We start from the raw sequence: 112,205 nt of genomic DNA, 5'->3' as shown, positions 1-112,205 counted from the left end.
CGCTTCATGGTCTGCTGACGGAGGGCGGCGATGTTGCCCAGGATCATGCTGGCTCCGGCCACGAAGGCCAGGGGCGCCATCCACTCGCCGTGGAGGCCGCCGAAGCCCGATCCGAAGACGCGGGCGAAGGCCGCCAGGGACGCCGCCTTGGGGGCCATGGACATGAAGGCGGTGATGGCCGTGGGGGCGCCGTCATAGGCGTCCGGGCTCCACATGTGGAAGGGGACGGCGGCCACCTTGAAGCAGAAGCCCACCAGCACCATGAGGATTCCCAGGAATACCAGCAGGTTGCTGGACATGGGCAGAAGGGCCAGCTTCTCGTTGAGGTCCGCGAGGTTGGTGGTGACGCCGCCCGTGGCGGCGAACAGGAGGCTGATCCCGAACAGAAGGATGCCGCTGGAGAAGGCCCCCAGCAGGAAGTACTTCACCCCCGCCTCGATGCTCCGCTCCTGTTCGCGGAAGTACGCCACCAGGATGTAGATGCAGAGCGCCATGAGCTCCAGGGAGAAGTAGATGGACACCAGGTCGGTGGCCCCCACCAGGAACAGCATGCCCGTCACCGAGAAGAGGATCAGGGAGTAGTACTCCACGGACTGGTCCTTGTGCAGGTCCAGCTGAAGCTGGCTCAGGAGCACGGTGATCACGCCCGCGGCGAGGCACAGGTACTGGAAGCCCCGGGTGATGCCGTCCACCTGATACATGCGGGAGAAGCCCGCGCCCGGAGGCGTGCGGCTGACGAGGAACCCCGCGGCCACGAGGACCAGGACGGTGATGAAGGCCCACTGGCTCTTCCCGCCCTTGGGCACGAACATATCGCCCGGCCAGAGCATGACCGTGGCGGCCACCAGGATGAGGAGCTGCGGGTAGATGAGCGGAAGATCCCTGACCAGGGTCCCCCACAAGCCGGCGGCGAAGGACATTACTCACCCCCTCCATGGCTGGTCTCGGCGTGCCCTTCGGCGTGGCCCTCGGCATGGGCCGGGGCGGCCATGGCGGCCATGCCGCGCCTGGCGGCCTCGCGCTGGGCGGCCGTGAGGGGCTGCTGCTTGTAGAAGGAGGGGTTCACCTGGGTCACCAGCTTCTCGACGGGCTTGTCCAGGATGGCCAGGAGCGGCTTGGGATAGAGGCCGATCCAGAAGGCCGCGATGAGCAGGGGCACGAAGTAGGCGATCTCGCGCAGGTTCAGGTCCGCCATCTTGGTGTTGGTCTCGTTGATGGGCCCGAACATGGCCCGCTGGTAGAGCCAGAGCATGTAGGCGGCGCCCAGGATGATGCCCGTGGTGGCCACCACCGCGATCCAGGGCGCGGCCTGGAAGGCGCCCTGCAGGATGGCGAACTCCCCGATGAAGCCGTTGAGGCCCGGGAGCCCGATGCTGCTCATGGTCATGATCAGGAAGACCGTCGCGTAGATGGGCATGGTCTTGGACAGCCCGCCGTATTCCGCGATGAGCCGGGTGTGGCGGCGCTCGTAGACGATGCCCACGATGAGGAAGAGCGCGGACGTGGAGATGCCGTGGTTGAGCATCTGGAGGATGCCGCCGGTGATGCCGTTGGGGTTCAGGGCGAAGATGCCCAGCATGCACAGGCCCAGGTGGCTCACGGAGGAGTAGGCCACGAGCTTTTTCATGTCCTTCTGGATCATGGCCACGAGCGCGCCGTAGATGACGCCGATGATGGCCAGGGTCATGAACCAGGGCATCAGCTCCTTGGTGGCGTCCGGGGCGATGGGCAGCAGGAAGCGCAGGAAGCCGTAGGTGCCCATCTTCAGGAGCACGCCGGCCAGCACCACGGAGCCCGCGGTGGGGGCCTCCACGTGGGCGTCAGGCAGCCAGGTGTGGAAGGGGAACATGGGCACCTTGATGGCGAAGCCCAGGAAGAAGGCCACCGCCAGGAGCGTCTGGAAGGTGTGGGACTGCGCGCCGACCGTCGCCGCCATGGCCTGGAACGAGGCGATGGACATGTCGTAGTGGCCGGTGGTCTTGAACTGGAGGAAGTAGATGGCCAGGATGGCCACCAGCATCAGCACCGAGCCCGCCAGGGTGTAGAGGAAGAGCTTGATGGCCGCGTAGAGCTTCTGGGGCCCGCCCCAGATGGCGATCAGGAAGTACATGGGCACCAGCATCAGTTCCCAGAAGAGGTAGAACTGGAACATGTCCTGGGTGATGAAGACCCCCAGCATGCTGAACTGCATGACCAGCAGCCAGATGTAGTACTCCTTGTGGCGCTCCAGGATGGCCGTGAACGAGCACCACACCACGATGAACCCCAGGAGGGTGGTGAGCAGCAGCAACACCAGGCTGATGCCGTCCATGCCCACGCTGAACTTGACCCCGATGCTCGGAATCCAGTCGCAGGAATAGGCCCACTGGACCGCGGCGCTGGAGCGGTCGTACTGGAACCAGAGCGGGATGCTCAGGAGAAAGTCGGCCACCGTGAAGGCCAGGGCCCCCAGTTCAAAGGTCCTTCGACTCTCCTTCGGCACGAAGAGGAGGAAGAGGGCCCCGAGGAGGGGGAGGACGGTGACCCACAACGGGAGGTTTTGCCAGGGACTCATGGTGACTCCAGAGATCGTCTAACGGTCGAACGGAACAAGCGAAAGCAGGAAGGGCTAGGCCAGGAACTTCCAGAAGGCGAAAACCAGGAAGCCCAGGAACATGACGAAGGCGTAGTTCTGGACCCGGCCGCTCTGGAGCTTGCGGAAGCCCCCGGCGACCTGCTGGAGCACCCACGCCACCAGGTTCACGAGGCCGTCGATGATCCTGGCGTCGAACCAGTGCAGGGCGTGGCTGCTGACGAGGGTGAAGCGCGCCGCGCCGTTCACCATGCCGTCCACCGCCCAGGTGTCGAAGGCCCACAGCTGGGCCCCCAGCTGCTTGCAGGGGCCGATGAAGGCGGCTTCGTAGAACTCGTCGATGTAGTACTTGGCGTTCACCCACTCGAACAGCTCGGGGAACCGCTTCACGAAGGCCCTGGGCTTGGACCAGGTGGGATCCGCGCCGTAGAACCACCAGGCCAGGGCCATGGCGGCCGGGGCCCACACGACGGTGGCCACGAACATCAGGATGTATTCCATGGCCGGGACGGCGCCGTGGGCCTCGTGGGCGTGGGTCTGGTAGAGCAGCGGGGCGATCCACTCGCTGAAGTGGCCGCTGCCGATCCAGTGGAGGCTGTGGGGGATGTTCAGGAAGCCGCCCACCAGGGCCAGGAGCGCCAGCAGCGCAACGGGGACCCACATGTTCCAGGGCACCTCGTGCGGGGCGTGCGCGTGGCCGGCATGGGCGTCATGGCCCGCGTGGTCGTCGTGCCCGGCATGGTCATCGGCGGCGTGGTGGACCTCGGAGGGGACGGTGAGGTGGTGGGGGTCATGCCCCGCGCCCCGGTACTCGCCGAAGAAGGTCATGGCCATCAGCCGGACCATGTAGAAGGCCGTCATGAACGCCGCGATCATGCCCATGCACCACGCCACGAGGCTGAGGGTGGAGCCCTGGTAGGTGCCGCCCGCGAACCAGCCCTCGAACACCTTCCAGAGGATCTCGTCCTTGGAGAAGAAGCCCGAGAAGGGGAAGATGCCGGCGATGGCAATGGTCGCGATGCCCATGGACGCGAAGGTCCACGGCATGTATTTTCTCAAACCGCCCATGTTGCGCATGTCCTGCTCGTGGTGGCAGGCCATGATCACGGAGCCGGACCCGAGGAAGAGGGCGGCCTTGAAGAAGGCGTGGGTGAAGACATGGAACATGCCGGCGGAGAAGGCCCCCGCGCCCATGCCCATGAACATGAAGCCCAGCTGGCTCACCGTGGAGTAGGCCAGCACCTTCTTGATGTCGTACTGCGCCAGGCCCATGCTGGCCGCGACCAGCGCCGTGAGGGCGCCGATGAACAGCACCAGGGAGAGGGCCGCCGGCGCGTTGACGTAGATGAAGTTCAGCCGGGCGATCATGTAGAGGCCCGAGGTGACCATGGTGGCCGCGTGGATCAGGGCGCTGACCGGGGTCGGGCCCGCCATGGCGTCCGGAAGCCAGACGTAGAGGGGAATCTGGGCGCTCTTGCCGCAGGCGCCCAGGAACAGGCAGCAGCCGATGAGGTTGAACCACCAGGTGGGGGCATGGGAGACGCCGAAGAGGGTGATCTCGGGCCGGGCCAGGATGTCCCGGGTCATGCCCATGAGCGTGTCGAAGTCCACCGAGCCGTAGATCATGAAGATCAGGAAGAACCCGATGAGGAACCCGAAGTCGCCGATGCGATTGGTGACGAAGGCCTTCTTGCCCGCCACCGCCGCGTACTCGCGGTCGAAGTAGAAGCCGATCAGCAGGTAGCTGCAAAGCCCCACCCCTTCCCAGCCCAGGAACATGATGATCATGTTCGCGCCCAGCACCAGGTTGAGCATGGAGAAGATGAAGAGGTTCAGGTAGGCCATGAACCGGTAGTACTCGCCGTTCTTGCGCTCATCGGCCATGTACCCCGTGGAGAACAGGTGGATGAGGAAGCCCACCCCGGTCACCAGCAGGCCCATGCAGGCCGAGAGGGGATCCACCTTGTAGGCCCAGGCCATGGTGTTGTGGGTCAGCCCGCCCAGCACCTGGGCGTCGCCCAGGCTCAGCCAGGTCCACACCGTCTGGGTCACGGACCGGTTCGCCGGCTCCATGCCCATGAGCTGGATGAAGGTCCAGCACACCAGCAGGAAGGACGCCGCCACGGAACCCAGGGCGATGAGGTCCACCAGCTTGTTGTTCTTCAGGGTGCGCCCCGTGGCGCCGTTCAGGATGGCGCCGAACAGCGGCAGGAAGGGGATGAGCCAGAGCACGGAACTGTGGAGTGGCGTGCTCAGGACTGCGTGTTCCATGATCATGCGTTCACCTGGGTCAAAGTCGTCAAAGGAGGGGTCATGCTCAGCCCTTGAGAAGGTTGATCTGGTCCACCTGGATGGTGTCCTTCTTGCGGTAGAGGGCCACCACCAGCGCGAGGCCGATGGCCACCTCCGCCGCGGCCAGGCCCATCACCAGAAGGGCGAAGGCCTGTCCCGCCACGGTGCCAGCGTGGCGCGCGAAGGCCACGAGGTTCAGGTTGGCGGCGTTGAGCATGAGCTCCACGCACATGAGGATCACCAGGGCGTTGCGGCGCACGAGCACCCCGGCCACGCCCACCGAGAACAGCAGGAAGGAGATGAAGAGGACGGTATTCATGGATGCCATTGGTCTACACCCTTTCCTTCTTGGCCAGCGTCACGGCGCCGATCAGGGCCACCAGCAGGATCACCGAGAGGATCTCGAAGGGCAGCAGGTAGCCCGCGAAGAGCCCTCGGCTCACGGCCTGGGAGTTCTCCTTGGCCACGTCCAGGCCCCGGGCGAGGTCCGGGTCGAGCGTAAGCGCAACCTCCGCGCCCTTGGTGAAGAAGGTGCTCACGAAAACGCCGACGATGGCTGCGGCGCCGACGGCCACCGCCACCAGCGCGTAGGGCGTCTGGGACTGGAACAGGCCCTTTTCCTTGTACTTGGTCATCTCCACCAGCATGACCACGAAGAGGAACAGCACAACGATGCCCCCCGCGTAGACCAGGAGCTGGGCCACCGCCAGGAACTCGGCGCTCATGCAGAGGTAGCAGCCCGCGATGGAGAGCATGGCGAAGAGGAAGCCCACCACGCTGTGCACCGCGTTCTTGGAAAAGACGAGGGCCAGGGCCCCGCCCACGGCCATGAGGCCGAAGAGCAGGAACATGTTGTGTCCGATGAAGGCCAGGAAGGTTTCGACCATGGGTTCAGTCCTCGTCCGAATAGGAGAACTTGCCGACCGGGGTCAGCCCGAACATGTTCTGGGACTCGCCCAGCATGCCGATGGAGAAGTCCTCGCGGTTGTAGGCCGCCAGTTCGAACTGGTGGTTAAGGATGATGGAGTCGAACCCGCAGCTCTCCACGCAGAACTCGCAGAAGATGCAGCGCTCCATCTCGAAGTCGTAGCGGGTGGGGATCTTGGTCTTGCGCCCCTCCTTCTTCCCGCTCTCGATGGTGATCACCTGGGTCGGGCAGATCTTCTCGCAGGCCAGGCAGCACACGCACTTGATCTCGCCCTGCTCGTCCTTGAGCATGGTGAGCCGCCCGCGGAACCGGGGCGCCAGCTTCACGGGCACCTCCGGGTACTCCTCGGTGACGTGCATCTTCACCTTGCGCCGGTTCGCCGTGGCGAACACCTTCGCGAAGTGCGTGCCCGTCAGCTTCATGCCCTTGAAGATGTCGACCGGGAACAATGTCTTTAGGAACTTGCGCATACTCACTCCCCTAGGCCGCGTAGCGCACGGCCGCAGCCAGCACCACAAGGACAAGCGTGAAAGGAATCAGATATTTCCACGCCACTGCCATGACCTGGTCGTACCGGTAGCGGGGAATGGTCCCCCGCACCCAGATGAAGACGAACAGCAGGAAGATCATCTTCACGACGTACCAAAGCGCGTTGGGCGCGCCGACGAGGGGCCAGTTCTGGACGAAGCGGTGCAGCCCGAAGGGCACCAGGTAGGGTCCGCCCAGGAAGAAGGCGCTGGCCAGGGCCGCCACGACCACCATGTTGATGTACTCGGCCAGGTAGAAGAACCCGAAGCGCATGCCCGAGTATTCCGTATGGAACCCGGCCACCAGCTCGTTCTCGGCCTCGGGCATGTCGAAGGGCATGCGGTTGGTCTCGGCGAAGCCGCAGGTGAAGTAGACCAGGAAGCCCACCGCCATGAGCGGCGCGGCGATGGGGGACGTCTCCAGGGCCAGCTTTCGGGTCATCTCGTTGAAGTTCAGGGTCCCGGTGAGCACCACCGGCACCAGCAGGCTGAGCGTCAGGGGCACTTCGTAGCTGACGATCTGGGCGCCGGATCGCAGGCCGCCCAGGAGGGGGTACTTGGAATTGGAGGCCCAGGCGCCCAGCACGATCCCGTAGACGCCCACCGAGGCGATACCCAGGATGAACAGCAGGCCCACGTTCATGTCGGTGATGAAGCCGTTGAAGGGCACGCCCCCGAGGATCGGCACGAACTTCGGGAAGGTGAACAGCGCGCCGGGGTAGAAGCTCACCGCCGCGAACACCACCACCGACGCGATCAGCGAAAGGGCGGGAGCGACCAGGAAGATGGCCCGGTCGGCCTTGGTGGGGACGATGTCCTCCTTGAGGAACAGCTTGGCGATGTCGCCCACCAGCATCGGCAGCCCGCGCCAGTAGGACAGGAAGGGCACCTTGCCCATGCGCCACATGCCGCGGTTCAGCCAGCCCGTGAGCCCGACGCGGTGGCCCGCGATGCGGGTCGCGCCCAGGCGGTCCTGGGCGTGGCCCAGCACCTTGCGTTCCGCGTAGATGGTCAGCGGCACGATGATGAAGATGAAGAGGACCACGCACACGGCCTGGATGACGGCCATCACGGAGGTCTGGAGGAGGGTCAGCTCGGGGGTTGCGTTCATCGGTCGATCTCTCCCAGGACCACGTCAAGCGTTCCGATCGTGGCGATCACGTCGGCCACCAGGCCACCCTCGATCATCATGGGCAGGGCCTGGAGGTTGATGAAGCCCGGGGCCCGCACGTGGAAGCGGTAGGGGTTCAGCGAACCCTTCTCGCCCACCAGGTAGTAGCCCAGTTCGCCCTTGGGGGCCTCGGTGGCGTGGTAGACCTCGTTCACCTCGGAGCGGAGCACCTTGGGGAGCTTGGCCATCACGGGACCTTCCGGCAGCCCGTCGATGCACTGCTGGATGATCCGCGCGCTCTGGCGCATCTCTTCCAGGCGGACAAGATACCTGGCGTAGGTATCGGCCTCGGTGCGGGTGGGCACCTCGAAGTCCATCTCCGCGTAGGCCGCGTAGGGGAAGGCCTTTCGGATGTCGTAGGCCACCCCGGCCGCCCTCAGCACCGGCCCGGTCACGCCCATGGCGATGGCGTCCTCGGCCTTCAGGATGCCCACGCCGATGGTGCGCTTCTTCCAGATGCGGTTCTCCGTGAGGAGGGTCTCGTATTCGTTGATGCAGTCGGGGAACTTGGCCAGGAAGTCCCGCACCTTCTTTTCGAACCCGGGCGGCAGGTCCTCGCGCAGCCCGCCGATGCGGAAGGCCGTGGTGGTGAGCCGCGACCCGCAGAAGGCGTCGAAGATGTCCAGGATCGCCTCCCGCTCGCGGAAGGTGTAGATGAACACCGTCATGGCGCCGATGTCGAGGCCGTGGGTGGCCAGCCAGATCAGGTGGGAGGCCAGCCGGTTGAACTCGTTGAGCATGGTCCGGATGTACACCGCGCGCCGCGGCACCGTGATGCCGAAGAGCTTCTCGATGGACTCCGCCCAGCCCAGGTTGTTGGCGATGGCGGACGTGTAGTCCATGCGGTCCGTCCACACCTGGCCCTGGAAGAAGCTCTTGTTCTCGCAGATCTTCTCGACCCCGCGGTGGAGGTAGCCGATGCAGGGGGTGCACTTCTTGACGACCTCCCCGTCCAGTCTCAGCTTCAGGCGCAGCACCCCGTGCGTTGACGGGTGCTGCGGTCCCATGTTTATTTCCATCTCCTCGTTCTTGAACACAAGGAACTCCTATTCTGCTTTGGGCGGATGGAGGTTGATGCCCAGGTTCCCGGCCTTCTCCATCGCGAGGCGCATCAGCACGCCGCTCCGGTCCTCGCGGAAATCGATGTCCCGCTGGCCGAGGCCGGGGGTCGGATATTCCTTGCGGAGGGCGTGGCCCTCCCAGTCCTCGGGGCAGAGGATGCGGGTCATGTCGGGGTGTTCCTGGAACCGGATGCCCAGCATGTCCCAGATCTCCCGCTCCAGCCAGTTGGCCGTGGGATAGACGGGGACGGCGCTGGCGGGCTCGTAGCCCTCCGGCACCAGGATGCGCAGGCGCAGGCGCTTGTGCCTGCGGATGCTGGTGAGATGGTAGACCACCGCGAAGGCCCAGCCCTGGGCCGCCGGATAGTGGGTCGCCGTCTCGTCCGCGAGCATCTCGTAGCGCAGCGCCGGATCCTCGCGGCAGAGCTCGAGGGCCTCCCGGATGGCGTCCCGGTGGACCTGGCAGGTCATTTCGCCGCCCTGCTGATAGGCCTCCTCCACCTTGTCGCCCAGGACCTCCATGAGCCTCAGGAGATCGGGATCCGTGGGCGCCTGGGGCGCGGGGAACTTCATGTCGTTGGCGTCGGGCCTGGGCACGGGGCGCACCGGCGCCTTGGGGGCGTCCTTGCCCTCGGCCTCGGCCTTGGCCTTGGCGGTCTCGTAGTCGGCGAGGGTCTTCTTCCACTTGGCCTCGTCGGCGGCGGCCAGGGCGGCCTGCTCCTCCAGGTAGGTCCTGAGGCTCGGGAGCGGCACGGTCTTGGGCATCACGACCTGACGGTTGGGCGCGGCCTTGAGGTCGTAGACATAGGCCGCCGGGGCCTCCGAAGCCGCCGGCGCTTCCGTGGCGGGCGCGGGGGGGGGGTCGACGGCAACCGGTTCCGGAGCCTTGACGGGCGCCGGCGCGGGCTCGGGGGCCTTCACCGGTTCTGGCGCGGCCTGCACCGGGGCGGCCGGCGCGGGGGCCTCGACGACAACCGGTTCCGGAGCCTTGACGGGCGCGGGCGCCTCGGGGGCGGCATCGGCCACCTGCTCGAACTTGATGACGGTCACCGGGCACCCGGCGGCCGCGGCGACGATGCCGGCCTCCAGGCTCTTCTGCAGGTCCGCCTTGAGGGGCGCCATCTCGGCCCGGTTCTCGGTGGTCTGGCCATCGGCCCTCACCGCCGCGTTGATCACACAGGTATCGTCCGTGACGTGGAAAACATCCGCGCACTCCGCCTCGCAGGCGTTGCAGACGATACAACCTTCGTCGATCCAGACTTTGATAATTGCCATGGTCAGCCCACCGCCTCGAAGATTTCCTTGTAGCGGTCAGCCATGCTGCTCGCCATGATCTTGTCCTGGAGCTTCATGAACCCGTAGAGGAGCCCCTCGGGCCGGGGCGGGCAGCCAGGAATGTAGACGTCCACGGGGATGACCTTGTCCACGCCCTGGATGGTGTGATAGCTGTCGAAGGGCCCGCCCGCCGTGGCGCAGCTGCCCATCGCGATCACCCACTTGGGCTCGGGCATCTGGTCATAGAGCTGCTTGATGATGGGCGCCATCTTGTAGGTGACGGTGCCGGCCACGATCATCAGGTCGGCCTGCCGGGGGGAGGCGCGGAAGATGCCGCAGCCGAACCGGTCGAAGTCGAACCGCGCCGCACCGGCGGCCATCATCTCGATGGCGCAGCAGGCCAGGCCGAAGGTCATGGGCCAGACGCTGGTGGCGCGGGACCAGTTGATGACTTTCTCAACCTTGGTGGTGATGAGGATGTTCTCCAAGGTGGAGGGTTGATTCATCATTCCCATGTGAGGGCTCCTTTGGACCAGATGTACCCGTAACCGAAAAGAAGCAGGAACAGGAAGATGCCCATCTCGACGAGGCCGAAGATGGCGAGTTCCTTCATCTGGATGGCCCAGGGCATGAGAAAGACCGTTTCCACGTCGAACACCAGGAACATGACGGCCACCAGGTAGTAGCGCACCGAGAACTTCTCCCGGGCCTCGGCGACGGTCTTGATGCCGCATTCGTAGGTCGAGTATTTCGCAGCTGTAGGTAAATGCGGACGAACGACTCTGGAAATTCCCCAGATCACCACCGGCAAAGCGATGGCGACCAGTATCAGCAATAAAACTGGAACATAACTGCGCATGGCACCTCCCGGGGGAGCAATCGTTTGGAATTCCATTGTGGTATCCAGGCCCGAGGCCGGTCAATGAAGGATACCCGGGGAATTTAGTCAATAAGACCGTTTGAACCCCTGGGCAAACCGACACACTATTAAGCATGGTACCCCCACCCGCCCCCCAATCCGATCCCGGAAACCCTCTTCTGGCCGGCGAGATGACCACGGTCTTGGCAGCAGAGGAACTTACCAAGACCGAGTACCGCCCGGCCTCCCTCTACCCCACCCTGGACCTGACCCGGGAACCGGTGGACTTCGCCCTCTTCCAGGCCATCCCCCTGGATTTGATGTTGAAACACCGATTTGTCCCCGTGCACGAGCGGGACGGCGCCCTCTGGCTGGCCATGGCCGACCCCCTCGACGTGGTGGCCCAGGATCTCCTCCGCATGCACCTGAAGCGCCCGCTCCGCTTCGCCGCGGCCCCCTTCGCCCAGATCCAGGTGGTGCTCAAGAAGTCCGAATCGGGCCAGAAGGTCATGGAGGAGGCCGGCGAGGCCCTCCGCGTCCAGGTTCTCCGGGAGGAGGACATCGACGAGGACGTCCTGGACCTGGAGAACCTCACCGACAAGGAAGAGGCCCCCATCATCCGGCTGGTGGACACCACCATCTTCAACGCCCTTCAGCGCCGCGCCTCGGACATCCACCTGGAGACCACCAGCACCGGGTTCCAGATCAAGTACCGCATCGACGGCAGCCTGTACGCGGCGGCCGACCCCATCGACCGCCGCTTCGCGTCCCCCATCATCAGCCGCATCAAGGTCATGTCCGAACTGGACATCGCGGAAAAGCGGAAACCCCAGGACGGGCGCTTCAAGCTCAAGGTCCGGGGCCGGGCCATCGACTTCCGGGTGAGCATCATGCCCACCATCCACGGCGAGGACTCGGTCATCCGCATCCTGGACAAGGAGAACCTCAGCGAGGAGTTCAAGAGCCTGAGCCTGGACATCCTAGGCTTCTCCCCCGCGGAGCTTACCCGCCTGCGCCGCTTCGCCCGCGAGCCCTACGGCATGTTCCTGGTCACGGGCCCCACCGGCAGCGGCAAGACCACCACGCTGTACGCCGTCCTCAGCGAGATCCGCAGCCCCGAGGACAAGCTGATCACCATCGAGGATCCCGTCGAATACCAGCTGGAAGGGGTCACCCAGATCCCCGTGAACGAGAAGAAGGGCCTCACCTTCGCCGTGGGCCTGCGGTCCATCCTGCGCCACGACCCGGACAAGATCCTCGTGGGCGAGATCCGGGACTCCGAGACCGCCCAGATCGCCATCCAGTCCGCCCTCACCGGCCACCTGGTGTTCACCACGGTCCACGCCAACCACACCCTGGACGTGCTGAGCCGCTTCCAGCACATGGGCGTGGAGGTCTACAACTTCGTGTCCGCCCTGAACTGCATCCTGGCCCAGCGCCTGGTGCGCACCCTCTGCACGAAGTGCAAGCGCCCCATCGCGGCGCCCGATGCCCAGGAGCTCAAGGAGAACGGCCTCACCGAGGCCTGGGCCCGGACCGCCACCTTCTTCGAGAAGGTCGGCTGCATCGAGTGCAGCGGCACCGGATTCCGCGGCCGGCAGGCCATCATCGAGTTCATGGGCCTCAACGACGATCTGCGCGAACTCATCACCCGCCGGGCTTCGGTGCGCGAGATCAAGGAGGCCGCCCGCGGCTACGGCATGCAGAGCCTCCGGGAGAGCGCCGTGGAGAAGGTGCGCCAGGGCGTCACGACCCTGGCCGAGATCAACAAGGTGACCTTCCGGGAAAGCGAATGAATTAATTTTACAAATGGTTCCGTTCCATCATAAGGGAAAGAAAGAGAGACTCGAGCCTCAACCCGGCTCCCGAGCCCCTTCCCCGAGGAACCATGAACAAGCTCTCCTGCCTCCTTGCCATCACCGCCCTAACGGCGCTTCCGGCCTCCGCCTGGGGCGACCAGGGCCATCGCCTGGCTGCCGCCGGCGCCCTGAGGGACCTCCCTCCGGACCTGGCCCTCTGGTTCCGCGGGCTGGAGGCGGCCCTGCCCGACCACGCCAGCGACCCCGACGAATGGAAATGGGACGACCCGACCGAACGCCCCCGGCACTATCTGGAATGCGAGCCCTACGGAGGCCCGGGCAGCGTCCCCCTGGAAGAGAACGCCGCCATGAACAAGGTGGGCCCCGAACGGTTCCGGACCTCGGGCCAGCTGACCTGGACCATCCTCGACCGGGTCCGCGACCTCACCCAGGCGTTCTCCTCGGCCGACCCGCATGAGGTCGCCTACCGGTCCTCCATCCTCAGCCACTACGTGGCCGACCTCCAGGTGCCCCTGCACACCACCACCAACCATGACGGGGACGAGACCCGCCAGCACGGGGTCCACCACCGCTGGGAGGAGGGCCTGGTCAAGCGCCTCGTCGAGGCCCAGGCCTGGGAGCCCGAGGTCCGGCCCGCGGTCCTGGACCCGGAGCCGGCCCAGGCACCCTGGGCCTGGCTTCGGCAGTCCAACAACCTTGTGGCGGGCCTCCTTCGCGACGACAAGGATGCCCGGCTGGGCCCCCCCATTCCCCTCGAGACCATGGACGCCTCCTACTGGACCGCCTTCAGGCAGCTGCAGGAACCCCACGTGAAGGAACAGCTCACCTTGGCCGCCCAGCGCACCGCTGAAATGATCCTGTTCGCCTGGGTCCGCGCCGGAAGGCCCCAGGTCCCGGTCTCCCATCCTTCCCGGCAGGACGCCCCTTCGAATGTTGCGACACGGGCACACTAAGATGGGTCCATGCGCTGTTGCCCTCTCCTCATGCTCATGGCCATCCTCGCCCCCTCCCCCCTGGCCGCCTGGGGGCGGAAGGGGCACCGGATGGTAGCTCGCCTGGCCATCCTGGACCTTCCAGCGGGCCCAGCCGCCTGGTTCAAGGGCCAGGAGGGCTTCGTGGAGGCCCACAGCAGCGATCCCGACGCGTGGAAGGACGACCCCCTGGAAGGTCCCCGGCATTTCCTCGACATGGACCGCTACCCCGGGGGGGTTCCCACCCTCCTGGGCGAAGCCCGGGAAAAGGTCGGGCCGGCGATCTTCCAGAGGTCCGGGCAGGTGCCCTGGGTGATCCAGGACCGGGTGAGGGACCTCGCCCAGGCCTTCCGGAAGGGTGACCGGGCCCGGGTGGCCTACCAGGCCTCCCTCCTCAGCCATTATGTCGGCGACAGCCACGTGCCGCTCCACACGGTCTCCGACTATGACGGGCAATCTACCGGGCAAAGAGGCATCCACAGCCGCTGGGAAAGCGACCTGGTGGATCGCATGACCCTTGAACCTGAAGTGCGCCCCGCCGCCCTGGAGCCGAACCTCCTCCAGGCCCCCTGGCGCTGGCTGGAGCAGAGCCGGGCCCTGGTCCCAGCCCTCCTGGCGGATGACCGCGCTTCCGACCCTTCGGCAGGCGCAATCCGGACCCGGTCCGACGCCTACTGGGTGCGGTTCGGTCAGCGCCAGGGCCGGTCGGTCCGGGAACAGCTCGCCCAGGCCGGCCAGCATACGGCCCAACTGATCCTGCTCGCCTGGACCATGGCCGGGCAGCCCGCACAATGAAATCCCCCCCGGAGCACCGGGGGGGATGGCGTTCGGAGGATTCTACTGGGGCCGGGTCCAGCGCAGCACGGGCTTCCGGGCGGCTGTGGTCTCGTCCAGGCGGCGCATGGGGGCCAGCACCGGCGCCTGGTGGAGCGCTTCGGGGTTCTCGGCCGCTTCCCGGGCGATGTCCTTCATGGCATCGATGAAGGCGTCCATCTCCTCCTTGCCTTCGCTTTCCGTGGGCTCGATCATGAGCGCCCCGTGGACGATGGCCGGGAAATAGATGGTGGGCGGGTGGAAGCCGCGGTCGATGAGCCCCTTGGCCACGTCCAGGGTGTGGATGTCGTGCTGGGCCAGGTAGCTGTCGTCGAAGATCACCTCGTGGAGGGTGGGCGTCTGGTACTCCAGGTGGTACGTGCCCTCCAGCTGCTTGCGGATGTAGTTCGCGTTCACGATGGCGCGCAGGGTGGCGGCCTTGAGGCCGTCGCCGCCGTGGCTGGCGCAGTAGGTGAGCGCGCGCACCAGGATGCCGAAGTTGCCGAAGAACGTGTGGACCTTGCCCATGCTCTGGGGGCGGTCCCAGTCCAGGCGGTAGCTGTGCAGGGGCACCTGGCCCTCGCCCACGGCCTTCGTCTCGCGCACGACCACGGGCCGGGGCAGGAAGGGCTCCAGGGCCGCGGTGCAGGCCACGGGGCCGGAGCCGGGTCCGCCGCCGCCGTGGGGGGTGGAGAAGGTCTTGTGGAGGTTCAGGTGCATGACGTCCACGCCGAAGTCCCCGGGCCGGGCCACGCCCACCAGGGCGTTCATGTTGGCGCCGTCCATGTAGACCAGGCCGCCCACGCCGTGCAGGGCGTCGCAGATGTCCTTGATGCGGTATTCGAAAACGCCCAGGGTGTTGGGGTTGGTGATCATGAGGCCCGCCACCTCCCCGCCCAGCTCGGCCAGGAGGGTCGTGAGGCCCTTCCGCACCTTGCCGGAGGCATCCGCGACGTCCTCGAAGCTGACGGTGCCGTCGCCCTGGGAGGCGATCTCGACCACGTCGTAGCCCGCCATGGCGGCCGTGGCGGGGTTGGTGCCGTGGGCGCTGTCGGGGATGAGGATCACCCGGCGCTTGCGGCCGTGGGCCACATGGAAGGAGCGGATGAGCATGACGCCCGTGAGCTCCCCGGCGGCGCCGGCGCTGGGCTGCAGGGTGACCGCGGCCAGGCCGGTGATCTCCTTCAGCCACTCCTGGAGGGTGTGGATCACGGCCAGGTTGCCCTGGACGTAGGGGGCGCCGGCCATGGGATGGCTGTCGCAGAAGCCGTCCAGGCCCGCGGTCTTCTCGTTGAGCCGGGGGTTGTGCTTCATGGTGCAGGAGCCCAGCGGGTAGAGGCCGTCGTCCACGCCGTAGTTCCACTTGGAAAGGCGCGTGAAGTGGCGGATCACGTCCACCTCGGTGACCGAGGGAAGCGCGTCGAAGGGGGTGCGGCGCAGGTGGGCCGGGCGGGTGTCCCTGGCGGCGGGAACGTCCAGCCGGGGCAGGTCCATGCCGACCTTGCCGGCCACGGAGCGTTCGAAGATGAGGGGTTCGCGGGTGCGGTTCATCATGGCTTCGTCCTTATCCGACCACGCTGGGAACGCGGGCCAGCACCTCGACGAGGTGCTCGATCTGTTCGCGGCTGTTGAGTTCCGTGGCGCACGACAGGATCCGGTTCTTGAGGCTCGCCGCATAGGGCGTGAGGTCCAGGCCGGGCAGGATGCCTTCCCTGGCGCATTCCGCCTGCAGGGTGGCCATGTCGCCCTTGTACTCCGTCACGAACTCGTTGAAGAAGGGGGCGGCGTAGGGCGCCGTGAAATCCGGCAGCTCCAGGAGCCGCTCCCGAAGGAACTGCGCCTTGGCGGCGTTCTGGGCCGCCAGGCCCTGGAGGCCTTCGGGGCCCGCCAGCTGCAGGTAGATGTTGGCCCGCAGGGCCACCAGCCCCTGGTTGGAGCAGATGTTGCTGGTGGCCTTGTCCCGGCGGATGTGCTGCTCCCGGGCGGTGAGGGTGAGCACATAGCCGGTCTTGCCGTCCAGGTCCCGGGTCTGGCCCACCACGCGCCCGGGGATCTCGCGCTTCTGCGCGTCCCTGACCGTGAGGAAGCCCAGGAAGGGCCCGCCGAAGTTGGGGCGGTTGCCGAAGGACATCGCCTCGCCGCAGGCCATGTCGGCGCCGGCGCGGCCGGGGGCTTCGAACCAGGCCAGGCTCAGGGCCTCCTGGGTCACGGACACCACCAGGGCGCCCGCGGCGTGGGCCAGTTCGCCGATGGCCGTGAGGTCCTCGACGCAGCCCAGGAAATTGGGATAGCCCACCAGGAACGCGGCCACGTCGCCGTCCAGCTTGGCCTTGAGGTCCTCCAGGTCGGTCACGCCGTCCTTGAGGTTCACCACCACCAGCTTCAGGCCCTCGTGGGGCGTGATGTTGGTGCAGAGCACCTCCTGGTAGTGGGGGTGGAGCCCCTGGGAGATGAGGATGGTGTTCTTCTTCTTCTGGAGCCGCACCGCCATGAGCGCCGCTTCCACGCAGGCCGTGCCGCCGTCGTAGAGGCTGGCGTTGCCCACTTCCAGGCCGGTCAGGTCGCACATGAGGGTCTGGTACTCGAAGATGTGCTGGAGGGTGCCCTGCGAGATCTCGGGCTGGTAGGGCGTGTAGGCCGTGAACCACTCCTGTCGGCTGATCATCTGATCGACGGCAGATGGCACGAAATGGTCATAGGCCCCGGCGCCCAGGAAGCGCGCCGTGAACCTCGTGTTCAGGTTGGCCAGCCCTTGCAGTTCCGCCAGGACCTCCTGTTCGGACAGCTGTCCGGGAAGCTCCAGTTCCCGGTGCAGACGAAGGGATTCGGGGATCCCCACAAGGAGTTCCTCCGCCCTCTGGACGCCTATGGCGTCAAGCAGGGCGCGATCCTCCGAAGGGGCCGTGGGCAGGTAGCGCATAGGGCAACCTCATAAGAGTGGGAAACGATGATCAACCGTTCACTTGTGAAGGGTACCATGGCGCCGGGCCCTATGCCTCGCCTTCAGGGGTTCAAGCTAGGGTGTGACGGTTTTCACCCTCCGGTTCCCGGAACCGGCGGCCGGGAAACCGTTCGCCCGTTTCAGCCACCGATCGGCGGGAATGCCTCTTCAGGCCACCGTATCGACCAGACCACCGGGCGTTTCGCCTTTGGTGGCCGCTTCCCCGTATGACTTCTGCCCGGTCCCCGCCTGCGGAGCAGCCGCCTTCGACCCCTTGCTGGCCAGTTCGGCCGCCGCCTGGGAGGCCATGGCGGCGGCCGCAGCGGCCACCGACCGGTCCTGGCCCGAAGGATCCGCGGGCGCCAGGGCGGACGCCATGATGCGGGAAGCCTTGGCGATGGTGGCCTGGGGATTGTCCTTCACGGGCGAGGTGTCCACCGACACTTCCCCGCCCACCGCGTAGTTCCGGCCGTCGGGCCCCCGCTGGTAGGAGTAGCTGGCCCCCGAGGTGACGACGCCCGCCCCCGCGGCGATGTGCGCAGCCTCGTGGGCCTTCACGGCCGCATCGCGGGCCTGCAGCTTGGCCACCTGGGCCTTGGCTTCAGGTGAGAGGTTGAGGGTGTCGGCGCCGCTCCTGGCGGCCTTCCTGGGGGCTGAGCCTCCCGTCGGGGCCGTGGTCCCGGAGTCCCCCGGCTTCACGGGCGCGGCCTGCCCCGCGCGGCTGGGGTCCGGCGCTGGGGGGGAGGAGGAAATGGATGGAACGCCGTCTGCCATGGCACTTCATTATCGGCCCGGGACCCTTCCAGGATGAGGCTTTTTCCAGCCGGGGGCGCTGTTCCACGTGGAACAGCGCGGCTCCGGGCCACGCCTTTGGGTTACTCTGGAGACATGCGTTGCCCCTTCTGTGGCCATATCGAAGACAAGGTGGTGGATTCCCGGGAATCCCGGGAAGGGGATGCCATCCGGCGCCGCAGAGAGTGCCTCAAGTGCGGGCGCCGCTTCACCAGCTACGAGCGCCTGGAGGAACTGCCCATCCTCATCGTCAAGAAGGATGGCCGCCGGGAGGCCTTCGACCCCCACAAGCTCATGCGGGGCATGACCGCCGCCTGCCAGAAGCGCCCCGTGCCCCTGGGGAAGCTGGAGGAGGTGGCCGGCGACATCCAGGCCCGCCTCATGGAGATGAGCGACCGGGAACTCCCCAGCCGGCAGCTTGGGGAGATGGTCATGGACGCCCTCAAGGGGCTGGATTCCGTGGCCTACGTCCGCTTCGCAAGCGTCTATCGCGACTTCAAGGACCTCCCGGACTTCGTGAAGGCCCTGGAGGGCCTGATGGTGGCTCCCCCCGCCCCCGCGCCCCCGGCGAGGCAGGCCCCGGCGGCCCGGCCCGCGCCCCCCGCCCCGCCTCCCGCGCGGCCCAACCCCAAGGAAACGACTCCTGCGGCCGACGGCCTTCCCTTCGAATCCACCCCGCTCTTCCCCGGCGTCGAACCGGAGCGGCCGGGGCACCCCAAGCGGCGCAAGACCCGCTGACGCACATCAAGTTAAACTGAGACATCGAGGTATCCCGTGGCCGAAGAAATCCTAGCCCCCCAGGTCGTTGACGAGTCCCCCAAGATCCCCGACGTGCTGCCCGTCCTGCCCCTCCGCGACGTGGTGGTCTACCCCTACGTGATCCTCCCCCTCTCCGTGAGCCGGGAGAAGTCCCTGCGGGCCGTGGACACCGCGCTGGTGGAGAACCGGATGATCCTTCTGCTGTCCCAGAAGCAGATGGAGATGGACGACCCGGGCCCGGAGGACCTCTACAAGGTGGGCACCGCGGCGCTGATCATGCGCGTCCTGAAGCTCCCCGACGGCCGCGTCCGGGCCCTGGTGCAGGGCCTCCAGCGCGTGCGCGTGGAGTACTTCACCGAGACCGAGAGCCAGTTCAAGGCCAAGGTGGAGGTGCTGTCCGAGTCGGAGATCTCCGAGCGGAACATCGAGCTGGACGCCCTCCTGCGCTCCGTGAAGCAGACGCTGGAGAAGGCCGTGGCCCTGGGCAAGAACCTGCCCCAGGAAGTGCTGGTCATCGCCTCCAACCTGGACAGCCCCGGACGCCTGGCGGACCTGGTGGCCTCCAACCTGGATCTCAAGCCCCCCCAGATGCAGGAGGTGCTGGAGATCGCCAACCCCACCCAGCGCCTGAAGCGCGTGAACGAACTGCTCATGAGGGAAATCGACCTGCTGGAAGTGCAGCAGAAGATCACCATGGAAGCCCGCGGCGAGATGGACAAGAGCCAGCGGGAGTACTACCTGCGCCAGCAGCTCAAGGCCATCCAGCAGGAACTGGGCGAAGGCAGCGAACTGGCCGAGGAGATCCAAGCCTTCCGCGACAAGATGGCCAAGATGAAGGTCCCGGAGGAGCCCCTCCTGGAGATCGACCGCAATTTGAAGAAGCTCGAGCGCATGCACCCCGACAGCAGCGAGACCGCCGTCACCCGCACCTACCTGGAGTGGATGACGGAAATGCCCTGGGGCACCATCACCGAGGACAACCTGGACCTCAAGGAGGCCAAGCGCATCCTGGACGAGGACCACTACGGCCTCGAGAAGATCAAGGACCGCCTGGTGGAGTACCTGGCGGTGCGCAAGCTCAACCCCGACCACAAGGGCACCATCCTCTGCTTCGTCGGCCCTCCGGGCACCGGCAAGACCTCCCTGGGCAAGAGCGTCGCCCGGGCCCTGGGCCGGAAGTTCAGCCGCATCTCCCTGGGCGGCGTCCATGACGAGAGCGAAGTGCGGGGCCACCGCCGAACCTACGTCGGGGCCATGCCCGGGCGGATCATCCAGGCGCTGCACCAGGTCAAGTCCATGAATCCCGTGATCATGCTGGACGAAGTGGACAAGATCGGGCGGGACATGCGGGGCGACCCCTCGGCCGCCCTCCTGGAAGTGCTGGACCCCGAGCAGAACCACACGTTCCGCGACCACTACATGAACGTGCCCATCGACCTCAGCCAGGTGCTCTTCCTCACCAACGCCAACGAGCTGGACCCCATCCAGCCCGCCTTCCGGGACCGCATGGAGATCATCCACCTCTCCAGCTACACCCTGGAGGAGAAGATCGGCATCGCCGAGCGCCACCTCATTCCCCGCCAGCTGGAGAAGAACGGCATCACCGACAAGCAGGTTACCTTCAGCCCCAAGGGCCTCCAGGCCATCATCACCGGCTACACCCGCGAGGCCGGCCTGCGCCAGCTGGAGCGGGAGATCGGCACCGTCTGCCGGAAGGTGGCCCGCAAGGTCGCCGAAGGCGACCTGAAGACGAAGATCACCCTCAGCGACAAGAACGTCCATGACCTCCTGGGCCCCGTGAAGCTGCTCCAGGACGAGCGGCTCAAGGCCCCCCGGGTGGGCGTGGTGACCGGCCTGGCCTGGACGTCCACGGGAGGCGAGGTGCTCTTCGTGGAAGCCCTCAAGATGCCCGGCAAGGGCGCCCTCGTGCTCACCGGCCAGCTGGGCGATGTCATGAAGGAAAGCGCCCAGGCGGCCCTGAGCTACATCCGCAGCCGCAGCGACGCCTTCGAGATCGACCCCGAAGTATTCCAGAAGAACGATCTCCACATCCACTTCCCCGAAGGGGCCATCCCCAAGGACGGCCCCAGCGCCGGCCTGGCCATCGCCACCGTGCTCCTGTCCGTCCTCAAGGGCCTGCCCGTGCTCAACACCTTCGCCATGACCGGGGAGATCGACCTCCGGGGCGAGGCCCTGCCCATCGGCGGCCTCAAGGAGAAGGCCCTGGCCGCCCTGCGCGTGGGGGTGAGGGAGATCATCATCCCCTTCGCCAACCAGAAGGACCTGGAGGAGATCGCCCCCGAGGTGCGCAAGAAGCTCCGGTTCCACCCCGTCAAGCACGTGGAGGAGGTCTTCGAGTTCGCCCTGGAAGGCTGGGTCCGCCCGGAAAAGCGCAAGAAGCCCCGCGCCCGGAAATGACCGTTCACCCCTAGCCTCCCTATTATCAAGCGATAGGGCGATGTTCCACATGGAACGGCGCACCCCGCCCCCCCGAGGTTCCTTTGAGTCTTTTCGGTAATCTGTTCAACAAATTCAAACAGGGTCTCCAGCGCACCCAGGAGCTGGTTCTGGCCCCCATGGGCCGGCTCCTGGGCCTGCGCCGCCTGGACGAGGACCAGCTGGAGGAACTGGAGGACCTGCTCCTCCAGGCCGACCTGGGCGTGCACGGCGTCAAGCGCCTCATGGACCGCCTCAGGTTCGAGATGAAGCGTTCCGGGGACATCGACCCCAAGGCCGTGCTCAAGGACGAGCTGCTGAAGATCCTGCGCCAGGTTCCCCCGCGGCCCTTCGCCAGCCAGGGAACCCAGGTGTGCCTCCTGGTGGGCGTGAACGGGGTGGGCAAGACCACCACCCTGGGCAAGCTCGCCGCCCACCTCAAGGAACGGGGGGAGGAGGTCCTCGTGGTCGCCGGCGACACCTTCCGGGCCGCCGCCATCGATCAGCTGGAGCTGTGGGGCAAGCGCGCGGGCGTTCCGGTCATCCGCAACCAGATGGGAGGCGACCCCGCCGCCATCGCCTACGACGGCGCCACCAGCGCCCTGGCCAAGGGCATCCCCTGGGTGCTGGTGGACACCGCCGGGCGGCTCCACACCAAGGACCATCTCATGCGGGAACTGGAGAAGATCCGCCGCAGCCTCCAGAAGGTCATCCCCGAGGCCCCGCACCGCGTGATCCTCATCCTGGACGCAACGACCGGCCAGAACGGCCTCGTCCAGGCCGAGGCCTTCAAGCAGGCCGCCGGCATCACGGACCTCATCCTCACGAAGCTGGACGGCAGCGCCAAGGGCGGCGTGGCCGTGGCCATCCTGGAACGTCTGAAGCTCCCCATCGCCTTCGTGGGCGTGGGCGAACAGGTGGACGACCTGATTCCCTTCGATCCCGAGACCTTCGTGGATGGCCTCCTCGATGTGTGAAGCACCCCTGCCCCTCACCGAGTTCCTTGCCTGGGAACTGGCCTGCGGCGGGCCCTTCCCGGACCCGGCCACCCTGACGGGGGACGAGCATTTCATGGCTCTGGCCATCCGCCAGGGCATGTCGGGCGTGGGCCTCAGCAGCCCCAACCCGCCCGTGGGCTGCGTCCTCGTGCAGGATGGGACCGTCATCGGCCAGGGCGTCCACACGCGGGCCGGCGACCCCCACGGCGAGATCATGGCCCTCCGGGACGCGGAACTGAGGGACCAGGACACCCGGGGCGCCACGGCCTACGTGACGCTCGAGCCCTGCTGCCACCACGGCCGCACCCCCCCCTGCACCGACGCACTCATCCGCGCCGGCGTCACCCGGGTGGTTGTGGGCGTCAAGGACCCCAACCCCCGGGTCGACGGCGGGGGCATCGCCATCCTCCGGTCCCACGGCATCCAGGTGACGGAATCCGTCCTGGGGCTGGCCTGTTCCCGCTTCCACGCCCCCTTCTTCAAGCTGATCCGCACGGGCCTTCCCTGGGTGGTGCTCAAGTTGGCCCTTGGGGCCGACGGCTCGCTGGGGCCAGAAGGCCAGAGCACCCAGGTGACCTCCCCGGAAATCCAGAACCTCGCCCACGCCCTGCGCCGGGCCACCGAGGCCCTGGTCGTGGGCCGTTGGACCGTGGAGGTGGATGATCCCCGGCTCACCGACCGCTGGCCCCACCCTACCGCCCCCCATCGGCAGGCCCTGCGGGTGGTCCTGGACAGCCAGGGGCGGCTTCCCGGGACCCGCAAGGTATGGCTGCCCGTTGCCGGCCAACCCGTCCTGAGGGCCCTCGTGGAGGACTGTGCGCCCATCCGCGGCGTGGAGGACCTCCAGTTGCCCCCGGGCCCCGGAGGCATCAGCCTGAAGCACCTGCTCCACGAACTGGCGGCCCGGGGCGTCGGACGCGTCCTCTTCGAAGGCGGCGGCATCCTGGCCCGCCGCCTCCTGGAGGAAGGCCTTGTGGACGAGTTCCACCGCTTCGTCTCGGACGAACCCGCCCATGGCGCGCCGGTCAAGCTGGACGTGTCCCGGCTGGGCGTCCTGAGGGCCCGCTCCGCCTTCCCTGGCGGATCCTGGGACGTGCTGGCCGTGCTCTGATCAGCCCCCGCCCACCAGGCGGACCACTTCCAGGCTGTCCATGTCCTTCAGGGACGTGGTCCCGAAGCTGCCCTTGCGCACCACCACCCCGTTCAGCTCCACGGCGCTGCCGAAGGCCGGGAGCATGAGCCACTGGGCCAGGTCCGCCACCGTGCCCAGGTCGGGCGTCTCCCGTTCCTTGCCGTTGAGGATCAGCCGCACGTCCTACCTCGCCGCATCGGCGGCCAGGAACCCGGTCTCCAGGTCCGCCTTGAGGTCCGCCTCGTCCTCGATGCCCACGGAAAAGCGCAGGAGTCCGTCCGTGATCCCCAGCCGGGCCTTCACGTCGGGGGCCGTGCGCAGGTGGCTCATGCTGGCCGGGTGCTGGATGAGGCTTTCCACCCCGCCCAGGCTCACCGCCCGGGTGATGATCCCGAGGGCCTCGCAGAACCGTTGTCCGGCCACCAGGCCACCCCGCAGCTCGAAGCTCATCATGGCCCCGAAGCCGCCATGCATCTGCCGCGTGGCCACGTCGTGGCCCGGATGGTCCTTCGTGCCCGGGTAGTCCACCCGGGCGACCTGGGGCTGCCAAAGCAGCCAGGCGGCAAGGGACTGCGCGTTGTCGGAAGCCCGGCGCACCCGGAGGTAGAGGGTCTTCAGGCCCCGGTGCAGCAGCCACGCGGCGATGGGATCCAGGGTGGGACCCGTGAGCTTGGCCGTCGCCCAGCAGGCCGTGATATCGGCCTCGCTGCCGGCGATGACCCCGGCCACCAGGTCCGAGTGGCCGCCCAGGTACTTGGTGGCGCTGGAAATGCTCAGGTCGATGCCCAGTTCCACCGGCTTGGTGAAGATGGGGGTCGCGAAGGTGTTGTCGGCGACGGTTCGAACGCCCTTGCGCCTGCCAATGGCGGCGATGGCGGCCAGGTCCGTGACGGCCAGGGTGGGATTGGAGGGCGTCTCCGTCAGGATCAGCCGGGTCCGTTCCGTGACGGCCTCGTCCCATTCAGCCACATCCAGGGTATTGGCTACCCACGTGACCTTCAGGCCCTTGCGGGCCTCCCAGCGCCGCAGGAGCTGCTCGGTACCCAGGTACACGGCGGCCGGGGCCACCACGTGGTCGCCCGGCTGCAAGAAGGTTTCGAAGACCGTGGAGAAGGCACTCATGCCCGAGCTGGTCACGAGCGCACGCTCGGCCCCTTCAAGGGAGGCCACCACCTGCTGGACCTCGCTGAAATTGGGATTGCCCCACCGCGTATAGAACTGCGGCGGTTCGATGGCGTTCGCGAACTCCGCGCCCTCGGCGTTTTCCATGAGTTCGAAGACCGAGGTCTGGAAGATGGGCGTGGTCACGGAACGGGTTCCGTTGTGCCCCTTGCCGGCGTGGATGGCAGTCGTGCTCAGGCCCCAACCCTTCGGATCCATGCTTTACTCCCCAGGGGGCATTGGCGCGCCCCGCATCGCGGCCATGGTATCACCCCCAGGCAGCAGCCTCCATGTCACCTTGCCAGGCCGAACACCACCGACAGCGCGGCCACGGCCACGACGATGAGCACCACCAGCCGCCAGAGGGTCGGCTGCGGGTTGGGGTCCTCCCTGGAATGGGCCGCGGGGTCCTCCAGCGCCTCCCGCTCCAGTTCCGCCTCCAGGGTCTCCGGAGGTTCGGGGTGCGGCGGCACCAGGTCCCGGGAGGCCTGCCCCATGACCACGGATTTCCATGCATCCGGGTCGCCCCCGTGCGGCGGCCCTTCCCTGGGATCCTCGGGCCGTTCCTCCATGGGGTCCTCCTACCGTGCCAGCGCTTCGTCGATGGCTTCGTTCACCAGCCTGGGATCGACCTGCCCCTTGCCGGCCTTCATGACCTGCCCCACCAGGAACCCCCGCAGGGCCACCTTCCCGGCGCGGAACTCCGCGACCTGGCCCGGGTGGGCCGCAAGCACCCCGTCCACCAGTTCCTGCACGGCGGCACGGTCCGTCACCTGCGCAAGCCCCCGGCTCCGCACCAGCCCGGCAGGGGTCCCCTCCCCCTTCAGCAGCGCAGGGAAGACCACCTCCTTGGCGGTATTCAGGTTGATGACGCCCTCCACCACCAGGCGGATCAGCTCGCCCAGGTGTTCGGGTGGCAATCCCAGCTCCTCGAGCCTTCCCGAGCCTTCGTTCAACGTCCGGCTCACTTCGCCCAGCATCCAGTTCGCGGCCTGCTTGCCGTTGCCGGAGCACCGGGCCACCTCCTCGAAGTAGGCCGCGAAGGCGGGCGTCTGGACCAGCATCCCGGCCTCGTAGGCGGTCAGGCCGTGCTGGGCCATGAACCGCCTGCAGCGGGCCTCCGGCAGCTCCGGCAGGGCCGCGCGCGCCGCCTCGATCTCCGTCCCGGTGAGGATCAGGGCAGGCAGGTCCGGCTCCGGGAAGTAGCGGTAGTCCATGGCCGCTTCCTTGCTCCGCTGGCTCCGGGTCTCGCCCTTGTCCGCGTCCCAGCCCCGGGTTTCCTGATCGAAGCGTTCGCCCTTTTCCAAAAGGGCCGTCTGCCGGGCGATCTCGTAGTCCAGGGCCATGCGCACGAACCGGAACGAATTGAGGTTCTTGATCTCCACCCGGGTGCCAAGGGGCTCCCCGGGACGCCGCACGCTGATATTGGCATCGGCGCGGAAGGACCCTTCCTCCAGGTTCCCGTCGCAGATGCCCAGGAACGTCACCAGCCGGTGGAGGGTCTTCAGGTAGTCCGAGGCCTCCTGGGCGCTGCGCAGGTCGGGCGCGCCCACGATCTCCAGGAGCGGCACCCCGGCCCGGTTCAGGTCCACCTGGGAATGCCGCCCGTGGGCATCGTGGATGGACTTCCCCGCGTCCTCCTCCAGGTGGGCGCGCTCGATGCCCGCCCGAACGGGGCCTTCGGATCCCCGCACCACCGGATCCCCCGGGATCATGACATGCCCGTTCTCGACGATGGCCACCGGCCCCTGGGTGATCTGGTAGCCCTTGGGCAGGTCGGGGTAGACGTACTGCTTGCGGTAGAAGGTGCTCCGAGGCTGAAGATCCGCGTCCACCGCCAGGCCGAGGCGCAGGGCGGCGGATACCGCCGCCGCGTTGAGCGCCGGGAGGGCCCCGGGCAGGCCCAGGCACACCGGGCACGTGCGGGAATTGGGTTCCCCACCGTAGGCATTGGGACAGCCGCAGAACATCTTTGACCGGGTCGACAGCTGGACGTGGACCTCCAGACCGATGACCGCCTCGAAACCAGGATTCATGTGGCACTCCGGATCCAGTCTAAGTCACTTCCCCAGGCAGAACCCTGAGAACAGCTGATCCAGGGAGGTCTCCGCCCGGTCCTCCCCGGTGAGCCGCGCCAGGAGGCCCCAGGCGCCTTGGAGCAGGGACGCGGCCAGCTCGGGGGGCGAGGCGGGTCCCAGCTGGCCCAGGAGGTCCATCTGCACCACCAGGTCATCGAGGATCCCGCGTTGCCGGGCCGTATCCAGCGCGCCCAGGCACGCGTCCGGCGCCAGGGCCCCCAGGAACCTCCGGCGGAGCGCCTCCGCCAGGGGTTCCAGGTCGCCCGCGGCCGCGGAGACGCAGGGATCTCCGCAGGGGTTTCCCCCCAGGTCCGACTGGTTGCGCACCGTGAGCACCTTGGCCCGGAAGGGCTCCAGCCGCTCCAGGATATCCGGGTCCGGTGCGGCGTCCGGCAGGGGCACCAGATGGAGGATCAGGTCCACCTGCTCCAGCACCTCCCGAACCCGGGCCACCCCCAGGCGCTCCACCGGGTCCTCGGCATGGCGCAGCCCCGCCGTGTCGAAAAGGTAGAGCGGGAGGCCCGCCCACTGGGCCCGCACCTCCAGCACGTCCCGGGTCGTGCCGGGAAGATCCGTCACGATGGCCCGGTCCTGGCCGGACATGGCGTTGAAAAGGGTGCTCTTCCCGGCGTTGGGCCGGCCCACCAGCGCGATCCGGATACCGTCCCGGAGCCACTTCGCCCCCGCCGCCCTGCCCTGTTCCACGTGGAACAGGGCGGCGGCCGGGGCCAGGGCGGCCTGCATGGCCTCCACATCCAGGCCGATGCCCTCGTCCTCCCCATAGTCCACGCTGGCCTCGGCCCGGGCCATCCAGGGGGCCAGGGCCGCCCTGGCCCCGGCGACCCAGGCCGGCACGCCGCCGCTCCGGGCCTGGGCCTGACGCAGCTGGGTGTCCGTGGCCGCGGCCACCAGATCCCGGAGGGCCTCCACCTCCAGGAGCGACTGCTTGCCGTTGAGCAGGGCCCGCCGGCTGAATTCGCCGGGCTCCGCCATGCGGATGCCCATCCCCCCCAGATGCTCCAGGAAGCGCCGCACCAGGAGAGGGTTGCCGTGCAGCTGGAATTCAACCAGGTCCTCGCCCGTGTAGCTTCCGGGCCCCGGAAAGTGGAGCACCAGGCAGCGCTCCCGGTAGCCGTCCCAGACAAGGGTCCGCAGGCCGGCCTGCCGGGCGGCAGGCAGGGTCACCAGGGGCCTTAGGCGATCAGCCAGCCCGGAACCCGAAACCCGCACCACGGCGATGGCCGAGGGCAGGAGCGGGGTCGCCGGGGCGCAGATGGGGTCGAGCATGCTGACCCCCGGGGGTCTAGACCCGGGATACCTTCAGGGCCTTGAAGGTGCCGGTGCCTTCGCTCTCCGTGGTGAAGCCGGGCTGCCGGCTGAGCACCAGGTGCACCCAGCGGCGCTCCCGGGGGCTCAGGGAGGCGAAGGTGTAGCTGCCCAGGGTCTTGGCCCGCTCGGCAGCCATTGCGGCCATGGCCACCACTTCCTTCATGCGGAAGAGGCGGAAGGACTGGACGTCCAGGTAGGCCTGCCGGTTCTCCTCCCGCTCCCCCTGGGCCTCGTGCACCAGGAACTGGAGGGCGTCCAGGCCGAGGCCCTTGTTGGCGGCAAGCCAATGGGCGTCCGGGCCATCCAGCACGATCCGGTTGGGGAAGAGCGTCTCGTCCCCGGAGGGGCCGGGCTCGGCGGTGACCTTCAGGCCCAGGTGGCCGCACAACTGGGCGACGCGTTCGGGAACCTGTTCAAGGGGCAAAGCGGCCTTGCGCATGTTTCCTCCGGATCAGACCACCACAGGCTGGGGTTTGTAGGACCGCATGACCAGCCAGGTCTGCAGGATGCCAATGAGGTTGAACATCAGGTAGTAGAGGCAGAGGCCCGAGGGGGTGGAGGCGAAGAAGAAGGTGAACATGACGGGCATCATGACCATCATCATCTTGCGCTGGGTGGGGTCGCCCACGGAAGGGGTCATGGCCTGCTGGACGATCATGGAGACGCCCATGAGGATGGGCAGGACGTAGAAGGGGTCCTGGGCGGAGAGGTCCTTGAGCCAGAACGCGAAGGGCGCGTGCCGCAGCTCGTAGACGGCGTTCAGCATGGACCAGAGGGCGAAGAACACGGGCATCTGGAGCACCATGGGCAGGCAGCCGCCCATGGGGTTGTGGCCGTTCTTCTTGTAGAAGGCCATCAGCTCCTTCTGCATCTCGGCCTTCTTGGCCATGTCGTTGCCGAACTTCTCGTACTTGGACTGGAGGGCCTTCTGGTGGGGCTCCAGCTCCTTCATGCGGATCATCTGGACGGTGGTCTTGGTGTTCAGGGGCCACAGGGCGCCGCGGATGACCAGGGTCAGCAGGACGATCGACCAGCCCCAGTTGGGCACCACCTGGTGGATGCCGCGCAGGATGAGGAAGAGCAGCTGGGCCACGAGGCCGAAGAAGCCGAAGTCCAGGATCTTCTGGAAGATCTTGCCGTCGGCGGGACGGCCCGGGGCGTGGAAGGCGCCCAGCTCCTCGGCCTGCTTGGGGCCCAGGTAGAGGCGGGCCGAGGCGTTGCCGGAAGCGTCGGGAAGGAGGTTGTAGCCCTGGGCCGCATCGCGCACGGTGGTCGCCGAAGCGTCCCAGATGGCGGCGAAATACCAGGCCCGCTGGCCCTTGGAGCTCAGGTCCACGCCGGCGTCCATGCCCAGCTTGGAGGAGGCGGGGGGAAGGACCTTGCGCTTGGCGCCCACGAAGCTGAAGAAGGGATCCTTCATCATGTCGGTCCAGGCGACGTCGTTGACGCCCTTGGCGTCAAGGGTGAACACCCGGCCCAAGCTGTGCACATTCAATAGATTGGAGGGCATGGGAAGGAGGTTCAGGCCGGCGCCCCGGGGGCTTGACCAGCGCATCTCGACCACATGTCCCTTGTCGGGCACCAGGTAGGTGAGCCTGTCCCCCTGGGTGGAAGTGAAGACGACATTCCGTCCGCCTTCCACGGAAGTCACCACGGGTTCGCCTTCGAAGCGGGTCTGGAAGGCGCTGCCCAGTCCGGGGAAGTCCAGGGAGACCTCATGGCCGTCCTTGTCCTTGCGGGCCTCGGGGAGGAAGGGGGTGCCGTCCTTCCATTCGACCTGCACGAGGGCGCCGTCCTGCTTGCGCCAGGTGAGACCGAGGGCGGAGGTCTTGAGGGTGAACCGGGCCTGGGGATCCACGGCGCCCGCAGCCGGAATGGCAGCTGTGGCGGCCGAAGGGACGGGCATCGCCGGAGCGGCGGGAGCCGGGTTGGCCGTCTGGGCCATCTTCACCACCGGGGGCACCGGCTTCGGAGGATAGAACTTGTTCATGGCGTAGTTGTAGCCCACCAGCATGAGGATGCTGGCGACAACGAAGATCACCATATTCCGGTTGTTCATCGGGATTCCCAACGGCTCAGGGCCAGACGGATCTGGCCGACGATTTCCAGGTACGAGAATGGGCAGCCCTTCTTGGCGCTGCGTGCGGGACGGACCCACACCACGCCGAGGCTGCCTCCTAAGGAAGGTTGTTCACGAAGCACGTGCAGGAAAGCCATCCGGACCCTGCGCCTGAACCGGTTCCTCTGCACGGCGCGCCCCTGCTTGCGGGACGCGTTGACGAGGAGCATGGGCTCGACGCCTACGGCCGTGCGCCACACCCGGACGTCCAAAGCCTGCTCCTTGCCCAGCAGCGGGCGGGGAACCACTTCGGGGACCGCGTGATCCTGGCGCCGCACGACCCGATAGGTCCCGGCCACCCTCATGGCACTTAGAGTGCGAGGACGTGCCGGCCCTTGGCGCGCCGGCGCTTGAGCACCAGACGGCCGTTCTTGGTCTTCATGCGGGAGAGGAAGCCGTGCGTCTTGGCGCGGCGACGGTTGTTGGGCTGAAAGGTCCGCTTCATGATCCACCTCATGGCCCCATCCGGAGGGAAAGGGCGAACCTTTGAGGCTACCAGCAGGTCTTCGATCTCTCAACCCCAAAGAGAGGTCCCAACCTCCGGTTCCAGGTGATAAAGTAGTTCTCCCGAATCCAGACCGGAGTTCCGGGACCAACCCGACGCCAGGCCCGCAGCGGTTTTCCGCTTCGGGCAGCGCGGGTTCACCATCGAAAAAAGGGCCTCCCATGCAAACGAACGATTCACACGCTCTCTGGGAAACCCTTCGCAAAGGCCTGGCCACCCATCTCCCCGAGCGCACCTTCCATGACTGGATCGAGCCGTGCAAGGCCGTCAACTTCGACGGCACGACCCTCCTGATCCAGGTGCCGTCGCCCTCCGCGCGGATCTGGATCGAGCAGCAGCTTGCCGAGGAGTTCCACGACGTCCTCGTCCAGTGCGACCTGGCCAACCTCCGCCTGGCCTTCATGGTCGCGGGCGACGCCAAGGCCCCGGTCCAGCCCGCCAAGGGCAAGGGCGCGCACCCCGCCGTCCAGGAGACCCCCCTGGACTCGCCCTTCCCCCAGGGCTTCCACCGCTACACCCTCGACCGTTTCGTGGTGGGCCCCAGCAGCCAGCTGGCCTTCGCCGCCGCCAACGCCGTGGTCGAGAGCCACGGCAAGCCCAATTCAACCCTCAACATGAACCCCCTCTTCATCTATGGAGGCTCCGGGCTGGGCAAGACCCACCTGATGATCGGCATCGGCAAGGGCATCCTCGCCAAGGCGCCCAACCTCCGGGTGGCCTACCTCAAGGTGGACAACTTCTTCAACGAGCTCACCATCGCCATCCGGGCCAAGAACACCGAGCCCATGCGCAAGAAATACCAGCAGAACGACCTGCTGCTCCTGGACGACGTGCAGACCCTGGGCAAGATGGAGCGCACCCAGGAGGAGATCTTCTACATCCTCGAATACCTCCTCCAGTACGGCAAACAGATCGTCATCACCTCCGACAAGCCGCCCCAGCGGCTCGAGGGCCTCCACGACCGCCTCATCACGCGCTGCAAATGGGGCCTCACGGCCGATATCCAGCCCCCCGACTTCGAGACCCGGGTGGCGATCCTGCGCAAGAAGCTCGACGACGAGGTCTTCAAGGACCTTCCCGAGGTGCCCGAGGACGTCATCACCTTCATCGCCCACAAGGCCAAGGGCAGCGTGCGCGACCTGGAGGGCCTGCTCACCCGCGTGGTGTTCCAGAGCAGCTTCCTCGGCGTCTCCCCCAGCCTTGGGGTGGCCCAGGAGGCCTTCCTGGGGCAGACGGGCTCCGAGGCCACCGCCTCCATCTCCATGGAGCGCATCTGCCGGATGACCGCGGAGACCTTCAACATCTCCTTCAGCGACCTCATGAAGAAGAAGACCCGCCAGCAGGTCATCCTCCTGCCCCGCCAGGTGGCCATGTACCTGTCGCGCGAACTCACCGCCGCCTCCTTCACCGAAATCGGCAACAGTTTCAACGGCATGCACCATTCCACGGTCATGAACGCCCTGGACTCGGTGAAGAACCGCATGCAGAAGGATGCCGATTTCCACAAGCTGGTGCACTCCCTGCTCAACAGCATCCAATGATATTAAAGATCTTAAGTTACGTTTCCACACTCCGGGCCCGACCCCCCTGTGGATCCGCTGCGGAGAAGGCCCGCCCAGGGTGATCCCCTTCCGGGCTCGGGCCCGCAATCCGCATCACCGCCTCCGAGACCCACACCTGCCCAGAGGCGTCCTTTCCAGATACACTAAGGGTTTGACTGTCATTTCCGCAGGTTGGCCCGCCACTCAGCATAATCAGGGTGAATCATGAACTTTCAAGTACAGGTTTCCAAGGAACGTCTTGATAAGACGCTCGGGATACTCAAGCACGCGCTGGAACGCCGGGTGACGCTGCCCATCCTCCAGCACGTCCTGGTGGAAGTTCAGGACCACGAGATGACACTGAAGGCCACCGACATGGAACTGGCCTTCGAGGCCGTCATCCCCGTCGAGGGGCGCGGCAACCGGACCGTCGCCATCCCCGGCAAGAAGTTCGTGGAGACCGTGAGGGTCTACCCCGACGGCCTGCTCACCCTGGAGTGGCCCGATACCGGCAACCGCATCTGGCTGCGCGCCAAGGGCTTCAACTCGGAGCACAACATCCAGCCCGGCGAAGGCTTCCCGGAGCTGCCCAAGCCCGAGGCCGGCCTTCCCAGCGTCGTCGTGCCTTCCGCCCTGTTCCGCAAGGCGATCAACCTCGGTTCGATCTCCGTGAGCAAGGACGCCACCAAGCCCGCGCTTTCGGGCGTGCTCCTGCACATGGGCCGCAAGTTCATCCGCGTCGTCTCGACGGACGGGTTCCGCCTGGCGGTGGTGGAAGTCCCCATGGAGACGGGCCTCGAGGCCGACGCCCGCATCATCGTCCCCCGGCGCGCCCTGGACCTCCTGCCCTCGAGCCTGGGCGACGACGGACACCTCACCCTCTCCTGGGACGAGCGCAGCCTCTTCATGGACCAGCCCGGCCTCAAGTTCTCCACCCGGCGGGTCACGGGCAACTACCCCGCCTACGAGAAGGTCCTGCCCTCCGAACTGCCCCGCAAGGTCATCGTCGACCGGGAGGACTTCCTCAAGACGCTGCGGGTCGTCGGCCTGAAGAAGGACGACTACAACAAGAACGTGCGGCTTTTCTTCGAATTCCCGAACCTGCGCGTCTTCTTCCAGCATCCCGACGAAGGCGTCAACCAGGGCACCATCAGCTTCACCGGGGAGGAGAACCCCCTGGAGCTGGCCTTCAACATCGACTACCTCACCGAGCTCCTCGAGCGCATCCCCGGCGAGGAGGTCGTCTACCAGTTCAAGGACGATGTGGGACAGGGCATCTTCATGTCCCCCAGCATCGAGGATATGAGCTTCAGGTACATCCTGATGCCCGTTAAGTTCGCGAATCCCAGCTAGCCAACACCCCCTGAAACCAGGAAAAGCGAGTATTGATGACCGAAGAAGTTAGCAAGGCCAAACAGCAGGAAACGGAACCCACCTACACCGCCGACAACATCACCGTGCTGCGCGATCTGGAAGCCGTCCGGAAGCGCCCCGGCATGTACATCGGTGACACGGACGACGGCAGCGGCCTCCACCAGATGGTCTACGAGGTGGTGGACAACGCCGTGGACGAGGCCCTTGCGGGCTACTGCACCCGGGTGGACGTCTACATCCACGACGACGGCAGCTGCTCGGTGGAGGACAACGGCCGGGGCATCCCCACCGACCTCCACAAGGAGGAGAACCGGTCCGCGGCGGAAGTGATCATGACCGTCCTCCACGCCGGCGGAAAGTTCGACGACAACTCCTACAAGATCTCCGGCGGCCTCCACGGCGTCGGCGTCTCCTGCGTCAATGCCCTTTCCCGGCGCCTGTGGCTCACCATATGGCGCGACGGGAAGGAGCACGCCATGACCTTCACCCAGGGCAAGGCCGACGCCCCCCTGGCCCTCCTGGGGCCCACCACGCGCCGGGGCACCCGGGTGCGCTTCAAGCCCGACGAGGAGATCTTCCACCTCAAGCTCGACTTCTCCTTCGAGATCCTCAGCCAGCGCCTGCGGGAACTGAGCTACCTCAACAAGGGCGTCCACATCCGCATCACCGACGAGCGCAGCGGGGAGCATCACGACTTCTTCAACGCCGGCGGCATCGACGCCTTCGTGGAGCACCTGAACCGGAACAAGGCCGTCCTGCACAAGCCCCCCATCCATATCGAGGACACCAAGTCCGACATCGCGGTGGAAGTGAGCCTCCAGTGGAACGACACCTACCAGGAGACGCTCTACTGTTTCACCAACAACATCCGCAACCGCGACGGCGGCGCGCACCTCGAGGGGTTCCGCGCGGCAATGACTCGCGTTATCAATACTTACGCTGAGAAGAACAACCTGCTCAAGTCCGCCAAGGTCACGCTCTCGGGCGAGGACGTCCGGGAAGGGCTGACGGCGGTCATCTCGGCCAAGGTGCCCGATCCCAAGTTCAGCAGCCAGACCAAGGACAAGCTGGTCTCCAGTGAAGTGAAGGGCATCGTCCAGACCATCGTCTACGACCGCCTCACCAGCTTCTTCGAGGAGAACCCGAGGGAGGCCAAGGCCATCCTGGAAAAGGCCATCGAGGCGGCACGCGCCCGGGAGGCGGCCCGCAAGGCCCGCGAGCTCACCCGGCGCAAGGGCACGCTGGACAGCGCCGGGTTACCCGGCAAGCTGGCGGACTGCCAGGAGAAGGACCCGGCCCAGTCGGAGATCTTCCTGGTGGAGGGTGATTCGGCCGGCGGTTCGGCCAAGCAGGGTCGCGAACGGCGCACCCAGGCCATCCTCCCGCTCAAGGGCAAGGTCCTCAATGTCGAAAAGGCGCGGTTCGACCGGATCCTGGGCTCCAACGAGCTGCGGATCCTCATCCAGGCCCTCGGGACCGGCATCGGCGCCGAGGATTTCAAGGTGGAGAACCTCCGCTACCACAAGATCGTGCTCATGACCGACGCCGACGTGGACGGGGCCCACATCCGGACCCTGCTGCTGACCTTCTTCTACCGCCAGATGCCCGAGCTGGTGCTCCGCGGCCACCTGTACATCGCCCAGCCGCCGCTCTACAAGGTCAAGAAGGGCAAGCAGGAGCGGTATCTCAAGGACGAGCGGGCCCTCGAGGAGTACCTCTTCAACAAGGCCCTGGACGGCTGGGTCCTGACCCTGCCCGACGGCAGCGAGCACCAGGGGCCCGCCCTGGTCCGCGAAATGAAGAAGTGGGGCGAAGTCAAACACTTGTATGAAAAGCTGGACCGGCGCGGCTACGCCCGGCCCCTGGTGGACGCCCTCCTGGAGGACGGCCTGCTGGACGAGGCCCGCTTCGGGTCGGACGAGGATCTGGGGCAGCTCATGGTCCGGCTCCTGGCCAAGAAGCTCGGCGAATGCGAACTCGAGACCATCCCCGCCGAGGTGGTGGACGGGGTCACCATCCCCGCCGTGCACCGCCTGCGCCTGACCCGCATGCACCTCTCCCGGCCCATCACCCTGTGGATCGATGAACAGGTCTCCCACTGGGGCGAGTTCCGCCGGCTGAAGGCCCTCCACACGGACCTGGCCACCTTCCAGGGGGGCGGCCTCAAGCTCCGCCGGAGCAATGCGCCCGCCGCCCCGGTGGAAGGCGAGGAACCCGAGGCGGGCATCACGACCAAATCCAAGGAACTCAGTTTCGCCAACGCCGAGGAGATGCTCGTCATGATCCTCGAGGAAGGCAAGCGGGGGCTCGGCATCCAGCGCTACAAGGGGCTGGGCGAGATGAACCCCGAGCAGCTGTGGGAGACGACCATGGATCCTACGCGGCGCACGCTGCTGCAGGTCCAGGTGGACGACGCGGTGGAGGCCGACGAGATCTTCACGATCCTCATGGGCGACACCGTGGAGCCCCGCAGGCGGTTCATCGAGAACAACGCCCTGCTGGCCGAGAACATCGACGTCTAAGTTCCCCTTGAAAACCTTGCCTTTTTCGCACCTGTTCCACGTGGAACGAATGGAAGCCTGAATGACCCAGAACCAGCGAATCGAGCCCATCGAGATAGAAAAGGAAATGCGGAAGTCCTACCTGGATTACGCCATGAGCGTGATCGTGGGCCGGGCCCTCCCCGACGTGCGCGACGGCCTCAAGCCCGTGCACCGGCGCGTCCTGTACGCCATGAAGGAAGGCGGCAACGACTGGAACCGCGCCTACAAGAAGTCCGCCCGCACGGTGGGCGACGTGATGGGCAAGTACCATCCCCACGGGGACTCGGCCATCTACGACACCCTGGTGCGCATGGCCCAGCCCTTCTCCATGCGGCACGTGCTGGTGGACGGCCAGGGCAACTTCGGCTCCATCGACGGCGACAGCGCGGCCGCCATGCGCTACACCGAGGCCCGCCTCTCCCGGCTGGCCAACGAGATGATGTCGGACCTGGAACAGGACACCGTGGATTGGGGTCCCAACTACGACGACAGCATGGAGGAGCCCCTCAGCCTCCCCACCCGGTTCCCCAACCTGCTGGTGAACGGCAGCCAGGGCATCGCCGTGGGCATGGCCACCAGCATCCCGCCCCACAACCTGCGGGAGTGCTGCAACGCCCTCATCGCCCTCGTGGACGACCCCACCCTGGGCCTGGATGGCATCATGCAGTTCATCAAGGGCCCCGACTTCCCCGGGGGCGGCCTGATGCTGGGCACGGAGGGCGTCCTGGACGCCTACCGCACCGGGCGCGGGCGCTGCATCGTGCGGGCCAAGTCCCACGTCGAGCAGATCAAGCGCGCCGGCGACCGTGAACAGCTGGTCTTCACCGAGCTGCCCTACCAGGTGAACAAGGCCACCCTCCTGGAGAAGATCGCCGAACTGGTGCACGAGAAGAAGATCGACGGCATCAGCGACCTCCGGGACGAGAGCGACCGGGAAGGCATCCGCATGGTGGTGGAGCTCAAGAAGGGCGAGGCCAGCGACATCGTCCTCAACCAGCTCTACCAGCAGACCCCCCTGCAGAACTCCTTCCCCATCACCATGCTGTGCATCGTCAACGGCCAGCCCCGCATTCTCACCATCCGGGAAGTGCTCAAGGAGTTCATCGGGTTCCGCCGCGAGGTGGTCACCCGGCGGACCCTCTTCCAGCTGCGCAAGGCCGAGGAGCGGCACCACATCGTCATGGGCCTGCAGATCGCCCTGGACCACCTGGACGCGGTCATCAAGCTCATCCGCGCCGCCGCCTCCCCCGAGGAGGCCAAGCAGGGCCTCATGGACGGCGCCTTCGCCACCGCAGCGGCCATCAAGAAGAACCCTGGCCTCCAGCTTTCCGAACGCCAGGCCCAGGCCATCCTGGACATGCGCCTCCAGCGCCTCACCGGCCTGGAGCGGGAGAAGATCCTCGAGGAGCTTCGCGAGCTCGAACAGACCATCGCCGCCCTGAAAGCCATCCTGAACGACGACACCCTCCTCATGCAGGTCATCCGCGAGGAGTTCAAGAACGTCGCCGACCAGTTCGGCGACGACCGGCGCACCGAGATCTCGGCCTTCTCCGGCAACATCCGCATGGAGGACGTGGTTCCCGACGAGGAGATGGTCGTCACCATGTCCAAGGCGGGCTACATCAAGCGCACGGCCCTGGCCGCCTACCGGCGCCAGAAGCGGGGCGGCAAGGGCAAGCTGGGCATGAAGACCAAGGACGAGGATTTCGTCGAGCGGCTCTTCCTCACCAAGGCCCACGACACCCTCCTGGTGTACACGGACCGCGGCTACGCCTACGCCCTGAAAGTCTACGACCTGCCCGAGGCCGCCGCCTCCACCCGCGGCAAGCACATCAAGAACCTCATCTCCCTCAAGGACGACGAGAAGGTCGTGACCCTCATGGCCCTGCGGGAATTCCCGGAGGACAACCACCTCATCTTCGCCACCGCCGACGGCACCGTGAAGAAGACGAGCCTGAGCGCCTACGCCAACATCCGGTCCAACGGCCTCATCGCGCTCAACATCGAGGAGGGCAACAGCCTCGTGTCGGTGCGGGTCTCCAACGGCAGCCAGCAGATCCTGCTGATCAGCGCCCTGGGCAAGGCCATCCGCTTCCCCGAGGAGGACGTCCGCGCCATGGGCCGCACCGCCACCGGCGTCCGGGGCATGCGCCTGGGCACGGGCGACGCCATCGTGGACATGGAAGTCACGGATGCCCTGCCTGACCTGCCGGAAGGCGAGGTTCCCGACGAGAGCACCGCCAGCCATGGCATGCTCCTGACCGTCACCGAGAAGGGCTTCGGCAAGCGCAGCCTCCTGCAGGACTACCGGCTCCAGGGCCGGGGCGGGACGGGCGTGATCAACATCCGGGCGGGCGTCCGCAACGGCAAGGTGGTGGGTTCGGTCCTGGTGAAGGAGGGTGAAGGCTGCCTCCTCATCTCCCAGGAGGGCATGGTCATCCGGTTCAGCATCGACGGGGTGCGAAAGACCGGCCGCGCCGCCATGGGCGTCAAGCTCCTCACGCTTCCTTCCGATGCCGACCGCGTGGTTGGCCTGGCGAAGATCGATGCCAGCGCCCAGGCCCTGGACGACGAGGATGAGGGCGTGGAAGGCGAAAGCGGCCAGCCGGGCCCCGACGAGACCGGGGAACCCCAGAAGCTTGGCCTGGACTAGCAGGTCGGTCTGAACGCGGCGCGGGACGATCCTGGGGATCGTTCCGCGCCGCCGGTGCGTATGGCGCAAAATTCACGGCGAAAAAGGCCGGGCCGACCCATCCTTGGAGTGCAACCAGCGGGAAAGGAGGCTCCCGTGCACTTCCACCCGTCCTTCCACCCCTTCCAGAAGCATCCCGTGATCCCGGCCGCCTACGTCGCGAACCTCGTGCTGATCCTTCTGGGCATCCTGGTGGCCCTCGCCCTGGGCCCCCTGCGCATGGACTAGGCTTCTAGGAGGCCCAGGTGATCGCCTGGTCCTGGTGGCTTTCGGCCATGAGCACGCCCTTGGCCACGAGACCGGAGACATTGGGGTAGCCGGCCATGATCTCCTGCAGGGATTCGGGCGCGTCCACGGCCTCGTGCACGCCGACCCAGGTGTTGCGTCCCATGGATTTGGCCGCGTAGAGGCACTGGTCGGCCACCTCGGCCACCTTCTCCCAGGCCACCTTGGCGGGTTCCCGGCGGAAGAAGGGGTAGGAGGCGTATCCGATGGAGCAGGTCTTGTGGAGGTACCCGCCGTTGCCCAGGTCGAAGTTGAAGGCCTCCACCCGGGACCGGATGCGTTCGGCAACCAGGTGGGCGTCCGCCCTCGAGGTGTGCTTGGCCACCACGAAGAACTCCTCGCCACCCCAGCGAACCACCGTGTCCGAGTCCCGCATGGTCTGGGAGAGGATGCCGGCGAACTGCTTGAGGACATTGTCCCCGGCCACGTGGCCATGCTCATCGTTGACGGCCTTGAAATGGTCGATGTCGATCATGAGGAAGACCACGTCGATATTGGCCATCATCCGGTCCTTGCCGTTGCTGGCCTTGCCGAGCCTCTGCAGCCGGTTGACCTGGGCCAGGTCCTCGGCGATGCGGGTGGTGAGGTAGCGGCGGTTGGCAAGGGAGGTCAGGGGATCCCGGAGGCTCATGTCCGCCAAGGCTTTGTTCGCGGACTCCAGGCGGCGCCGGCTCAGCACCAGCACGCCGGCGATTCCGAAGCCCAGGGCTCCCAGGGCGATCCACAGGAGGCGAAGGCGGGCCTGATTGCGGCGGTCCCGCTGGAGCGCCTGGATCTGGAGCTGCTGCTTGTCGCTTTCGAAGGCCGCACTGGCGTCGGCGATGTGCTTCTGGTCCTGGGACGCCTTGAGGGAGTCGGCCAGATTCTTGAATTCGACCTCGGTCTCATAGGCTCGCCGGTAGTCCCCGGCGAAAGCAAACTCCTCGGCAAGGTTGCCGGTGATCTCGGCGGAGTCGTTGATGGCCCCGGACGCCCGGAAATGGGCGAGGCCCTCCTGGATGGCCTTGAGCCCTTCGGCGCTGCTGCCCAGGCGATTGAGCGCGATGCCCCGGTTCACCTGGCATACGGCGATGGACCCTGGATCCTGGGCGGCGACTGCCAGCTTCATGGCCTCGTCGGCAAACTTCAGCGTCTTGCGATAGTCCTTCTTGCCCAAGTACACATCCGCCATGTTCACGGAGATGAGGAGCTGGGTGGCCGAGTCGCTGACCTGGCCGGCCAGTTCCGAAGCCGTGCGCATCTCGGCAAGTTGGCGGTCGGAGTCCCCCATGGAGCCGTAGGCGTTGGCGAGGGACAGATGGAAGGGGGCCTGCAGCCGGACATCACCCAGGGACTCCGCCTCGGCGATGGCAGCCCGGTGGGAAGCCACGGCCTCGTCGAAACGGCGCATGTAGACATAGAGGTAGCCCATGCGATCGAGGATCCGCGCCCTGCCTGCCCGGTCGTTAATGTCCTCGCTTGTCCGCTGGGCCTTCTGGAGGATCCGGATGGCCTCCGAAAGCCGGCCCAGGTTCCTGAGCGTGGTGGAGAGGTTCCGGTAGGCGCGCGCCAGGAGGCGGCCCATCTCCTGATCCCGGGGCGAGTTCGCACGGTAGGCCTCCAGGGCGGGGAGGAGGGCCTCGGCCGCGGCCTTGGATTCGGCGAGATGCTCCTGGGCCAGGAGCAGATTGGCGGCTTCCACCTCCAGCGTGAAATGGTCGCGTTGGTTGCCTGTTCGCCTCACGAGAACCCGGGAGCGCTCCACCGACGCGGCGGCTTTCTTCAATTCCTTGAGGACGATGGCGTCCCGGATCTGGCTCAGGAGGAACCAGGTCTCGGCCTCCGGATCCGGGTCCCGGGAAAGCAGGGCCAGGGCCTCTTCCTCCGCGGCCAGGGAGACCGAAGGGTGCGCGCGGTTGTCGGACTCAACCTTATTCTTTAGGTCAGTTATCTTACGTGAAGCCGGCGTGCCTTCCTGGGCGGCCAGGGGGGGGCCGGGAAGGACACAGACAAGGCCCGGAAGAAAGAGACTTCCAAGGACCGCGGACCTGAAATGCCGTGGATGCATAGATTCAATAATACTTGGAACCCTCAATCCCCAAGATATTCTTTCCAGTCCCCGGTGGTCAGCTCGACCCCTTCCCGTTCGAGGCGGGGCAGGCGGTCGGGAGGAAATACATAGACCCAGGCCCCATAGCGGTGCCCCGAGTCCAGCACCACGGGGAGCACGATGCGCTCGAAAAGACCGCCTTCCACATCCTCCAGCTGGTCCAGGTCATCGAGCGCGTTCGCCAGGGCCGCTTCGTCCTCGTAGCCTGCGAAGGCTCCCGCCACCCAGCCCGGGCCGGGCGGGGCCAGGGGCGGTTCCTCCAGGGGCACAACGGCCGGAAAGCCCGTGGCGGGGAGGTGGAAGAGCCTCCCCGGAACGTGGGCCCCGGTAAGGCCTTCGGGGTTCGTGCGCATCAGCCAGGCGTGGTTCCGGCCTCCCTCCCGGAGGGAGCCGTAGACGAAGATCCCATCGGCCTCCATCAGGAGCCGTGCCGAAATAGCATGAACACCTCGACCTCACCCGTACGGCTCCCTGGACCCATGAGGGGCGGACGGTCCGTGGCATCTGCGCCCATTGGCCTAGCCCTCCGCGGCGAGGAGCCGGCGGACCTGTTCCAGAAGGTCCTTGCTGCGGTAGGGCTTGGCGAGAAAGGCCGTGGTGGGGGTGGCGCGGGTCAGCTCCGGCCGGGTGTCGGGGGAGAAGCCGCTGCTGATGAGGATCCGGGTCTTCGGGGCGGCCTGGAGGATCCGGTCCATCACCTGGAAGCCGTGGAGGCGGGGCATGACCAGGTCCAGGATGACCAGATCGAAGCCTCCGGGCGATTCCAGGAACAGATCCAGGCCCGCCTGCCCATCCACCGCCTCGGACACGGTGTACCCCGAGTTCTCCAGGATCTCGCGCGCCATTTCCCTAATGAGTGGCTCGTCATCCACAACCAGGATCCGGCCTTTGGAAGGGCAAGACATGCAAGGTTCCCCTGAAGGCTATTCGGGAATGGGGAAAAGGCCGGTCTGTTCGAAGACTTCCTGACGGATCCGGGCCGTGGAGCCCTCTTCCGCCCGGAAGCGCAGGGCCATGTCGATCCAGCCGGCGATGCGTTCCATTTCAGGTTCCTTCATGCCCCGGGTCGTGACCGCCGGCGAGCCGATGCGGATGCCCGAGGGCTTGAGGGGGGGATTGGGGTCGAAGGGGATGCCGTTCTTGTTCACGGTGATGCCGGCCTTGTCCAGGGTCTGTTCGGCCTCGTTGCCCAGGATGCCCTGCTGGAAGACGTCCACCAGCATGAGGTGGTTGTCGGTGCCTCCGGAGACCACGCGCCAGCCCCGGGACATGAGGGACTTGGCGAGGGCCGCGGCGTTGCGCACGACCTGTTCCTGGTAGACCTTGAACTCGGGCTTGAGGGCCTCGCCCAGGGCCACGGCCTTGGCCGCCACCACGTGCATGAGGGGGCCGCCCTGCACGCCGGGGAAGAGGGCGCGGTCCAGGTCCTTGGCGAAGCGTTCCTTGCAGAGGACGAGGCCGCCGCGGGGGCCGCGCAGGGTCTTGTGGGTGGTGGTGGTGACGAAGTCGGCGAAGGGGACGGGGCTGGGGTGGTGCCCGGTGGCCACGAGGCCGGCGATGTGGGCCATATCGACCATCATCAGCGCGCCCACTTCATCCGCGATGGCGCGGAAGGCGGGGAAGTCGAAGGTGCGGGAGTAGGCGGAGGCCCCGACCACGATGAGCTTGGGCTTGTGCTCCAGGGCAAGGCGGCGGACCTCGTCCATGTCGACCTTCTCGGTCTCCCGGTCCACGTGGTAGCCGACGAACTTGTAGAGGATGCCGGAGCTGTTCAGGGGGTGGCCGTGGGTGAGGTGGCCGCCGTGGGCCAGGTCCAGGCCCAGCACGGTGTCGCCCGGCTTCAGGACGGAGAAGTACACCGCCATGTTGGCCTGGGCGCCGCTGTGGGGCTGCACGTTGGCGTGCTCGGCCCCGAAGAGCTGCTTGGCGCGGGTGCGGGCGAGCTCCTCGACGGTGTCGACGTTGACGCAGCCGCCGTAGTACCTGCGGCCGGGATAGCCCTCGGCGTACTTGTTGGTGAAGTGGCTGCCCATGGCCTGCATGACCGGCCGGGAAGCGTAGTTCTCGGAGGCGATGAGCTCCAGATGATGGCGCTGGCGCTGGACTTCAAGCTCCAGGGCCTGGAAGATGGCAGGGTCCGCAACGCGCAGGGCCTCGTACATGGGCATGGCAACACCTCATAGGTTTCCGACAGAAATCTTCTCACAAGAAGGGCATAAAAGCGCGTTCCCGTCCGATCTGCCAAAATGAAAGGGAAAGGTGGCCCATGCCCATTCTGCCCCCCAGCGATGCCAGCGAACTGGAAAGCTTCGAACACCCCCTCGCGTCCCGGTACGCCTCCAAGGCCATGGTGCGGCTGCTTTCGCCCCTGTACCGCATGCGCGTGTGGCGCCGCCTGTGGATCGCCCTCGCTGAGAGCGAGGCGGAGCTGGGGCTCCCCGTGACGCAGGCCCAGATCGCGGAGATGCGGGCCACCCAGGACGCGGTGGACCTGGATGCGGTCGCCCGTTTCGAAGCGTCGCTCCGGCACGATGTGATGGCAGCCATCCACGCCTGGGGCGAGCAGGCGCCCGCAGCCCGGCCCATCATCCACCTGGGGGCCACCAGCTGCTTCGTCACGGACAATGGCGACCTGCTCATCGCCCAGGAGGCCTTGCGCCTGATCCGGCGGCGCCTGCAGGACGTCATCGCGTGCCTGCGGGACTTCGCGGCGACCTGGCAGGACCAGGCCTGCCTCGGCTTCACGCACTTCCAACCGGCCCAGCCAACGACCGTGGGCAAGCGCGCCACGCTGTGGATCCAGGACCTGCTCCTGGATCTGGAGGATCTGGATCACGTGCTGCGCACCACGCCGGTGCGGGGCCTCAAGGGCGTCACCGGCACCCAGGCCAGCTTCCTGGAGCTCTTCGACGGCGACGGGGCCAAGGTGGAGGCCCTGGAGGCGAGGTTCTGCGAGAAGGTGGGCTGCGGATCCATCCCCGTTTCCGGCCAGACCGCCACCCGCAAGCTGGAGGACCGCATCGGGCAGGTGCTCTGCGGCATCGCGGCCTCGGCCTCCAAGTTCGGCTGCGACCTGCGGCTCCTTCAGCACCTGAAGGAGGTGGAGGAGCCTTTCGAGAAGAGCCAGATCGGTTCCAGCGCCATGCCCTACAAGCGCAATCCCATGCGCAGCGAGCGCATCGTGAGCCTGGCGCGCTTCGTCACCGGGCTCATGCCCAGTTCGTACCAGACCACCTCCACCCAGTGGATGGAGCGCACCCTGGACGACTCCGCCCACCGGCGACTCACCCTCAGCCAGGGGCTCCTGGCCGTGGACGCCATCCTGGTGCTGCTGCGCAACGTGGCCACCGGCCTGGTGGTCTACCCCCGCATGATCGAGGCCCGGCTGCAGTCGGAACTGCCGTTCATGGCGGCGGAGCTCCTCCTCATGGAAGGGGTGAAGCGGGGCGGCGACCGGCAGGACCTCCATGAGCGCTTCCGGGTGGCTTCCATGGAAGCCGGCAGGCGCATCAAGGAGGAAGGGCAGCCCAATACGCTTCTCCGGTTGCTGGCGGAGGATCCTGCGTGGAACATGAATGAATCGGAACTGACGGGCCTCCTGGATGCCCGCCGTTTCACGGGCCGCGCCGGGGAGCAGGTGCGCGCCTTCCTGGCCCGGGACGTGGCCGCCGCCCTGGCGGATCACATGCCCGCCGATGCCGCTTCCGTACGTGTCTAGAAAGGTCTTTCATGCTTAAGATTGCCGTTGTCGGCGCCGGCGCCCTCCTGGGGCGGGAGCTGGTGGATACCCTCGAGGCGAGGGACTGTTCGGTGCTGCCGCTCTCCCATGGGCCCACCACCGTCGAGGAGGAACTGGGAGACGTCGTCATCTTCGCGCCCAGTCCCGCCCTCCTGGAGGAGATCGAGCTCGTCATCCTCGCGGAGACGCCCCTGCCGGAGATCCTGGAAGGCTTCAAGGGCCGCATCCTGGATCTGCGTCCGGATGCGGAGGCGTCCCTGGAGCCCATGCCCCTGAACGGGCCCTGGCCCAAGGGGAAGCTCGCCCTGCGCAACCGCCCGGCGGTGGAGCAGGTGCTGGCCACCCTCCCCCGGCTGGTGGGCGGCATCGGCGAGGTGGGGGGCACCCACCTGCGGTCCGTGGCCTTCCAGGGCGACAGGGGCCTGGACGGTCTCCTGGAGCAGACCATGGCCGTGCTCAAGGGGGAGGATCCCAGCATCGAGAAGCTGGGCTACCGCGCCGCCTTCGAAGTGATCCCGCAGTTCCCCCGGGGGCGGTTCGTGGAGGTGCGGGTGCCGGCCTTCCACGGCGATCTCCTGGTGCTGCACCTGACGGCCGCTCCCGGCGGCGCGCTCACGCAGCTGGAGGCGCCCCAGGGCGTCACCTGGTCGGACCACCCGCCTTCCTCCCGGGAAGTGTCCATCACGCCCGAGCTCCTGGCCCACCTGAGCCTTTCGGACGAGGGGCGCGCGGGCGTGCTCACCCTGGGCTTCGACCCCATCCTGTGGGGGACGCTCATGCCCGTGCTGCGTCTCCTCGAGCTCTAGGACCATGGCCAAGCACCTGGACGAACCGCATGACCGGGGGGACTTCTTCAAGTCCCTGGGCACCCTCATGGCCGGCTTCGTGGCCATGCGGGTGGAGGATGCCGTGACGGGGGCCGGGCCCTCCCTGCTGCGTCCCCCGGGGGCCCTGGACGAGTTCGATTTCCTGCTGGCCTGCACCCGGTGCGACAAGTGCATCGAGGCCTGCCCGCAGGATTCCATCCTGAAGGCCGGGCCCCAGACGGCCCTGGCCACGGGGACCCCCTACATCCTCACCCGCAACATGCCGTGCTTCCTGTGCACCTCCCTGCCCTGCATCACCGCCTGCCCCGAGGGTGCCCTGGTTTGGCCCAAGCGGAAGGTGGGCGACCAGGTCCTGGAGGGCCCCCCGGCCGTGAAGATGGGCACCGCCCGGGTCAAGCCGCGCCTGTGCCTGACCTACGAGCGCGAAGGGGAGGCGAGCCAGCCCTGCACCACCTGCGTGGACCGCTGCCCCTACCCGGGGGTGGCCATCCGCATGGGGGAGGCCAAGGAGGGCGCCCTGCCCCACCCTGAGGTCGTACCGGACTTCTGCACGGGGTGCGGACTCTGCTCCTTCGGGTGCCCCACCCCCGAACCCGCCATCGTGGTGGACGCCCGGGAGTGATGTTCCACGTGGAACGCTAGGAGACTCCGTACTCGGACCAGCGCCGGGCGATCCGTTCCAGGATCGCGTCCGGGAACACCAGGTCCCGGGGCCACTCCCGTTGGAAGTTGTCCAGCTTCAGGCTCTTGCGGGTGGCGTCGACGCCCACCTTGCTGCCGAAGGCGAAGCGGTCGCTGCTGTGGTCCAGCACGTCCAGGGGGCCGTCCGTGAAGAGCAGGTCCCGGCGGGGGTCCACGTTGCTGGTGATGCGGAAGAGGACCTCGTTGGCGTCATGGGGGTCGATGTCGGCATCGACCACCACGATGCCCTTGGTGAACATCATCTGGCCCGTGCCCCAGATGGCGTTCATGACCTTCTGGGCGTGGCCGGGATACTCCTTGCGGATGGCCACGATGGCCAGGTTGTGGAAGCCGCCGGCGGGGGGCAGGTGCATGTCCACCACTTCGGGGAGCACCATCTTCAGCAAAGGTAGGAAGATGCGTTCCGTCGCAAAGCCCAGGTAGGCGTCCTCCTGGGGGGGGCGGCCCACGATGGTGGCCGGGTACACGGGGTTCTTGCGGTGGGTGATGGCTTCCACGTGCAGCACGGGGTAGTCGTCGGCCAGCGAGTAGTAGCCGGTGTGGTCCCCGAAGGGGCCTTCGCGGCGAAGCTCGGCGGGATCGACCCAGCCCTCGATGACGATCTCGGAGTCCGCGGGCACCTCCATGTCGTTGGAGACGCAGCGCACCATCTCCACGCCCTCGCCCCGCAGGAAGCCGGTGAACATGATCTCCGAGAGGAAGGGCGGCAGGGGCGCGGTGGCCGCGTAGGACAGGGCGGGATCGCCGCCCAGGCTCACGGCCACGGGCATGCGCTCCCCGGGGGCGTAGCCGTGGCGCGCGCGGGCGCCGTCATGGTGGAGCTGGGTGTGGAAGCCCAGGGTGTGGTCGTCGTAGACCTGGAGGCGGTACATGCCCATGTTGCGCAGGCCGCTCTTGTGGCGGGTGTGGCTCAGGCCGAGGGTGATGAAGGGGCCGCCGTCCTCGGGCCAGGTGGTGAGCACCGGGAGCCGCGAAAGGCGGGCCTCCTCGCCGCGCCACACGACCTCCTGGCAGGCTGCCTTGCGCACGGTCTTGGGCATCCAGGCGCCCACCTCGGCCAGCACCGGGAGCTTGGCGAGCTTGTCCAGGAAGCTCGCGCCGGGCTTGGGCATGGCTTCCTGGATGAGCTTCTCGATGCGCGCGGCCACGGCGTCCAGGCCCCTGGGGTCCCCGTCCACGCCCAGGGCCATCTCCATTCGGCGCAGGCTGCCGAAGACGTTCATGGCCACGGGCATGGTGGCGCCCTTGATGTTCTCGAAGAGGAGCCCCTTCCCGCCTCCGGGGCTCTTGCTGACCCGGTCCGCGATGGCGCCGGCCTCCAGGTGGGGGTCGACTTCGGCGTGGATCCGCGCGAGTTCGCCGCGCGCGTCCAGCCGGGTCAGGAAGCTCTGGAAGTCCAGGGACATGATGCACCTCATCCACCAGTTTCCACGGAAACGGCGGAAGGCGGTAACGCGGGAGGGGCCGGGGGCGTCACATAGGGGTGGAGAACCCATGCACAAGCTTGCGGCACCCCTGATCTGCGTGGCCTTGGCGGCCGGCGCCCCCTCCCAAGGAAAGGCACCCATGTCCCTCTTCGAGTACACCGTCGCCGGCCTGGACGGCAAACCCATGGATCTCGCGGCCCTCAAGGGCAAGGTGGTGCTGGCCGTGAACGTCGCCAGCGAGTGCGGCTTCACGCCCCAGTACGCGGGCCTGGAGAAGCTCCACGAAGCCTACCGGTCCCGGGGCTTCACCGTCGTGGGCTTTCCCTGCAACCAGTTCGGAGGCCAGGAACCGGGGAGCGCGGAGGCCATCCAGGCCTTCTGCACCACGAAGTTCCACGTCACCTTCCCCATGGCGGCGAAGGTGGAGGTGAAGGGGGCCGGGAAGGCGCCCGTGTACGCGTTCCTGACCGAGGGCTTCGGGGAGCCCAAGTGGAATTTCCACAAGTACCTGGTGGGGAAGGACGGAAAGGTGCTCAAGGCCTTCCCCAGCCAGGTGGAGCCGGACAGCCCGGAACTGAAGGCGGCGGTGGAAGCGGCTCTAGCTAAATAGTTTCCAAAAGCCAGGGGGCCTTGGCCACGGGCGCGGCCTGGATGTCGATCCAGCCGGCGGGCAGCGGGTTCCCGGTCTTGCCGTTGTGGTGAAGGGTGAGGATCTTCATGCCCTTCTCGACCTTGTCGCCCACGTTGGCGTGCACCTCGATGCCGATCCCCAGATCCAGCACGTCGTCCTTGGAGGAGCGCCCGCCGCCCATCTCCATGGCCTTGATGCCCAGGCTGCGGCTGTCCATGGCGTGGATGTAGCCGGTGGTCTCGGCCAGGATGTCCACGCTGTGGGCGGCGCCGGGCAGGAGGCTGAAGTCGTCCAGGGCCTTGGGGTTCCCGCCGTTGGCGGCGACCCACGTGCGGTAGGTGGCCATGGCCCGGCCGGATGCGATGCTGTCGGCCACGAGGGCCTCGGCCGCGGCGAGGTCGGCGGCGGCACCGCCCAGGATCAGCATCTCGGCGGCGAGGCGGAAGCTCATCTTCGCCAGGTCGGACCCGGCGTGCATCCCCTTGAGGATCTCCACGGACTCGATCACCTCCATGGCGTTGCCGATGGCGCGGCCCAGGGGTTCCTCCATGCGGGTGATGAGGGCCTTGATCTTCATGCCGTGGGCCTGGCCGACGGCGACCATGCTCTGGGCCAGGGTGCGGGCGTCGTCCAGCGTCTTCATGAAGGCGCCGCCGCCGCACTTCACGTCCAGCACCAGGGCGTCGGAGCCGCCGGCGAGCTTCTTGGACATGATGCTGGCGGTGATGAGGGGAATGGACTCCACGGTGGCGGTGACGTCGCGCAGGGCGTAGAGCTTGCGGTCCGCGGGGGTGATGTCGCCGGTCTGGGCGCTGTTGGCGAAGCCCGTGTCGCGCAGGCTCTGCCGGAACTCGTCCTGGCTCAGCTCCACCTTGAGGCCGGGGATGGCCGCGTACTTGTCCACGGTGCCGCCGGTGTGGCCCAGGCCGCGGCCGCTGAACATGGCGCAGGGAATGCCGCAGGAGGCCACGATGGGGCCGAGGATCAAGGTCGTCTTGTCGCCCACGCCGCCGGTGGAGTGCTTGTCCACCTTCACGCCGGGCACCGAGGCGAGGTTCACCTTGTCGCCGGAGTCCCGCATGCCCAGGGTGAGGGCGAGGGTCTCCTCCACGTCCATGCCGCGCCAGCAGATGGCCATGAGGAGGGCCGCGCTCTGCTCGTCGGGCACGGTGCCGCGGGCGGCGCCTTCCACCCAATAGGCGATCTGCTCGGGGCTGAGCTTCCCGCCGGTCTTCTTCGTGTAGATGAGATCGTACATTCTCATGGCTGGTACCTCCGCGCGGGGACCGGGACCCGGTCCGCCGGGCCCCCTCCCCCGATTCGAATGGGCCTAGACGCCCTGGAGCATGCGCTCCACGGCGGGGTCGGCCTGGGTCTTGAAACGGGCCTTGTAGTCCGCGAAATCCTTGAGGGCCTGGGTGCGGTCGCCCTTGAGACGGTCCGCGTCCAGGAGGGTCGTCCAGAAAACGGGCGCCCAGGACTGGTCAGGATCGGCGTCCTTCCGGAGCGCGCCCAGGGTGGCCAGGGCTTCGGCGCCCTGCCCCATGGCGACCTGTTTCTGGGCCAGGCGCAGCTTGCCCCAGGCGTCCCCGGCCACGGCCGGGATTTCGCCCTTGCCATCCAGCTGGAGCTTCCAGGACGCCAGGATGCCCTCGGTGGTGGCCTTCTCGGAGCCCGGGGCATTGCGCGCCAGGGCCTCCAGCTGCGGCAGCTTCTCCCGCATGCGCTTCTCGACCTCGGCCGCGGGGACCGGCTCCGTGCTGTCGCCCGAGACCTCGAGCTGGAGATTGGCCAGCTCGCTCTCGTGCCGCTCGATGCCCGCCGCGCGCCAGTACCTGAACCCGAACACCACGACCCCGAGGCCAAGCACGACGCCCGCCGTGATGAGCATGGGCCTGAGCAGGCCGGTCTGGATGTCCTCGCCCGACGCGACCTTCTTCTGGAAGGCCTGCAGGCTCTGGGCCGGCTTCTGGACCTGGATGACCTTGTTTTTGCTATTGGCAGCCATGGAAGACACTCCGAACATTCAAGCATGCCCGACCAGCGCAGGTTTCGCACTTGAAAACTCGGGGGGGCCTGATACGATGGAACGCTAGGCCCGGATAGCTCAGTTGGTAGAGCAATGGACTGAAAATCCATGTGTCGGCGGTTCAAATCCGTCTCCGGGCACCAAACGAATCAAGGATGTGAAAAGGCCCTCGAGAGGGCCTTTCGCTTTTCCCGCGTGGGGGGCCAAAGGTGGCCTATTGAGGCTGTCCTGGAACTCGAAGGGGTTTTTCCTCTTCATCGACGCCATGGTCGCGCTGCGCCCGGAATAGCTTTACGGCCAAACGGTAGGGATGGGAAACTTGTCGATAATCCCAACCCGATCCGAGGCTCTGATGAAACGGACTGCCCTTCTGTTCCTCTCCTTCCTTGCCCTGCCGCTGGCGGGGGCGAGATGGGCACCGATCCCCAACGAAACCTGGGCCATGAAGGGCGATCCGGCCCTGGTGGCGGGGGGGGCCGTCATCCTGGAGCGCAAGCTCGATTTCCAGCCCAACTACCTCGAGCAGACGATCCGGGTGCGGATCCTCAGCCAGGCGGGGATGGCCGCGGTGGAATTCACGGATCTGCCGCCGGATCTCCTCTCGCTCGAGGGCCAGGTTACGCAGCCGGACGGGAAGGTGCAGGCCATCGGCAGGCGGGAGGACTTCCTGGTGCGCAAGGTGGTTTCCACCGTGGACGGGTCGGTGAACGAAGGGGTGCTGATCCCTCCGGGAGTGACGGCGGACTGCGTGGTGGAGGTGCGCTGGCGCGAGGCCACGGAACGGGGAAAGGCGGAACTGAGCCGGATGTCCCTCCAGGACAAGGGGACGCTGCCCGTGCGTTGCGGCGATTTCCATTTCTGGAGCCTGGGTTCCGCATACCCCACGAAGGTGGCCATGGTGCAGCGCGCCAAGGAGATCGGGTGGCCCTTCCTGTTCTTCTCGACAAGCGGGTATGACATGGTGGAGGGCTCGGGGGCCATGGGGTCGACCTACCTGTTCCGGAACCTGCCGGCCCTGCCCCAGGCGCCCTTCTCCCTGGAGGTGCACCGCCCGGTGCCCAAGGTGCTCTTCTACCGGCCCATCGACGGCCTGGCCTACCTGGCCAAGGGGCCGGCGGTGGAGTACTGGCAGAAGGTCGTGGACCTCGCCTACAAGCACTGGTTCCTGGAGAAGGTCGCCAAGGGGGAGGCCTACCGCGCGTTCTCGGCTGAGGTCCGCAAGGACCTGACGGGCGGGCCCCGGGAGCGGGCCCGGCTCATCGCCGAGCGCCTTTCCAGGCGGATGGTGAACCTCGACCAGCTGCTGTACGACGAAAAGCCCGATCCCTTGGCCCGGCACGCGGTGGACGAGGCGGGGGTCTCGAACCTGAACTACGCGGCCAAGACGGGGTTCGTGAACGACGGCGGCATGGTGAAGGTCCTGTTCCATGTGCTGCTGGACGAGGGGCTCCAGCCCAAGGTGGCCATGGTGGCCGACCGGAGGCAGTGGGTGGTCAATCCCGAAGTGCGCACGCCGTACCAGTTCACCCACTACCTGCTGGGGGTGGAGGAGCCCGGGCAGCCGGTCCTGTGGCTGGATCCCCTGGGCCGGATGGTGCCGCCTGGCGAGGTGCCCTACTACTACCAGGGCACCAAGGCGCTGACCTTCGACGGGGTCACCTGGAAGGCCGGATTCCAGGAGATCCGGTTCGCCCCGGCGAGCTCCAACGGGCGGACCTTCACCTACCAGGTGGACCTGACGGAGGAGGTTGCCAGGGTCCGGGTGGAGGCGGCCTTCACGGGGGCCTCCGCCCTCCTGGCGCGCAGGACGCTGGGCAAGCAGTCGCCGACCCAGCGGGAAGCGTGGTTCAAGGGGACCCTGGAGAAGGGCGGGCTGACGGTGTCACGGGCGGAAGTGGCCCATGCCCTGGATGTGACCCGGCCCCTGGCCTGCACTGCCGAGGCCACCCTGCCGGTGGAGCCGGGGCGGATCCTCAAGGTGAACCCCTTCCCGGGGATGGACGCGGCGCTGTACCTCCCCGCTTCGCTGCCTGCGCAGCGGATGGATCCCATCATCCTGCCCTACCTGGGCATCCAGGAGGCCCAGAGCACGGTCAAGGTGCCCCGGGGCTACATCCTGGCGGCCCCCGTCGTTCGCATCAAGTCCACCCAGTGGGGCACGGTCACGCTGGAGGTGCGCCAGGACCCCGACAGCGGGGACCTCACGGCGCGCATGAAGGCCAGCACCCTCTCCGCGTACAACCTTCCCGCCGCCTACGGGTCCCTCAAGGACTACCTGCAGGCGGTGCGGGCGGTGGTCTACCCGGAGATCACCCTGGAGAAGTCGGCGGAAGCCGCGAAATGAGGGCCCTGGGCCTGGTCGCGCTCTGCCTTTTCCAGGCCGCCGCGGCGGTTCCGGATCTGGGCCGGCTGCCGGGCTGGGCCCAGGCCCCGGCCCGGGAGGCGGCCCTGGAGACGCCGCCTGCGGGGGCCGAGGCCTGGGTGCTCCTGTCGCGCCGGGAACTGGCCTACGCGGGGAACGGGGAGGTGCGCATCCGGGAGTTCCGCCTGGTGAAGATCCTCCGGGGCCGGGGGCTGGAGGAGGCGGGCTTCGTGCGGCGGGGGCTGCTGGAGGGCGCCTCGCGGATCCGGGAGCTGAAGGGCTGGAACCTCAGGCCGGACGGCGAGCTGGTGAAGCTGGAAGGTCGCGACAAGGCCACCTTCGGGGATACGGCGGAGGCCTCCTTCGACCGCAGGACGGCCCAGGTGGCCCAGCTGCGCCGGGCCACCGAGGGCAGCCTGGTGGCCTTCGAGGTGGAGGAGGCGTTCACCTCCCTGAAGGATCCGTGGACCTGCCCGGTGATGGAGACCCACCCCGTAAGACGCTGGGAGCTCGAGGCCTCCGCCGGCGACGGGGTCGGGATCCAGGTGCGCAGGCTGCGCTTCCAGCCCTGGCTTCCGGCCGGGCAGGGCGGCGCCGCGGTGCGGGTGGCCCAGGTGCCGGCCCAGCCCCTGGCCGAGCCGGCCAGCCCCTTCCCCCACCGCCAGTTGCCGGCGGTGGAGGTGCGCTTCCTCGACCCGAGCTGGGCAGGCACGGGGATCCTGGCCTCCTGGGACAGCCTGGCGGGCTGGTACCAGGGGATCTTCGCTCCCAAGGTGCTGCCCGTGCCCGGCGCGGGTCAGGGGCTGGCGGGGCTCCAGGCCATCTGGAGGCGGCTGGGGCGGGATCTGGTTTACAAGCAGGTCTATCTTTCCCCGGAGCGCTCCAACGTCCCGGAGACCTCGGTGGAGGTGGCGCGCAAGGGTTACGGCGACTGCAAGGACCTGACCTGCCTCTTCCTGGCCCAGGCCCGGGCGGCGGGGTTCGAGGGGTTTCCCGTGCTGGCGCGCATGCAGGTGGGACCCGTGCTGGACGCTGAGATCGCGGGGCCCGCGCGGGACACCTTCGACCACGTGGTTGCGGCGCTGCGCCTGGAGACGCCGCTGGGCCTGGAGGCGGAGGTGGTCACCCCCAAAGGGCGGTTCCTGCTGGTGGACCCCACGGATCCCTTTACGCCCCTGGGGCGGCTGGGGCCGGCGCACCGGGACGGAAAGCTTCTCATCTGCCTGCCAGGGGGCGGCCAGTGGGCTGCCGTGCCGGCCGGTGCGGTGATGGCCGGAGCCGTGACCGTCACGCTCAAGGGAACCGTGGACGCCTCGGGCGGGCTCGCGGGCGAGGCCCGGCTCCTGGAGACCGGAGGCCTCTGGGGGCTCCGGAGCCGGGCCCAGGCCCTGACCCGCGCGGATTTCCGGGCGTACGTGGAGGCGGAGGTCCTGGACCAGGCCATCAACGGGAAGGTCGAGGTCCTTGAGCTGGGGGATCCCCTGGACCTGGAGCGGCCCTTCGGCGTCACCCTCAAGCTCTCGGGCCCGGGGGCGCTTGGGCAGCAAGGTTCGGCGTGGGTGCTGCGCACGCCCCTGGGACTGCCGGGACTGCCTCCGGCCTTCGCGCCGGCGGGGAGGAAGCGCCAGCTTCCGGTGGTGTCCCGGCGCACAGGCACGGTCGTGCTGGACGCGACCCTGGAGCTGCCGGCGGCGGTCCGCCCCATCCTGGCCGAGGCCGCGGGGGAGACGAGCTTCCGGGTCCTCTCCTGGAAGGCGGCCCTGGAGCCGGACGGCCGCGTCCTGCGGCTCCGGGTGGAGGAACGGCGGAAGGATGCCTTCTTCGGGCCAGACGAGCTCGGGGCGGCGGAGGCGGCCTGGCGGAAGGACCGCGCCCTGGTGCGCTCCCTCCTGGAGGATGGGATGGCGTTCCGGCCCTGAATGGTAGGATGGGAAATTCCTGCACAGGGGGGGGGCCAATGGTGCTCGCGATGCTGGTGAACGATCCTTTCGCGGGGACCCTGGCCCTCCTGGCGCTCATCTGGGTCGCTGCCAAGCTGGGAGGCGAGGTGGCGGTGCGGGTGGGGTTACCGTCCGTTGCGGGCGAGCTGTCGGCGGGGCTTGTTCTGGCGGCGGTTCACCAGGTCCTGCCGGCCTTTCCGGACGTGGCGGCCTCCCCGGGCGCGGAAGTGCTGGCCAACCTGGGTGTGATCCTGCTGATGTTCGCGGTGGGGCTGGAGTCCACGGTGTCCCAGATGATGAAGGTGGGGGCGGCTTCGCTGCGCGTGGCCTCGCTGGGGGTGGTCCTGCCCATGGCGGCTGGGCTCCTCGGGGCCAAGTTCCTGTTGCCGGCCGGGACGCCCTTCGTGGTGGACCTGTTCATCGGGGCCTGCCTCTGCGCCACCAGCATCGGCATCAGCGTGCAGGTGCTGCGGGAGCAGGGGGCGGCGCGGTCGAAGGAAGGACGCGTCATCGTGGGAGCGGCGGTCATCGACGATGTGCTGGGCCTCCTGGTGCTGGTGGCGGTGAGCGGGCTGGTGGCGGCTTCGGAAGGGGGCGGCTCCCTGCCCTGGGGCCGTCTGGGGCGGACGCTGGGGCTGGCCCTGGTCTTCCTGATTGGGGCCCTGACCCTGGGGCGCTGGGTCACGCCGCATCTGTTCAGGCTTGCCAGCCGGCTGCGCAGCGAACAGGTCCTGTTGCCCCTGGGACTGGCCTTCGCCTTCTTCCTGGCCTGGCTCAGCGGGCTGGCGGGGCTGGCGCCCATCGTGGGCGCCTACGCGGCAGGCTTGATCCTGGAGCCCGCGAACGTGGAACTGCTGGAGGAGCGGGAGGCCCACTCGCTGGAATCCCTGCTCCACCCCCTGGTCATGGTCATGGCGCCCATCTTCTTCGTGCTCATGGGGGCGCGGGTGGACGTGCGGGCGCTGGCGGCGCCGTCCACCCTGCTGTTCGCGGGGGTGCTGGGGGCGCTTGGAATCGCCGGGAAGTATGTTGCAGGCTACGTGGCCGGGGGCGGGTTGCGGGCTTCGGTGGTGGGCTGGGGGATGGTGCCCCGCGGAGAGGTGGGCCTGATCTTCGTGGCGGTGGGGGCCCAGAGCCAGTTCCATGGCGCCCCCCTGCTTTCCCCTGCGGTGCAGGCGGGGATCGTGGGAGCGATCCTCCTGACGACCGTGGCGGGTCCCATGGCGCTTGGGCGGGTGCTCCGGCGAGGAGGTCCCGCCGGGATTCAGGACTGACCCTGAAGGCCGAGCGGGACTGGAGGGGGGGCGCTCCCCCAGGTAGCCCGCACAGTCCCACCCCGGTGCCGTCCGTCCCCTTCCGCGGGGTTTCCCCCGGCCGTGCACCTTCCGCATCCGCCGCCAGGGACCCGTCTCCCGCTAGAATCTGGGTGCCGCGCCGGGAAAAGGTTCCGGACGGGATGGAGAGCCGATGGACGTCGATCTGGCGCGTTACCGGGACCAGCACAAGCTCAGGCTGTCCTGGATGCCCTGGCTGTACTTCGCCCTGAAGGACCGCCACCGGACCTGGGCCCTGGCCTGGCAGGAGGAGGTGCAGGCGCGGCTGAGGGACCAGGAGACGGTGGAGATCGGCCCGGGATGCTTCGTGGCGCCCGAGGCGCGGATCTTCGGGGAGCCGGGGCGGGCGGTGGTGCTGGGGGCGGGGTGCTCGGTGGCGGCCGACGCCTTCCTGCACGGGCCCATCACCCTGGGCCCCGACGTCTCCGTCAATGCCCGGGCCTCGCTGGACGGGGGGGCCAAGGGGATCACCGTCGGGGAGGGGACCCGCATCGCCTCCGGCGCGGCGCTCTACGCCTTCGACCACGGGCTGGATCCCGGCCGGCCCGTGCGGGAGCAGCCGGTGAGGTCGGTGGGCATCCAGGTGGGCAGGGACGTGTGGATCGGGGCCAACGCCGGGGTCACGGACGGGGTTTCCATCGGAGACCACGCCGTGGTGGCCATGGGGGCGGTGGTGACCCGGGACGTGCCGGCCTGGGCCATCGTGGGGGGGGTGCCGGCCCGGGTCGTCGGGGACCGGAGAAATAATCGGTAATATTTCCAACCTCTCCTATTTATACTGCCTCAGAAACGCAGGTGGCCGGGGAGGACGATGATCGAGCGCAAGGACGCCAACCGGGGAGCGCTGGAGGAGGGCCTCCTCCGCGACGTGCTGGAGAGTCTCCCGAACCCGGTCTTCTTCAAGGACCGGGAAGGCGTCTACGTCGGGTGCAACCGGGCCATGGAGCTCTACGTGGGCAGGTCCCGGGGGGAGATCCTGGGGCGGAGGGTCCGGGACCTGGTGCCCGCGGAGGAGGCGCGGCTCATCGAGGCCCGGGACGAGGAGCTGTTCCGGACCGGGGGCCGGCAGGTGTACACCGCCGACATCCGGAGGCAGGACGGCGAGGTGCGCCACATCCTCTTCAGCAAGGCGCTGTGGATCGGGCCGGAAGGGGAGGTCGCCGGATCCGTGTGCCAGTGCCAGGACATCACGGACTACCAGCGCATGGAGACGGCGCACCGGGAGAGCGAGGCCCGCATGCGGGCCCTCCTGGATGGGCTCCAGGAGCGGGAGGCGCAGTTCCGGGCGCTGTTCCTGGCCGACAACGGCATCAAGCTGCTGCTGGCGCCGGAGGGCGGCTGGATCCTGGACGCCAACCCGGCCGCGGAGGCCTTCCTGGGCTACGATCTCGCCACCCTGCGCACCATGTGCATCTCCCAGTTCAACGGCATGGAGGAGCCCCGGCTCACCGAGGAGATGGCTCACATCGTCCTGATGGGGGGGGAGAAGGTCCAGCGCACCTACCGCCTGGCCTCCGGGGAGACCCGGGAGGTGGAGGTGTACGCCGCCCCGGTGGAGGTGAAGGGCAAGACCTACCTGTGGGCGACCCTGCACGACATCACCGAGGGCGTGGCGGCGGAGGCGGACCTGAAGGCCACGGAAGGGCGCCTGGCCTCCCTGGCGGAATCGGTCGAGGTGATCGTGTTCCGCTTCGGCCTGGACGGGGCCTGCATGTACGTCAACAGCCACTATGAGCGCATGACGGGCCTGTCCGCGGCCCTGGTGCTCAGCCGGAAGTGGGCCAAGGTCATCCATCCCGAGGACCGGGAGCGGATCCTGGAGGGCTGGAAGGCGGCGCGCAAGTTCAAGCAGGTGCACGAGACGGAGTTCCGGCTGCTGAACACGAAGGGGCAGGAGCTCTGGGTGCTGGGCAGGACCTCGCCGGAGCGGGACGCCAGCGGGGACGTGGTGAGCTACCTCACCACCTGCACCGACATCAGCCGGTTCCGCCGGGCGGAGGAGGCGCTAAGGCAAACGGCCAAGCAGGAGAGCCTCGGGCTCCTGGCTGGGAACATCTCCAACGATTTCAACAATATCCTTCAAGGCGTCTGGACCAGCCTGGATCTGCTGGAGTCCAGCTCCGGGGACCCGGCGAAGGCAGCCCAGGCCCTGGCATGGGCCCGCGGGTCCCTGGTGAAGGCCAAGCGCATCACCCAGTTCATCCAGCAGTACAGCGGCAAGGGCGCCAGCGCGCCGGTGCCGGTGGACCTGGGGGCGCGGGTCCTGGAGATCGCCGGGAACCTGGCCACGCCGGGCATCCGCCTGGAAGCGGCGGTCGCCCCGGGGCTGCCCAGGGTGGTGCTGGACCCCGACCAGCTGGCCCACTGCGTGAAGGCGATGGTGGTCAACGCCGTGGAGGCGATGGGGGACCACAAGGGCAGCATCCGCGTCCTGGCGCGGCGGCCCGGGACCTTCAACCCGGCCGACGGCGTGTGGATCCTCCACCCGCCGCCCGGCGCGTGCGTGGAGCTGGTGGTGGAGAACGACGGGCCCGGCATCCCGCGGGAGGAGCTGCACCGGATCTTCGACCCCTACTTCACCACCAAGGAGGCCGGGCGGGGCCTGGGCCTCTCCTCGGTGCTGGGCATCGCCCGGGCGCACCGCGCGGGGCTGTGGGTGGAGAGCATGCCCGACTCCGGGGTGCGCATCCGCATCCTCTGGTCCGTGGGCGGCCGGGCGGTGGCGGACCTGGCCCCCATCCAGGGGGGCCCCGGGGCCATCCTCGTGGTGGACGACGACCCCGAGGTGCTCCGGGTGGTGTCCCGGCTGCTGGAGGAGATGACGGGGCGCGCGGTGCTCCTGGCCTCGGGCGGGGAGGAGGCCGTGGAGGCCATCCGCAGCGCCGGGGACGGGGTGAGCGTGGTGCTCATGGACGCCAATATGCCGGGCATGGACGGGACGACGGCGTTCCGGCTGATCCGGGAGCTGCGTCCGGGCATGCCCGGGCTCCTGTTCTCGGGCTGCGACCCGGAGCAGGGCCAGGAGCTGGCCCGCACCTACGGCTTCTCGGGATTCATCAAGAAGCCGTTCGATGTGGAGGACCTGAGGCGGAGCTTCGGGGCGCTGCTACCTGCGGGCGCGGGAGGAGGAGGGACGCCCTCCGCCTGAGCCGGGGCGCCGGGCACCGCCGCCCGGGCGCTGGCCGCCGCCGGGCCGCTGTCCGCCGCGGCCGAGGACGATGGGCTCGGCCTTGGCGTTGGGGTCGGGCACGAAGCCGGGCACCACTTCGGAGGGGAGGTCGCGCTTGAGGAGCTTCTCGATGTCCTTGAGCAGCCGGGCCTCGTCCACGCAGACCAGGCTGAGCGCCTTGCCCTCGGTGCCGGCGCGGCCGGTGCGGCCGATGCGGTGCACGTAGTCCTCGGGCACGTGGGGGAGCTCGTAGTTCACGACGTGGGGCAGCTGGTCGATGTCCAGGCCCCGGGCGGCGATGTCGGTGGCCACCAGGACGGTGATGCGGCCGGCCTTGAAGTCCTCCAGGGCCTTGATGCGCTGGGGCTGGCTCTTGTTGCCGTGGATGGCCATGGAGGCGATGCCGTCGGTCTCCAGCTGCTCGGAGAGGCGGTTGGCGCCGTGCTTGGTGCGGCAGAAGACCAGGACCTGCTGGAGGCGCTGGCTGCGGATGAGGTGGGAGAGGAGGGCGCGCTTGCGGTCCCGGTCCACGGGGTGGACGATCTGCTCCACCAGGTCGGTGGGGGCGTTGCGCCGGGCCACGTCGATGAAGGCGGGGTTCTTCAGGAAGGCGCTGGCCAGATCCCGGATCTCGTCGCTGAAGGTGGCGGAGAAGAGCAGGTTCTGGCGCTTGGTGGGCAGCAGGGCGAGGATCTTGCGGATATCGCGGATGAAGCCCATGTCCAGCATGCGGTCCGCTTCGTCCAGCACCAGGAAGTCCAGGTGGGAGAAGTTCAGGTTGTTCTGGCCGTAGTGGTCCAGGAGGCGCCCGGGGGTGGCCACCAGGATCTCCACGCCCGAACGCAGGGCCTTGACCTGGGGGTTGATGTTCACGCCGCCGTAGACGCTGGTGGAGCGCAGGGGAAGGTGGCGGCCGTAGGTGCGCACGCTCTCCTCGATCTGCATGCACAGCTCGCGGGTGGGGGTGAGGATGAGGCAGCGGATGGGGTGGCGGGCCGGGGAGGCGCTGGAGTTGGCGTTGGGCGCCAGCAGCTGCAGGATGGGCAGGACGAAGCCCGCGGTCTTGCCCGTGCCGGTCTGGGCGCCGGCGAGCAGGTCGCGGCCGTCGAGGATGGCGGGGATGGCCTGCTCCTGGACGGGGGTGGGGACTTCGTAGCCCTGGTCGCGCACAGCACGCAGCAGCTCCGGCATGAGGCCGAGATTATCGAATGACATTGATGCTCCTGGTTGGGCCCTCCCGCGTTTTCGTGTGCGCGGGCCCCGGTCAGGGCAGGAATGGGATTTCGAAGCAGGAACCCGGCTCCGGCCGGGTGAAGGACGCAGACCGGAGCGCCTTCCAGAACGAGGGAACAGAATAGCGAGAATTGGTCGCAAAATCCACGAAATTCAATAACTAGAACGGAATCACGGGCATTCCCCCTGCGATGGTTGTCACAAGCCGCTTGGCCCCGGGTGCTCCCCAGGGCATCTTTGAATGAACGATTTTTCGCGAGGCACACGATGGCTCACCAGGTGGTGGAATGCGTTCCCAATTTCTCCGAAGGCCGCGACCTGGCTAAGATCCGCCAGATCACCGACGCCATCGAGGCGGTGGCCGGCGTGCGCCTGCTGGACGTGGATCCAGGGGCCGACACCAACCGCACGGTGGTCACCTTCGTGGGGAGCCCCGAGGCCGTGGTGGAGGCCGCCTTCCAGGCGGTGAGCACCGCCGCGCGCGTGCTGGACATGGCCTCCCACGCCGGCGCCCATCCGCGCATGGGCGCCACCGACGTGTGCCCCTTCGTGCCGGTGGAGGGGGTGACCCTGGCGGACTGCGCGGCCCTGGCCCGGACCCTGGGCGAGCGGGTGGGGCGCGAGCTGGAATTGCCGGTCTACCTCTACGAGCACGCCGCGAGCCGCCCCGAGCGCAGGAACCTCGCGGTGGTGCGCAAGGGCGAGTACGAGGGCCTGGAGGAGAAGCTCAAGGATCCCCAGTGGGCCCCCGACTTCGGCCCGGCGCGCTTCGACGCCCGCGCCGGCGCGCTGATCACCGGCGCCCGGGAGTTCCTGGTGGCCTACAACGTCACCCTCAACAGCCGGGACAAGAACCACGCCACCGACATCGCCTTCGAGCTGCGCGAGAAGGGCCGCGTGGCCCGCCGCGGCCAGAAGGACGCCTACTACAGCTCCGGCGAGATCCTGTTCTACCGGGAGGGGTGCTTCCCCTGCGGCAACTGCGGGTCCGACTTCGCCAGCTTCGAGGAGGTGGAGGCCCACTGCCGGGCGGAGCACGGCTTCGACCTGCGCCACCTGCTCAAGCTCAACGACATCGATGCCGGAAAGGGGGTCGTGGGACGGAAGGTGCACCGCGCCGGTCTCTTCAGGCACTGCAAGGCCATCGGGTGGTACGTCGACCAGTACAAGCGGGCCCAGCTCTCCATCAACCTCACGGACTACAAGGTGACAAGCCCCGTGGACGTGCTGGAGGCCACCCGGCGCATGGCCGTGGAGCGCGGACTGGTGGTGACGGGCAGCGAGATCGTGGGGCTGGTGCCGTTCCAGGCGCTGTACAAGGCCGGGCAGCACTACCTGCGCGTCCAGGGGAAGAGCCCCTTCGTGCCGGTGGGGGACGTGCTTGAGAACGCGGTGTTCTCCATGGGCCTGGCGGACGTTTCGCCCTTCGACGTGGAGAAGAAGGTCATCGGGCTGCCCCGCGCCTATCCCAAGGGCCTCATGGCCATGACGGGCTCGGCCTTCGTGGACGAGGTGTCCCGGGACACCCCGGCGCCCGGCGGCGGGTCCATCGCGGCGCTGGCCGGCGCCCTGGGCGCGGCCCTCGCCTCCATGGTGGCCAACCTGACCCAGACGGGAGCCCCCGAACTGCGGGAGGCGGCCGAGAAGGCCCAGAAGGCCAAGGACGCCCTGGTGCTCGCGGTGGACGAGGACACCGACGCCTTCACGGCGTACATGGAGGCCCGGCGCCTGCCGGCGGGCACCCCCGCGGAGAAGGCCGCGCGCGAGCAGGCCATGCAGGACGGCCTGAAGCTGGCCGTGGACGTGCCGCTGGGCACCGCCCGCACCTGCCTGGAGGCCATGGAGGCCGCGGAGCTCGCCATGCGCCACGGGAACCCGGCGTCGATCACCGACACGATGGTGGGCTTCACCATCGCCTTCGCCGGGGTCCGGGGCGGGCTCTGGAACGTGCTGATCAACCTGAAGGACATCAAGGACGCCGCCTACAACGAGGCCATGAAGGCCACCTGCGCGTCCCTGCTGGCCCAGGCCCAGGACCTGCTGGCCAGGGCCACGGCATACGGGGACGCCAGGCTGGAGGCGATGCTCGTCAGGTGAGGTCCTCCAGGAGCCCTTCGCCCTGGGCCCAGGAACCATGGCCCGAGGCGGTGTTCAGGTGCCCCTTGGGCCCCACGTCCGTGAAGCGGCTCCGCCAGGCGTCGGCGAAGAACCGCGCCCGCTCCAGGGTCACGTGGGGATCGTTGCTGGAGGCCGCCACCCGGCTCAGGAAGGGCAGGCTGTGGAGGGGGATGGGCGCCCAGGACGGGTACTCCGCCAGGCCTTCGGGGGTCTCCACGTCGGTGGGGGCCACCAGGAGCGCGGCGTGGATGGGGCGCCGGTAGGCGTCGGCCCAGTGGGCCACGGCGAGGCAGCCCAGGGAATGGGCCACGAGGATGGGGGGGGCGTCCTCCCCTGCCCTGCGCACGGCGGCGTCCAGGGCCTCCACCCAGTCGGGGCGGTGGGGGAAGTCCCAGTTGGGCATCTCGACGCGGCGGGCTCCGGGGAGGGTGGCCTCCCAGAGGCTCTGCCAGTGGCCGGGTCCGGAGTTCCGGTGGCCGGGGATGATGAGGATGGGCGGGCGCATGGGGACACCTGGGATGGATGCGCCCATTTTGCACCCGATTGCGCTTCCCGTAATACAATCCCTTGATTCAACCACCCGGAGCAGCCATGGCCGCAGGACCCAAGCCGATCTTCGCGATGATGGCCGGCATGGCCCTCCTGCTGGCCCCGGGCTGCCTGGGGCCCCAGACCCGCTCCCAGCGCAGCGGGCTCATGGACTACCTCTATCCCAAGCGGGACGCGGCGCCGGCGCCCAACCCCGCCGGGGCGCGCCTGACCCTGCCCCTGAAGCTGGGCGTGGTCTTCGTGCCTTCCACCACCGGCTCCTGGAGGGTCTCCAACCTCGTAACCCCGGCGGGGGAGAGGCCCCTCCTGGACGTGGTGAAGGAGGCCTTCAAGGGCAGGTCCTGGGTGGGCGAGATCAAGGTCATCCCCTCCAGCTACCTCACGGCCCGGGGCGGCTTCGACAACCTGGACCAGGTGTCCCGCATGTACGGGGTGGACGTCATGGCCCTGGTGAGCGTGGACCAGATCCAGTACACCGACCCCAAGTGGTACGCCTTCGCCTACCTTTCCATCGTCGGGGCCTACGCGCTCCCCGGTGACAGCAACGACACCCGCACCCTCATCGACGCCGCCGTCTTCCACGTGCCCACCCGCACCTTCCTGCTGCGGGCCCCGGGCCAGAGCGTCGTGAAGGGCAGCTCCACGCTGGTGAACCGGGAGGAGCGGCTCCGGGCGAACTCCGGCCGGGGGCTGGAGCTGGCCATGAAGGAACTGGCGAAAAACCTGGAGACCGAGGTGGAGACCTTCAAGGCCCAGGTGGCGTCCGGTGAACGCAAGGGCGTCGACGTCATCGACCGGCAGGGCCAGTCCCTGAAGCAGACCGGCGGGAAGGACTTCGGCGGGTCCTTCGGGGGCGTGGAGGTCCTGGCCGGGCTGGCCCTGGCCGCGGCGCTGTGGCGGCGCCGGCGTTGAACCCGTTCGTCCTCGGGGGGGCCGGGCTCTGGCGCCTCTGGACGTGCCACCTCGTCCATTTCGGGGTGGGGCACGCCCTGCTGGACCTGGCGGCTCTTGGCGTCCCCTTCGCGCTGGTGCCGGTCCGGGCCTGGCCGCGGATGCTCCTGGGGCTGTTCCTGGTGGCGCCGGTGCTGAGCCTGGTCCTGCTGCCCGGGCTGGACGGGGGCACCTACCGGGGGGCCTCCGGGCTGGCCTGCGCCGCCTGGTCCATGGCCGGGGCCGCGCTGGCGCGGGAGCGGGGGACGCGGGCGGAAGGGTTCCTGCTGCTGGGCCTGCTGGGGGCGAAGCTGGTGGCGGAGGCCTGGTCCGGGGCCGCCTTCCTGCCGGGGGGGGCGGGCTGGGTCAGCCTGCCCGGCGCGCACCGCTGGGGCGCGGTCCTGGGGGGGCTCGCTTCGCCGATGATCGTGATGGGCATCCGCCTGCCGCGCCCGCCCGAAGCGTCGAACGAGGAAGGGAACGGACGGCCTGCCGCCAAGCCGCCCGCGTAGCTCCTGGGGGGTGGCCCGCAGGAGCAGGTGGCCCTTGAAGGCGACCTTGAGGCTCGCGGTCGGGCCTTGCACGGTGCCCAGGTCGAGGCCGTGTTCGTAGTCCGTGATCCGGTAGGCTCGAGGCTCCAGGCCGCGCAGTTCCAGGGCGCCCTTCCAGGTGCTGGCGAAGCTTCCGTAGTAGAGGACCTCCCCTTTCCGGACGGCGTGGGTCTCGGGCAGGTCGAAGCCCAGGTCGTAGAGCGAGCCCAGGTATTCGCCCTGGGAGAGCCGGGTGGCGGCGTAGATCCCGAGCCACTTGGCGAAGTCCCGCTCCCGGGCCGGGGTCAGGTCCGACGTGCTGCGCTTGCGGGCCAGGGAAGGCAGGACGAACTGGGAGCCCGGCACGCCGCCCACCGCCAGCGTGGAGGCGAAATCCGCGGCATGGTCGCTCAGTTCCACGTGGTCGCCGAAGTAGGCCACGCCGTCGCCCATGAGGGCCTTCAGGAGCTTGCCCTTGGTACGGACCTGGTAGGAGTCGTGGGGATCGGACGCCACGGCCATGTTGAATTCCGGCATGGTGTGGAAGGCATAGGCGGTGCCGCAAGGGCAGAATTCCACCAGGGCCCCGGGTTTCAGGGCGCGGGCGGTTTCGGTGATCATGCGGATGAAGGCGGGGATGGCCCGGGAGGACTCCCCGGGGTCGGCGTGGTGGTGGGCGGGGTTGTGGCAGGGCGGGATGCCGTTGAGGTACTGGCCGTCCAGCTTCAGCCCGTCGAAGCCCCAGGTTCCGATCATCGTCCGCACCAGGGCCCGGGTGTGCTCGATCACGGCTGGGTCGGCGGGGCAGAGGTAGTAGGTGGGCCACCAGGAGATCCGCCGCCGGGAACCGTCGGGCTCCAGCAGGGCCGATCCGGGGTGGTCCCGCTCGAAGCGGCTGCCGCGCTGGCCCATGAGGGGCGCCCACCAGAGCTGGGCGCGCATGCCGCCGGCGTGGATGCGGTCCGCCATGGCCTTCAGGCCCGGGCCGCCGGCGGGGAACTTCCCGGGGTCCTCGCCCCAGTCGGCGTAGTTGTCCTGCCAGCCGTCGTCCACGGTCGCCCATGCGAAGCCCAGGCGCTGGGCGGTGGGCAGGGTGCCGTAGATCTGGGCGGGGCGCATGGTCCTGCCGTAGCCCCAGGCGCACCAGATGGGGTCGAAGGCGGCCGGTGGCGCCTCGGCCATCCTGAATCCCTGGAGGGCCATGAGGCGGCGGTACGAGGCCAGGGTCTCGAAGCAGTCCCCGCGGTGCACGGAGATGAAGGTGCGCAGGCCGCGCAGGGTCGCGCCCGGGGCCAGGGAGGCCGACCCGTCCATGCGGAGCCCGACGCGGACCCGGCCGCCCCGGTCCATGGCCACGGGGAGGGACACGGCTTCAGGTTCCTTGCCGAGATGCCCGACGCCCAGGCCCCCCTCGCGGGTCCACACGTCCGCCACGGGCGTGCCGCCTCCGTAGTCGGTGGCGTTCATGCCGAGGAAGTTGCGCTGGCGGAAGCCGGGGCGCAGGGGCAGGATCCAGTTGGGGCGCTTCTCGTAGGAACCCGGCTGGAAGGACCACCAGGCCGGGGCCGCGTCCAGCGTGTAGGCATTGCGCGTCCAGCCGGTGGTGCGAATGGGGGCGGGCCCGGCGTTGGTGTAGTCCACGTCGAACAGGGCAAGACCTGGCCAGGCGGTGTAGACGGTGACCGCCACCGTCTTGCGGAGCGGGCCGGAGGCGCCTTCGAGCACCAGGCGCTCCCCCTGTCCGAAGGTGTCGGCGACGGGTTCCCTGCGGTGGGCCACCACAGAGAAGGTGGCCCGCGTCCCCTCCAGGGCGTCGGATTCGGAGAAGGGTCCCAGGGGCCGCTCCCGGTCCCCGGAATGGGCGACGACGCGGCTGCGCAGGTGGTCGTCGAACTCCACTCGCAGCAGGGGTGTCTGGATGCTGAGCCCGGAGGGGGCCGAGAGGGCGAGGGCGGCGATCAGGAGGAGGGGCATGTCAGTTCCGCGCGACGCGCTTCATGAGGGCAAGGGCGTTGTCGCGGTAGAGCTTGCGCAGGATACCGGGCTCCAGGCCGAAGCCGTACAGGGGCCAGTGGTAGCCGAACTGCTCCACCTCGTAGAAGTGCTCGTCCTCGCTTTCCAGGATGCGGAAGGTGATCTGGTACATCGCGGCGTCCATGCCCATGTCGGTGCCGTACAGGAGCCGGTCCTGGTACCTGCCGATGAACTGCGCGGCGGCCCTGGGCACGGGGGCGGTCTCGGCGAAGCGCGCCCCGATGTCGGCGTAGAGGTTGGCGTGGCGGTCCAGGAGGGCCGCCAGCTGGGCGAGGTCCTGGCAGCAGTTGGCGAGGTGGCACGCGATGAAGGTCGTCCGGGGATGCCTGGCGACGGCCCGGTCCAGGGTGGCCAGCACCTGGTCGTGGCGGAGGATGGCGGGGGAGTCGGCGATCTTCCAGGTGAAGGCGTTCATGAGGCCGTCGTTGGAGGCGTCCGCGGGCTCGTACATCCACTGGTCCTCGCCGACATGGACGTTGATGGGCAGGCCCAGGTCGGCGCAGGCCTCCAGGATGGGATCCATGCGCGGGTCGTCCAGGTGCATGCCCCCGGCGTTGCCGGCGAGGCCCCCGCCCTTGTCCGTGACCTCGCCCACGCCCTTGGCCCCGGCCGCGCGGCAGCGGCGAAGCTCGGCCACGACGCCTTCCGCGAATCCGGGCCGGCCGGAGCCGGTGAAGTCGATGCCGCACCAGAGCTCGAAGTGGCGCGGGAACTTCCCGTAGCGCTTCACGGCCGCGTCGAAGTCGGCGCCCCCGCCGGTGACCAGCACCACCGTGCGCTCGATGCCGGACCGGTCCATGGTGGCGGCCCACGCCGCGGCCTGTTCATCGGTTTCCGCGTAGGCGTGGGAGTGCATGTCCACCACGGGGAACCGCGCCTTCTCCACGCGGGTGACGGGGATCCGGTAGATGGACCGGGGGCGGTAGTCCTTGAGGAGGAGCTGGTCGGGGGCCTGGGCCCCGAGGGTCGTGGCGAGGAGGAGGATGGCGGCTGGGTTCATGGGGCGGCCTCGAGGAGAAGGTGGTCCGTGAAGGCGACGGCGAGGCGGGGCGGCCTGCCCTCGGCGGAGGTCACCGTGCCCAGGTCCCGGCCTTCGGCGTAGTCGCGCACCCGGTAGGAGCCGGGCCGGAGGCCCCGCAGTTCAACTTCGCCCCGCCAGGGGCCCGGGGCGTAGAAGGCGTAGTGGAGGATGCCGTCCTTGGCCACGGCGTAGCCTTCCGGATGGTCCACGCCCAGGGTGTAGAGGTTCAGGAAGGTGCCGCTGGAGAGGCCCTTCCGGTCGTAGAGCGCGAGCCACTTTCGCCAGGTGGCTTCCCGGGCGGGGGTGAGGTCCACGGGGCCGGACTTGGGCACCACCCCGGTGGGGGGCCAAACGAACTTGGTGCCCACCACGCCGCCGGTGCCCAGGGTCGAGGCGAAATCCTCTCCGGTTTCAAACCAGTCGTCATGGCCTTCCCGGGACATGGCGCTGAGCTCAACGTGGTCGCCGAAGACGGCGGCGGCGGGGCCCATCAGGGCCTTGAGGATCTTGATGCGGCGGCGGACCTGGACGGCGCCCACGGGGTCGGCGGTGACGCCCTGGTCCTGGAAGGGGAGCCAGTCCGCGGAAGGCAGGGTGCCGCAGGGGCAGATCTGGATGACGGCCTCGGGTTTGAGGGCGTGGACGGTCTCCTGGATCTCCCGGTAGACCTCGGCGGCGGCGCGGGTGGATTCGTCGGGGGAGGCGTGGTGGTGGGCCGGGTTGTAGCAGGGGGGGACGGCGTAGACATTGTCCATCTTGAAGCCGTCGAAGCCGGTATCCCGGATGAAGCCGGCCGCCATGGCCCGGAAGTAGGCGCGCACCTCGGGCAGCGCGGGATCCAGGACGGCCAGGTCCCGGACCATCAGGGCGGGGCGGCCCGCGGGGTCCAGCACGAGCCACTCGGGATGGTCCTGGGCGACGCGGGACTGGCGGTAGCGGTGGGACTCCCCCTTGCCGTTGGGGATTTCGGCGGCGAGGGGGAGCCACCAGAGCTGCACCTTCACGCCGGCCCTGTGGTACCGGTCCACCAGGTCGCGCAGGGACGTGCCGGGGAAGGTGTCGGGGCGGGGCTTCCAGTCGCCGTAGGCGTCGAACCAGCGGTCGTCGAGGGTGGCCCAGGCCAGGCCCAGGTCCTTGAGCTTGGGGAGCACGCCCTCCATCTGCGCGGGCGTGATGTCGAAGCCGTAGCCCCAGCTGCACCAGGTGGCCTCGTAGGCCGTCGCGGGCGGAGCCTTGGGGCTCCGCCCCATGAGCGTGGACCAGAGCCGCAGGGGATCGTAGAAGTCCCCGGCGTGGACCGAGACGTAGCACCGGGGGGAGGTCCAGGTCTCGTGGGGCGCGAGGGTCCGCGCCGGCAGGACGAGGGCGGCGGTGGTGCCGCCGGGGCCGCCGGTGACCGGAAGGGCGCAGGCGCCCGTCGTCAGGAAGCCCAGGGACGCGCAGGTGGCGGCGTTCCAGAACGCGGCGACGGGAATCCCTCCGCCCAGGCCATTGGGGTTCATGGCGCCCATGGCGTTGGGACGCGTTCCGGGTCGGGGCTCGAGCACTTCGTCCTCGCCCCATTCGACGCTCGAGCCCTGGAACGAATGGAGGGGACCCGCTGCCATCCGGGTGCGGAGCACGGTCTGGGCCGCGAGCGGTAGGGGCCGGGCCTGGGGGTTGACGACCCGGATGGAGGCGAGCAGGGCCTCGCCCCGCAGCTCCAGGATCAGGGTCCTGGCGGGAGCGCCCAGGAAGGGCACCTCCATGCGGCCGCCGGCGGCCTGGGCCCGGCGCAGGTCCAGCACCGGCGCCTCCCGGCCGGGTCCGGCGTCCAGGGTGAGGCGCCGGCCTCCTTCGAGCCGGGTGGCCAGGATGCGCCCGGAGGGCAGAACCTGGAATTCCGCGCGGGGTCCGGCCAGCTTGAGCGGCGCGGCCGCGGCCACGACGCAGACCAGGGCCGGGAGGAGCTTGGAAATCGTCATGGGGGGACCTCCGGGTTCAGGCCTGGGCGGGCTTCTCGTCTTCCCAGCCCATGAGCAGGGTCGCCGCCAGGGCCGCGGCCATGCCCAGGGCCTGCGGGGCCAGGGGCAGCGTGCGGAACAGGACCAGGGAGATGACGATGGTCACCACGGGGGCGCCCGCGTTGATGAGGGGGGAGACGATGATGGCCCTGCCGTGGCGGAAGGCGTACACCAGGAGCAGGGCTCCCACGGCGTTGAGCACCTGGATCAGGGCCGCGAGCCAGGGGCCGCGGAAGCCCCAGTTGATGGTCCTGCTGAAGTCGGTCATGAACCAGGCCGCGGGCGCCAGGAGGAGCCCCGTCACGGTCATGTAGAAGAAGATGCTCTCGGCGCGCATGGACTTGTTGCCGTGGGAGATGACGAAACCCTGGAAGCCCCAGGCCAGGAACACCAGCAGGGCCGGGCCCACCCACAGGAGGCCCGGGCCGGCCTTGGCTCCGGGAGGGGCGTAGGCCAGCAGGATGCCGGCTGCCAGGGCCAGGGCGATGCCGGCCCACCCCCGCGCCGAAGCCCGCTCCCGCGAGATGACCAGGGCCAGGATGATGGTGACCAGGGGCGAGAGGGCGATGAAGGGGAAGACGAGGTAGGCGGGCGCGATGCGCAGGACCTTGAAGAGCACCAGCTGCCCGCCGGCGCCCAGGAAGCCCGCGAGGCATCCGTAGACCACGGACCTGCGGTCCGTCTCCACCCGCCACCCCACCCGCGCCAGGGCCACCAGGCAGGGCGGGATCATGGTGACGGCCCACACGATGTAGCCGAGGGTCTCGGGGAAGCCCGCGGCCGCCGGCGTATCGATGAGCGCGCCCCACAGGCCCCAGGCGAGGACGGTGACGAGGGTGTACAGGAACCAGGTCTGCTTCAGCATGGGGATCCTTGGAGTTGGCAGGCGGCGGCATAGTGCCCCAGCACGCGGCGAACGGCATGGATGGCCACGGCCCTGCCGGTGGGCGGGAGGAGCCCTTCCCGCACGGCGTCGTATTCCAGGGGGCGGTACTGGCTGAGCAGTTCCAGCGGGAGCGGACCCTCGGTGAGCTCGAAGAGGCGCGCCACCTCGGCGACCACGTCCGGGTCGGCCCAGTAGTACCGGGAACGGTCGCTCAGGCTGAACCTGCGGGCGAAGGCCAGTTCGCCTTCCTTCCCATGGTAGTGGTTCTTCCAGTGGATGGGGTTGCCGAGCATGACGGCCTCCAGGACCTCGGCGAGGCGGGGCCGGGGGCGCGCGGGGTTGAAGGCGTGCAGCTCATGGGCGATGGCCTCCAGGGAGAAGAGGGCCTCCCGGTAGGCGAAGGTCAGCCAGGGGCCCACCTTCAGGATGGCGAAGCGGTCCTCCACCAGCTGGCGCAGGGCCTCGGGGGTCTGGTAGTCCGTGGAGTGGGCCTCGTACATCCAGGGCGCACGGGAGGCGAGGGCGGCCGCCAGGGGTGCGGCGGCCTCCCGGCGGTAGGGGTGGATCTCGGCCTGGCCGAATTCGACGCCGGGCTGCACCACCAGGGCGATCACGCGCTCCCATGCGCTGTCCAGGCCGAGCCGGAGGAAGGCGGCCCGGGTGATGTCGAGGGTGGCCGCCACGTCCCCGGGGGCGGTAGGGCGCAGGCCGGGGTCGCCGTCCTGGGTGCCGCCGGGGGGCGGCACCTCGGTGCCGATGACGTAGACCGGCGCGGGCCCCGGGTGCCGTTCGCGGGCCACCTCGGCCCGGAGGCAGAGGGCCGCGGCGCGTTCGGCCACGACCGGTCCTGGCAGGACCGCGGGGTCGCCGGCGCAGGCCATGCTGGCGTCCAGGTGGATCTTCTGGAAACCGGCGGCCACGTAGGCTTCCACCAGGTCGCCCGCCTTGGCCATGGCGCTCCGGGCGTCCTCCCCGCGCCAGGGATTGGGGCCCAGGTGGTCGCCGCCCAGGATGATGCGCCGGGGGTCGAAGCCGGCCTCGGCGGCGAGGGCGTGGACGAAGGCGACGAAGGCGCCGGGGGTCATGCCGGTGTAGCCGCCGAACTGATCCACCTGGTTGCAGGTGGCCTCGATGAGCGTGGGGGTCCCGTCCGCCGCGGCCTGGTCCAGGGCGGCGCGCAGGACCAGAGGGTGGGCCGAGCACACCGCGTAGATCCCGCGCACCCGGCCTTCGCGGCGGTCCTTCTGGAGGGTGAGGAGGTCAGGCATGGCCGTCCTCGTCCATGAGCATCCTCAGCTTGGAGGCGATCAGGTCCTTCACGTCGCGGATGGCGGGGGGGAAGATGGCGCGGATGTCGATGCCGCTGGAGGCCAGGAGCTCGCGCTTGATGCCGCGCACGAAGGCGTCCTTGGTCTCGGTGGCCACGTTGACCTTGCAGATCCCCCGGGCCACCGCGGCGCGGATGGAGGCCTCCCCCACGCCGGAACCGCCGTGGAGCACCAGCGGGACGCCCGTGAGGCGGTGGATGCTGGCCAGGCGCTCCAGGTCCAGGCGGGGCTCGGCCTTGTAGAAGCCGTGGGCGGTGCCGATGGAGACGGCAAGGGCGTCCACGCCGGTGGCCTCCACGAACAGCGCGGCCTGGCCGGGGTCGGTGAGGCCGGCGGGGTCGGCCTCCTGGCCGAGCTTGGCCACGAACCCCAGCTCGGCCTCCACGTTCGCCCCGGTGGCCCGGGCCAGGGCCACGGCCTGGCGGGTCACGGCGATGTTGCGGTCCAGGTCCTGCTCGCTGGCGTCGATCATCACCGAGTCGAAACCGGCCTGGAGGCAGTCCGCGACCAGGTCCAGGCTGAGGGCGTGGTCCAGGTGGATCCACCCCTCGACGCCGTGCTGGCGCAGGCCGGCGCGGCCCATGGCCAGGGCCACGGCCAGGCCCAGGTAGTCGATCGAGCCGCGGGTCATCTGCAGGATGATGGGCTGGCCCAGATCCGCGGCGCCCTCCAGGACCCCGCGGAGGGTCTCGGCGTTGTAGTAGTTGGCGGCCAGGAGGGCCCCCTTGCGGTCCCTCATCTCCAGGAGCTTCTCGCGCAGGCTAGGCATGGAAGCGCTCCCGGGCAACGGCGAGGACCGCGGGCAGGTCCGTGAAGGCTCCGGTGCCCCCGGCGGCGGTGGTGTTGACGGCGCCCATGAGGCAGCCGTGGCGCAGGCAGGCCTCGCAGGTGTCCCCGGCGATGAAGCGGGAGACGTACCCGGCGTCGAAGCTGTCCCCGGCGCCGATGGCGTCCACCACCCGGCTGTTGAGGAAGGAGGGCTGGAAGCGGATGGCATGCCCCTGGGCGGCGGTGGCCCCGGCGGCGCCCTGCTTGGCCACCACCGTGTGCGCGTGGGGCCGGAGGGCCTCCAGGGCCTCGGGGATCGTGGCCTTCCGGGTGAGGTTGAGGAGTTCCTGCTCGTTGGGGAGGAAGACGTCCACATGGGGCAGGATGGCGGCCAGGTCCAGGTCCCAGCGCTCCGCGGGGTCCCACTGGGGATCGAAGGAGGTGGTGAGGCCGCAGGCCTTGGCCCGGCGGAACAGGGCCGGGATCTCCCGGAACAGTCCGGGCTGGAGGAAGGCCGAGGCGAAGTGCAGGTGCCGGGCCGAGCCCAGGCGCTCCTCGGTGACGTCGGCCAGGGAGAGCTGGGCCATGGCCCCCATGTAGGTGGCCATGGCGCGGTCCTCGCCGCGGTTGAGGACGACCGTGGCGCCCGTGGCGTGGGCCGGGGTGCGAAGGACCAGGGCGGTGTCCACGCCCCTGGCGCGCAGGCGCTCCACCACCAGGTCGCCGAACAGGTCCTCGCCCACCCGGCCCAGGAAGGCGACCTTGGTGCCCAGGGTGCTGAGGTTGCTGGCGAAGATGGCGGAGGAGCTGCCCAGGGTGAGGGTCATGGCCTCGGCCAGGACCTCCTTGCCGAGTTCCGGCAGGCCGGCGAGACCGTCGAGGATCAGGTCCACGTTCAGTTCGCCGACCACGAGTACGTCAGTGGTTCTCGTCATCCTCGCTGCCTTTCGCTGGCTGGGTAGATCGTAACGCCGCGTACCACGCGGGAGATGCTTCCGGTGGGAGAGGGGCTGTCGGGACGCAGGCCCAGGGCGATGGCCTTGTGGACCCCCAGGATCTGGGCCGTCAGGACCGCGCAGATGGCGCGCTCCTCGTCGTCCATGGAGCCGTCCAGGGGGATGGCGGCTTCCCGGCCCGAGGGGTCCCGGAGGCCGTCGCCTACGCCAAGGTGGAACAGCCCCTGCGCGCCGCCGTGGATCTCGTCGACCAGGTCCGCCTCGTAGGCCCGGTGGCCGGGGCGTCCCGAGAACAGGAAGACGAGGAGCGTCTCTCCGTTGATGGCGGCCTTGGGGCCGTGGCGGAGTCCCAGGAAGGATTCGTAGGCGCAGATCACCGCGCCGTTGCTGAGCTCCTGGAGCTTGAGGTGGCACTCCCGCGCGGCGGCCTTCAGGGCGCCCGAACCCAGGAAGATGGCCCGGGTGAAGGGCAGGGCCCCCAGCCGGCGGAACAGGTCGCCCTGGGTGGCCAGGAGGTGCTCGGCCGCTTTCGCGAGGCACTCCACCCGCGCACCGGCGGCCTCCAGGCCCTCCAGGTCCGCCAGCAGCAGCCCGGCCAGGGCCATGCCGGTGAAGCTCCCGGTCATGGCCAGGCCCTGGTCGTCGGCCTCCGGCGGCAGGACGAACACCTCCCGGGGGCCGCGGGTGGCGTGGTTCGCCAGGGCGCCCTGGGGGTTGCAGGTGACGACGAGGTGCCGGACGTCCTCCAGGCGGGCTTCGGCGCAGTCCAGCGCGGCCACGCTTTCGGGGCTGCTGCCGGAACGGGCGAAGGAGATGAGCAGGGTGGGCACGTTCCGGGGGAAGGCCTCCTCGGGGTTGGTGACGATGTCGGTGGTGGGCACCGCCCGCACGGCGCGCCCGGTGCGCAGGGCGTAGCGGCCCTGGAGCAGCTCGCCGATGTAGGCGGAGGAGCCGGCCCCGGTGAGGACGATCTCCCGGTCCGGGCCCAGGGCCCCGGGGTCGAGGAAGGTGGAGAGGCGGTGCTTCTCCCCGCGGAGCCGGGTCCAGATCCTGCGCCAAAGCGCAGGCTGGCCGAGGATCTCGGGAAGGGTGTGGAGGCCGCCCAGGGTGGCCCGGGCCTCCTCGTCGAATTGGGAAAAGACTGCGCTCATGCAGTGAGGCTCCAAGGAAATCCGGATCAGAACCGGTAGGTGGCCATGAGGCTGACGTACGCCGGACGGCTGGGATTGGTGGTCGCGAGGTCGATGTCCGCATTGGACCGCCACTCGGTGAAGGTGTAGAGCACGGTGGCGGACCAGTTCCTCGTGAGGTCGTAGTCGAGGCCCAGGCGCCAGCCGGCCTTCAGGTGGTTGTCGGCGGGGTAGAGGGAGGGATCCCCGCCCCGCTGGGTGCCCTTCCACACGTGGACCGAGGGGCCGGTGCGGATCGCGAGGGGGACACCCTCCCAGGGGCGGTAGACCAGATCGACGCCCACCCGGGTGCCGCTCAGTTCGAAGGTGGGCCGGTCGGGCGTGCCGTCCCGGCTGGGCATGTGGGCGTAGCCGGCGTATACCAGGAGGTCCGGCCCGAAGGACGGGATGCCGAACTGGACGCCGGCCTCGGCGGTGTAGCCGCCGGTGGTCTTCCCCGTGAGGTCGACGGTGCTGCCCTGGTTGACGACGGGGCCGCCGGAAAGCAGGAACCGGGTGTCCGCGGCCCGGGCCGGAGCGCCGAGGGACAGGACGAGAGCGCAGGTGAGCAGTGCGTGGGTGGCAGTCATGGAATCTCCGCTCAGAACCGGATGCCGGTGTCGAAGGTGATGGACCTGCCGGCGACCCTGCCGGTGCCCACGTCCGAGACGTCGTCGGCCGCGCGCCACCCGTTGCCGGCGTACTGCGGGGGCTGGCCCGCGGTGTCCACCAGGCCGGTGCCCGCCAGGGTATAGGGGCCGCGGCGCTTGGCGTTGAAGACGTTCCCGATGGTCACGTCCACGAAGCCCTTCACGGTCCTCCACAGGCCGATCTCGAGGTTGTACTTCAGGCTGAGGGTGGTCAGGTCCGTGTTGGTCATGCGGCTGCCGTCGGCCGTGAGGAGAATGGAATTGGGCAGTCCGCCGGTGTTCTGGACGTTGGCGTCGTTGTAGCCCGCCAGGGTCGGCGCGGGGATGTTGACGGTGGTCCAGCGGCCTTCGGGCCTGCCGCTGGTGTACGAGCCCTGCAGGGTGACGTTGGATTTCACCTTGCCCTGGCTGAGGTTGAAGGAAAGGTACAGGTTGAAGATGTGCTCCGGGGAACGGAGGGTCATGGGGTTGTACTGATCCCGTGCGTACATCGAACCGTAGTAGTCCCGGAAGTTCGCGATCTGGCTCGTGGTGCGGTCGGGATTGTCGATGTTGTAGCGGGTGTTGGCCATCATCCGGGCGAAGGTGTAGTTGCCGTAGATGGTGAGGCGGCCGGTGACGGGCGTCATCCATTCCAGTTCGAGGCTCTTGTAGGTGCGCCTGGAATCCGGATCATTGCGAAGGACCCGCTTGAAGTTGGCGGAGCCGGATTCGTCGGTGTAGACTTCGCCCGGGAACCAGTCGAAGAGATTGGACCAGGTCTTGTAGATGGCCGTGGCGCGCCAGTAGCCGCCGTTGGCGTAGGCCCGGCGGAAGCCCGCCGTGAGCTCGTGGGAGACCGGGTTCTTCCAGTTGGGGTCGATGGTGAAGGTGTCGCCGGCGTAGGTGCGGGTGAGGGCGGTGTAGTTGCCCGGATCCTGGAGCTGGGCCAGGTTCACGTAGTAGGGCGCGCTCGACCCCTGGCTCCAGTAGGAGACCGTCTGGTTCCCGTAGCGGCCGTGGGCCGCGGGCAGGAACAGCGAGCCCGGGGAACTGGCCTGGAACTCGCCGTACGAGACGTTGATCAGCCGCGCCTGGTCGCCGCCGAGGTCGAACTTGTACTCGAACCGGGGGTTGAGGCGTCCGTAGGAGACGAAGGTGCCCACCTCGTCGCTCGCCTTGAACCGGTCGTAGCGGAGGCCGGCCATGATGCTGTGGTGGCTGTTGATGGTCCAGAGGTCGTTGAGGTAGATGGAGGTGGTCTGCTTGCGCATGTCCCCGCCCTCGGAGCCGGTGCGGCTCACCCGCAGCGGGATCAGGCCCAGGCCGCCGGGGAAGTGGGTGTCGGAGCCGGGGGCGCCCAGGCCGGGATTGACCAGGCCGTCGTTGAGGACGGGGGTGGCGCCGTAGGTGGGATCCAGGTCGCGCAGGGTGGCGGTGGCGGCGTTGTAGACCAGGAACTGGCCGGTGGCAGGGTCCTGGCCCGGGACGATGTACTGGTCCTTGGCCGCACCCACCTGGATGCCCCACTTGAACCGTTCGAGGTCCACGCCCACGTCCACCAGGTGCCTGGAGCCGCCACGGGAGAATTCCCGGGAGAAGTTCACCAGGAGGGAGTCGTTCAGGATCGTGTCGCCCCGGTCCGCATTGTAGCCGTTGATGTTGTAGGCGGTTCCCCCGGAGGCGTAGCCGTCCAGGAGGCTGGTGACGGGGTTGAGGCCGTCGGCGTCGTGGGCTCCGGGGATGAAGGTGGTCCAGATGGAGGCCTTGCCGGGGCTGTAGGGGTGGGGCCAGGTGCGGTAGGTGTGGCCCACCCGGGCCTCCAGCACGCCCGCCTCGCCCAGGACGCCCTTGTAGCCCAGGTTCCAGAGGTGATGGTGGTAGTCGTCGGTGGAGGCCCCCACCGTGTCGATGCGGCCGAAGCGGGGGATGCCCCAGTAGGCGTTGCTGTCGTTCTGGGTGTAGTTCCACTCCAGGCTGTGGTTCTCGGTGATCTGGGCGAAGACGACGAACTGGTGGAACTTCGAGACGTCCTGCATGGTGTCCAGGCCGCCCAGGCCGTACGTGTTGGCGGGCACCACCCCCTGGCCGGGCACGAAGGTGTAGGTGGCCTGGCTGGGCAGGCCGTTGAGGGAGGTGTTGCCCACGAGCCCGTTGTAGGAGTGGTTGGGGGTCTGCTGGGTGCCGTAGGCGAAGGTGATGTGGTCCTTCCAGATGGGGCCCCGCACGGAGATCTCGTAGGTGCGGTTGGAGAAGTCGTCGCTGGGCGGAACCGGATCGCCGGGGCTGCCGTTGCGCCGGGCGTAGGAAGGCCCGTTGTCCTGCCAGTAGTTCTTGTGGTACTTGGCCCGCAGGCTCCCGGTGAAGGTGTTGCTGCCCCGGGTCGTGACGATGGAGACCAGGCCGCCGTCGGTGTTGCCGTACCGTGCGTTGAGCGGGGACTGGATGACGGACATGCTCTCGATCATGTCCATGAGCGTGGTGAGCTCGTTGAGGTAGCCGCCGCCCTCCTCCGTGATGTTCAGGCCGTTCTGGATCACCTTGGTGCTGTGCTGGATGCCGCCGCGGATGGAGAGGGCGTCGTCGCCGTAGCCTCCCACGTTGGGGTCCAGGGTGCCGGTGATTCCGGGGGACAGCTGGATGACGGCGTCCATGTTGAAGCCGGCGAGTTCGTTCAGGCTGTCCATGGAGAAGGTGGAAGAGGTCACGGTGGTGGTCTTGTCCACCTGGGAGGCCTGGTCCACCACCTCCACCGTGGCGCCCTGGGTCACCATGGGGGTGAGGATGACGTCCTGGCGCGCGGTCTGGCCGGGCACCACCTGGAACTGGCCCTTGATGGTGATGTAGCCGGAGGCGGTGACGGTGATGGCGTACTTGCCGTTGGGCAGGAGGCCGACGCGGTACTGGCCGGTCTCGCTGGACGTGACAGTGCGGTCGCCCAGGAGGCTCGGGGAGCTCAGGCGCACCAGGGCGCCGGGGATGGGCTTGCCGGCCCGGGTCATGATCTGTCCGGACGCGATGCCGGTGGTCTCCTGGCCGAACAGCTGGCTCGCGGCCAGGATCATGGCGATCGGCGTGAACAATCTTCGCTGCAGCATGGATGGATCTCCTATTCGCGGGCGTCAGATCCTGAAGGCGAGGGACAGTTCGAAGACGAACCCGCGGCGGGTGCTCTCTTCGAGGACGGGGGCCTTGCCGGTATAGGTGAAAGGCTTGTAGTCGAAGTGGTTCATGCCGATGTTCCGGATGGCCAGTTCGAGCCGGGCATCCCGGGTCAGGGCCGCGCCGACGCCCGCGTGCAGGCCCAGGGCCGCCCGGGTCTTCTCCCGGACCATGGCCCAGCCCTCGTAGTAGTCCCTCACCGGGCCCGCGGGGTCGGCGGGATCCACCGGCACGTTTCCGGGCACGGAGGCGCCCTGGGCGTCCACGGGGATGAGGGTGCCGGTCAGTTCGGCGGAGACCTTGTAGAAGTCCAGGCTGGCGCCGGCGAACCAGTACATGGAGCCCGCCCCGAGCTGGTCGGTGTACGAGGCGCGAAGGCTGAACCCCTGTGCGCGCTCCTTGCGGAAATCGATGGAATTGCCCGCGCTCAGCGCCAGCGGGCTGCCGTTGTACGAGGTGGTGGGGTTCTGGGGGTCGTAGTAGACGGGGCCGCTGCCGGGCATGGCGTCCCTGGGCTGGCCGGGCAGGACGTCGAACCCGAGTTCCACGGTGAGGGCCCGGGTGGCCCCCAGGGGAAAGCGCCCGGCAACGGCGAACCCGATGGCCTTGTTGTCGGCGTGGTCCCGCCGGAAGTCCCCGGCCGTGAGGCCGGCGCGCACCTTGAAGTCGAAGGCCGGGGCGGGATCCGCGGCCAGCAGGGGCAGGAGAGTCCCGCAGGCCAAAGCGGCGAATGCCCTGGGGACGAGATGGTTGGACAGCATGGTGGGCCCTCCGGGGTGGTGCGGCAGATGGTGGCTGGTCACGTGGTTTCGTGTCTCAATGCTGCATTGAATTTGATTGGTCTTGATTGAATTTAAGCAAAAACGATCAAAATGCAACAACAAAGTTTTTCGTTTCATGCTATTTTGAAGGATGCGACAGGAAGAACGCCTCGGCCTGATTCTGGACCGGCTTGCCAAGCACGGCACCCTGGGGGTCACGGACCTGGCCCAGGAACTGGGCGTGTCCACCGCCTCGGTGCGCCGGGATCTGGAAATGCTGGAAGAGCAGCATCTGCTTTCCCGGACCCACGGTGGCGCGGTGGCCAACAGCCTGGTCTACGAACTGCCCCTGCGGTACCGGGGCGGCCGGCAGAAGGAGGAGAAGCGCCGCATCGCCGCCGCGACCCTGGGCATGCTCGGGGAAGGCACCCTCTCCATCGGGCTCACCGGCGGCACCACCACCACGGAGGTGGCCCGGGTCCTGGCCACCCGCACGGGCCTGACCATCGTCACCAACGCCCTCAACATCGCTTCCGACCTGGCCCTGCGCCCCAACATCAAGCTCATCGTCACGGGGGGCACGGCCCGGAGCGAGTCCTACGAACTGGTGGGACCCCTGGCCGAAGCCAGCCTGGAGGGCATCCATCTCGACCTGGCCATCGTGGGCGTCGACGGCATCAGCGTCCGGGGCGGGCTCACCACCCACCACGACGTGGAGGCCCACACCAACCGCGCCCTCATCGAACATGCCCGGCGCACCCTGGTGGTGGCGGACGGTTCGAAGGTGGGACGCATGGCCTTCGCGCGGATCTGCCCGGTGGCCCAGGTCAGCGAGCTGATCACCGATGCCAGCGCCGATCCGGCCGAACTCCAGAACCTGCGGGAAGCCGGCGTGAAGGTGTCGATCGCCTAGAAAGGGAAGGCGCCCCCGTCATTCACCGATGATCTTGATCAACACCCGCTTGTCCCTGCGGCCGTCGAACTCCCCGTAGAAGATCTGCTCCCACGGCCCGAAATCCAGGCGGCCCTTCGTTATGGCGACGACCACCTCGCGGCCCATGATCTGGCGCTTGTGGTGGGCGTCGCCGTTGTCCTCGCCCGAGCGGTTGTGCAGGTAGCCGCCCCGGGCGGGGTCGCTGCCTTCGTTGAAGGGGGCGAGCTTCTCCAGCCAGCGCTTGTAGTCCTCGTGCAGGCCCGGCTCGTCGTCGTTGATGAAGACGCTGGCGGTGATGTGCATGGCGTTGACCAGGCAGAAGCCCTCCTGGACGCCGCTGTCGTCCACGGCCTCCTCCACGTCGGGGGTGATGTTCACGAAGCCCATGCGCTCGGGCTGGTGGAGGGTCAGGGTCACGCGATGGGATTTCATGGGGCGCCTCCTCCCTACAGTAGACTGGTACCTTCCTTTTTTGGAGTCGCCCCATGCTCACCATCGCCGGCCGCACCTTCCAGAACCGCCTCATCCTGGGGACCGGCAAGTACAAGGATTTCGCCACCATGAAGGCCTGCTACGAGGCCGGAGCGGTGGAGATGGTGACCCTGGCGGTGCGGCGCTTCGACCTGTCCGCCAAGGGGGACGACAACATCCTGAACTGGATCCCCAAGGGCATGGCCCTCCTGCCCAACACCGCGGGCTGCTACACCCGGGAGGACGCCCTGCGGGTGTGCCGCCTGGCCCGGGAGGCCCTGGAGACGGACTGGGTCAAGCTCGAGGTCATCGGGGACCCCCTCAGCCTCTACCCCGACGGGGAGGAGACGCTGCGCGCCGCCGAGATCCTCGTGAAGGAGGGGTTCGTGGTGCTGCCCTACATCAACGCGGACCCCATCCTGGCGAAAAAGCTATGCGAGGCCGGCTGCGCGGCGGTGATGCCCCTGGGATCGGCCATCGGCTCGGGGCTTGGGGTGCAGAATCCCTACGTGCTCCAGATCCTCCGGGACGTGGTGGGGGGGTTCGGCCTGCCGCTCGTCGTGGACGCGGGGGTGGGCACGGCCAGCGACGCGGCGGTGGCCATGGAGCTGGGGGCGGACGCGGTGCTCATGAACACCGCCGTGGCCGAGGCCGCGGACCCCGTGAAGATGGCCCGGGCCATGGACTACGCCGTGAAGGCGGGGCGCCTGGCCTTCGAGGCCGGCCGTATGCCTCGTCGCTTGTACGCCAGCGCCTCCAGCCCCGTTGGGGGGGTGGTGGGGAAAAGCTGAGGCGCCGGGTTATCCTGGGAGGGCAAGGGAGCCCGTACATGCCTCGATTCTCAAGACGATCCGGCCGCGAAGTCCTGGAGGGCCACCCGCGCCTCCCGGACTGGATCGTCCAGGAGAAGGTCAAGCTCTCGGATCTCCACGCCATGAAGGCCGGGATGCGGGAATCCGCCCTGCACACGGTGTGCGAGGAGGCCCGCTGCCCCAACCGGAACCACTGCTTCACGCACGGCACCGCCACCTTCCTGCTCATGGGCGACACCTGCACCCGGGCCTGCGGCTTCTGCTCCATCCAGAGCGGCAAGCCCCTGCCCCTGGACCCGCGGGAGCCGGAGGAGACGGCCCTCCGCGTGGCCTCCCTGGGCCTGAAGTTCGCCGTGCTCACGTCGGTGAACCGGGATGACCTTCCCGACGGGGGCGCCGCCCACTTCGCGAGCACCATCCGCGCCATCCGGCGCCTGAACCCGGGCGTGGGGGTGGAGGTGCTCACCCCGGACTTCCTGGGGGATCTGGACGCCGTGGCCGAGGTGGTGGCCGCGGGCCCGGCCGTGTTCAACCACAACACTGAGACGGTGCCCAGCCTCTATGCCGAGGTTCGGCCCGCGGGGCGCTTCCAGCGCTCCCTGGACGTCCTGGCCCATGCCAAGCGCCTGGGCACGGCGCTCTTCGGGGACGAGTTCCGCACCAAGTCGGGGCTGATGCTGGGGCTGGGGGAGACCGAGGAAGAGCTGCTGGAGGTCTTCGGAAAGCTCGTGGAGGCGGGCGTGGACATCCTCACCCTCGGGCAGTACCTGCGGCCCACGCGCCACCAGCTGCCGGTGAGGAGCTACGTGCATCCGGACGCTTTCGCCGAGCTGGGACGCAAGGCCAAGGCGCTGGGGTTCCGCACGGTCTACGCGGGGCCGCTGGTGCGGTCCAGCTTCAACGCCCACGAGGTGAGCGGCCTGGAAGGGATCTCCATCGCATGACCACGGACGCCGCCCATCCCTGGGACGCCCCGGCCCCCGAGGCCGCGGGACGGCCCTCCGCCTTCGGGCTGCTGCCGGAGGACCTGGAAGGGGCCCCCGGGCGCGCCGAGCACGTCTTCAACCGGCTGCAGCGGCCCTGGACCTACCGGCCCGAGGGCCTCTTCCTCAACCGGGAGGCGCGGGAGTGGATCGCGGCCTCGTTTGACACGTCGCTGCCCGAGATCGTGGAACGCCACCCGAGCGAGGACGGCGCCACCAAGGTCGTCCTCCGCCTGAGGGACGGGGAGCGCATCGAGGCGGTCCACATGCCCCGGGACGTGCGCAACCCCCGGGTGACGCTCTGCATCAGCAGCCAGGTGGGGTGCGCCATGGGCTGCACCTTCTGCGCCACCGGCGCCATGGGGATCCGGCGCAACCTCTCCGCGGGCGAGATCGTGGGGCAGGTGCTGAGCCTCATCCGCACCCTGGGGCCCGCCCAGCCCCACGCCATCACGCTGGTGTTCATGGGCATGGGCGAGCCCCTGCACAACCTGGACAACGTCCACCGGGCCATCCGGATCCTCAACCATCCCTGGGGCCTGAACATCTCCACCCGGCGCATCACGGTGTCCACGTCCGGGCTCGTGCCCGCCATCGAGCGGCTTTCCGGCCTGCGCCCCCGCCCGTGGCTGGCCCTGAGCCTCAACGCCACCACGGACGAGGCGCGGAGCCGGGTCATGCCCGTCAACCGCGTGTGGGGCCTGGAGCGCCTGCGGGAGGCCCTGGGCGCCTGGGGGCTGGCCCCCGGCGAGAAGTTCCTCCTGGAATACGTCCTGCTGGCCGGGGAGAACGACACCGTGGAGGACGCGGACCGGCTCGCGGACTGGCTGGGTGAGCTGCGTCATGGGCACAACATCAACCTGATCCGCATGAACGAGCATGCGGCTTCCACGTTCCGGCAGCCGGAGGAGGAACGCCTCCAGGCCTTTCTGGACCGGTTGAAGGCCCGGGGATGCTTCGTGACGGTGCGGAAGAGCCGGGGCAGGGACGTGCAGGGTGCCTGCGGCCAGCTCCTCAAATAAGGTTTTGTCCCCAGGTTCGAAATGATTAAATATTAATAACGGAGTGTGACCGCTGTCCATTGGAGAACTGAATCAATCGTGATAGCGTTCATCTCGTTCTCCCTTGAGGTCCCGAATGAATCAGCCGGATGATGTTTCACAAAACTGGGTTCCCCCTGCGGAAACCTGGGCGCCGCAGGGGCAGCCACCCACGGTGGATCCGTATTATGAAGACCCTTATAATCCCGACCCCTATACCAAGATGTAGATGAAGATCCTCCTCGCCTCCCGCAATGCGGGAAAGCTCCGCGAATTCGGGGAACTCCTCCAGGGCGTCGAGTTCCTGGCGTGGCCCGCGGATGCGCCGGACATTCCCGAGGAAGGGGCGTTCTTCCAGGACAACGCCCTGCAGAAGGCCACCTTCGCCAGGGACTGGTGGCGGCGCCACGGCACAAGCCCGGTCGATGGCGTGCTTTCGGACGATTCGGGCCTCTGCGTGGACGCCCTGTGGGGTGGCCCCGGCGTGCTGAGCGCCCGGTTCGCCCCCGGGCTGGCGCAGGACGCCAAGAACCGGCGCCTCCTGGCGCTCATGCCCCCCGGCGCGGCGCGGTCGGCCCGGTTCGTCTGCGTGCTGGCTTGGGCGCCCATGGACGGCGACCCCGTCACATTCGGCGGTTCCGTGGAAGGGCATCTCGCCCCCGAACCCCGGGGTAGCCAGGGCTTCGGCTACGATCCGCTCTTCGTTCCGGAGGGGTACGGCCAGACCTTCGGGGAGCTCAGCTCCGCCGTCAAGCAGACGCTCAGCCACCGTTCCCGGGCGAGCCGGGCCTTCCTTGAGGCCGTGCGTTAGGCTTCCTCGTCGCCCCAGATCTTCTTTTCCCGCAGGTTCACGGCGGCCTGATAGGCGGCCAGGATGGCGTTGCGCACGCGCTGGTAGCCCTGCTCGGTGACCTTGGAATTGAAGGTCATGGTGGAGATGACGTAGTAGCCCTCGCCGTTGGGCAGGGGCTGCGGGGCCGAGATCTGGATCTGGGGGGGGAGCACCGCCGAGGAGCTGTCCTCCCGGAGCCGAACGGCCAACCGATCGGACCAGGCCTGGAGCCGCGGGGTGATGGCCAGGCCCTCCTCCACGCCGGCCACCAGGACGCGGCCATAGAGGGTGAAGGACAGGCGCAGCTGCGGCAGGTCGATGGCGCTGTTGAGGTAGCCCGCCATGGAAGCCAGCTGCTGGAGGTCCTTCTGGATCGCCAGGAGCTTGGGACTCGCCTGGGGGAGGGGTTTGGTGGCCATGCACCCATTATGCACCTTGAATTCGTCCCGGCCTCCTGCGAACCTTGTCCCCTACAGCGTGTGCTGGATGTTCGGGAAGCAGGTTTGAATCCTGCGCTGCCCCGCAACGGTATGCACCCCGGGCCGAGCGCCATGGACCGGGAGACCCTGCTGGAGCCACTGGGGCGTATCCCCGGGAAGGATCCAGGGGCATCGCAAGATGCCTGTCGCGTGCGAGCCCGGAGACCGGTCCTGCATTAACCCAACCGTCGTGGGGACGGGGAGGGACTTTGCCCATCCGGCGAGGCCTTCATCGTTCCCCGGCCTCATGCGCGGAGCATGCAATGGGCAATTCAAGAATCCTTTTCCCGCTGGTCGTGGGGGCCAGCCTGTGGGCCGGAGGCCCGGTGGTGGAACCGCCGCCGCCCCGGTCCGAGGCCTCGGCCACGGTCACGGTCACCGCGGAGGCCACGCCGGTGGAGCTGGTGCGGACCCCCAACCCCGTCCTGGTGGTCGACAGGGCCGCCATCGAGGCGCGGGGCGCGGACAATCTGGGCGACCTGCTGAGGCTGCTCCTGCCGGGCCAGGTGTTCTCCTCGGGCGGGGTGGGCACCGCGGCCACCCTGAACCTGGGCGGGGGCCGGGCCCAGGACACGGTGGTGATGCTGGACGGCATCCGCCTTTCGGACGCCACGGGCTTCGGGGGGGTGAACCTCTCGATGGTCTCCCTGGCGGGCATCGAGCGCATCGAAGTGCAGCAGGGGCCCTGCTCCACCCGCTTCGGCTCGGACGCCCAGGCCGGGGTGGTGGCGCTGTACTCGGCGGGCCACGCGCGGGAGGGCTTCAGCGGCCAGCTGCGGGCCGGGGCCGGGAGCCAGGCCATCCGCCAGGGCCTCTTCGCGCCAGCCTACGGGTGGACCTCGGGCTGGGTGCGGGCCTCGGTCAGCGCGCAGCAGGAGGACGGGGCCACCCCGGCGGACAACCCCTTCCGCTCCTCGGGCGTGTTTTTCGGCGGGGGCCAGCAGCTGGGGGCCGACACCCTGCTCACCGCGAGCTACCGGAACGCCTTCGCGGGCGTGCCCATTCCCATCTCCTACGCGGACTATGGTTCCGGCAACCGGGACGCGTCCCAATACGTCCCCTCCCGGCAGGACTTCAGCCGCACCGAGGTGCTCAGCGCGACGCTGCGCTCCACCCTGTCCCCGGCGATCCTGGGGGAGCTGACCCTGGGGCAGGCGCTGCAGACCCGGCTGGAGCCCAACTACACGGACGGCGCGGCCACGGAGCGGTACACGAGCCGGCGCGACCAGGCCAACGGGGCCCTCACCTGGCGCGTGGCCCGGACCTCCACCCTCCAGGCGGGCTTCGACGCCTACCAGGAGACGGCCCGGTTCGCGGGCACCCTGGACCCGGCCACGGGCAGGCATCTGGCGGTCTTCCTCGAGGACCAGACGGAGTTCGCCGACGCCCTGCGGGTGGTGGCCACGGTCCGCGGCCAGAGCGACCGGCTGACCTTCCCCGGCGCGGCGGAAACCCGGGTTTCCCGGGCCACCTGGAAGCTCGGGGTCAACTGGCTCCTGGGCGGCGGACTGCGGGCCTACGCCTCGGCGGGCACCGCCTTCGCCAATCCCCTGCTCTTCCAGGCCATCTACAACGCCCAGTACCAGGGCCAGGCCCTGGACAACGAGCGCAGCTTCACCTCCCAGGCCGGCCTCACGTACGAGAAGGGCCCCTGGACGGCGGGGCTGGAGCTCTCCCGCACCCTCTACGGGAACCTGGTCTACTTCGACGCCAACGGGGGGCAGTTCATTCCCGCGTCCTGGGGCGGCTACTACTCGGGCATCTACCGCAACGGTTCAGACCTGCGGCTCCAGTCGGCCCAGGCGACGGCGGGCTACCGCACCGCGGCGTGGAGCCTCCAGGGCTTCTACCGGAACCAGGAGTTCCGGGACGAGCGCGCCGACCCCGCCATGCGCTTCTCCTCGGGCGCGGTGATCCGGAAGCCGTTCCAGTCCCTGGGACTCAACGGCCACCGCACCTTCGGGGACCTGAGGCTGGAGGGATGGTGGTCCTGGATCGGTCCCCGCTACGATTACGGCCTGCCCACGGCCTTCAAGGAGCACTTCAACGACCTGGGCCTCAAGGCGGCCCTGCCCCTGGGGCCGGGGGTGGTCCTCTCCCTGCGGGCCGACCACCTCCTGCAGCCCCGCACCACCGTGGCGCAGTGGCTGGCCCGGGAGCGGGACTTCCAGAACGACGCCTCGCAGATCTTCGGATTCCCGGCCCAGCCCCCGACGGTGACCCTCGAGATGCGCTACCGTTTCTAGAAACCTTCCCCTTTACTGGACACACTCCTGCACATGCGCCGCTTCCTGTCCGCCCTCCTCCTCCCCGCCCTCCTCTGGGCGGGGGGGCCCGTGCGGGTCGTGAGCCAGACCGTGGGCACCGACGAACTCCTGGTGGCCCTGGCGGCGCCGGGCCAGATCGCGGCCCTGAGCCACCTGGCCCGGGACCCGGACTTCACCCCGGATGTGCGCGCCAACGCGAAGTACCCCTGCCTGCGCACCGGCACCGCCGAGGACGTGCTCCACTTCCGCCCCGGCCTGGTGCTGGCGGCCGCGTGGACGGCGCCCGAGACCCTGACCATCCTGCGCCGGGCCAAGGTGGACCTGGTGGTCGTGGACCGCTTCGAGACGCTGGAGGATCTCTACGACTCCGCGCGGAAGATCGGGGCCGCCCTGGACCGGCGCGAACGCGCCGAGGAGCTCATCGGGCAGTGGAGGGCCCGGGTGGCGGACCTGGACCGCAGGCTGAAGGGCGTCAAGCCGGTGCGGGTCCTGTCCGTGGGCCTCTACCCGTTCACGGCCGGCGCGGGCACCACCTTTCAGGACCTGTGCGACCACGCGGGGGCTCTGAACGTCGCGGCGGAACAGGGCCTCCGTGGCCACCAGCCCACCCCGGGCGAGAAGGTGCTGAGGTGGAAGGTGGACGTCCTGGTCACCGACAAGGGCGAGCGCATGGCCGAGCGTCTCAAGGCGACGGCCCCTTACAAATACCTTGATGCGCTGCGCCGCGGGAACCTGGTCGAGGTGCCGGGGCCCCTCATGTCGGCCACCAGCCAGGCCCGCATCGACGCCTACGAGTTCCTGGCGCGGGCCCTGCACCCGGAGCGTTTCCGGTGAGGCGCCGGGCCGGCACCATCCTCGCGCTGGTCCTGCTGCTGGCGGTGGTGGCGTCGCTGGGACTGGGCGACTCCAATCTCGGGCCCATGGCGCTCCTGCGTGCCCTGGCGGGCCGGGGGGACGCCCTCGACCGGACCATCCTCTGGGACCTGCGGCTCCCGCGGACCCTCGTGGGCGTCGCCGTGGGGGCCGGGCTCGCGGCCTCGGGCGTGACCATGCAGGCCTTCTTCCGGAACCCCCTGGCCTCGCCGGGCCTCCTGGGCGTGAGCGCGGGCGGCGCCCTGGGGGCCGTGGCGGTGCTGGCCCTGGGCTGGCAGGCCAGCTTCCTCACCGTGCCCCTGGCGGCCATCGCCGGGGCCTTCCTGGCCACCGGCGCGGTCCTGGTGCTGGCCCGCCGCGGCGCGAGCCCCGAGCACCTGCTGCTTTCGGGCGTGGCCCTCAACGCCTTCTTCGGGGCGGGCACCAGCTTCCTCCTGGCGCTGTCGGCCGGCAAGTTCGAGGTGAGCGGGCAGATCCTCTTCTGGCTCATGGGCGGCATCGAGAACCGCACCTGGGAGCACGTGGCCATCGGGCTGCCGGGAGTCCTGCTGTGCTGCGCCCTTCTGCTGCCGCTGGGCCGGCCCATGAACCTCCTGAGCCTGGGCGAGCCCTCGGCCCAGAGCCTGGGCGTGGACGTGCGGCGCCTGCGCTGGCAGCTCATCGCGCTTTCCACCGTCCTCACGGCCCTGGCCACCGCCGTGGGGGGCGTGGTGGGCTTCGTGGGCCTGCTGGTGCCCCACCTCCTGCGCCTGGCCTTCGGGCCCGACCACCGGAGGCTCCTGCCCCTGTCCATGCTGGGCGGCGCCGCCCTGGTGCTCCTGTGCGACCTGCCCACCCGCTTCGTGCCGGGGGGCCTGCGCCTGGGCGCCATGACGGCCCTCATCGGCGGGCCCTTCCTCCTCTGGATGCTCCGGAGGAACCCGTGCTGAAGCCCGTGCTGGAGGCCGAAGGCCTCACCCTGGGGACGCGGCTGAGAGACCTGTCCGTGGGCCTGGCTCCGGGCCGCATGGTGGCTGTTGTGGGGCCCAACGGCGCGGGCAAGTCCACCCTGCTCCAGGTGCTGGCGGGCCTCCTCCAGGCCCGCGGGCGGATCCGGTGGCAGGGGCGGGACCTGGCCCGCATCCCCTTCCTGGAACGGGGGCGGACGCTGAGCTGGCTGGGCCAGGAGAGCCACGCGGACTTCGCGTTCCCCGTGCGGGAGGTGGTGGCCCAGGGGCGCCACGCGTGGGGTGACGACGGCCACGGGGTGGAGGCGGCCCTGGACGCCCTGGACATCCGGCACCTGGAGACGCGCCCCATCACCGAGCTGAGCGGGGGGGAGAGGCGGCGGGTCTTCCTGGCCCGCGCCATGGCCACGGGCGCACCTCTGCAGCTGTGGGACGAACCCGCGGCGAACCTGGACGTGCGCCACGCGCTGGAGGTGCTCCGGCTCGGCCGGGACCTGGCCGACGCCGGATCGACCCTCCTGGTGAGCCTCCACGACCTGCGCACCGCCTTCCGCTTCGACGACGTGATGGTGCTGGACCAGGGCCGGATGGTGGGCTTCGGGCCCCCCGAGGCCATCCTCACCCCGGAACTCATCGGCTCCGTCTTCCGCGTGAAGGCGTCGCCCGCCCAGGGGCTGGCCCTGGAACTGCCCTGACAAGGATCCCCATGCGCCTCCCGACCCTGCCCGCCCTCGACCCGGCCTTTCGCGAGGCCGTCGGGCGCCACGTGGACGACCTCACCAAGCCCCTCGGGGCCCTGGGCCGCCTCGAGGGGCTGGGCACGCAGCTGGCGTGGATCGCGGGGACGCTGCGCCCGGCCGATCCCGAGGCCTACATCCTCACCTTCGGCGGCGACCACGGCATCGCGCGCCACCAGGTCTCGGCCTATCCGCAGGAAGTGACGGTCCAGATGATGGCCAACATCGCCGGAGGGGGCGCGGCCATCTCGGCGCTCTGCCGGGCCAACCGCATCCACCACCGGGTCATCGACGCGGGGGTTGCCTCCCCCTGCCCTTTTCCCGGCGTGGCCCAGCGGAACATCCTGAGGGGCACCCGGGACCCCCTGGCGGGGCCGGCCATGACGCGGGCCGAGGCGGAGGCCGCGCTCCGGGCCGGCCTGGACGAGGTGGCGCTCCTGCCTGACCACCCCTTCGCCCTCCTGGGCGTGGGCGAGATGGGCATCGCCAACAGCTCGGTGGCCGCGCTCCTGGTGTGCGCCTTCACGGGCCTGGATCCGGCCGAGGCGGTGGGGCCCGGCACCGGCGTCGCCGGCGCGGCCCTGGGGAGGAAGCTGGAGGTGATCCGCGGCGTCCTGGCGCGGCACCGCCCGGACCCCTCGGACCCGCTGGGCGTGCTCGCGGACGTGGGCGGCGCCGAGTTCGGCGCCATGGCGGGGGCGATGCTCGGCGCGGCCGCGCGGGGCTGGGCGGTGATCGTGGACGGCTACATCGCCGGCGCCGCGGCCCTGGTGGCGCTCGCCCTGGAACCGCGCCTGGGGAACTTCCTGGTGTGGAGCCACCGCAGCGCCGAACCCGGGTCCCGGCACCTGCTGGAGCACCTGGGCAAGGAGCCCGTGCTGGACCTGGACCTGCGCCTGGGCGAAGGCACCGGAGCCGCGCTGGCCGTGCCCATCCTGCGCTCGGCCTGCGCGGTGCTGCGCGAGATGGCCACCTTCGGCAGCGCGGGCGTGAGCCGCGCATGACCGCGAGCCTGGTGGCGGCGATCCGCTTCCTGACCCGGGTCCCGGTGCCCGGCCGGGCCACCCGGGTCGAGGACATCGCGCGCGGCGTAGGCTGGTTTCCCCTCGTGGGGGCGCTGGTGGGGGCCGCGACGGCCGGCGTGTTCGTGCTGGGACTGCGGGTCTGGCCGGCTCCGCTCGCGGCTGCCGTGGCGGTGGGCTTCGGGCTGATGCTCACCGGGGGGTTCCACGAGGACGGGGCGACGGACGCCATGGACGGCCTGGGCGGAGGGTGGACCCGGGAGCGCGTGCTGGAGATCATGAAGGACAGCCGCATCGGGGCCTACGGCGCGATGGCCCTGTGGGTGCTGCTGGCGGTGCGCTGGAGCGCGCTGGTGGCCCTGGACCGGCGGGCCCTCTGGGCCCTTCCCCTCGCCATGGCGTGGGGGCGGTGGTCGATCAGCGTGCTCATGGGGCTCCTGCCGCCGGTGGCGCCGGGGCTCGCGAAGGAGGTGGGGGGCGAAGGGAGGTGGGGGCCCTTCCTGGGCGCCACGGCGCTCCTGCTCCTGGCCAACGGCCTCTGCCGGAACTGCCCGGGCCTGGGCAAGGCGGCCCTGGCCGCCCTGGGCGCCCTGGGGCTCTGGGCCCTCTACCTCAAGCGCCGTCTGGGGGGCCAGAGCGGGGACCTGCTGGGCGCCGGCAACCAGCTGGTGGAGGGGGCGGTGCTGCTGGCGCTGGTGGCGAGATGATGCCCCTCTACCTGCTCCGCCATGGGCCCACGGAGGCCGCGGCGAAGGGGGCGCCCCTGGGGCGCCTGGACCTGCCCGTGACCCCGGAGGGGCGGGCCCAGTGGCCCCGGGTGAAGGAGGAACTGCTCGGCCTGGGCATCCAGCGCGTCCTCACCTCGGACCTGGGCCGGGCCCGGGACCACGCCCTGGACCTGGGCCTGCCCAGCCTCGTGCTGCCGGGCCTCTCGGAGCAGTCCTTCGGAGCCTGGGAGGGCCTTCCGTGGGACCAGGTACCCGAAGCGGAGGCCTTCTTCCAGGACCCGGTGCGGGGCGTGCCCCCGGGCGGCGAGAGTTTCCTGGCCTGCTCGGGCCGGGCCCTCCTGGCGCTCCAGGGGGCCCTGGACGGGGACGGGGCGACCCTGGTGCTGGCCCACGGGGGCCCCTTGCGGGCCATCCTGGCCCACTACATCGGCCTGCCCGCGACCCGCGCCCTGGACCTGTCGTGGCAGCCCTACGGCCTCACGCGGGTGGACGCGTATGCCGCCGGCCGCGGGGTGCTGCGTTTCCACAACCGGCCCGCGGGCTGACCATGGGACGGATCCTCTTCCTCACCGGGCCCGTGCGCAGCGGGAAGAGTTCCTGGGCGGTGGAGCGGGCCGCGGCCTGGGGCGGGGACACCGTCTTCGTGGCCACCTACCGCCCCGAACCCGGCGACGGGGAGATGGCTGCGCGGGTGGCGCGCCACCGCGCTGAGCGCCCCGGCTGGCGCACCCTGGAGGCGCCTCGGAACGTCGCCGCCGCCCTGGAGAGCCTCGATCCTCCGCCTTCGGGCGTGGTGCTGGACTGCCTCACGCTCTGGCTGGGGGACCGCATGGAGGCCTCCGACGAGGCGATCCTCCAGGCCTGGAACGGGGAGCTGGAGGCCTTCGCGCGCCTGCCCTGGCCCGTCATCGTCGTGGGCAACGAGGTGGGGTGGTGTCCCGTACCCGCCGATCCCGCGCTGCGGCGCTTCCGGGACCTGGCCGGTTGGCTGGGGCAGGCCACGGCGAAGGCGGCGGACGAGGCCTGGCTCTTCGTGGCGGGGTGCCCGGTGCGGCTCAAATGAACGGGGCCTACCGCTGCAGAAGGTGCTTCGCCAGCGGGTTGCGGTGGTCCCATCCGGCGATCTCCAGCACGGGGATCTCGGGCTCCTCGAGGGGCCAGCCGATGCAGAGGTAGCCGACCCAGCCCCAGGTGGCGGGCAGGTCCATGACCGTCCGCAGGCGGTCCGGTTCCAGGATGCTCACCCAGCCCACGCCCACGCCCTTGGCCCGGGCGGTGAGCCAGAGGTTCTGGATGGCGCAGACGGCGGAGTCCCGCAGGGTCTCGGGCTGGGTCTGGCGGCCCAGGCCGTGGCCGGAGTCGGGGTCCGTCTCCACGCACACCAGGAGGTGGATGGGGGCCTCCTTGAGGCCGGCCAGCTTGAGGCTGCGGTAGAGGCGGGCCCGTTCGGAGTCGTAGAGGGCCGAGGCCGCGTCGTTGGCGCGCTGGAACTCGGCGATGACGGCCTCGCGCCGGGCGGGGTCGTCCACACGCACGAAGCGCCAGGGCTGGGAGAGGCCTACGGAAGGCGCGTGGTGGGCGGCCTCCAGCAGCTCGGTGAAGAGGTCCTCGGGCACGGGGTCCGGGCGGAAGCGGCGCACGTCCCGCCGCAGGCGGAACAGCTCCTGGAGCTGGAACTGGAAGTGGGGGGGGAATGCCGGCATGGTCGGGCTGTCCTCAGCAGCTCAGGCCAGTGTAGATCAATCCAGGGTGATGTCCCCGTTCACGGTCTTGAGCTGGAGGACCTGGGCCCCGTCTCCGAAGGAGGCTTCGAAGCTGCGCCGGGACACGTGCACGTCCTTGGCGCCCTCGCTCCTGATCCGCAGGTCGCCGTTGACGGTGGTGGCCTTGAGGCGGCCCGTGAGGCCCTGGGCGGAAAGCCTGATGCCGCCGTTGACGGTCTTGGCGCTGACCGGGCCGGAAAGGCCCCGGCCCCGGATGCCGCCGTTGACGGTCTCCGCCTTGAGGGAGCCCTTGAGGCCCTCGAGGCTGATCTCGCCGTTCACGGTCCGGCACTCGGCCGCGCCGGTGACGTCCTTGAGTTCCACCAGGCCGTTGACCGTCTCCAGGGAGGCGAGGGCGGAACGGGGCACCTTGAGGTCCATGTCGCAGACCGGGCCGTTGCGGGACTCCTTCGGGTGCTCGCCCCGGATCTCCAGGCCGCCGCCCTTGGGCTCAAGGACGACCTTGACCTGCTCCTTCCCGCTGGCCGGGGTGAACGCGCCGGTGAATTCCACCTCGGCGCGGTCCCAGACGGCGACCCGGATGTGGCCGTTGACGTTGCGGACCTTCAGGGGCGCGCCCGGGGCCAGGGGGACGGTGCGCGTCTCCGTGGCCTTGACGCCGGGGGCGGGCTGGACGATCACGGTCTGGGCCGCCAGCGGGGCGATGAGGATGAAGGCTGCGACAGGGGCAAGGCGAAGCATGGTTCCCTCCGTTCGGTGAGGATACGGAGGGAACCGGGCCGGGTTTAACCCACGGGGCGGATGACCGTCAGCCAGGGGATGCCCAGGCCGAGGGTGACCGCGATGAAGAGCAGGCCGAAGAACAGTCCCAGGCCCCAGAAGGCCTTGGTGGAGATGTAGCCGCTGGCGTAGTACACGGGGCCGGGGCCCGTGGCGTAGGGGGTGATCACGCCCATGATGCCCAGGGAGAAGCAGAGCAGGAGCGCGAAGGCCTTGGCGTGCATGCCGGGGATGGCCAGGCCGGAGGCCAGGACCACGGGCAGCACCGCGGCGGTGTGGGCCGTGAGGCTGGCGAAGAGGTAGTGCACGAAGAAGAAGAAGGCCACCAGGGCGCCCATCACCAGGATCGGGGAGAAGCCCGCCAGGTGCGCGGCGACGGCCTTGGCCACCCAGGTGACGAAGCCCACCTTGTTCAGGCCGTCGGCCATGGTCACGAGGGTCGCGAACCACACCAGGACGTTCCAGGCGGCCTTGTTGGCCAGGATGTCGTCCCAGGAAACGATCGCCAGCACGATCATGGCCGAGATGACGAAGAACACGACCGCGGTGGCGTCGATGAAATTGGAGCCCAGCAGCGGCAGGCGGATGTCCTTGTTGGAGCCGACGATCCACAGGAAGACCGCGAGGACCACCAGGAAGGCCATGGCGCCCTCGGAGAACTTGAACGCGCCCATCTTCTTGAGCTCACCGGCGGCCCACGCCGGGGTCTCCTCGGACACCTTCACTTCGGGGGGGTAGATGAAATAGGTGAGCACGGGAACCAGGATCAGGAGCAGGACGCCCATGGGGAGGAAGCCCATGAACCAGTTCATCCAGGTGACGTCGATCTTGCCCACGGAACGCAGAATGGAAAGGGCGGCCACGTTGGGCGCCAGGGACGTGAGGAACAGGGAACTGGTCACGCAGGTGGAGGCGAAAGCGGTCCACATGATGTAGGAGCCGATCTTGCGGGCCGTGGGGCCGGGCTCGGAGCCGTACAGGGCGGGGATGTTGCTGATGACGGGGAAGATGGTTCCGCCGCTGCGGGCGGTGTTGGAGGGGGTTCCGGGTGCGAGCGCCAGGTCCGCCAGCATGATGGCGTAGCCCAGGCCCAGGGTCCGGCGCCCGAGGAGCTTGACCAGGAGGAGCGCGATGCGTCGTCCCAGGCCGCTCTTGGCATACCCGATGGAGAAGATGAAGGCGCCGAAGATGAGCCAGACCGTCTTGTCGGAGAAGCCCGCCAGGGCCCACGCCACCGAGCCCGCGGGGGTCGGCGAGACGTAGCACATGATGGCGGCGAAGGAGACGCCGATGAACCCGACGGCCGCGGGCGGCAGGGGCTCGAGGATCAGGCCCAGGATCGTCGCGGCGAAGACGGCGAAGAAGTGCCACGCGGCCGGAGTCAGGCCCGCCGGTACGGGCAGAAGTCGCAGCACGAGCCAGAGAATGATCGGGCCGAGGGCCTTCACAAATTTCGAGTTCATATGTCCTCCTGGTGATGGGACCAGGATACTCCCTGCCAAGTTGTCCTAGGCGAACAACTTGAGCGTTTCGTCCAGCTTGCGGAGAACGGACAGGATCCTGAAGGGCTCGACCGGCAGGAAATCCACGGCGCCCGCGGCCAGTGCTCGGTTCCGCTTGAGATCCTCGTCCTCGTCGGTCCCGGCGAGGATGATGGGGAGGGTGCATTTTTCCTGTTCGACCACCTGCCTGGAAAGTTCCAGGGGACTGGCAAGCCGGAGATGGTTGTGGATGAGAATCAGCTTCACCCGGCCCCAGTCGGCCTCGTCCCCGCCGAAGGGCTTGAGGAAGGGGCGCACCGGCCCCGTGATGTAGTCGAGGCTGATCACGCCGAACTTGCGGCCCAGGGCCTCGGCCATGTGCCGGGCGAACTCCTCCCGCTCGGTGAGGATGAGGATCGTGGGCTGGCGGTCCACCCATAGCCGCGCCTGGGGGAGGTTGCTGCCCTTGGCCGGGGCCCGGCCCGACTCGAAGCTCTCCCGGTCCCGCTGGGCCTGGATCCGCTGCTGGGTGTCCAGCCAGGTGCGGTACTGGCCCAGGAGGGTCTTGTCCACGCGCTCGGTGAACTTCATGCCCACGAAGTTCGCCCCGAAGTAGGCGACCCGGGCGGAGGCGGTGAGCAGGAGGCCGTCCTCCAGGGCCAGGTCCAGGGTGGACTCCTCGCCCATCCTCAGGACGTCCTCGATCTTCTGGGAGGAGTCCTTAAGCGCGAGTTCGAAGCCGTCGTTGCCGAAGCCGCGGATCTCGCCGTCGAGGACCGCGTTCTTGCTGTTGCTGAAGGTGACCAGGGGGGCCACGTCCGGGGCGAAGTGGGCCAGCCGGTTGTCGTCGGCCCGGCGCAGGGTCCGGGGCAGGGTGAAGGCGGCGCAGGGGACGCCCTCGAGCTCGGATGGGCCGACGAACGCGAGCACGGTCTCGTACCGGAACCCGCGGTCGTCGAAGGTCATGGAGACGCTCTCCTCGGGCGCCAGGGCCCATTCCTCGAGTTCCTTGGGGCCCAGCCGGATGCCGATGCGGCCGGGTTCCTGGAAAAGGATCTGGAACAGTCCCCGCTTGTCGCGGCAGCCCAGGGAGACCTTCATGCTGGCCACGCAGAGGCGCTGCAGCATCATGCGGATGGCGTAGGCGTTGTCGATGGTGCGGTCGGAATTGGTCATGGGTCAGGCCGGAGGAAGCCATCGGTGGAGCGCGCTCTTGAGGTCCACGATGGTGATGGGCTTGGGGATGTAGTCGTCCATGCCGGCTTCCAGGCACCGTTCGCGGTCCCCCTGCATGGCGTTCGCGGTCATGGCGAGGATGGGGGTGCGCCGCTCCCCCCCCTCCCTTGCCCGGATGGCTCGGGTGGCCTGGAAGCCGTCCATCTCCGGCATCTGGCAGTCCATGAAGACCAGGTCGTACTCCCGGGCCAGGACCATCTCCACGGCCTCCAGCCCATTGTTGGCCAGGTCCGCCGAATAGCCCAACTTGCGGAGGATGGCCATGGCCACCTTCTGGTTCACGGCGTTGTCCTCGGTCACCAGGAGGCGGGCCTGGGATTGGATCCCCTCCCGGGGCGCGGCCTCGGCGACCGCCGGCAGGGGCACGGCGTCCTTGCTGCGCTCCAGGAGGGCCTTGAGGTGGGACTTGCGCATGGGCAGGGGCAGGAATTCGGTGATGGGCAGCGAGGTGGGCTTGCGGGCCTCGTCCTGCTCGTAGAGCGAATGGGCCATGATGAGCCGGAGCCCGCCCAGGCCCGGGGCCGCATGCACCGCCTGCAGGAACTCCATCATGCCGGCCTGGATCCCGCCCTGGGACCCGAAGACCAGGAGCGTCTTGTCGTCCAGGGCCGCGCAGCGCTCCCGCAGGACGGCCAGGCCGTCAAGGCTGGGCTCCACCACGGTGGCCTCGTAGCCCCACGCCTTCAGCTGGGCGTCCAGGACGCCTGCCGTGGCGGGAGGGAGCCCGGCCAGGAAGAACCGGAAGGGGGCGTCGGGCAGGCCCGTCTCCTGGGGGGCGTCCTGGGGCTGGAACCGCGCGGTGAACCAGAATACGCTTCCCTCGCCCGGGACGCTGTCGACGCCGATGGCGCCCTCCATGAGCTCGGCGATGCGCTTGCAGATGGCCAGCCCCAGCCCGGTGCCGCCGTACTTGCGCGTGGTGCTGGAATCTCCCTGGTAGAAGGACTGGAAAAGCTTGCCCGCGACCTCGGGCGACATGCCGATGCCGGTGTCCCGGACCTCGAACCGCAGGAGCACGGAGGACGCGGTGCGCTCGGCGACGAGGACGTGGATGGTGACCGAGCCGTCCGCGGTGAACTTGAGCGCGTTGTCGGTGAGGTTGGAGAGCACCTGCCGGAGCCGCGTGGGGTCGCCCAGGAGCTTGGTGGGCGCCGCCCCCTGGATCCACGTGGCCAGCTCGACGCCCTTGCCGTGGGCCTTGAAGCCCAGGATGGCAAGGAGGTCGTCCAGCAGGCCCTGGAGATCGAAGCCGATGCGCTCGAGCTCCATCTTCCCGGCCTCGATCTTGGAGAAGTCGAGGATGTCGTTGATCAGGCGCAGGAGGGTCGCGGCACTGGTGCGGATGGTGGTCGCGTAGTCCATCTGCTCGACGGAGAGCGCGGTGTTGAGGATGAGTTCCGTCATCCCGATGATGCCGTTCATCGGCGTCCGGATCTCGTGGCTCATGTTGGCCAGGAATTCCGACTTGAGCCCGGCCAGCTGCACCGCCTCGTCACGGGCCTGGCTCAGCTCCCAGTTCTTCATCTCCATGTCCAGCGCGGCCTGGGCCAGCTGGGCCTCGGAGCGCTTGCGGCCCGTGATGTCGTGGAAGAGCCAGAAGTGGCCGAAGAGATCCTCTCCCGCGTCGATGGGCACGAAGTCCATGGAAAGCACCCGGCCGTCCGCGAGGGGGACCTCGAGGCCGCTGGTCACCTTGCGTTCGGCCAGGAGGGAGGACTGCAGCTCCAGGAAGTCCTCAGGGTAGAGGAAGGCCCCCAGGGCCAGATCCATGAGTTCGGTGGCCTCGCTGCCGGCAAGGAGGTGCGGCGGGACCGGGATGTCGAACATCCGGCAGAAGGGCTCGTTGATGAGCGCGATGCCCCGGTGCTCGGTCTCCACGAGGATGGCTCCCTGCATGTTCTCGATGAGGGCGCGCAGGCGGGACGTGAGCGTGTTGAGGGCGGCCTGGGCCAGCTTGCGCTCCGTGATGTCGTTCATGGTGCCGGAGACGCCGATGACGACGCCTTCGGCGTCGGTGGTGATGCGGGTGTACATCTCCACCCAGAAGTAGGCGCCCTCCCGCTTGCGGAACTGGAACTCGCCCCGCACCGTGTCCTCGCCGGTCTCCAGGGCGTAGGTGAGCATGTTCAGGTACCGGCCCTTGTCCAGGGGGTGCATGTTGCCCAGGAACGGCTGCCCGAGGCTCTCGTCCACGGAGAAGCCCGTGATGGCGCGCCAGGCCGGGTTGAGGAAGGACCAGTTGCCGTCCCGGTCGATCTGGAAGAGCACCTCCCGGAGGTGGTCCACAAGGGACCGGTACCGCGCCAGTTCGGCGGCGGCGGGACCCGCCGTGAGCCCCACGTTCACCGATTCCAGGAACGCCGTCCACGCCGGGCCCTCCGGGAGCGGGGCGCCCGAGGCTACCAGATTCGCCATGTGCTGGGCGAGCAGGGGGTGCATTTCCATGGCGGGGATCGATTCCGGCGGGTGGAAGGGAATCCATCCATACTATCGGTTGGGCCGCTGAAAACCAGGACGGGCGTGCCGGCCCGGAAAAAAATTCTTGTTTTTTTCGCTTTTCGCCCCCATTCTTGGGTAGCCGGTCCCGGACCGTCCCCCTTCGTGAATCCCCCCCTTCCGTTCCCCGGAGCTTCCATGGCCACTGCCAATGATCAGGACGACCGCCTCAAGGTCTTGAACCGCACCCTCGCGGACATCGAGCGGGCCTTCGGCAAGGGCTCGATCATGAAGCTCGGCGAGCAGCTCAACATCGACGGGATCGACGTGATCTCCACCGGGTCCATCTCCCTGGATTCCGCGCTGGGCGTGGGCGGCGTGCCCAAGGGGCGCGTGGTGGAGGTGTACGGCCCTGAAGCCAGCGGCAAGACGACCCTGGCCCTGCACATGGTGGCGCAGGCCCAGAAGAAGGGCGGCCTGGCCGCCTACATCGACGCCGAGCACGCCCTGGACCCGGACTACGCCCGCAAGCTCGGCGTGGACATCGACAACCTGTTCATCAGCCAGCCCGACAGCGGCGAGCAGGCCCTGGAGATCTGCGATCAGCTGGTGCGCAGCGGCGCCCTGGACATCATCGTCATCGACTCGGTGGCGGCCCTGGTGCCCAAGGCCGAGATCGACGGGGAGATGGGCGAGATGCAGGTGGGCCTCCAGGCCCGGCTCATGAGCCAGGCCCTGCGGAAGATGACCGCCTCCATCAGCCGCACCAACACCTGCGTCGTCTTCATCAACCAGATCCGCATGAAGATCGGTGTGATGTTCGGCAACCCCGAGACCACCAGCGGCGGCAACGCCCTGAAGTTCTACGCCTCGGTCCGGCTGGACGTGCGCAGCATCCAGAGCATCAAGGGCAACACCGGGGATCCCCTGGTGGCGGCCAAGGACGAGGATTCCTCGGTGGTGGGCAAGAAGACCAAGGTCAAGGTCGTGAAGAACAAGGTCGCCCCGCCCCTGAAGATCGCGACGTTCGACATCATGTATGGCGAAGGCATCAGCCGCATGTCCGAACTGGTGGAACTGGGGACCCAGCTGGAGATCATCCAGAAGAGCGGCTCCTGGTACAGCTACAAGGACTCGCGCCTGGGCCAGGGCGCCGACAACGTCAAGAAGCTGCTCGCGGACAACCCCGAGCTGGCCGATGAAATCGAGGCTCTGATCCGGGCGAAGATCGGATTGAGGCCCAGCTAGCAGCCAGCCGGGATTCCGGCGGGCGGGTTCCTATCCGGTGCGGGGGGCATCGGGTGGGGAACCTCCGCCTGTCGGAATCTGGTTGGCTGCCTTTGGGGGAGGCGGCACCTTCAGGGATTCAGGTCCTGCTCCATTTCCGGCGCCAGGTCCCTGATGCGGGCCAGGGCCCTCTCGGCCTCCTCAGGCTGCCTCGCGCGGATGGCGACCCTGTAGAGCTCGCCCCACCACTCCGCGCGGAACGGCTCGTAACGGAGGGCCAGACGGTAGTGGGCCATGGCCGCGGGCAGCCGGCCCAGGCTCAGCTCGCAGTAGCCCAGCCGCGCCCAGGCGATGGCCTGGTCACCCACCAGCTGGAGGCCGTGCTCGAGCGCCTGCGCGGCCTCTTCATAGGCGCGGGTGTTGACCAGGCTGGACCCCAGGTTGAGCCAGGCGAGGCCGTAGCCGGGGTCGGCCTCCACGGCCCTGCGGAAGGCGGCATGGGCTTCCGGAAAGCGGTTGAGGGTGTCCAGTTCGGCGCCGAGGTTGTTCCAGGCCCTGGCGTGGCCGGGGGCCAGGGTCACGGCGCGGCGGTAGGCGGCCAGGGCGGACTCGCGCAGGGCCGCGTCCTCCGGTTCCCGGCGCAGGCTCTGGTCCAGGGCCGTGCCCCGGCCGAACCACGCATCGGGGCTGTCCGGGGATTCCCGCACCCACCACCGGGTGAGGTTGCTCCAGTTGGCCTCATTGCCCGGGTCCTGCTGCATCAAGTCCCCGAAATCCACCAGCAGCCGGTCCACCACCACCAGGGGGCAGGCCAGGCCCGGCGCCCCGGAGCGGTCCTGGATGAGGGCGAGCACCCAGTCCACGGGCACCGCGAAGTCGACGCCTGCGTCCCGGAACAGGGAGAAGGTGGTGATCCCGGCGAGCCGGCCATCCTCCGTGAACAATCCGCCCCCACTGGAACCGGGTCGGTTGTGGGTGTCGGTCTGGATGAGGCGGTCACCGCGGAAGGTCCAGAGGGCGGTGATCCGGCCCGGTTCCGTGCGAACGCCCAGGCCGCCAGGATAGCCCAACGCCTGGACGGAAAGGCCGGTGCGCAGGGCGCCCGGGGCGATGGGAACCGCTGGGGGGAGCGGCAGGCCCGGAAGGCTGAGGAGGACGAGGTCCCGGTCGGCTGCGAGGCACAAAGCCTCCGCCTGCCAGGAATGCTCGCCTTTCAGGACCCGGATCCGGTAGGCGTTCTTCACGACGTGGGCGTTGGTGGCCACGAAGCCCTGGTCGAGGACGACCCCGCTGCCCTGCTGGAACTGGCCGGGGGCCGTCTCGGCCTGGACGAGGACGACGCTCTTGGCCGCCTGGTCCAGGGCCGGACTTCCCGTCTGGGCGCCCAGGCGGATGGCCAGGACGAGGAATGCCAGCGCCGTGCGGAGCATCAGTCGTCGTTCTGGACGCCCAGACTGAGGCCCCGGAGGTGGGCGGGCACGGGACTGGACGCCTGGGCCGAAAGGGCGCCGGGGTTGGCCTGGCTCGCCAGGGCGGCCGTGCTCTGCCGGGGGGCGGGGGCCGGATTGGCGCCCTTGATGAGGGAGGCCATCTGCTCCCCGGTGGCGAAACACTCCAGGCGCTCGAGCTCAAGGGCCGTGGGGAAGCCTTCGTACCGCAGGCGGCGCGGTCCCCAGATGTCCACGGCGGTGCCATGGAGGGAACTGATGCGCGGCAGGGTCTGCCGGAAGTAGATGCCAAGGGGCTTTCCGTTGGCTGCGATGAAGGCGATGAGATCGGTCTCGGGCAGCAGGGCGGGGGCGCCCTCCTGCCAGGTGGCCAGGCTCACGGAGCGGCCCTGCTGGGTGCGCAGGAGGCCCATGGGCGCGGGCACGCCCAGGCTGGCCGGTAGGTGGGGCTCCTGGGCGCGGTAGGCCTCCGCGAGGTCGCCCTGGCGGAGCTCCCGCTGGGGCTGGGCGATGGGGTGGGGGTCCTGCAGGTTGGCGGGGAGGAGGTGGTGCTCGACCTGCTGGTAGATGGTGCCGGCGATGCGGCGGCCGGGACCTGCCAGGCCGGCCGCGATGCCTTCCAGCAGCTTGGGCAGGATCACCTGGGGGGCCAGGAGGAGGCAGTCCTCGTTGGGCACGGCCACGAACGTGTTCTGCCCCGTGAAGAGGCCCGCCCACAGCTCGGGCAGGAGGATACGGGCGGCTGCCTGGCCGTCGTCGAACTCACCCTTGTAGATGCCGGAGGGGAGGCGCTTGAACGGCTTGCCCTTGGATTTCTCGCGAAGCTGGTCCATGGCGCGCTCGGTCACATCCTCGGCGCTCATGCCCCAAATGACGAGCCAGGGGGCGGGCATGACCTGACCGCACACCCGGATGCGCAAGGCCAGACCTTCGATGTGCGGTCGGTAGTAGAAGCCATCCCGTTCCGCCATCCAGAGGGGCACGATCTCCGGTTGAAGGTCGTACTGGGCGTCCAGCCAATCCGGCGGAAGCGGCCACCCGCCGGCGAGGTTGGCCGCCAGGGCGTCTGCCCAGTGGCTGCGTTCCTCGCCTTTCAGGTGCAGGAACTCGCCCTTGAAGGGCTCAAGGCCGGGCGTATCCGCAGGAATGCCACGTGAGGCAAGCACTTCGTCGAGAGAGGGAAGGGGCGTGCGATCAGGGGAGGAGAAGAACCGTGAAAAAAATGCCATGTGTTTCCCGGGGTTGAAGTTCCATTTTGACCAAGTTGGCATGCCGCTTTGCCGTAATCTGGATCCATGAAGGCCTTGGACTCCCTGGACCGGCCGATGAGGGCCCTGCGTATATCGGTGACAGACCGGTGCAACTTCCGGTGCCCGTATTGCATGCCAAGGGACAAGTTCGGCTCGGACTTCCAGTTCCTGGAACGGAGGGAAATCCTCACCTTTGAGGAAATTATACGCCTGGCGCGGCTCTTTGTCTCTGCGGGGGTCGAGAAGGTCCGGCTCACGGGGGGGGAGCCCCTGCTCCGGCAGGACCTGCCGCTCCTGGTCGAAGGGCTGACCGCGATCGAGGGTCTCCGGGAAGTCACTCTTACGACAAATGGTTCATTGCTTTCGGCCCAGTCCGAGCCGCTGCGCAAGGCGGGCCTCCACCGCATCACGATGAGCCTGGATACGCTGGATGCGGACAAGTTCCACAGGCTGTCCGACGCGACCGTGCCTCTGGGGCAGGTGCTGGAGGGTCTCCGCAGCGCACGCGACGCGGGCTTCGGGAACATCAAGCTCAACTGCGTGCTCAAGCGGGGCGTGAACGAGGAGGACATCCTGCCCCTGGCGGACTTCGCGCGGGAGCAGGGGCACAATTTGAGGTTTATCGAATTTATGGATGTCGGAACCGGGAACGGCTGGCAAATGGACAGCGTAGTCCCCTCCGCCGAGGTCGCCGCCCTCATCGGCGCGCGCTGGCCCATGGAGCGGGTGCACGCCCTGGACGCCGGTTGCGTGGCCCGGCACTACCGGTATCTGGACGGGAAGGGCTGGCTGGGCCTCGTCTCCTCCGTGACGGAGCCGTTCTGCGCGGGCTGCGACCGGGCCCGGCTCTCTGCCGAGGGGTCGCTCTACACCTGCCTCTTCGCGTCCAAGGGCCTGGATCTGAAGACGGCCCTGCGGGCCGGCGCGGACGACTCGCAGCTGCTGGGCCTGATCCTGGAGCGGTGGCGGGTGCGGGACGACCGCTATTCCGAGCTGAGGACCCAGGGCACCGTTCCGCGGACCCGGGTGGAAATGTTCCATATCGGCGGGTGAAAAATTTTTTCCGCCTGATAGTCTAGGTGCATGATCACCCCCAAGAACTCCCTGGTAGCGAGGATCCACGGTGCGAGGGGGCTGTCTTCGAGCCAACGCCGGATCGCGGACTGCGTGCTGGGGCGCATGGGCGAGGCGGCCTTCTGGGGTGTGGAGGAGATGGCCGAACGCAGCCAGTCGAGCGTGGCCACGGTGGTTCGCTTCGCCCAGAAGCTGGGCTACTCCGGCTTCATGGAACTGCGCCAGGCCCTGGTCGCCCAAGCCAAGAAGCGCTCCTATGGGGGGGAGCGGCTCCTCCAGGCGCCGGAGGAGGCCGCGGCCACCCTCCTGGAGGTGGCGCGGCGGGACGTGCAGAATATCGAGCAGATGGTCCACGGCGTGAACGAGCAGCTGCTGCAGGACGTGGTGCGCAGCCTGCGGGAGGCCCGCCACCGGGTCGTGATCGGCCGCGGCGTGTCCCAGCTCATGGCCAGCCAGCTGGCCTACCTCCTCACCCAGGCGGGCCTGCCCACCGTGGAGGGCAGCCCGGCCGACTTCGCGGCCCAGGCCTCCAACCTGGGACCCGAGGACCTCCTGGTGGCCTTCAGTTTCCACCCCTACTCCACCGAGACCCTGGACGCGGCCGGCTATGCCCGCAAGCGGGGCCTGCGGATCCTGGCCTTCACCGACAAGCTGGGGTCACCGGTCACCCGGCTGGCGGACAACACCATCCCGGTCGCGGGGGAGAACCTGCTCTATTCGCACAGCATGGCTGCCTTCTCGGTGCTCGCCCACGGCATCGCCACGGCCCTGGCGGCCAGCGACCGGGACCAGGCCATCAAGCGCGTGCGCGAGGCGGACCGGGTGGCCCGCCCCCAGTTCGTCAAAGACGAGTGAGCGCCTCCTGCAGGCAGGCCTCCCACACCTCGTCCGAAGCCTCTTCCAGGTAGAACTCCACGGCATTGCCTGCCGGGCGGGCCTCCGCGTGGGCCGACCAGTCGTCGAACAGGGCATCCAGGCCGCTGCGGTCGAGGGCCTTGTCGCGGTCCCGGTGGGACTTCCGGATCCGGTCCGGGTCCGGGCCCTTCAGGGAAAGCCCGTGGCGGGGCGAGGCGTGGAAGGTGAAGACGGAGGACCAGGTGGCGCCGATGAGCTGGTTGAAGTGGAGGAAGGCGCCGTGATTGGAATTGGTGGTGGTCAGGCTCCGCCGGGGCCCGGTCCACAGCGCCGTCCAGCGCAGGAGGATGGCTTCGGCGCGCTTGCGTTCGGAGGGGTGCTTGAGGGCACCCTGGGCCTTGCTGAAAAAGAAATTGATGTCTTCCAAGATCTACGCTCCCCTGCGGCACCGATGCTGTCGTAAATTATGCTGGAAAGAATCCACCCTGGAAGGGGAATCGACCCGAGGCGGGCATTCCCCACCCATTTCTGCCGGAGGGCGTAGGACCTTGAGGGAATTTGGGCATGCTCGCTCCTGAGCCGCTGCTGGGCATTCGGCCCTGGGGGATCGCGTCCGCCGGGCTCCTAGCGGGGGCGGCGCTCTGCGCGGCGGGCTGGGCCATGCTCCTCCGGGCGCGCCGCCACGAGCGGGAAAACGCCCGCCAGGCACGGGTCGCCGAGGAGGAGCTCGAGGCCTACGTGGACCTGCTGCCCATCGGCGTGCTCACCATCGACACCCGGGGCGTCCTGGTGCTCTGCAACCTCACGGCGCCGAACCTGCTGGGGATCAGCAGGGAGGCTCTCCAGGCCGTGGCCTGGCGCAACCCGGAGTTCGCCATCATCGACGCGAGCGGGGACGGCCTGGAAGCGGAGGAACTCCCCTGGAACAAGGCCCTGGCCGACGGGCGCCGGGTGCCGGGCGAGGTGGTGGGCATCGAGCGGGCGGATACCGGCGACTGGGCCTGGCTCTCCGTGACGGCCCAGCCGCGCTGCAACGCCGACGGGGTCCTGGTGGAGGTGATCTGCACCCTGGAGGACGTGACCCAGCAGAAGACCACCGAGGTCGAACTGACCCTGCAGCACCTGCGGGACAGCCTCACCAGCCTGCCCAACCGGGCCCTGTTCATGGAGCGGCTGTCCCGGGCCATCATCCGCTCGGACCGCAGGAAGTTCTTCTCGGCGGTTCTCTTCCTGGACCTGGACCGCTTCAAGGTGGTCAACGACAGCCTGAGCCACGAGGCCGGCGACAAGCTCCTCATCCAGGTGGCCAGCCGGCTCCGCGGCTGCCTCAGGCCCGAAGACACCGTGGCCCGCCTGGGCGGCGACGAGTTCGTGGTGTTGTTCGAGGACATCACCAGCATCAACGACGGCCTCACGGTGGCCGACCGCATCAGCCACGGCCTGAACGCCCCGTTCAACATCTTCGGCCAGGAGGTGTTCACCACCTGCAGCATGGGCATCGCCATCAGCTCCAGCTCCGAGACGCTCCCCGCCGAGCTGCTCCGGGACGCTGAAGTGGCCATGTACCGCGCCAAGGCCAAGGGCGAGGGCTCCATCGAGATCTTCGACCCCAGCATGAACGCGAAGGCCCTGGCCCGCTTCCAGATGGAGGGCGAGCTGCGGCGCGCCCTGGAACGCGGCGAGTTCATCCTCCACTACCAGCCGGTGGTGGGGCTGGGCACCGGCCGGATCGAGGGCTTCGAGGCCCTGGTGCGGTGGATCCATCCGGAACGGGGCCTGGTCCCGCCGCTGGAATTCATATCGCTGGCCGAGGAGACCGGGCTCATCGTCCCCCTGGGCAAATGGGTGCTGGAGGAGGCCTGCCGCCAGGCCGGGGCGTGGAGCCGGGCCTTCCCGGCGGATCCGCCCCGCCTCATGAACGTCAATATCTCCGCCCGCCAGTTCCAGCACAAGGACCTCATCCCGACGGTGCTGGAGGCCCTCCGGGCCGCGGACATGGCGCCCGGAACCCTCAAGCTGGAAATCACCGAAAGCATCATGATGCGGGATCCCCTGGCGTCCCTGGAGGCGATGAAGACCTTCAAGAGCCTGGACATCCACCTGGTCATCGACGATTTCGGCACGGGGTACTCGTCCCTCAGCTATCTGAAACGGTTTCCGGTGGACACCCTGAAGGTGGACAAGTCCTTCGTGGACGGGCTGGGCAAGGACCCCGAAAGCACGGCGATCGTGGCCGCCATCATCTCCCTGGCCCGGTCCCTGGGCATGCGGGTGACGGCGGAAGGCATCGAGACGGTTGAGCAAATGATGCATTTGCAGCAATTGTCATGCGACCAGGGCCAGGGCTACCACTTCTCGAGGCCCCTGGCCCAGGACAAGGCAGAGGAACTGCTGGCGCGGGACCCCCGCTGGTGACGCATCTTTTTTGGAATGAACCTTCCCTTGGTATCTGTCACCTGATATTAATGTTGCACTCCCCGTGCTCTACAGGTCTAAGCTATCTTCATTCCTTCCAAAGACTGAGGCGTTCATGATCAAAATCGACATCGCCGGAACCTTGATGCAGACACTTCCCGTGTCGAAAGCCACCGCGCTGCAGGTGGTGGACCTCCTCACCGACCGGATGAAGAAGGCCCTCCTCGACGGACACCGGATCGAGATCCGCGGCTTCGGCGTGTTCGAGCCCCGGCCGCGCAAGCGCGGGATGGGCCGCAACATCAAGACCGGCGCCAGCGTCGACATCCCCAAGGGCAGGAGCATCCGCTTCAAGCCGGGCAAGGATCTGCGCGACATCGAAGTGGGCTGAGGCGCACCGGGATGGCCGGCGGGTCGAGGGCCGGGCGGAGCCCCATCCCTATTCCTTCGGATACACCCTCACGCTCTTCCACTGCTTGAGCAGCACCTTGCCGGGGGGGAACCCGCGGGGCTTGGAAACGTCCGCGGCCCTGCAGTAGTGGACCTCCACCTTCCCGCCGTCCCGCGCCTTGCTGAAGAAGGCGGCCAGTTCGGCGGCGCGCTCCACCACGGCCCTGGGAAACTCCGAGATGCGGTCGGGGTTGCGCACCACCACGTGGCTGCCGGGCGTACTGGCCACGTGGAGCCAGAGGTCCAGGGGCGCGGCCACCTTGAAGGTGAGCTGGTCGTTGTCGGCATCGCCTTTGCCGATGAGCACCTCGAAACCGTCCACCATGACGGAGCGGAAGGCCCGGCCCTTGCCGTCGTTCCTGGCCGTCTCTTTCTTCTCCATGGGCTTCCTCGCGCGCTGGGGGGGCTTTTCCGCCGGGGGCGGGGCGGCCTCCTTCTGTTCAAGTTCCAGGAACTGCCTTCGCACTTCCCGCTCCAGTTCCTCCACCCGGGCGACGCCGCGCTCGGCGCGCTTGACGGCCGCGAACCAGATCTGCACGGCGTCCTCGGCGCGCCGCCCCTCCGGAAGGGGCACCTCGGTGCCGTCCAGGAGCGTCGCCTTGAGGGTGGTGCCCTTCAGGCGGTAGAGTTCGGCCGAGAGGGCGGTGGCCTTGGCCCGGTGCTCCAGGCCGGCGCGGTGCTTCTCCCTGTCCGAGGCCAGCGCGGCGCGATACCGCTCCAGCCGCTTGCGTTCGGCGACGAGCTTGCGGTCCGTGCGGGCCTGGCGGGGGGCCAGGACGATGCGGGCGGCGCGCTCCCGGGACCAGGCCAGGTGCCTTGCCAGGAGCGTGCCCTCGCCGGGGAGGATTCCGGGGACCGTGCCGTCCAGGGCGGCCTGGAGGCCGTCGCCGTACAGCTCCTTCCAGCGCAGGAAGGCGGGGGGCTCCAGGCGCGGCTCCGGAGCCGTCGGCGCGATGGCCTGGCCCAGCCCCATGCGGGCCGGGTTGAGGTCGAGGCCGTCCAGGCGCAGCCCGGCCCGGCCCGGGAACGCCTGGAAGGCCATTCGCGCGGCCTCGATGCGGCCGGTGACGGCCCTCCGGCGGAAGATGAGGCCCACCCAGCGCTCCCGGGGGTCGCCTTCCACCTCGGTGAGGCGGGCGCCCTTGAGCTCCTGGCTCCAGCGCCGGGAGAGGTCCCCCTTGGCCTCGGCCTTGAGGTGGGCGTAGGCCTCGTCCTTGTCGTGGAGGAGCCAGAGCTCGGGCGAGGGGTTGAGGAGGAAGATCCAGGCCAGGCCCGGCTCCAGCCCGGCCCTGCGGTCCGGAGCCCACTGCAGGGCCAGGGCCCGGGGGGAGCACCAGGCGTTCTGCACGGCGCTTTCACCGGCCTGGAGGCGCGCGCAGGCCAGGGCGAGGAGGAGGGGGGCGTCCATCAGAGCAGCTGCAGGATGGCCTCGGTGGGCAGGACCATGGCGAACTCGCCGTGGAGTTCCGTGAGGCCGGTATCGTGCAGCACCTGGGCGGGGATGGTGTTCCCGTCCATGTCCTCGAGGTCGAAGGTGGCGCAGGCGTCCCGCACCACGACGGTCTTGAAGCCCAGGTCGCAGCTGAGGCGGGCGGTGGTGGACACGCAATGGTTGGTGGTGAACCCTGCGATGACGAGGCGGTCGATGCCGCGCTCGCGCAGGTGCGCCTCGAGGTCCGTGCCCACGAAGGCGCAATGGGCGTTCTTGCGGAACTCCGCCTCTCCGGGCAGCGGGGCGGTGCCGGGCTTGAACCCGTTGCCGGGCTCTCCGGGGAAGAGCGGGGAATTGGGGTCCCGGCTGTCGTGGCGGACGTGCACCACCGGCATCCCCTGGGCCCGGAAGGCGGTCGCGAGCGCCACCTGGTTGGCTTCGGCCTGGGGGTTGTTGCGCTGGCCCCAGTAGGGGTCATCGAAGGCCAGCTGGACGTCGATGAGGAGGAGGGCGGTGCTCTTGGGCAACATGGGCCTATCCTACTCCCATTTCACGCGTTTTCCGCGGGCACGGGGCGGGCCTGGAACTGCACGATCGCGACGCTGGCGAGGATGACGGCCATGCCCGCCACCAGGCGCGGGCCGAAGGGCTCGCCCAGGAAGGCCGAGCCCAGGAGCACCGCCACCAGGGGGTTCAGGTAGGCGTAGGTGCCCATGCGGGTGGGGGACCACACCTTGGCCAGGTAGGCGAAGGCGCTGAAGGCCACCACCGACCCGAAGACCGTGAGGTAGCCGACCGCAAGGGCCGCCTTGAGGGTGACGGGCGCGTGGAGGAAGCCCCCGGTGAAGGGGACCAGGAGCAGGGCCAGGAGCCCGCCCGCGCCCATCTGCACCGCCACCTGGCCCAGGAGGCCGCGCCCCTTCACGTGGCGCTTGCCGTGCAGGGTGCCGTAGGCCCAGGTCACCGTGGCCAGGAGGATGGCGGCGATGCCCCCGGCGTGGAAGGACGCCTGCCCCGGCCGGGACAGGATGACCACCCCCAGGAGGCCCAGGCCCAGGCCGCACCACCGCCGCAGGCCCAGGGCCTCGCGGCCCATGAGGCCGTAGAGCAGGGGGGTCATGGAGCAGAGGATCGCCGTCACGCCGCTGGCCACGAAGCCCTCCGCCCAGGTGACCAGGGCGTTGGAGCAGCCCAGGAGGAGCACGCCCACGAAGGCCAGGTGGGGCAGGTCCCGGAGCAGGGGCAGGTCCTCGCCCAGGAGCCGGGAGAGGCCGAAGGCCACGGCGCCGCCCAGCAGGTAGCGGGTGGCCACCATGCCGAAGGGCGTGAAGGACGTTATCCCCAGGGCGATGGCGAAGTAGGTGGAACCCCACACCACCGCGCAGACCGCATAGGCGATCCAGGCCTTCACACGATCTCCGAGGTGAAGGGGGAGGGGCCGATCTTCTCGAAGTAGGTCTTGAGGACCATGGTGGTGCGGGTGGTCACCTGGGGGCCCAGGGTCTTGATGCGCCGCAGGCGCCCGTGGAGGTCCAGGGGGGTCTCGGCCACCACCTTGAGCAGGAGCCAGTCGGCGCCCGCGGTGCTGTAGGCGGCCAGCACGTCGGGCTCGGCCTCCAGGGCGTGCAGGAAGCGGTCCTCGGCGCCCTCGTCGCCGCCGGAGTGGAAGCGCACCGCCACGAAGGCCACGCAGGGCTTGTTCACGGCCTCGGGGGTGACGTTGGCGCTGTAGCCGGCGATGACGCCCTCGGCCTCCAGGCGCTTGATGCGGTCGATGACCGTGGGCCGGCTGACCCCGAGGCGCTCGGCCAGTTCGGCGTGGCTGATGCGGCCCTCCTTCTGGAGGGCTGCCACCAGGCGGCGATTCAGATCATCCGTGATCAAACTCTTGGACATGGCCCCGCTCCTGAGACAATAGGTTCTCATACCTGGGGTCCGAAGGGTCCCAGCCAGCGGGATCGAGGCGACCATGGATTTCAACCACCCCCACACCGACCGCAGCTTCTTCCTCATCGCGGGGCCCTGCGTCATCGAATCCCGGGACCACGCCCACTTCCTGGCCTCCCGGCTGCAGGACCTGGCCGATTCCCGGGGCATCCCCTTCCTGTTCAAGGCCAGCTTCGACAAGGCCAACCGCACGTCCCAGGACAGCTACCGGGGCACCTCCATGGAGGAGGGCCTGGACATCCTCTCGGAGATCCGCACCCGCCACGGCGTGCCCGTGCTCACGGACGTGCACGAGTCCGCCCAGTGCCCCCTGGTGGCCTCCGCCGTGGACGTGCTCCAGATCCCGGCCTTCCTGTGCCGGCAGACGGACCTCCTCCTGGCCGCCGGCGCCACGGGCCGCGCCGTGAACATCAAGAAGGGCCAGTTCCTGGCGCCCTGGGACCTGTCCCACGCCGTGGAGAAGGTGCGCGGCGTGGCCGGCCACGGCCCGGTGTGGGCCACCGAGCGGGGTTCCAGCTTCGGGTACGGCAACCTGGTGGTGGACTTCCAGGGCTTCCCCCACCTGCGCCGCACGGGCTGCCCGGTCATCTTCGACGCCACCCACAGCGTCCAGAAGCCCGGCGCCCTGGGCAAGACCACCGGCGGCGCCAGGGAGATGATCCCCACCCTCGCCCGGGCCGCGGCCACCGCCGTGGACGGCTTCTTCTTCGAGGTCCACGAGGACCCGGCCAAGGCCCTCAGCGACGGCCCCAACGCCATCCGGCTGGATGATTTCGGGGCGCTATTGGACCAGGTGCTGGAGGTGTGGCGCGCGTCCAGGGCCTCGCTGCTGGCGGATCCGGCAGGAAGGAGCTAGACTCCGGCGGCGTACGTGAGGTTCAGCAGGGCCATGGCGCGGGTGACCTTGCCCACGCTGTTGCGCCTGGTGTTGGTGTACTGGATGCCCTTGGCGTCCAGGGCGTCGTAGTCGAAGTTGCCCTGGTGGCTGAGGTCCACGCAGAGGGCCTCGGGCTTGATCCAGGCGG

97 protein-coding genes, 1 tRNA gene, 2 pseudogenes and 1 riboswitch (2 of these 101 only partly in view) are annotated in these 112,205 nt (G+C 68.7%); of the genes and pseudogenes, 43 read left to right on the top strand and 57 right to left on the bottom strand.

Features of this window, described 5'->3' with window-relative positions; genetic code table 11:
• The 11 genes in view from RAH40_RS14655 to RAH40_RS14605 are tightly spaced (at most 54 nt apart) and all read right to left on the bottom strand, a layout consistent with a single transcriptional unit that may run on beyond the window.
• Positions 1 to 920: the 5' portion of an NADH-quinone oxidoreductase subunit N gene (locus RAH40_RS14655; RefSeq protein WP_306598302.1), read on the bottom strand. It extends 538 nt beyond the left edge of the window; the window shows 920 of its 1,458 coding nt (coding positions 1-920); the start codon lies at positions 918 to 920; its stop codon lies beyond the left edge, outside the window.
• Positions 920 to 2,554: a NuoM family protein gene (locus RAH40_RS14650; RefSeq protein WP_306598301.1), complete on the bottom strand. Its 1,635-nt coding sequence runs from the start codon at positions 2,552 to 2,554 to the stop codon at positions 920 to 922. The genes RAH40_RS14655 and RAH40_RS14650 overlap by 1 nt, the downstream gene beginning before the upstream one ends.
• Before the next feature lie 54 nt (positions 2,555 to 2,608).
• Positions 2,609 to 4,849: an NADH-quinone oxidoreductase subunit L gene (gene nuoL / locus RAH40_RS14645; protein WP_306598300.1), complete on the bottom strand. Its 2,241-nt coding sequence runs from the start codon at positions 4,847 to 4,849 to the stop codon at positions 2,609 to 2,611.
• 40 nt (positions 4,850 to 4,889) lie between these two features.
• On the bottom strand, positions 4,890 to 5,192 hold the full coding sequence (gene nuoK / locus RAH40_RS14640) for an NADH-quinone oxidoreductase subunit NuoK (protein ID WP_306598299.1): 303 nt from the start codon (positions 5,190 to 5,192) through the stop codon (positions 4,890 to 4,892).
• A gap of 4 nt (positions 5,193 to 5,196) precedes the next feature.
• A complete protein-coding gene (locus tag RAH40_RS14635) occupies positions 5,197 to 5,751 on the bottom strand; it encodes an NADH-quinone oxidoreductase subunit J (protein WP_306598298.1) in 555 nt (184 codons plus the stop codon).
• Between the two features lie 4 nt (positions 5,752 to 5,755).
• Positions 5,756 to 6,262: an NADH-quinone oxidoreductase subunit I gene (locus RAH40_RS14630; RefSeq protein ID WP_306598297.1), complete on the bottom strand. Its 507-nt coding sequence runs from the start codon at positions 6,260 to 6,262 to the stop codon at positions 5,756 to 5,758.
• A gap of 10 nt (positions 6,263 to 6,272) precedes the next feature.
• On the bottom strand, positions 6,273 to 7,430 hold the full coding sequence (locus RAH40_RS14625; RefSeq protein WP_306598296.1) for a complex I subunit 1 family protein: 1,158 nt from the start codon (positions 7,428 to 7,430) through the stop codon (positions 6,273 to 6,275).
• Entirely contained in the window at positions 7,427 to 8,497 is a 1,071-nt protein-coding gene (locus tag RAH40_RS14620) for an NADH-quinone oxidoreductase subunit D (protein WP_306598295.1), read from the bottom strand. Before RAH40_RS14620 ends, RAH40_RS14625 begins: the two co-directional genes overlap by 4 nt.
• 39 nt (positions 8,498 to 8,536) lie before the next feature.
• Positions 8,537 to 9,826 (bottom strand): NADH-quinone oxidoreductase subunit C, encoded by a 1,290-nt coding sequence (locus RAH40_RS14615; RefSeq protein WP_306598294.1) that lies wholly within the window; start codon positions 9,824 to 9,826, stop codon positions 8,537 to 8,539.
• A 2-nt stretch (positions 9,827 to 9,828) separates the two neighbouring features.
• Positions 9,829 to 10,332, bottom strand: a complete 504-nt coding sequence (locus tag RAH40_RS14610) for an NADH-quinone oxidoreductase subunit B (RefSeq protein WP_306602303.1) — start codon at positions 10,330 to 10,332, stop codon at positions 9,829 to 9,831.
• Positions 10,332 to 10,685, bottom strand: coding sequence for an NADH-quinone oxidoreductase subunit A (locus RAH40_RS14605; protein ID WP_306598293.1), 354 nt, complete (start codon positions 10,683 to 10,685; stop codon positions 10,332 to 10,334). Before RAH40_RS14605 ends, RAH40_RS14610 begins: the two co-directional genes overlap by 1 nt.
• A 191-nt stretch (positions 10,686 to 10,876) precedes the next feature.
• Between RAH40_RS14605 and RAH40_RS14600 the strand changes: the two genes are divergently transcribed.
• The 3 genes from RAH40_RS14600 (at position 10,877) to RAH40_RS14590 (ending at position 14,271) form a co-directional block, all read left to right on the top strand.
• Entirely contained in the window at positions 10,877 to 12,481 is a 1,605-nt protein-coding gene (locus tag RAH40_RS14600; RefSeq protein WP_306598292.1) for a GspE/PulE family protein, read from the top strand.
• Positions 12,482 to 12,573: 92 nt separating this feature from the next.
• Positions 12,574 to 13,458, top strand: coding sequence for a hypothetical protein (locus RAH40_RS14595; protein WP_306598291.1), 885 nt, complete (start codon positions 12,574 to 12,576; stop codon positions 13,456 to 13,458).
• A gap of 9 nt (positions 13,459 to 13,467) precedes the next feature.
• Positions 13,468 to 14,271: a S1/P1 nuclease gene (locus RAH40_RS14590; protein WP_306598290.1), complete on the top strand. Its 804-nt coding sequence runs from the start codon at positions 13,468 to 13,470 to the stop codon at positions 14,269 to 14,271.
• A gap of 42 nt (positions 14,272 to 14,313) precedes the next feature.
• Here the strand turns inward: RAH40_RS14590 and gcvPB are convergent, their stop codons facing one another.
• From gcvPB to RAH40_RS14575, 3 genes are all read right to left on the bottom strand, one after another.
• Entirely contained in the window at positions 14,314 to 15,843 is a 1,530-nt protein-coding gene (gene gcvPB, locus RAH40_RS14585; RefSeq protein ID WP_306598289.1) for an aminomethyl-transferring glycine dehydrogenase subunit GcvPB, read from the bottom strand.
• Between the two features lie 10 nt (positions 15,844 to 15,853).
• A complete protein-coding gene (gcvPA, locus tag RAH40_RS14580) occupies positions 15,854 to 17,209 on the bottom strand; it encodes an aminomethyl-transferring glycine dehydrogenase subunit GcvPA (protein WP_306598288.1) in 1,356 nt (451 codons plus the stop codon).
• Positions 17,210 to 17,398: 189 nt separating this feature from the next.
• Positions 17,399 to 18,004, bottom strand: coding sequence for a putative metalloprotease CJM1_0395 family protein (locus RAH40_RS14575; RefSeq protein WP_306598287.1), 606 nt, complete (start codon positions 18,002 to 18,004; stop codon positions 17,399 to 17,401).
• Positions 18,005 to 18,118: 114 nt separating this feature from the next.
• Between RAH40_RS14575 and nrdR the strand changes: the two genes are divergently transcribed.
• The 4 genes from nrdR (at position 18,119) to ribD (ending at position 23,326) form a co-directional block, all read left to right on the top strand.
• Entirely contained in the window at positions 18,119 to 18,760 is a 642-nt protein-coding gene (gene nrdR / locus RAH40_RS14570; RefSeq protein ID WP_306598286.1) for a transcriptional regulator NrdR, read from the top strand.
• Between the two features lie 36 nt (positions 18,761 to 18,796).
• Entirely contained in the window at positions 18,797 to 21,199 is a 2,403-nt protein-coding gene (gene lon, locus RAH40_RS14565) for an endopeptidase La (RefSeq protein WP_306598285.1), read from the top strand.
• A gap of 83 nt (positions 21,200 to 21,282) precedes the next feature.
• Positions 21,283 to 22,194 carry a signal recognition particle-docking protein FtsY gene (gene ftsY, locus RAH40_RS14560; RefSeq protein WP_306598284.1) on the top strand — a complete coding sequence of 304 codons (912 nt, stop codon included), beginning with the start codon at positions 21,283 to 21,285 and terminating at the stop codon, positions 22,192 to 22,194.
• Positions 22,187 to 23,326: a bifunctional diaminohydroxyphosphoribosylaminopyrimidine deaminase/5-amino-6-(5-phosphoribosylamino)uracil reductase RibD gene (ribD, locus tag RAH40_RS14555; protein ID WP_306598283.1), complete on the top strand. Its 1,140-nt coding sequence runs from the start codon at positions 22,187 to 22,189 to the stop codon at positions 23,324 to 23,326. The genes ftsY and ribD overlap by 8 nt, the downstream gene beginning before the upstream one ends.
• Here ribD and thiS read toward each other — a convergent pair whose 3' ends face one another.
• The 9 genes from thiS to rpmH all read right to left on the bottom strand — a co-directional run bounded on the left by thiS (position 23,327) and on the right by rpmH (position 30,479).
• A complete protein-coding gene (thiS, locus tag RAH40_RS14550; protein WP_306598282.1) occupies positions 23,327 to 23,527 on the bottom strand; it encodes a sulfur carrier protein ThiS in 201 nt (66 codons plus the stop codon).
• Between the two features lie 3 nt (positions 23,528 to 23,530).
• The gene (locus RAH40_RS14545) at positions 23,531 to 24,727 is read right to left on the bottom strand and encodes a PLP-dependent aspartate aminotransferase family protein (RefSeq protein ID WP_306598281.1); all 1,197 of its coding nucleotides are present in this window, start codon (positions 24,725 to 24,727) and stop codon (positions 23,531 to 23,533) included.
• 74 nt (positions 24,728 to 24,801) lie between these two features.
• Entirely contained in the window at positions 24,802 to 25,080 is a 279-nt protein-coding gene (locus RAH40_RS14540; RefSeq protein WP_306598280.1) for a hypothetical protein, read from the bottom strand.
• A gap of 9 nt (positions 25,081 to 25,089) precedes the next feature.
• Positions 25,090 to 26,544: an Asp-tRNA(Asn)/Glu-tRNA(Gln) amidotransferase subunit GatB gene (gatB, locus tag RAH40_RS14535; RefSeq protein WP_306598279.1), complete on the bottom strand. Its 1,455-nt coding sequence runs from the start codon at positions 26,542 to 26,544 to the stop codon at positions 25,090 to 25,092.
• A gap of 24 nt (positions 26,545 to 26,568) precedes the next feature.
• Positions 26,569 to 27,873 carry a tRNA modification GTPase gene (locus tag RAH40_RS14530; RefSeq protein WP_306598278.1) on the bottom strand — a complete coding sequence of 435 codons (1,305 nt, stop codon included), beginning with the start codon at positions 27,871 to 27,873 and terminating at the stop codon, positions 26,569 to 26,571.
• 16 nt (positions 27,874 to 27,889) lie between these two features.
• The gene (locus RAH40_RS14525) at positions 27,890 to 28,354 is read right to left on the bottom strand and encodes a R3H domain-containing nucleic acid-binding protein (protein WP_306598277.1); all 465 of its coding nucleotides are present in this window, start codon (positions 28,352 to 28,354) and stop codon (positions 27,890 to 27,892) included.
• Positions 28,355 to 28,366: 12 nt separating this feature from the next.
• Entirely contained in the window at positions 28,367 to 29,974 is a 1,608-nt protein-coding gene (yidC, locus tag RAH40_RS14520) for a membrane protein insertase YidC (protein ID WP_306598276.1), read from the bottom strand.
• Positions 29,971 to 30,282, bottom strand: a complete 312-nt coding sequence (locus tag RAH40_RS14515; RefSeq protein WP_306598275.1) for a ribonuclease P protein component — start codon at positions 30,280 to 30,282, stop codon at positions 29,971 to 29,973. The genes yidC and RAH40_RS14515 overlap by 4 nt, the downstream gene beginning before the upstream one ends.
• Positions 30,283 to 30,344: 62 nt before the next feature.
• Entirely contained in the window at positions 30,345 to 30,479 is a 135-nt protein-coding gene (gene rpmH, locus RAH40_RS14510) for a 50S ribosomal protein L34 (protein WP_005035876.1), read from the bottom strand.
• A gap of 221 nt (positions 30,480 to 30,700) precedes the next feature.
• Here rpmH and dnaA point away from each other — a divergent pair, with 221 nt between their 5' ends.
• The 5 genes from dnaA (at position 30,701) to RAH40_RS14485 (ending at position 38,917) form a co-directional block, all read left to right on the top strand.
• Entirely contained in the window at positions 30,701 to 32,080 is a 1,380-nt protein-coding gene (gene dnaA, locus RAH40_RS14505; protein ID WP_306598274.1) for a chromosomal replication initiator protein DnaA, read from the top strand.
• Between the two features lie 225 nt (positions 32,081 to 32,305).
• A complete protein-coding gene (dnaN, locus tag RAH40_RS14500) occupies positions 32,306 to 33,433 on the top strand; it encodes a DNA polymerase III subunit beta (protein ID WP_306598273.1) in 1,128 nt (375 codons plus the stop codon).
• Positions 33,434 to 33,468: 35 nt separating this feature from the next.
• On the top strand, positions 33,469 to 35,976 hold the full coding sequence (gene gyrB / locus RAH40_RS14495; RefSeq protein WP_306598272.1) for a DNA topoisomerase (ATP-hydrolyzing) subunit B: 2,508 nt from the start codon (positions 33,469 to 33,471) through the stop codon (positions 35,974 to 35,976).
• A gap of 61 nt (positions 35,977 to 36,037) precedes the next feature.
• Positions 36,038 to 38,650: a DNA gyrase subunit A gene (gene gyrA, locus RAH40_RS14490; RefSeq protein WP_306598271.1), complete on the top strand. Its 2,613-nt coding sequence runs from the start codon at positions 36,038 to 36,040 to the stop codon at positions 38,648 to 38,650.
• Between the two features lie 135 nt (positions 38,651 to 38,785).
• On the top strand, positions 38,786 to 38,917 hold the full coding sequence (locus RAH40_RS14485) for a hypothetical protein (protein WP_306598270.1): 132 nt from the start codon (positions 38,786 to 38,788) through the stop codon (positions 38,915 to 38,917).
• Between the two features lie 4 nt (positions 38,918 to 38,921).
• Here RAH40_RS14485 and RAH40_RS14480 read toward each other — a convergent pair whose 3' ends face one another.
• The 4 genes from RAH40_RS14480 to glyA form a co-directional block, all read right to left on the bottom strand.
• Positions 38,922 to 41,021, bottom strand: a complete 2,100-nt coding sequence (locus RAH40_RS14480; RefSeq protein WP_306598269.1) for a tetratricopeptide repeat-containing diguanylate cyclase — start codon at positions 41,019 to 41,021, stop codon at positions 38,922 to 38,924.
• 23 nt (positions 41,022 to 41,044) lie between these two features.
• On the bottom strand, positions 41,045 to 41,482 hold the full coding sequence (locus tag RAH40_RS14475) for a gamma-glutamylcyclotransferase (protein ID WP_306598268.1): 438 nt from the start codon (positions 41,480 to 41,482) through the stop codon (positions 41,045 to 41,047).
• A gap of 99 nt (positions 41,483 to 41,581) precedes the next feature.
• Positions 41,582 to 41,968: a response regulator gene (locus RAH40_RS14470; protein WP_306598267.1), complete on the bottom strand. Its 387-nt coding sequence runs from the start codon at positions 41,966 to 41,968 to the stop codon at positions 41,582 to 41,584.
• An 18-nt stretch (positions 41,969 to 41,986) separates the two neighbouring features.
• Entirely contained in the window at positions 41,987 to 43,231 is a 1,245-nt protein-coding gene (gene glyA, locus RAH40_RS14465) for a serine hydroxymethyltransferase (protein ID WP_306598266.1), read from the bottom strand.
• A 98-nt stretch (positions 43,232 to 43,329) separates the two neighbouring features.
• On the opposite strand from glyA, the gene purB reads away from it, so the two are divergent.
• Genes purB through RAH40_RS14450 form a run of 3 tightly spaced genes read left to right on the top strand, consistent with a single transcriptional unit; the run spans position 43,330 to position 46,251 of the window.
• Entirely contained in the window at positions 43,330 to 44,781 is a 1,452-nt protein-coding gene (gene purB, locus RAH40_RS14460; protein ID WP_306598265.1) for an adenylosuccinate lyase, read from the top strand.
• A gap of 11 nt (positions 44,782 to 44,792) precedes the next feature.
• Complete coding sequence (locus tag RAH40_RS14455) at positions 44,793 to 45,608, top strand: hypothetical protein (RefSeq protein WP_306598264.1); 816 nt, start codon at positions 44,793 to 44,795, stop codon at positions 45,606 to 45,608.
• Positions 45,609 to 45,612: 4 nt separating this feature from the next.
• Positions 45,613 to 46,251, top strand: coding sequence for a 4Fe-4S dicluster domain-containing protein (locus tag RAH40_RS14450; RefSeq protein ID WP_306598263.1), 639 nt, complete (start codon positions 45,613 to 45,615; stop codon positions 46,249 to 46,251).
• Between the two features lie 16 nt (positions 46,252 to 46,267).
• Here RAH40_RS14450 and RAH40_RS14445 read toward each other — a convergent pair whose 3' ends face one another.
• Entirely contained in the window at positions 46,268 to 47,737 is a 1,470-nt protein-coding gene (locus RAH40_RS14445) for a menaquinone biosynthesis decarboxylase (RefSeq protein ID WP_306598262.1), read from the bottom strand.
• Positions 47,738 to 47,825: 88 nt separating this feature from the next.
• Between RAH40_RS14445 and RAH40_RS14440 the strand changes: the two genes are divergently transcribed.
• Positions 47,826 to 48,368, top strand: a complete 543-nt coding sequence (locus RAH40_RS14440; protein ID WP_306598261.1) for a glutathione peroxidase — start codon at positions 47,826 to 47,828, stop codon at positions 48,366 to 48,368.
• On the opposite strand, the gene RAH40_RS14435 is transcribed toward RAH40_RS14440, so the two are convergent.
• Positions 48,361 to 49,653, bottom strand: coding sequence for a thymidine phosphorylase (locus tag RAH40_RS14435; RefSeq protein ID WP_306598260.1), 1,293 nt, complete (start codon positions 49,651 to 49,653; stop codon positions 48,361 to 48,363). The two genes, RAH40_RS14440 and RAH40_RS14435, sit on opposite strands and share 8 nt — an antisense overlap.
• Before the next feature lie 66 nt (positions 49,654 to 49,719).
• A complete protein-coding gene (locus RAH40_RS14430) occupies positions 49,720 to 50,397 on the bottom strand; it encodes a hypothetical protein (protein ID WP_306598258.1) in 678 nt (225 codons plus the stop codon).
• Positions 50,398 to 50,485: 88 nt separating this feature from the next.
• Between RAH40_RS14430 and RAH40_RS14425 the strand changes: the two genes are divergently transcribed.
• From RAH40_RS14425 to RAH40_RS14400, 6 genes and pseudogenes are all read left to right on the top strand, one after another.
• A tRNA-Phe gene (locus RAH40_RS14425) sits at positions 50,486 to 50,561 on the top strand.
• Positions 50,562 to 50,770: 209 nt separating this feature from the next.
• The gene (locus tag RAH40_RS14420; RefSeq protein ID WP_306598257.1) at positions 50,771 to 52,762 is read left to right on the top strand and encodes a hypothetical protein; all 1,992 of its coding nucleotides are present in this window, start codon (positions 50,771 to 50,773) and stop codon (positions 52,760 to 52,762) included.
• Entirely contained in the window at positions 52,759 to 54,699 is a 1,941-nt protein-coding gene (locus RAH40_RS14415) for a hypothetical protein (protein WP_306598256.1), read from the top strand. The genes RAH40_RS14420 and RAH40_RS14415 overlap by 4 nt, the downstream gene beginning before the upstream one ends.
• A gap of 38 nt (positions 54,700 to 54,737) precedes the next feature.
• Positions 54,738 to 55,994, top strand: coding sequence for a cation:proton antiporter (locus RAH40_RS14410; protein WP_306598254.1), 1,257 nt, complete (start codon positions 54,738 to 54,740; stop codon positions 55,992 to 55,994).
• 193 nt (positions 55,995 to 56,187) lie between these two features.
• Positions 56,188 to 56,808: a DapH/DapD/GlmU-related protein gene (locus RAH40_RS14405; RefSeq protein ID WP_306598253.1), complete on the top strand. Its 621-nt coding sequence runs from the start codon at positions 56,188 to 56,190 to the stop codon at positions 56,806 to 56,808.
• A gap of 57 nt (positions 56,809 to 56,865) precedes the next feature.
• A pseudogene (locus RAH40_RS14400) lies at positions 56,866 to 59,085 on the top strand (PAS domain S-box protein); the annotation flags it as partial.
• A 25-nt stretch (positions 59,086 to 59,110) separates the two neighbouring features.
• Here the strand turns inward: RAH40_RS14400 and RAH40_RS14395 are convergent.
• Positions 59,111 to 60,438, bottom strand: a pseudogene (locus RAH40_RS14395) (DEAD/DEAH box helicase).
• A gap of 285 nt (positions 60,439 to 60,723) precedes the next feature.
• Here RAH40_RS14395 and ftcD point away from each other — a divergent pair.
• Positions 60,724 to 62,553: a glutamate formimidoyltransferase gene (gene ftcD, locus RAH40_RS14390; protein WP_306598250.1), complete on the top strand. Its 1,830-nt coding sequence runs from the start codon at positions 60,724 to 60,726 to the stop codon at positions 62,551 to 62,553.
• Here ftcD and RAH40_RS14385 read toward each other — a convergent pair.
• On the bottom strand, positions 62,546 to 63,079 hold the full coding sequence (locus tag RAH40_RS14385; protein WP_306598249.1) for an alpha/beta hydrolase: 534 nt from the start codon (positions 63,077 to 63,079) through the stop codon (positions 62,546 to 62,548). The two genes, ftcD and RAH40_RS14385, sit on opposite strands and share 8 nt — an antisense overlap.
• An 86-nt stretch (positions 63,080 to 63,165) precedes the next feature.
• Between RAH40_RS14385 and rhlP the strand changes: the two genes are divergently transcribed.
• Positions 63,166 to 64,035, top strand: coding sequence for a rhombotarget lipoprotein (rhlP, locus tag RAH40_RS14380; RefSeq protein ID WP_306598248.1), 870 nt, complete (start codon positions 63,166 to 63,168; stop codon positions 64,033 to 64,035).
• A gap of 2,523 nt (positions 64,036 to 66,558) precedes the next feature.
• Here rhlP and RAH40_RS14370 read toward each other — a convergent pair.
• The 10 genes from RAH40_RS14370 to RAH40_RS14325 are packed head-to-tail and all read right to left on the bottom strand — an operon-like array spanning position 66,559 to position 79,300.
• Positions 66,559 to 67,617: an amidohydrolase family protein gene (locus RAH40_RS14370; protein WP_306598247.1), complete on the bottom strand. Its 1,059-nt coding sequence runs from the start codon at positions 67,615 to 67,617 to the stop codon at positions 66,559 to 66,561.
• Positions 67,614 to 69,602 (bottom strand): glycoside hydrolase family 36 protein, encoded by a 1,989-nt coding sequence (locus RAH40_RS14365; protein WP_306598246.1) that lies wholly within the window; start codon positions 69,600 to 69,602, stop codon positions 67,614 to 67,616. The genes RAH40_RS14370 and RAH40_RS14365 overlap by 4 nt, the downstream gene beginning before the upstream one ends.
• Before the next feature lie 16 nt (positions 69,603 to 69,618).
• Entirely contained in the window at positions 69,619 to 70,506 is an 888-nt protein-coding gene (locus RAH40_RS14360; protein ID WP_306598245.1) for an EamA family transporter, read from the bottom strand.
• The gene (locus RAH40_RS14355; RefSeq protein WP_306598244.1) at positions 70,500 to 71,795 is read right to left on the bottom strand and encodes a class II D-tagatose-bisphosphate aldolase, non-catalytic subunit; all 1,296 of its coding nucleotides are present in this window, start codon (positions 71,793 to 71,795) and stop codon (positions 70,500 to 70,502) included. The genes RAH40_RS14360 and RAH40_RS14355 overlap by 7 nt, the downstream gene beginning before the upstream one ends.
• A complete protein-coding gene (locus tag RAH40_RS14350; RefSeq protein WP_306598243.1) occupies positions 71,788 to 72,624 on the bottom strand; it encodes a class II fructose-bisphosphate aldolase in 837 nt (278 codons plus the stop codon). The genes RAH40_RS14355 and RAH40_RS14350 overlap by 8 nt, the downstream gene beginning before the upstream one ends.
• A complete protein-coding gene (locus RAH40_RS14345; protein ID WP_306598242.1) occupies positions 72,617 to 73,558 on the bottom strand; it encodes a carbohydrate kinase family protein in 942 nt (313 codons plus the stop codon). The genes RAH40_RS14350 and RAH40_RS14345 overlap by 8 nt, the downstream gene beginning before the upstream one ends.
• Positions 73,555 to 74,730: an SIS domain-containing protein gene (locus RAH40_RS14340; RefSeq protein ID WP_306598241.1), complete on the bottom strand. Its 1,176-nt coding sequence runs from the start codon at positions 74,728 to 74,730 to the stop codon at positions 73,555 to 73,557. The genes RAH40_RS14345 and RAH40_RS14340 overlap by 4 nt, the downstream gene beginning before the upstream one ends.
• A gap of 26 nt (positions 74,731 to 74,756) precedes the next feature.
• Positions 74,757 to 75,338: an outer membrane beta-barrel protein gene (locus RAH40_RS14335; RefSeq protein ID WP_306598240.1), complete on the bottom strand. Its 582-nt coding sequence runs from the start codon at positions 75,336 to 75,338 to the stop codon at positions 74,757 to 74,759.
• 11 nt (positions 75,339 to 75,349) lie between these two features.
• Complete coding sequence (locus RAH40_RS14330; protein WP_306598239.1) at positions 75,350 to 78,475, bottom strand: TonB-dependent receptor; 3,126 nt, start codon at positions 78,473 to 78,475, stop codon at positions 75,350 to 75,352.
• Between the two features lie 24 nt (positions 78,476 to 78,499).
• On the bottom strand, positions 78,500 to 79,300 hold the full coding sequence (locus RAH40_RS14325) for a hypothetical protein (RefSeq protein WP_306598238.1): 801 nt from the start codon (positions 79,298 to 79,300) through the stop codon (positions 78,500 to 78,502).
• 151 nt (positions 79,301 to 79,451) lie between these two features.
• On the opposite strand from RAH40_RS14325, the gene RAH40_RS14320 reads away from it, so the two are divergent.
• On the top strand, positions 79,452 to 80,213 hold the full coding sequence (locus RAH40_RS14320) for a DeoR/GlpR family DNA-binding transcription regulator (RefSeq protein ID WP_306598237.1): 762 nt from the start codon (positions 79,452 to 79,454) through the stop codon (positions 80,211 to 80,213).
• 18 nt (positions 80,214 to 80,231) lie between these two features.
• Here the strand turns inward: RAH40_RS14320 and RAH40_RS14315 are convergent, their stop codons facing one another.
• Positions 80,232 to 80,666 (bottom strand): secondary thiamine-phosphate synthase enzyme YjbQ, encoded by a 435-nt coding sequence (locus RAH40_RS14315; RefSeq protein WP_306598236.1) that lies wholly within the window; start codon positions 80,664 to 80,666, stop codon positions 80,232 to 80,234.
• A gap of 53 nt (positions 80,667 to 80,719) precedes the next feature.
• On the opposite strand from RAH40_RS14315, the gene RAH40_RS14310 reads away from it, so the two are divergent.
• The 4 genes from RAH40_RS14310 to RAH40_RS14295 all read left to right on the top strand — a co-directional run bounded on the left by RAH40_RS14310 (position 80,720) and on the right by RAH40_RS14295 (position 84,351).
• Positions 80,720 to 81,496 carry a thiazole synthase gene (locus RAH40_RS14310; RefSeq protein WP_306598235.1) on the top strand — a complete coding sequence of 259 codons (777 nt, stop codon included), beginning with the start codon at positions 80,720 to 80,722 and terminating at the stop codon, positions 81,494 to 81,496.
• Between the two features lie 38 nt (positions 81,497 to 81,534).
• Positions 81,535 to 82,461 carry a lipoyl synthase gene (gene lipA, locus RAH40_RS14305; protein WP_306598234.1) on the top strand — a complete coding sequence of 309 codons (927 nt, stop codon included), beginning with the start codon at positions 81,535 to 81,537 and terminating at the stop codon, positions 82,459 to 82,461.
• A complete protein-coding gene (gene rlmN, locus RAH40_RS14300) occupies positions 82,458 to 83,522 on the top strand; it encodes a 23S rRNA (adenine(2503)-C(2))-methyltransferase RlmN (protein WP_306598233.1) in 1,065 nt (354 codons plus the stop codon). The genes lipA and rlmN overlap by 4 nt, the downstream gene beginning before the upstream one ends.
• A gap of 247 nt (positions 83,523 to 83,769) precedes the next feature.
• Positions 83,770 to 84,351 carry a non-canonical purine NTP pyrophosphatase gene (locus RAH40_RS14295; RefSeq protein WP_306598232.1) on the top strand — a complete coding sequence of 194 codons (582 nt, stop codon included), beginning with the start codon at positions 83,770 to 83,772 and terminating at the stop codon, positions 84,349 to 84,351.
• Here RAH40_RS14295 and RAH40_RS14290 read toward each other — a convergent pair.
• Complete coding sequence (locus RAH40_RS14290) at positions 84,348 to 84,791, bottom strand: hypothetical protein (protein ID WP_306598231.1); 444 nt, start codon at positions 84,789 to 84,791, stop codon at positions 84,348 to 84,350. The two genes, RAH40_RS14295 and RAH40_RS14290, sit on opposite strands and share 4 nt — an antisense overlap.
• Before the next feature lie 39 nt (positions 84,792 to 84,830).
• Positions 84,831 to 85,040: riboswitch (cobalamin riboswitch) on the top strand.
• A 74-nt stretch (positions 85,041 to 85,114) separates the two neighbouring features.
• Here RAH40_RS14290 and RAH40_RS14285 point away from each other — a divergent pair.
• From RAH40_RS14285 to RAH40_RS14250, 8 genes are read left to right on the top strand one after another with little or no spacing between them, the layout of a single operon-like run.
• The gene (locus tag RAH40_RS14285) at positions 85,115 to 87,097 is read left to right on the top strand and encodes a TonB-dependent siderophore receptor (RefSeq protein ID WP_306598230.1); all 1,983 of its coding nucleotides are present in this window, start codon (positions 85,115 to 85,117) and stop codon (positions 87,095 to 87,097) included.
• Between the two features lie 33 nt (positions 87,098 to 87,130).
• Complete coding sequence (locus RAH40_RS14280) at positions 87,131 to 87,952, top strand: ABC transporter substrate-binding protein (protein WP_306598229.1); 822 nt, start codon at positions 87,131 to 87,133, stop codon at positions 87,950 to 87,952.
• Positions 87,949 to 88,920, top strand: coding sequence for an iron ABC transporter permease (locus tag RAH40_RS14275; protein ID WP_306598228.1), 972 nt, complete (start codon positions 87,949 to 87,951; stop codon positions 88,918 to 88,920). The genes RAH40_RS14280 and RAH40_RS14275 overlap by 4 nt, the downstream gene beginning before the upstream one ends.
• Positions 88,914 to 89,633, top strand: coding sequence for an ABC transporter ATP-binding protein (locus tag RAH40_RS14270; protein WP_306598227.1), 720 nt, complete (start codon positions 88,914 to 88,916; stop codon positions 89,631 to 89,633). Before RAH40_RS14275 ends, RAH40_RS14270 begins: the two co-directional genes overlap by 7 nt.
• Before the next feature lie 11 nt (positions 89,634 to 89,644).
• Positions 89,645 to 90,679 carry a nicotinate-nucleotide--dimethylbenzimidazole phosphoribosyltransferase gene (cobT, locus tag RAH40_RS14265; RefSeq protein ID WP_306598226.1) on the top strand — a complete coding sequence of 345 codons (1,035 nt, stop codon included), beginning with the start codon at positions 89,645 to 89,647 and terminating at the stop codon, positions 90,677 to 90,679.
• Positions 90,676 to 91,404, top strand: coding sequence for an adenosylcobinamide-GDP ribazoletransferase (gene cobS, locus RAH40_RS14260; protein ID WP_306598225.1), 729 nt, complete (start codon positions 90,676 to 90,678; stop codon positions 91,402 to 91,404). Before cobT ends, cobS begins: the two co-directional genes overlap by 4 nt.
• The gene (locus RAH40_RS14255) at positions 91,401 to 91,970 is read left to right on the top strand and encodes a histidine phosphatase family protein (RefSeq protein ID WP_306598223.1); all 570 of its coding nucleotides are present in this window, start codon (positions 91,401 to 91,403) and stop codon (positions 91,968 to 91,970) included. The genes cobS and RAH40_RS14255 overlap by 4 nt, the downstream gene beginning before the upstream one ends.
• 2 nt (positions 91,971 to 91,972) lie before the next feature.
• Positions 91,973 to 92,488, top strand: a complete 516-nt coding sequence (locus RAH40_RS14250; RefSeq protein WP_306598222.1) for a bifunctional adenosylcobinamide kinase/adenosylcobinamide-phosphate guanylyltransferase — start codon at positions 91,973 to 91,975, stop codon at positions 92,486 to 92,488.
• 7 nt (positions 92,489 to 92,495) lie between these two features.
• Here RAH40_RS14250 and bluB read toward each other — a convergent pair whose 3' ends face one another.
• From bluB to RAH40_RS14225, 5 genes are read right to left on the bottom strand one after another with little or no spacing between them, the layout of a single operon-like run.
• Complete coding sequence (gene bluB, locus RAH40_RS14245; protein WP_306598221.1) at positions 92,496 to 93,128, bottom strand: 5,6-dimethylbenzimidazole synthase; 633 nt, start codon at positions 93,126 to 93,128, stop codon at positions 92,496 to 92,498.
• Positions 93,129 to 93,164: 36 nt separating this feature from the next.
• Positions 93,165 to 93,890 (bottom strand): DUF4097 family beta strand repeat-containing protein, encoded by a 726-nt coding sequence (locus RAH40_RS14240; protein WP_306598220.1) that lies wholly within the window; start codon positions 93,888 to 93,890, stop codon positions 93,165 to 93,167.
• Between the two features lie 44 nt (positions 93,891 to 93,934).
• The gene (locus RAH40_RS14235; RefSeq protein WP_306598219.1) at positions 93,935 to 95,392 is read right to left on the bottom strand and encodes a DASS family sodium-coupled anion symporter; all 1,458 of its coding nucleotides are present in this window, start codon (positions 95,390 to 95,392) and stop codon (positions 93,935 to 93,937) included.
• Positions 95,393 to 95,437: 45 nt separating this feature from the next.
• Positions 95,438 to 96,586 (bottom strand): hypothetical protein, encoded by a 1,149-nt coding sequence (locus RAH40_RS14230; protein ID WP_306598218.1) that lies wholly within the window; start codon positions 96,584 to 96,586, stop codon positions 95,438 to 95,440.
• Between the two features lie 3 nt (positions 96,587 to 96,589).
• Positions 96,590 to 99,091, bottom strand: a complete 2,502-nt coding sequence (locus RAH40_RS14225) for an ATP-binding protein (RefSeq protein WP_306598217.1) — start codon at positions 99,089 to 99,091, stop codon at positions 96,590 to 96,592.
• Between the two features lie 189 nt (positions 99,092 to 99,280).
• On the opposite strand from RAH40_RS14225, the gene recA reads away from it, so the two are divergent.
• A complete protein-coding gene (recA, locus tag RAH40_RS14220; RefSeq protein WP_306598216.1) occupies positions 99,281 to 100,330 on the top strand; it encodes a recombinase RecA in 1,050 nt (349 codons plus the stop codon).
• 110 nt (positions 100,331 to 100,440) lie between these two features.
• Here the strand turns inward: recA and RAH40_RS14215 are convergent, their stop codons facing one another.
• Positions 100,441 to 101,739 (bottom strand): trypsin-like peptidase domain-containing protein, encoded by a 1,299-nt coding sequence (locus RAH40_RS14215; RefSeq protein WP_306598215.1) that lies wholly within the window; start codon positions 101,737 to 101,739, stop codon positions 100,441 to 100,443.
• On the bottom strand, positions 101,739 to 102,923 hold the full coding sequence (locus RAH40_RS14210) for a hypothetical protein (protein ID WP_306598214.1): 1,185 nt from the start codon (positions 102,921 to 102,923) through the stop codon (positions 101,739 to 101,741). Before RAH40_RS14210 ends, RAH40_RS14215 begins: the two co-directional genes overlap by 1 nt.
• 129 nt (positions 102,924 to 103,052) lie before the next feature.
• Between RAH40_RS14210 and moaA the strand changes: the two genes are divergently transcribed.
• Positions 103,053 to 104,060 carry a GTP 3',8-cyclase MoaA gene (moaA, locus tag RAH40_RS14205; protein ID WP_306598213.1) on the top strand — a complete coding sequence of 336 codons (1,008 nt, stop codon included), beginning with the start codon at positions 103,053 to 103,055 and terminating at the stop codon, positions 104,058 to 104,060.
• A gap of 30 nt (positions 104,061 to 104,090) precedes the next feature.
• Positions 104,091 to 104,936 (top strand): MurR/RpiR family transcriptional regulator, encoded by an 846-nt coding sequence (locus RAH40_RS14200; protein WP_306598212.1) that lies wholly within the window; start codon positions 104,091 to 104,093, stop codon positions 104,934 to 104,936.
• Here RAH40_RS14200 and RAH40_RS14195 read toward each other — a convergent pair.
• On the bottom strand, positions 104,923 to 105,363 hold the full coding sequence (locus RAH40_RS14195; protein WP_306598211.1) for a hypothetical protein: 441 nt from the start codon (positions 105,361 to 105,363) through the stop codon (positions 104,923 to 104,925). The genes RAH40_RS14200 and RAH40_RS14195 overlap by 14 nt on opposite strands.
• A 137-nt stretch (positions 105,364 to 105,500) precedes the next feature.
• Between RAH40_RS14195 and RAH40_RS14190 the strand changes: the two genes are divergently transcribed.
• Both RAH40_RS14190 and RAH40_RS14185 read left to right on the top strand, forming a co-directional pair.
• Positions 105,501 to 107,351 carry a bifunctional diguanylate cyclase/phosphodiesterase gene (locus tag RAH40_RS14190; protein WP_306598210.1) on the top strand — a complete coding sequence of 617 codons (1,851 nt, stop codon included), beginning with the start codon at positions 105,501 to 105,503 and terminating at the stop codon, positions 107,349 to 107,351.
• A 115-nt stretch (positions 107,352 to 107,466) separates the two neighbouring features.
• A complete protein-coding gene (locus RAH40_RS14185; protein ID WP_306598209.1) occupies positions 107,467 to 107,742 on the top strand; it encodes an HU family DNA-binding protein in 276 nt (91 codons plus the stop codon).
• A gap of 48 nt (positions 107,743 to 107,790) precedes the next feature.
• Here RAH40_RS14185 and RAH40_RS14180 read toward each other — a convergent pair whose 3' ends face one another.
• The 4 genes from RAH40_RS14180 to RAH40_RS14165 are packed head-to-tail and all read right to left on the bottom strand — an operon-like array spanning position 107,791 to position 111,129.
• Positions 107,791 to 109,209 (bottom strand): NFACT RNA binding domain-containing protein, encoded by a 1,419-nt coding sequence (locus tag RAH40_RS14180; RefSeq protein ID WP_306598208.1) that lies wholly within the window; start codon positions 109,207 to 109,209, stop codon positions 107,791 to 107,793.
• Positions 109,209 to 109,763, bottom strand: a complete 555-nt coding sequence (locus tag RAH40_RS14175; protein WP_306598207.1) for a cysteine hydrolase family protein — start codon at positions 109,761 to 109,763, stop codon at positions 109,209 to 109,211. Before RAH40_RS14175 ends, RAH40_RS14180 begins: the two co-directional genes overlap by 1 nt.
• A 20-nt stretch (positions 109,764 to 109,783) precedes the next feature.
• Entirely contained in the window at positions 109,784 to 110,644 is an 861-nt protein-coding gene (locus RAH40_RS14170) for an EamA family transporter (RefSeq protein ID WP_306598206.1), read from the bottom strand.
• Entirely contained in the window at positions 110,641 to 111,129 is a 489-nt protein-coding gene (locus tag RAH40_RS14165) for an Lrp/AsnC family transcriptional regulator (RefSeq protein WP_306598205.1), read from the bottom strand. The genes RAH40_RS14170 and RAH40_RS14165 overlap by 4 nt, the downstream gene beginning before the upstream one ends.
• A gap of 73 nt (positions 111,130 to 111,202) precedes the next feature.
• Between RAH40_RS14165 and kdsA the strand changes: the two genes are divergently transcribed.
• Positions 111,203 to 112,036 (top strand): 3-deoxy-8-phosphooctulonate synthase, encoded by an 834-nt coding sequence (kdsA, locus tag RAH40_RS14160; RefSeq protein WP_306598204.1) that lies wholly within the window; start codon positions 111,203 to 111,205, stop codon positions 112,034 to 112,036.
• On the opposite strand, the gene RAH40_RS14155 is transcribed toward kdsA, so the two are convergent.
• Positions 112,033 to 112,205: the 3' portion of a bifunctional 5,10-methylenetetrahydrofolate dehydrogenase/5,10-methenyltetrahydrofolate cyclohydrolase gene (locus RAH40_RS14155; protein ID WP_306598203.1), read on the bottom strand. The gene runs 685 nt beyond the window's last position; 173 of the gene's 858 nt are visible here — the last part of the coding sequence; the start codon falls outside the window, past its right edge — the gene reads right to left on this strand; it ends in the stop codon at positions 112,033 to 112,035. The two genes, kdsA and RAH40_RS14155, sit on opposite strands and share 4 nt — an antisense overlap.

The organism is Geothrix sp. 21YS21S-2 (assembly GCF_030846775.1).
Classification (GTDB): domain Bacteria; phylum Acidobacteriota; class Holophagae; order Holophagales; family Holophagaceae; genus Mesoterricola.
Note: the sequence above shows the minus strand (reverse complement) of the source record. Positions and strands in the feature narration are given on the sequence as shown.

Excerpts from the sequence above, each read along its gene's own strand:
- cobT (WP_306598226.1), top strand. The coding sequence starts at position 89,645 with ATGCGCCTCCCGACCCTGCCCGCCCTCGACCCGGCCTTTCGCGAGGCC.
- RAH40_RS14605 (WP_306598293.1), bottom strand. The coding sequence starts at position 10,685 with ATGCGCAGTTATGTTCCAGTTTTATTGCTGATACTGGTCGCCATCGCT.
- RAH40_RS14470 (WP_306598267.1), bottom strand. The coding sequence starts at position 41,968 with ATGTCTTGCCCTTCCAAAGGCCGGATCCTGGTTGTGGATGACGAGCCA.
- purB (WP_306598265.1), top strand. The coding sequence starts at position 43,330 with ATGCCCATTCTGCCCCCCAGCGATGCCAGCGAACTGGAAAGCTTCGAA.
- glyA (WP_306598266.1), bottom strand. The coding sequence starts at position 43,231 with ATGCCCATGTACGAGGCCCTGCGCGTTGCGGACCCTGCCATCTTCCAG.
- RAH40_RS14175 (WP_306598207.1), bottom strand. The coding sequence starts at position 109,763 with ATGTTGCCCAAGAGCACCGCCCTCCTCCTCATCGACGTCCAGCTGGCC.
- RAH40_RS14280 (WP_306598229.1), top strand. The coding sequence starts at position 87,131 with ATGCGCCGCTTCCTGTCCGCCCTCCTCCTCCCCGCCCTCCTCTGGGCG.
- yidC (WP_306598276.1), bottom strand. The coding sequence starts at position 29,974 with ATGAACAACCGGAATATGGTGATCTTCGTTGTCGCCAGCATCCTCATG.
- RAH40_RS14365 (WP_306598246.1), bottom strand. The coding sequence starts at position 69,602 with ATGACGATTTCCAAGCTCCTCCCGGCCCTGGTCTGCGTCGTGGCCGCG.
- RAH40_RS14430 (WP_306598258.1), bottom strand. The coding sequence starts at position 50,397 with ATGGCTGCCAATAGCAAAAACAAGGTCATCCAGGTCCAGAAGCCGGCC.
- RAH40_RS14590 (WP_306598290.1), top strand. The coding sequence starts at position 13,468 with ATGCGCTGTTGCCCTCTCCTCATGCTCATGGCCATCCTCGCCCCCTCC.
- RAH40_RS14620 (WP_306598295.1), bottom strand. The coding sequence starts at position 8,497 with ATGGGACCGCAGCACCCGTCAACGCACGGGGTGCTGCGCCTGAAGCTG.
- RAH40_RS14480 (WP_306598269.1), bottom strand. The coding sequence starts at position 41,021 with ATGCATCCACGGCATTTCAGGTCCGCGGTCCTTGGAAGTCTCTTTCTT.
- gatB (WP_306598279.1), bottom strand. The coding sequence starts at position 26,544 with ATGAATCCTGGTTTCGAGGCGGTCATCGGTCTGGAGGTCCACGTCCAG.
- RAH40_RS14200 (WP_306598212.1), top strand. The coding sequence starts at position 104,091 with ATGATCACCCCCAAGAACTCCCTGGTAGCGAGGATCCACGGTGCGAGG.
- RAH40_RS14625 (WP_306598296.1), bottom strand. The coding sequence starts at position 7,430 with ATGAACGCAACCCCCGAGCTGACCCTCCTCCAGACCTCCGTGATGGCC.
- RAH40_RS14575 (WP_306598287.1), bottom strand. The coding sequence starts at position 18,004 with ATGGCAGACGGCGTTCCATCCATTTCCTCCTCCCCCCCAGCGCCGGAC.
- RAH40_RS14540 (WP_306598280.1), bottom strand. The coding sequence starts at position 25,080 with ATGGAGGAACGGCCCGAGGATCCCAGGGAAGGGCCGCCGCACGGGGGC.
- recA (WP_306598216.1), top strand. The coding sequence starts at position 99,281 with ATGGCCACTGCCAATGATCAGGACGACCGCCTCAAGGTCTTGAACCGC.
- RAH40_RS14190 (WP_306598210.1), top strand. The coding sequence starts at position 105,501 with ATGCTCGCTCCTGAGCCGCTGCTGGGCATTCGGCCCTGGGGGATCGCG.
- rpmH (WP_005035876.1), bottom strand. The coding sequence starts at position 30,479 with ATGAAGCGGACCTTTCAGCCCAACAACCGTCGCCGCGCCAAGACGCAC.
- nuoK (WP_306598299.1), bottom strand. The coding sequence starts at position 5,192 with ATGGCATCCATGAATACCGTCCTCTTCATCTCCTTCCTGCTGTTCTCG.
- RAH40_RS14315 (WP_306598236.1), bottom strand. The coding sequence starts at position 80,666 with ATGAAATCCCATCGCGTGACCCTGACCCTCCACCAGCCCGAGCGCATG.
- RAH40_RS14385 (WP_306598249.1), bottom strand. The coding sequence starts at position 63,079 with ATGCGCCCGCCCATCCTCATCATCCCCGGCCACCGGAACTCCGGACCC.
- RAH40_RS14240 (WP_306598220.1), bottom strand. The coding sequence starts at position 93,890 with ATGCTTCGCCTTGCCCCTGTCGCAGCCTTCATCCTCATCGCCCCGCTG.
- gcvPA (WP_306598288.1), bottom strand. The coding sequence starts at position 17,209 with ATGCGCTACCTGCCCACGGCCCCTTCGGAGGATCGCGCCCTGCTTGAC.
- rlmN (WP_306598233.1), top strand. The coding sequence starts at position 82,458 with ATGACCACGGACGCCGCCCATCCCTGGGACGCCCCGGCCCCCGAGGCC.
- RAH40_RS14440 (WP_306598261.1), top strand. The coding sequence starts at position 47,826 with ATGCACAAGCTTGCGGCACCCCTGATCTGCGTGGCCTTGGCGGCCGGC.
- RAH40_RS14595 (WP_306598291.1), top strand. The coding sequence starts at position 12,574 with ATGAACAAGCTCTCCTGCCTCCTTGCCATCACCGCCCTAACGGCGCTT.
- RAH40_RS14230 (WP_306598218.1), bottom strand. The coding sequence starts at position 96,586 with ATGACCAATTCCGACCGCACCATCGACAACGCCTACGCCATCCGCATG.
- RAH40_RS14455 (WP_306598264.1), top strand. The coding sequence starts at position 44,793 with ATGCTTAAGATTGCCGTTGTCGGCGCCGGCGCCCTCCTGGGGCGGGAG.
- rhlP (WP_306598248.1), top strand. The coding sequence starts at position 63,166 with ATGGCCGCAGGACCCAAGCCGATCTTCGCGATGATGGCCGGCATGGCC.
- gcvPB (WP_306598289.1), bottom strand. The coding sequence starts at position 15,843 with ATGATGAACCGCACCCGCGAACCCCTCATCTTCGAACGCTCCGTGGCC.
- RAH40_RS14320 (WP_306598237.1), top strand. The coding sequence starts at position 79,452 with ATGCGACAGGAAGAACGCCTCGGCCTGATTCTGGACCGGCTTGCCAAG.
- RAH40_RS14285 (WP_306598230.1), top strand. The coding sequence starts at position 85,115 with ATGGGCAATTCAAGAATCCTTTTCCCGCTGGTCGTGGGGGCCAGCCTG.
- RAH40_RS14450 (WP_306598263.1), top strand. The coding sequence starts at position 45,613 with ATGGCCAAGCACCTGGACGAACCGCATGACCGGGGGGACTTCTTCAAG.
- nrdR (WP_306598286.1), top strand. The coding sequence starts at position 18,119 with ATGCGTTGCCCCTTCTGTGGCCATATCGAAGACAAGGTGGTGGATTCC.
- dnaN (WP_306598273.1), top strand. The coding sequence starts at position 32,306 with ATGAACTTTCAAGTACAGGTTTCCAAGGAACGTCTTGATAAGACGCTC.
- RAH40_RS14165 (WP_306598205.1), bottom strand. The coding sequence starts at position 111,129 with ATGTCCAAGAGTTTGATCACGGATGATCTGAATCGCCGCCTGGTGGCA.
- RAH40_RS14600 (WP_306598292.1), top strand. The coding sequence starts at position 10,877 with ATGACCACGGTCTTGGCAGCAGAGGAACTTACCAAGACCGAGTACCGC.
- cobS (WP_306598225.1), top strand. The coding sequence starts at position 90,676 with ATGACCGCGAGCCTGGTGGCGGCGATCCGCTTCCTGACCCGGGTCCCG.
- RAH40_RS14345 (WP_306598242.1), bottom strand. The coding sequence starts at position 73,558 with ATGACGAGAACCACTGACGTACTCGTGGTCGGCGAACTGAACGTGGAC.
- RAH40_RS14360 (WP_306598245.1), bottom strand. The coding sequence starts at position 70,506 with ATGCTGAAGCAGACCTGGTTCCTGTACACCCTCGTCACCGTCCTCGCC.
- moaA (WP_306598213.1), top strand. The coding sequence starts at position 103,053 with ATGAAGGCCTTGGACTCCCTGGACCGGCCGATGAGGGCCCTGCGTATA.
- RAH40_RS14225 (WP_306598217.1), bottom strand. The coding sequence starts at position 99,091 with ATGGAAATGCACCCCCTGCTCGCCCAGCACATGGCGAATCTGGTAGCC.
- dnaA (WP_306598274.1), top strand. The coding sequence starts at position 30,701 with ATGCAAACGAACGATTCACACGCTCTCTGGGAAACCCTTCGCAAAGGC.
- RAH40_RS14525 (WP_306598277.1), bottom strand. The coding sequence starts at position 28,354 with ATGCGCAAGGCCGCTTTGCCCCTTGAACAGGTTCCCGAACGCGTCGCC.
- RAH40_RS14445 (WP_306598262.1), bottom strand. The coding sequence starts at position 47,737 with ATGTCCCTGGACTTCCAGAGCTTCCTGACCCGGCTGGACGCGCGCGGC.
- RAH40_RS14250 (WP_306598222.1), top strand. The coding sequence starts at position 91,973 with ATGGGACGGATCCTCTTCCTCACCGGGCCCGTGCGCAGCGGGAAGAGT.
- RAH40_RS14335 (WP_306598240.1), bottom strand. The coding sequence starts at position 75,338 with ATGACTGCCACCCACGCACTGCTCACCTGCGCTCTCGTCCTGTCCCTC.
- RAH40_RS14215 (WP_306598215.1), bottom strand. The coding sequence starts at position 101,739 with ATGCTCCGCACGGCGCTGGCATTCCTCGTCCTGGCCATCCGCCTGGGC.
- RAH40_RS14475 (WP_306598268.1), bottom strand. The coding sequence starts at position 41,482 with ATGGAGGCCGATGGGATCTTCGTCTACGGCTCCCTCCGGGAGGGAGGC.
- RAH40_RS14635 (WP_306598298.1), bottom strand. The coding sequence starts at position 5,751 with ATGGTCGAAACCTTCCTGGCCTTCATCGGACACAACATGTTCCTGCTC.
- RAH40_RS14355 (WP_306598244.1), bottom strand. The coding sequence starts at position 71,795 with ATGCCTGACCTCCTCACCCTCCAGAAGGACCGCCGCGAAGGCCGGGTG.
- ribD (WP_306598283.1), top strand. The coding sequence starts at position 22,187 with ATGTGTGAAGCACCCCTGCCCCTCACCGAGTTCCTTGCCTGGGAACTG.
- RAH40_RS14325 (WP_306598238.1), bottom strand. The coding sequence starts at position 79,300 with ATGCTGTCCAACCATCTCGTCCCCAGGGCATTCGCCGCTTTGGCCTGC.
- RAH40_RS14610 (WP_306602303.1), bottom strand. The coding sequence starts at position 10,332 with ATGAATCAACCCTCCACCTTGGAGAACATCCTCATCACCACCAAGGTT.
- RAH40_RS14350 (WP_306598243.1), bottom strand. The coding sequence starts at position 72,624 with ATGCCTAGCCTGCGCGAGAAGCTCCTGGAGATGAGGGACCGCAAGGGG.
- RAH40_RS14295 (WP_306598232.1), top strand. The coding sequence starts at position 83,770 with ATGAAGATCCTCCTCGCCTCCCGCAATGCGGGAAAGCTCCGCGAATTC.
- RAH40_RS14370 (WP_306598247.1), bottom strand. The coding sequence starts at position 67,617 with ATGAACCCAGCCGCCATCCTCCTCCTCGCCACGACCCTCGGGGCCCAG.
- RAH40_RS14545 (WP_306598281.1), bottom strand. The coding sequence starts at position 24,727 with ATGGATCCGAAGGGTTGGGGCCTGAGCACGACTGCCATCCACGCCGGC.
- gyrB (WP_306598272.1), top strand. The coding sequence starts at position 33,469 with ATGACCGAAGAAGTTAGCAAGGCCAAACAGCAGGAAACGGAACCCACC.
- RAH40_RS14630 (WP_306598297.1), bottom strand. The coding sequence starts at position 6,262 with ATGCGCAAGTTCCTAAAGACATTGTTCCCGGTCGACATCTTCAAGGGC.
- RAH40_RS14650 (WP_306598301.1), bottom strand. The coding sequence starts at position 2,554 with ATGAGTCCCTGGCAAAACCTCCCGTTGTGGGTCACCGTCCTCCCCCTC.
- gyrA (WP_306598271.1), top strand. The coding sequence starts at position 36,038 with ATGACCCAGAACCAGCGAATCGAGCCCATCGAGATAGAAAAGGAAATG.
- RAH40_RS14340 (WP_306598241.1), bottom strand. The coding sequence starts at position 74,730 with ATGAGCGCAGTCTTTTCCCAATTCGACGAGGAGGCCCGGGCCACCCTG.
- RAH40_RS14410 (WP_306598254.1), top strand. The coding sequence starts at position 54,738 with ATGGTGCTCGCGATGCTGGTGAACGATCCTTTCGCGGGGACCCTGGCC.
- RAH40_RS14235 (WP_306598219.1), bottom strand. The coding sequence starts at position 95,392 with ATGAACTCGAAATTTGTGAAGGCCCTCGGCCCGATCATTCTCTGGCTC.
- kdsA (WP_306598204.1), top strand. The coding sequence starts at position 111,203 with ATGGATTTCAACCACCCCCACACCGACCGCAGCTTCTTCCTCATCGCG.
- RAH40_RS14415 (WP_306598256.1), top strand. The coding sequence starts at position 52,759 with ATGAGGGCCCTGGGCCTGGTCGCGCTCTGCCTTTTCCAGGCCGCCGCG.
- RAH40_RS14405 (WP_306598253.1), top strand. The coding sequence starts at position 56,188 with ATGGACGTCGATCTGGCGCGTTACCGGGACCAGCACAAGCTCAGGCTG.
- RAH40_RS14180 (WP_306598208.1), bottom strand. The coding sequence starts at position 109,209 with ATGGACGCCCCCCTCCTCCTCGCCCTGGCCTGCGCGCGCCTCCAGGCC.
- RAH40_RS14530 (WP_306598278.1), bottom strand. The coding sequence starts at position 27,873 with ATGCTCGACCCCATCTGCGCCCCGGCGACCCCGCTCCTGCCCTCGGCC.
- RAH40_RS14420 (WP_306598257.1), top strand. The coding sequence starts at position 50,771 with ATGAAACGGACTGCCCTTCTGTTCCTCTCCTTCCTTGCCCTGCCGCTG.
- RAH40_RS14185 (WP_306598209.1), top strand. The coding sequence starts at position 107,467 with ATGATCAAAATCGACATCGCCGGAACCTTGATGCAGACACTTCCCGTG.
- RAH40_RS14255 (WP_306598223.1), top strand. The coding sequence starts at position 91,401 with ATGATGCCCCTCTACCTGCTCCGCCATGGGCCCACGGAGGCCGCGGCG.
- RAH40_RS14615 (WP_306598294.1), bottom strand. The coding sequence starts at position 9,826 with ATGGCAATTATCAAAGTCTGGATCGACGAAGGTTGTATCGTCTGCAAC.
- RAH40_RS14310 (WP_306598235.1), top strand. The coding sequence starts at position 80,720 with ATGCTCACCATCGCCGGCCGCACCTTCCAGAACCGCCTCATCCTGGGG.
- lipA (WP_306598234.1), top strand. The coding sequence starts at position 81,535 with ATGCCTCGATTCTCAAGACGATCCGGCCGCGAAGTCCTGGAGGGCCAC.
- RAH40_RS14435 (WP_306598260.1), bottom strand. The coding sequence starts at position 49,653 with ATGAGAATGTACGATCTCATCTACACGAAGAAGACCGGCGGGAAGCTC.
- RAH40_RS14290 (WP_306598231.1), bottom strand. The coding sequence starts at position 84,791 with ATGGCCACCAAACCCCTCCCCCAGGCGAGTCCCAAGCTCCTGGCGATC.
- bluB (WP_306598221.1), bottom strand. The coding sequence starts at position 93,128 with ATGCCGGCATTCCCCCCCCACTTCCAGTTCCAGCTCCAGGAGCTGTTC.
- RAH40_RS14330 (WP_306598239.1), bottom strand. The coding sequence starts at position 78,475 with ATGCTGCAGCGAAGATTGTTCACGCCGATCGCCATGATCCTGGCCGCG.
- ftcD (WP_306598250.1), top strand. The coding sequence starts at position 60,724 with ATGGCTCACCAGGTGGTGGAATGCGTTCCCAATTTCTCCGAAGGCCGC.
- nuoL (WP_306598300.1), bottom strand. The coding sequence starts at position 4,849 with ATGATCATGGAACACGCAGTCCTGAGCACGCCACTCCACAGTTCCGTG.